Source organism: Priestia sp. AB (genome assembly GCF_028369225.1).
GTDB classification, from domain to species: Bacteria; Bacillota; Bacilli; order Bacillales; family Bacillaceae_H; genus Priestia; species Priestia megaterium.
Genome location: NZ_JAQMYN010000001.1, coordinates 346028 through 461370, shown reverse-complemented (window position 1 = coordinate 461370; position 115343 = coordinate 346028). Strand labels below are relative to the sequence as shown.

121 protein-coding genes, 5 tRNA genes, 2 pseudogenes and 1 riboswitch (2 of these 129 running past the window's edge) are annotated in these 115343 nt (G+C 38.7%); of the genes and pseudogenes, 17 read left to right on the top strand and 111 right to left on the bottom strand.

Features of this window, described 5'->3' with window-relative positions; all coding sequences use genetic code 11:
* The 14 genes from POF52_RS02355 to POF52_RS02290 all read right to left on the bottom strand — a co-directional run.
* Window positions 1-544, bottom strand: partial view of an amino acid ABC transporter permease gene (locus tag POF52_RS02355; protein ID WP_013059114.1) — the 5' portion only. It extends 116 nt beyond the left edge of the window; 544 of the gene's 660 nt are visible here — the first part of the coding sequence; the start codon lies at window positions 542-544; the stop codon falls past the left edge of the window.
* A gap of 31 nt (window positions 545-575) precedes the next feature.
* Window positions 576-1379 (bottom strand): transporter substrate-binding domain-containing protein, encoded by an 804-nt coding sequence (locus POF52_RS02350; RefSeq protein WP_026106695.1) that lies wholly within the window; start codon window positions 1377-1379, stop codon window positions 576-578.
* A 281-nt stretch (window positions 1380-1660) separates the two neighbouring features.
* A complete protein-coding gene (locus tag POF52_RS02345; RefSeq protein ID WP_013084970.1) occupies window positions 1661-2098 on the bottom strand; it encodes a BrxA/BrxB family bacilliredoxin in 438 nt (145 codons plus the stop codon).
* Between the two features lie 193 nt (window positions 2099-2291).
* Window positions 2292-3287 carry a methylmalonyl Co-A mutase-associated GTPase MeaB gene (gene meaB / locus POF52_RS02340; RefSeq protein WP_047932148.1) on the bottom strand — a complete coding sequence of 332 codons (996 nt, stop codon included), beginning with the start codon at window positions 3285-3287 and terminating at the stop codon, window positions 2292-2294.
* 16 nt (window positions 3288-3303) lie between these two features.
* Window positions 3304-5454, bottom strand: coding sequence for a methylmalonyl-CoA mutase (gene scpA, locus POF52_RS02335; protein WP_271989502.1), 2151 nt, complete (start codon window positions 5452-5454; stop codon window positions 3304-3306).
* Window positions 5447-7483, bottom strand: a complete 2037-nt coding sequence (locus tag POF52_RS02330) for a methylmalonyl-CoA mutase family protein (RefSeq protein WP_271989500.1) — start codon at window positions 7481-7483, stop codon at window positions 5447-5449. The genes scpA and POF52_RS02330 overlap by 8 nt, the downstream gene beginning before the upstream one ends.
* Before the next feature lie 260 nt (window positions 7484-7743).
* Complete coding sequence (locus POF52_RS02325; protein ID WP_271989498.1) at window positions 7744-9003, bottom strand: dihydrolipoamide acetyltransferase family protein; 1260 nt, start codon at window positions 9001-9003, stop codon at window positions 7744-7746.
* A gap of 15 nt (window positions 9004-9018) precedes the next feature.
* Window positions 9019-10002, bottom strand: a complete 984-nt coding sequence (locus tag POF52_RS02320) for an alpha-ketoacid dehydrogenase subunit beta (RefSeq protein WP_013084975.1) — start codon at window positions 10000-10002, stop codon at window positions 9019-9021.
* Window positions 10003-10014: 12 nt separating this feature from the next.
* Window positions 10015-11007 (bottom strand): thiamine pyrophosphate-dependent dehydrogenase E1 component subunit alpha, encoded by a 993-nt coding sequence (locus POF52_RS02315; protein WP_271989494.1) that lies wholly within the window; start codon window positions 11005-11007, stop codon window positions 10015-10017.
* A gap of 20 nt (window positions 11008-11027) precedes the next feature.
* A complete protein-coding gene (gene lpdA, locus POF52_RS02310; protein WP_034648963.1) occupies window positions 11028-12449 on the bottom strand; it encodes a dihydrolipoyl dehydrogenase in 1422 nt (473 codons plus the stop codon).
* 28 nt (window positions 12450-12477) lie between these two features.
* On the bottom strand, window positions 12478-13557 hold the full coding sequence (gene buk / locus POF52_RS02305) for a butyrate kinase (RefSeq protein WP_373685833.1): 1080 nt from the start codon (window positions 13555-13557) through the stop codon (window positions 12478-12480).
* A 96-nt stretch (window positions 13558-13653) separates the two neighbouring features.
* Entirely contained in the window at window positions 13654-14757 is a 1104-nt protein-coding gene (gene bcd, locus POF52_RS02300) for a branched-chain amino acid dehydrogenase (RefSeq protein WP_034648962.1), read from the bottom strand.
* A gap of 12 nt (window positions 14758-14769) precedes the next feature.
* Window positions 14770-15681 carry a phosphate butyryltransferase gene (yqiS, locus tag POF52_RS02295; protein WP_416433646.1) on the bottom strand — a complete coding sequence of 304 codons (912 nt, stop codon included), beginning with the start codon at window positions 15679-15681 and terminating at the stop codon, window positions 14770-14772.
* 241 nt (window positions 15682-15922) lie between these two features.
* Window positions 15923-17992, bottom strand: a complete 2070-nt coding sequence (locus POF52_RS02290) for a sigma-54 interaction domain-containing protein (protein ID WP_013084981.1) — start codon at window positions 17990-17992, stop codon at window positions 15923-15925.
* A gap of 175 nt (window positions 17993-18167) precedes the next feature.
* On the opposite strand from POF52_RS02290, the gene POF52_RS02285 reads away from it, so the two are divergent.
* Complete coding sequence (locus POF52_RS02285) at window positions 18168-18419, top strand: DUF2627 domain-containing protein (protein WP_013059128.1); 252 nt, start codon at window positions 18168-18170, stop codon at window positions 18417-18419.
* 12 nt (window positions 18420-18431) lie between these two features.
* On the opposite strand, the gene POF52_RS02280 is transcribed toward POF52_RS02285, so the two are convergent.
* Window positions 18432-19160, bottom strand: coding sequence for a glycerophosphodiester phosphodiesterase (locus POF52_RS02280; RefSeq protein WP_116514846.1), 729 nt, complete (start codon window positions 19158-19160; stop codon window positions 18432-18434).
* A 124-nt stretch (window positions 19161-19284) separates the two neighbouring features.
* Between POF52_RS02280 and POF52_RS02275 the strand changes: the two genes are divergently transcribed.
* The gene (locus tag POF52_RS02275) at window positions 19285-19437 is read left to right on the top strand and encodes a YycC family protein (protein ID WP_013059130.1); all 153 of its coding nucleotides are present in this window, start codon (window positions 19285-19287) and stop codon (window positions 19435-19437) included.
* Window positions 19438-19748: 311 nt separating this feature from the next.
* Entirely contained in the window at window positions 19749-21080 is a 1332-nt protein-coding gene (locus tag POF52_RS02270; RefSeq protein ID WP_013084983.1) for a peptide MFS transporter, read from the top strand.
* Between the two features lie 390 nt (window positions 21081-21470).
* Here the strand turns inward: POF52_RS02270 and spo0A are convergent, their stop codons facing one another.
* The 26 genes from spo0A to POF52_RS02140 form a co-directional block, all read right to left on the bottom strand.
* Window positions 21471-22259: a sporulation transcription factor Spo0A gene (gene spo0A / locus POF52_RS02265; RefSeq protein WP_013084985.1), complete on the bottom strand. Its 789-nt coding sequence runs from the start codon at window positions 22257-22259 to the stop codon at window positions 21471-21473.
* A gap of 227 nt (window positions 22260-22486) precedes the next feature.
* On the bottom strand, window positions 22487-23767 hold the full coding sequence (spoIVB, locus tag POF52_RS02260; RefSeq protein WP_164796482.1) for a SpoIVB peptidase: 1281 nt from the start codon (window positions 23765-23767) through the stop codon (window positions 22487-22489).
* Between the two features lie 182 nt (window positions 23768-23949).
* Window positions 23950-25677: a DNA repair protein RecN gene (recN, locus tag POF52_RS02255; protein WP_016765540.1), complete on the bottom strand. Its 1728-nt coding sequence runs from the start codon at window positions 25675-25677 to the stop codon at window positions 23950-23952.
* 16 nt (window positions 25678-25693) lie between these two features.
* Window positions 25694-26143, bottom strand: coding sequence for a transcriptional regulator AhrC/ArgR (ahrC, locus tag POF52_RS02250; RefSeq protein WP_013059136.1), 450 nt, complete (start codon window positions 26141-26143; stop codon window positions 25694-25696).
* A 161-nt stretch (window positions 26144-26304) separates the two neighbouring features.
* Window positions 26305-27132 (bottom strand): TlyA family RNA methyltransferase, encoded by an 828-nt coding sequence (locus POF52_RS02245; RefSeq protein WP_013084988.1) that lies wholly within the window; start codon window positions 27130-27132, stop codon window positions 26305-26307.
* Window positions 27129-29030, bottom strand: a complete 1902-nt coding sequence (dxs, locus tag POF52_RS02240; protein ID WP_176583464.1) for a 1-deoxy-D-xylulose-5-phosphate synthase — start codon at window positions 29028-29030, stop codon at window positions 27129-27131. Before dxs ends, POF52_RS02245 begins: the two co-directional genes overlap by 4 nt.
* 320 nt (window positions 29031-29350) lie before the next feature.
* Complete coding sequence (locus POF52_RS02235) at window positions 29351-30247, bottom strand: polyprenyl synthetase family protein (RefSeq protein ID WP_033579711.1); 897 nt, start codon at window positions 30245-30247, stop codon at window positions 29351-29353.
* Complete coding sequence (locus POF52_RS02230) at window positions 30247-30480, bottom strand: exodeoxyribonuclease VII small subunit (protein ID WP_013059140.1); 234 nt, start codon at window positions 30478-30480, stop codon at window positions 30247-30249. The genes POF52_RS02235 and POF52_RS02230 overlap by 1 nt, the downstream gene beginning before the upstream one ends.
* A gap of 3 nt (window positions 30481-30483) precedes the next feature.
* Entirely contained in the window at window positions 30484-31824 is a 1341-nt protein-coding gene (xseA, locus tag POF52_RS02225; protein WP_271989479.1) for an exodeoxyribonuclease VII large subunit, read from the bottom strand.
* Between the two features lie 84 nt (window positions 31825-31908).
* Window positions 31909-32301: a transcription antitermination factor NusB gene (gene nusB, locus POF52_RS02220; RefSeq protein ID WP_013059142.1), complete on the bottom strand. Its 393-nt coding sequence runs from the start codon at window positions 32299-32301 to the stop codon at window positions 31909-31911.
* Between the two features lie 221 nt (window positions 32302-32522).
* Window positions 32523-32924: an Asp23/Gls24 family envelope stress response protein gene (locus POF52_RS02215; RefSeq protein ID WP_271989476.1), complete on the bottom strand. Its 402-nt coding sequence runs from the start codon at window positions 32922-32924 to the stop codon at window positions 32523-32525.
* 29 nt (window positions 32925-32953) lie between these two features.
* Entirely contained in the window at window positions 32954-34306 is a 1353-nt protein-coding gene (accC, locus tag POF52_RS02210) for an acetyl-CoA carboxylase biotin carboxylase subunit (RefSeq protein WP_013084993.1), read from the bottom strand.
* 12 nt (window positions 34307-34318) lie between these two features.
* Window positions 34319-34825 carry an acetyl-CoA carboxylase biotin carboxyl carrier protein gene (gene accB, locus POF52_RS02205; RefSeq protein WP_013084994.1) on the bottom strand — a complete coding sequence of 169 codons (507 nt, stop codon included), beginning with the start codon at window positions 34823-34825 and terminating at the stop codon, window positions 34319-34321.
* 352 nt (window positions 34826-35177) lie between these two features.
* Window positions 35178-35822 carry a SpoIIIAH-like family protein gene (locus POF52_RS02200; protein WP_271990862.1) on the bottom strand — a complete coding sequence of 215 codons (645 nt, stop codon included), beginning with the start codon at window positions 35820-35822 and terminating at the stop codon, window positions 35178-35180.
* 13 nt (window positions 35823-35835) lie between these two features.
* Entirely contained in the window at window positions 35836-36498 is a 663-nt protein-coding gene (gene spoIIIAG, locus POF52_RS02195) for a stage III sporulation protein AG (RefSeq protein ID WP_013084996.1), read from the bottom strand.
* Window positions 36495-37115, bottom strand: a complete 621-nt coding sequence (gene spoIIIAF / locus POF52_RS02190) for a stage III sporulation protein AF (protein ID WP_013059148.1) — start codon at window positions 37113-37115, stop codon at window positions 36495-36497. The genes spoIIIAG and spoIIIAF overlap by 4 nt, the downstream gene beginning before the upstream one ends.
* 5 nt (window positions 37116-37120) lie before the next feature.
* Window positions 37121-38305: a stage III sporulation protein AE gene (spoIIIAE, locus tag POF52_RS02185; RefSeq protein ID WP_013059149.1), complete on the bottom strand. Its 1185-nt coding sequence runs from the start codon at window positions 38303-38305 to the stop codon at window positions 37121-37123.
* 24 nt (window positions 38306-38329) lie between these two features.
* Complete coding sequence (spoIIIAD, locus tag POF52_RS02180; RefSeq protein ID WP_013059150.1) at window positions 38330-38713, bottom strand: stage III sporulation protein AD; 384 nt, start codon at window positions 38711-38713, stop codon at window positions 38330-38332.
* Window positions 38714-38733: 20 nt separating this feature from the next.
* Complete coding sequence (gene spoIIIAC / locus POF52_RS02175) at window positions 38734-38940, bottom strand: stage III sporulation protein AC (RefSeq protein ID WP_013059151.1); 207 nt, start codon at window positions 38938-38940, stop codon at window positions 38734-38736.
* 19 nt (window positions 38941-38959) lie between these two features.
* On the bottom strand, window positions 38960-39472 hold the full coding sequence (gene spoIIIAB / locus POF52_RS02170; RefSeq protein ID WP_013084997.1) for a stage III sporulation protein SpoIIIAB: 513 nt from the start codon (window positions 39470-39472) through the stop codon (window positions 38960-38962).
* A 6-nt stretch (window positions 39473-39478) separates the two neighbouring features.
* The gene (gene spoIIIAA, locus POF52_RS02165) at window positions 39479-40426 is read right to left on the bottom strand and encodes a stage III sporulation protein AA (RefSeq protein WP_013059153.1); all 948 of its coding nucleotides are present in this window, start codon (window positions 40424-40426) and stop codon (window positions 39479-39481) included.
* Between the two features lie 65 nt (window positions 40427-40491).
* Window positions 40492-40773 carry a YqhV family protein gene (locus tag POF52_RS02160; protein ID WP_013059154.1) on the bottom strand — a complete coding sequence of 94 codons (282 nt, stop codon included), beginning with the start codon at window positions 40771-40773 and terminating at the stop codon, window positions 40492-40494.
* Window positions 40774-40911: 138 nt separating this feature from the next.
* Window positions 40912-41469: an elongation factor P gene (gene efp / locus POF52_RS02155; RefSeq protein ID WP_013059155.1), complete on the bottom strand. Its 558-nt coding sequence runs from the start codon at window positions 41467-41469 to the stop codon at window positions 40912-40914.
* 19 nt (window positions 41470-41488) lie between these two features.
* The gene (locus POF52_RS02150; RefSeq protein WP_016765546.1) at window positions 41489-42547 is read right to left on the bottom strand and encodes a M24 family metallopeptidase; all 1059 of its coding nucleotides are present in this window, start codon (window positions 42545-42547) and stop codon (window positions 41489-41491) included.
* Between the two features lies 1 nt (window position 42548).
* Window positions 42549-42986, bottom strand: a complete 438-nt coding sequence (aroQ, locus tag POF52_RS02145; RefSeq protein ID WP_013059157.1) for a type II 3-dehydroquinate dehydratase — start codon at window positions 42984-42986, stop codon at window positions 42549-42551.
* 121 nt (window positions 42987-43107) lie between these two features.
* Window positions 43108-43644, bottom strand: coding sequence for a YqhR family membrane protein (locus tag POF52_RS02140; protein WP_016765547.1), 537 nt, complete (start codon window positions 43642-43644; stop codon window positions 43108-43110).
* Window positions 43645-43957: 313 nt separating this feature from the next.
* Between POF52_RS02140 and POF52_RS02135 the strand changes: the two genes are divergently transcribed.
* Together POF52_RS02135 and POF52_RS02130 are read left to right on the top strand one after the other, a co-directional pair.
* The gene (locus POF52_RS02135; protein ID WP_013085002.1) at window positions 43958-44914 is read left to right on the top strand and encodes a DUF1385 domain-containing protein; all 957 of its coding nucleotides are present in this window, start codon (window positions 43958-43960) and stop codon (window positions 44912-44914) included.
* A gap of 48 nt (window positions 44915-44962) precedes the next feature.
* A complete protein-coding gene (locus POF52_RS02130) occupies window positions 44963-45361 on the top strand; it encodes an SA1362 family protein (RefSeq protein ID WP_013059160.1) in 399 nt (132 codons plus the stop codon).
* A gap of 30 nt (window positions 45362-45391) precedes the next feature.
* Here POF52_RS02130 and POF52_RS02125 read toward each other — a convergent pair whose 3' ends face one another.
* The 6 genes and pseudogenes from POF52_RS02125 to POF52_RS02100 form a co-directional block, all read right to left on the bottom strand.
* Window positions 45392-46273 carry a patatin-like phospholipase family protein gene (locus tag POF52_RS02125; RefSeq protein WP_176583469.1) on the bottom strand — a complete coding sequence of 294 codons (882 nt, stop codon included), beginning with the start codon at window positions 46271-46273 and terminating at the stop codon, window positions 45392-45394.
* A gap of 102 nt (window positions 46274-46375) precedes the next feature.
* Entirely contained in the window at window positions 46376-46807 is a 432-nt protein-coding gene (gene mntR / locus POF52_RS02120) for a transcriptional regulator MntR (protein WP_013085004.1), read from the bottom strand.
* A 284-nt stretch (window positions 46808-47091) separates the two neighbouring features.
* A pseudogene (locus POF52_RS02115) lies at window positions 47092-48870 on the bottom strand (vitamin B12-dependent ribonucleotide reductase); the annotation flags it as partial.
* Between the two features lie 63 nt (window positions 48871-48933).
* The gene (locus POF52_RS02110; RefSeq protein ID WP_271989462.1) at window positions 48934-49809 is read right to left on the bottom strand and encodes an LAGLIDADG family homing endonuclease; all 876 of its coding nucleotides are present in this window, start codon (window positions 49807-49809) and stop codon (window positions 48934-48936) included.
* Between the two features lie 218 nt (window positions 49810-50027).
* Window positions 50028-50816: pseudogene (locus POF52_RS02105) on the bottom strand (ribonucleotide reductase N-terminal alpha domain-containing protein); the annotation flags it as partial.
* 311 nt (window positions 50817-51127) lie between these two features.
* Window positions 51128-51961 carry a lipoate--protein ligase family protein gene (locus POF52_RS02100; protein ID WP_013085005.1) on the bottom strand — a complete coding sequence of 278 codons (834 nt, stop codon included), beginning with the start codon at window positions 51959-51961 and terminating at the stop codon, window positions 51128-51130.
* 230 nt (window positions 51962-52191) lie between these two features.
* On the opposite strand from POF52_RS02100, the gene POF52_RS02095 reads away from it, so the two are divergent.
* Window positions 52192-52575 carry a rhodanese-like domain-containing protein gene (locus POF52_RS02095; RefSeq protein WP_013085006.1) on the top strand — a complete coding sequence of 128 codons (384 nt, stop codon included), beginning with the start codon at window positions 52192-52194 and terminating at the stop codon, window positions 52573-52575.
* A 45-nt stretch (window positions 52576-52620) separates the two neighbouring features.
* Here POF52_RS02095 and gcvPB read toward each other — a convergent pair whose 3' ends face one another.
* The 3 genes from gcvPB to gcvT are packed head-to-tail and all read right to left on the bottom strand — an operon-like array spanning window position 52621 to window position 56559.
* A complete protein-coding gene (gene gcvPB / locus POF52_RS02090) occupies window positions 52621-54099 on the bottom strand; it encodes an aminomethyl-transferring glycine dehydrogenase subunit GcvPB (protein ID WP_013059165.1) in 1479 nt (492 codons plus the stop codon).
* Window positions 54092-55438 (bottom strand): aminomethyl-transferring glycine dehydrogenase subunit GcvPA, encoded by a 1347-nt coding sequence (gcvPA, locus tag POF52_RS02085; RefSeq protein ID WP_271989459.1) that lies wholly within the window; start codon window positions 55436-55438, stop codon window positions 54092-54094. The genes gcvPB and gcvPA overlap by 8 nt, the downstream gene beginning before the upstream one ends.
* A 20-nt stretch (window positions 55439-55458) precedes the next feature.
* Window positions 55459-56559 (bottom strand): glycine cleavage system aminomethyltransferase GcvT, encoded by a 1101-nt coding sequence (gene gcvT, locus POF52_RS02080; protein WP_271989457.1) that lies wholly within the window; start codon window positions 56557-56559, stop codon window positions 55459-55461.
* Between the two features lie 212 nt (window positions 56560-56771).
* A riboswitch (glycine riboswitch) is annotated at window positions 56772-56864 on the bottom strand.
* A gap of 180 nt (window positions 56865-57044) precedes the next feature.
* Between gcvT and POF52_RS02075 the strand changes: the two genes are divergently transcribed.
* Both POF52_RS02075 and POF52_RS02070 read left to right on the top strand, forming a co-directional pair.
* On the top strand, window positions 57045-58718 hold the full coding sequence (locus tag POF52_RS02075) for a DEAD/DEAH box helicase (RefSeq protein WP_013085010.1): 1674 nt from the start codon (window positions 57045-57047) through the stop codon (window positions 58716-58718).
* The gene (locus tag POF52_RS02070) at window positions 58705-59529 is read left to right on the top strand and encodes a YqhG family protein (protein ID WP_013085011.1); all 825 of its coding nucleotides are present in this window, start codon (window positions 58705-58707) and stop codon (window positions 59527-59529) included. Before POF52_RS02075 ends, POF52_RS02070 begins: the two co-directional genes overlap by 14 nt.
* A gap of 23 nt (window positions 59530-59552) precedes the next feature.
* Here the strand turns inward: POF52_RS02070 and POF52_RS02065 are convergent, their stop codons facing one another.
* The 9 genes from POF52_RS02065 to POF52_RS02025 form a co-directional block, all read right to left on the bottom strand.
* Window positions 59553-59738, bottom strand: coding sequence for a YqzE family protein (locus POF52_RS02065; RefSeq protein ID WP_013059170.1), 186 nt, complete (start codon window positions 59736-59738; stop codon window positions 59553-59555).
* Window positions 59739-59781: 43 nt separating this feature from the next.
* Complete coding sequence (gene comGG / locus POF52_RS02060) at window positions 59782-60156, bottom strand: competence type IV pilus minor pilin ComGG (protein ID WP_042452721.1); 375 nt, start codon at window positions 60154-60156, stop codon at window positions 59782-59784.
* Window positions 60146-60583, bottom strand: a complete 438-nt coding sequence (gene comGF, locus POF52_RS02055) for a competence type IV pilus minor pilin ComGF (RefSeq protein WP_013085013.1) — start codon at window positions 60581-60583, stop codon at window positions 60146-60148. Before comGF ends, comGG begins: the two co-directional genes overlap by 11 nt.
* Complete coding sequence (locus tag POF52_RS02050; protein WP_271989452.1) at window positions 60580-60918, bottom strand: type II secretion system protein; 339 nt, start codon at window positions 60916-60918, stop codon at window positions 60580-60582. Before POF52_RS02050 ends, comGF begins: the two co-directional genes overlap by 4 nt.
* On the bottom strand, window positions 60902-61384 hold the full coding sequence (comGD, locus tag POF52_RS02045) for a competence type IV pilus minor pilin ComGD (RefSeq protein WP_271989449.1): 483 nt from the start codon (window positions 61382-61384) through the stop codon (window positions 60902-60904). Before comGD ends, POF52_RS02050 begins: the two co-directional genes overlap by 17 nt.
* Entirely contained in the window at window positions 61326-61637 is a 312-nt protein-coding gene (comGC, locus tag POF52_RS02040) for a competence type IV pilus major pilin ComGC (RefSeq protein WP_013085016.1), read from the bottom strand. The genes comGD and comGC overlap by 59 nt, the downstream gene beginning before the upstream one ends.
* A gap of 14 nt (window positions 61638-61651) precedes the next feature.
* Complete coding sequence (gene comGB, locus POF52_RS02035; RefSeq protein ID WP_013085017.1) at window positions 61652-62698, bottom strand: competence type IV pilus assembly protein ComGB; 1047 nt, start codon at window positions 62696-62698, stop codon at window positions 61652-61654.
* Window positions 62689-63741 carry a competence type IV pilus ATPase ComGA gene (gene comGA, locus POF52_RS02030; RefSeq protein ID WP_013085018.1) on the bottom strand — a complete coding sequence of 351 codons (1053 nt, stop codon included), beginning with the start codon at window positions 63739-63741 and terminating at the stop codon, window positions 62689-62691. The genes comGB and comGA overlap by 10 nt, the downstream gene beginning before the upstream one ends.
* A 269-nt stretch (window positions 63742-64010) precedes the next feature.
* Window positions 64011-64394 carry a Spx/MgsR family RNA polymerase-binding regulatory protein gene (locus POF52_RS02025; protein ID WP_013059178.1) on the bottom strand — a complete coding sequence of 128 codons (384 nt, stop codon included), beginning with the start codon at window positions 64392-64394 and terminating at the stop codon, window positions 64011-64013.
* Window positions 64395-64656: 262 nt separating this feature from the next.
* Here POF52_RS02025 and POF52_RS02020 point away from each other — a divergent pair, with 262 nt between their 5' ends.
* On the top strand, window positions 64657-64893 hold the full coding sequence (locus POF52_RS02020) for a DUF2626 domain-containing protein (RefSeq protein ID WP_013059179.1): 237 nt from the start codon (window positions 64657-64659) through the stop codon (window positions 64891-64893).
* A gap of 37 nt (window positions 64894-64930) precedes the next feature.
* Here the strand turns inward: POF52_RS02020 and POF52_RS02015 are convergent, their stop codons facing one another.
* On the bottom strand, window positions 64931-65563 hold the full coding sequence (locus tag POF52_RS02015) for an MBL fold metallo-hydrolase (protein WP_271989444.1): 633 nt from the start codon (window positions 65561-65563) through the stop codon (window positions 64931-64933).
* A 208-nt stretch (window positions 65564-65771) separates the two neighbouring features.
* On the opposite strand from POF52_RS02015, the gene POF52_RS02010 reads away from it, so the two are divergent.
* Window positions 65772-65948 (top strand): DUF2759 domain-containing protein, encoded by a 177-nt coding sequence (locus POF52_RS02010; protein ID WP_013059181.1) that lies wholly within the window; start codon window positions 65772-65774, stop codon window positions 65946-65948.
* Between the two features lie 35 nt (window positions 65949-65983).
* Here POF52_RS02010 and POF52_RS02005 read toward each other — a convergent pair whose 3' ends face one another.
* The 23 genes from POF52_RS02005 to POF52_RS01895 form a co-directional block, all read right to left on the bottom strand.
* Window positions 65984-66886: a M14 family metallopeptidase gene (locus POF52_RS02005; RefSeq protein WP_016765563.1), complete on the bottom strand. Its 903-nt coding sequence runs from the start codon at window positions 66884-66886 to the stop codon at window positions 65984-65986.
* A gap of 111 nt (window positions 66887-66997) precedes the next feature.
* Window positions 66998-67966 carry an ROK family glucokinase gene (locus POF52_RS02000; protein WP_013059183.1) on the bottom strand — a complete coding sequence of 323 codons (969 nt, stop codon included), beginning with the start codon at window positions 67964-67966 and terminating at the stop codon, window positions 66998-67000.
* Window positions 67967-67968: 2 nt separating this feature from the next.
* Window positions 67969-68175 (bottom strand): YqgQ family protein, encoded by a 207-nt coding sequence (locus POF52_RS01995; protein ID WP_013059184.1) that lies wholly within the window; start codon window positions 68173-68175, stop codon window positions 67969-67971.
* Between the two features lie 181 nt (window positions 68176-68356).
* On the bottom strand, window positions 68357-69877 hold the full coding sequence (locus POF52_RS01990; RefSeq protein WP_271989438.1) for a rhomboid family intramembrane serine protease: 1521 nt from the start codon (window positions 69875-69877) through the stop codon (window positions 68357-68359).
* 135 nt (window positions 69878-70012) lie between these two features.
* The gene (locus tag POF52_RS01985) at window positions 70013-70189 is read right to left on the bottom strand and encodes a hypothetical protein (RefSeq protein ID WP_013059186.1); all 177 of its coding nucleotides are present in this window, start codon (window positions 70187-70189) and stop codon (window positions 70013-70015) included.
* Window positions 70190-70240: 51 nt separating this feature from the next.
* Window positions 70241-71038 (bottom strand): DUF92 domain-containing protein, encoded by a 798-nt coding sequence (locus POF52_RS01980; protein ID WP_271989436.1) that lies wholly within the window; start codon window positions 71036-71038, stop codon window positions 70241-70243.
* Complete coding sequence (locus tag POF52_RS01975) at window positions 71025-71591, bottom strand: 5-formyltetrahydrofolate cyclo-ligase (protein WP_013085025.1); 567 nt, start codon at window positions 71589-71591, stop codon at window positions 71025-71027. Before POF52_RS01975 ends, POF52_RS01980 begins: the two co-directional genes overlap by 14 nt.
* 46 nt (window positions 71592-71637) lie before the next feature.
* Complete coding sequence (gene rpmG, locus POF52_RS01970; RefSeq protein WP_013059189.1) at window positions 71638-71787, bottom strand: 50S ribosomal protein L33; 150 nt, start codon at window positions 71785-71787, stop codon at window positions 71638-71640.
* A 242-nt stretch (window positions 71788-72029) separates the two neighbouring features.
* Window positions 72030-74309 carry a sugar phosphate nucleotidyltransferase gene (locus POF52_RS01965; protein WP_271989429.1) on the bottom strand — a complete coding sequence of 760 codons (2280 nt, stop codon included), beginning with the start codon at window positions 74307-74309 and terminating at the stop codon, window positions 72030-72032.
* A complete protein-coding gene (locus POF52_RS01960; protein WP_271989427.1) occupies window positions 74306-76624 on the bottom strand; it encodes a glycosyltransferase in 2319 nt (772 codons plus the stop codon). The genes POF52_RS01965 and POF52_RS01960 overlap by 4 nt, the downstream gene beginning before the upstream one ends.
* Entirely contained in the window at window positions 76617-77111 is a 495-nt protein-coding gene (locus tag POF52_RS01955) for a DUF4912 domain-containing protein (protein ID WP_013085028.1), read from the bottom strand. Before POF52_RS01955 ends, POF52_RS01960 begins: the two co-directional genes overlap by 8 nt.
* A gap of 193 nt (window positions 77112-77304) precedes the next feature.
* Window positions 77305-77964, bottom strand: a complete 660-nt coding sequence (phoU, locus tag POF52_RS01950) for a phosphate signaling complex protein PhoU (protein WP_013059193.1) — start codon at window positions 77962-77964, stop codon at window positions 77305-77307.
* 22 nt (window positions 77965-77986) lie between these two features.
* Window positions 77987-78784, bottom strand: coding sequence for a phosphate ABC transporter ATP-binding protein PstB (gene pstB, locus POF52_RS01945; protein WP_370506071.1), 798 nt, complete (start codon window positions 78782-78784; stop codon window positions 77987-77989).
* Between the two features lie 345 nt (window positions 78785-79129).
* The gene (locus POF52_RS01940) at window positions 79130-79258 is read right to left on the bottom strand and encodes a hypothetical protein (protein WP_271989421.1); all 129 of its coding nucleotides are present in this window, start codon (window positions 79256-79258) and stop codon (window positions 79130-79132) included.
* Between the two features lie 142 nt (window positions 79259-79400).
* The gene (locus POF52_RS01935) at window positions 79401-81578 is read right to left on the bottom strand and encodes a peptidoglycan D,D-transpeptidase FtsI family protein (protein ID WP_176583480.1); all 2178 of its coding nucleotides are present in this window, start codon (window positions 81576-81578) and stop codon (window positions 79401-79403) included.
* A gap of 161 nt (window positions 81579-81739) precedes the next feature.
* Window positions 81740-83017, bottom strand: a complete 1278-nt coding sequence (locus POF52_RS01930) for an MFS transporter (protein WP_271989418.1) — start codon at window positions 83015-83017, stop codon at window positions 81740-81742.
* 129 nt (window positions 83018-83146) lie between these two features.
* The gene (gene sodA / locus POF52_RS01925) at window positions 83147-83755 is read right to left on the bottom strand and encodes a superoxide dismutase SodA (RefSeq protein WP_013059198.1); all 609 of its coding nucleotides are present in this window, start codon (window positions 83753-83755) and stop codon (window positions 83147-83149) included.
* Between the two features lie 197 nt (window positions 83756-83952).
* Window positions 83953-84045: transfer RNA gene (locus POF52_RS01920), tRNA-Ser, on the bottom strand.
* 11 nt (window positions 84046-84056) lie between these two features.
* Window positions 84057-84133, bottom strand: a tRNA-Ile gene (locus POF52_RS01915).
* A 3-nt stretch (window positions 84134-84136) separates the two neighbouring features.
* Window positions 84137-84211 (bottom strand) — tRNA-Asn (locus POF52_RS01910).
* Window positions 84212-84251: 40 nt separating this feature from the next.
* Window positions 84252-84325, bottom strand: a tRNA-Met gene (locus POF52_RS01905).
* A 1-nt stretch (window position 84326) separates the two neighbouring features.
* Window positions 84327-84401: transfer RNA gene (locus tag POF52_RS01900), tRNA-Asn, on the bottom strand.
* 62 nt (window positions 84402-84463) lie between these two features.
* Window positions 84464-84949, bottom strand: a complete 486-nt coding sequence (locus POF52_RS01895; RefSeq protein ID WP_013085034.1) for a DUF456 domain-containing protein — start codon at window positions 84947-84949, stop codon at window positions 84464-84466.
* A gap of 347 nt (window positions 84950-85296) precedes the next feature.
* Between POF52_RS01895 and POF52_RS01890 the strand changes: the two genes are divergently transcribed.
* Window positions 85297-86088 carry a DUF1189 domain-containing protein gene (locus tag POF52_RS01890; RefSeq protein ID WP_074893565.1) on the top strand — a complete coding sequence of 264 codons (792 nt, stop codon included), beginning with the start codon at window positions 85297-85299 and terminating at the stop codon, window positions 86086-86088.
* Between the two features lie 147 nt (window positions 86089-86235).
* On the opposite strand, the gene POF52_RS01885 is transcribed toward POF52_RS01890, so the two are convergent.
* Window positions 86236-87447, bottom strand: a complete 1212-nt coding sequence (locus POF52_RS01885) for an MFS transporter (RefSeq protein ID WP_271989414.1) — start codon at window positions 87445-87447, stop codon at window positions 86236-86238.
* Window positions 87448-87523: 76 nt separating this feature from the next.
* Here POF52_RS01885 and POF52_RS01880 point away from each other — a divergent pair, with 76 nt between their 5' ends.
* A complete protein-coding gene (locus POF52_RS01880; protein ID WP_013059203.1) occupies window positions 87524-87856 on the top strand; it encodes a hypothetical protein in 333 nt (110 codons plus the stop codon).
* A 151-nt stretch (window positions 87857-88007) separates the two neighbouring features.
* Complete coding sequence (gene ispG, locus POF52_RS01875; RefSeq protein ID WP_201763664.1) at window positions 88008-89111, top strand: flavodoxin-dependent (E)-4-hydroxy-3-methylbut-2-enyl-diphosphate synthase; 1104 nt, start codon at window positions 88008-88010, stop codon at window positions 89109-89111.
* 36 nt (window positions 89112-89147) lie between these two features.
* Here ispG and POF52_RS01870 read toward each other — a convergent pair whose 3' ends face one another.
* Window positions 89148-89513, bottom strand: coding sequence for a hypothetical protein (locus tag POF52_RS01870; protein ID WP_013059205.1), 366 nt, complete (start codon window positions 89511-89513; stop codon window positions 89148-89150).
* 259 nt (window positions 89514-89772) lie between these two features.
* Here POF52_RS01870 and POF52_RS01865 point away from each other — a divergent pair, with 259 nt between their 5' ends.
* Window positions 89773-90348 (top strand): 5' nucleotidase, NT5C type, encoded by a 576-nt coding sequence (locus POF52_RS01865; RefSeq protein ID WP_013085038.1) that lies wholly within the window; start codon window positions 89773-89775, stop codon window positions 90346-90348.
* 30 nt (window positions 90349-90378) lie between these two features.
* Here POF52_RS01865 and POF52_RS01860 read toward each other — a convergent pair whose 3' ends face one another.
* From POF52_RS01860 to POF52_RS01850, 3 genes are read right to left on the bottom strand one after another with little or no spacing between them, the layout of a single operon-like run.
* Window positions 90379-90792, bottom strand: coding sequence for a Fur family transcriptional regulator (locus POF52_RS01860; protein ID WP_013059207.1), 414 nt, complete (start codon window positions 90790-90792; stop codon window positions 90379-90381).
* Window positions 90789-91631 (bottom strand): metal ABC transporter permease, encoded by an 843-nt coding sequence (locus POF52_RS01855; RefSeq protein WP_013059208.1) that lies wholly within the window; start codon window positions 91629-91631, stop codon window positions 90789-90791. The genes POF52_RS01860 and POF52_RS01855 overlap by 4 nt, the downstream gene beginning before the upstream one ends.
* A complete protein-coding gene (locus tag POF52_RS01850) occupies window positions 91628-92407 on the bottom strand; it encodes a metal ABC transporter ATP-binding protein (protein ID WP_013059209.1) in 780 nt (259 codons plus the stop codon). Before POF52_RS01850 ends, POF52_RS01855 begins: the two co-directional genes overlap by 4 nt.
* Window positions 92408-92680: 273 nt before the next feature.
* Here POF52_RS01850 and POF52_RS01845 point away from each other — a divergent pair, with 273 nt between their 5' ends.
* A complete protein-coding gene (locus POF52_RS01845; protein WP_013059210.1) occupies window positions 92681-92932 on the top strand; it encodes a DUF2624 domain-containing protein in 252 nt (83 codons plus the stop codon).
* Between the two features lie 49 nt (window positions 92933-92981).
* Here the strand turns inward: POF52_RS01845 and POF52_RS01840 are convergent, their stop codons facing one another.
* Window positions 92982-93869 (bottom strand): deoxyribonuclease IV, encoded by an 888-nt coding sequence (locus POF52_RS01840; RefSeq protein ID WP_271989407.1) that lies wholly within the window; start codon window positions 93867-93869, stop codon window positions 92982-92984.
* 28 nt (window positions 93870-93897) lie between these two features.
* Window positions 93898-95217: a DEAD/DEAH box helicase gene (locus POF52_RS01835; protein ID WP_013059212.1), complete on the bottom strand. Its 1320-nt coding sequence runs from the start codon at window positions 95215-95217 to the stop codon at window positions 93898-93900.
* A 185-nt stretch (window positions 95218-95402) separates the two neighbouring features.
* Here POF52_RS01835 and POF52_RS01830 point away from each other — a divergent pair, with 185 nt between their 5' ends.
* Window positions 95403-96107, top strand: coding sequence for a YqfQ family protein (locus POF52_RS01830; protein WP_013059213.1), 705 nt, complete (start codon window positions 95403-95405; stop codon window positions 96105-96107).
* Window positions 96108-96235: 128 nt separating this feature from the next.
* Window positions 96236-97186 (top strand): 4-hydroxy-3-methylbut-2-enyl diphosphate reductase, encoded by a 951-nt coding sequence (locus POF52_RS01825; protein ID WP_016765582.1) that lies wholly within the window; start codon window positions 96236-96238, stop codon window positions 97184-97186.
* Between the two features lie 47 nt (window positions 97187-97233).
* On the opposite strand, the gene POF52_RS01820 is transcribed toward POF52_RS01825, so the two are convergent.
* The 21 genes from POF52_RS01820 to floA all read right to left on the bottom strand — a co-directional run.
* Window positions 97234-98355, bottom strand: a complete 1122-nt coding sequence (locus POF52_RS01820; protein WP_271989403.1) for a Nif3-like dinuclear metal center hexameric protein — start codon at window positions 98353-98355, stop codon at window positions 97234-97236.
* A complete protein-coding gene (locus tag POF52_RS01815) occupies window positions 98352-99056 on the bottom strand; it encodes a tRNA (adenine(22)-N(1))-methyltransferase (protein ID WP_271989401.1) in 705 nt (234 codons plus the stop codon). Before POF52_RS01815 ends, POF52_RS01820 begins: the two co-directional genes overlap by 4 nt.
* 168 nt (window positions 99057-99224) lie before the next feature.
* Entirely contained in the window at window positions 99225-99584 is a 360-nt protein-coding gene (cccA, locus tag POF52_RS01810) for a cytochrome c550 (protein ID WP_013085044.1), read from the bottom strand.
* 131 nt (window positions 99585-99715) lie between these two features.
* Window positions 99716-100855 (bottom strand): acyl-CoA dehydrogenase family protein, encoded by a 1140-nt coding sequence (locus tag POF52_RS01805; RefSeq protein ID WP_271989399.1) that lies wholly within the window; start codon window positions 100853-100855, stop codon window positions 99716-99718.
* Between the two features lie 382 nt (window positions 100856-101237).
* Window positions 101238-102371, bottom strand: coding sequence for an RNA polymerase sigma factor RpoD (gene rpoD, locus POF52_RS01800; protein ID WP_013059219.1), 1134 nt, complete (start codon window positions 102369-102371; stop codon window positions 101238-101240).
* 65 nt (window positions 102372-102436) lie between these two features.
* The gene (gene dnaG / locus POF52_RS01795; protein ID WP_013085046.1) at window positions 102437-104245 is read right to left on the bottom strand and encodes a DNA primase; all 1809 of its coding nucleotides are present in this window, start codon (window positions 104243-104245) and stop codon (window positions 102437-102439) included.
* 41 nt (window positions 104246-104286) lie between these two features.
* Window positions 104287-104757: a YaiI/YqxD family protein gene (locus tag POF52_RS01790; protein WP_026106699.1), complete on the bottom strand. Its 471-nt coding sequence runs from the start codon at window positions 104755-104757 to the stop codon at window positions 104287-104289.
* A gap of 311 nt (window positions 104758-105068) precedes the next feature.
* Window positions 105069-105872: a pyruvate, water dikinase regulatory protein gene (locus POF52_RS01785; protein ID WP_013059222.1), complete on the bottom strand. Its 804-nt coding sequence runs from the start codon at window positions 105870-105872 to the stop codon at window positions 105069-105071.
* Between the two features lie 33 nt (window positions 105873-105905).
* Window positions 105906-106544, bottom strand: coding sequence for a helix-turn-helix transcriptional regulator (locus tag POF52_RS01780; protein WP_025750542.1), 639 nt, complete (start codon window positions 106542-106544; stop codon window positions 105906-105908).
* A gap of 258 nt (window positions 106545-106802) precedes the next feature.
* Window positions 106803-107567, bottom strand: coding sequence for a DNA repair protein RecO (recO, locus tag POF52_RS01775; protein WP_271989395.1), 765 nt, complete (start codon window positions 107565-107567; stop codon window positions 106803-106805).
* Between the two features lie 27 nt (window positions 107568-107594).
* Window positions 107595-107738 carry a YqzL family protein gene (locus tag POF52_RS01770; RefSeq protein WP_014458193.1) on the bottom strand — a complete coding sequence of 48 codons (144 nt, stop codon included), beginning with the start codon at window positions 107736-107738 and terminating at the stop codon, window positions 107595-107597.
* A gap of 155 nt (window positions 107739-107893) precedes the next feature.
* Window positions 107894-108799, bottom strand: coding sequence for a GTPase Era (gene era, locus POF52_RS01765; RefSeq protein ID WP_016765588.1), 906 nt, complete (start codon window positions 108797-108799; stop codon window positions 107894-107896).
* Window positions 108792-109190, bottom strand: coding sequence for a cytidine deaminase (locus POF52_RS01760; RefSeq protein ID WP_013059226.1), 399 nt, complete (start codon window positions 109188-109190; stop codon window positions 108792-108794). Before POF52_RS01760 ends, era begins: the two co-directional genes overlap by 8 nt.
* A 91-nt stretch (window positions 109191-109281) precedes the next feature.
* Window positions 109282-109653 carry a diacylglycerol kinase family protein gene (locus tag POF52_RS01755; RefSeq protein ID WP_176583488.1) on the bottom strand — a complete coding sequence of 124 codons (372 nt, stop codon included), beginning with the start codon at window positions 109651-109653 and terminating at the stop codon, window positions 109282-109284.
* Window positions 109637-110107, bottom strand: a complete 471-nt coding sequence (gene ybeY / locus POF52_RS01750) for an rRNA maturation RNase YbeY (RefSeq protein WP_025750544.1) — start codon at window positions 110105-110107, stop codon at window positions 109637-109639. Before ybeY ends, POF52_RS01755 begins: the two co-directional genes overlap by 17 nt.
* Entirely contained in the window at window positions 110104-112212 is a 2109-nt protein-coding gene (locus tag POF52_RS01745; protein ID WP_026106700.1) for an HD family phosphohydrolase, read from the bottom strand. The genes ybeY and POF52_RS01745 overlap by 4 nt, the downstream gene beginning before the upstream one ends.
* A gap of 63 nt (window positions 112213-112275) precedes the next feature.
* A complete protein-coding gene (locus POF52_RS01740; RefSeq protein ID WP_176583489.1) occupies window positions 112276-113250 on the bottom strand; it encodes a PhoH family protein in 975 nt (324 codons plus the stop codon).
* A 3-nt stretch (window positions 113251-113253) separates the two neighbouring features.
* On the bottom strand, window positions 113254-114441 hold the full coding sequence (yqfD, locus tag POF52_RS01735) for a sporulation protein YqfD (protein WP_016765592.1): 1188 nt from the start codon (window positions 114439-114441) through the stop codon (window positions 113254-113256).
* A gap of 16 nt (window positions 114442-114457) precedes the next feature.
* Complete coding sequence (gene yqfC, locus POF52_RS01730; protein WP_013059232.1) at window positions 114458-114742, bottom strand: sporulation protein YqfC; 285 nt, start codon at window positions 114740-114742, stop codon at window positions 114458-114460.
* Between the two features lie 59 nt (window positions 114743-114801).
* Window positions 114802-115263: a hypothetical protein gene (locus POF52_RS01725; RefSeq protein ID WP_074893583.1), complete on the bottom strand. Its 462-nt coding sequence runs from the start codon at window positions 115261-115263 to the stop codon at window positions 114802-114804.
* A 31-nt stretch (window positions 115264-115294) separates the two neighbouring features.
* Window positions 115295-115343 carry the final stretch of a flotillin-like protein FloA gene (floA, locus tag POF52_RS01720; protein ID WP_013059234.1) on the bottom strand. It continues 935 nt past the right edge of the window, so the window shows 49 of its 984 coding nt (coding positions 936-984); its start codon lies off the right edge, out of view; the stop codon is at window positions 115295-115297.

The following is a 115343-nucleotide window of genomic DNA, read 5'->3' as shown; positions in this document are numbered from 1 at the left end:
CTCCCCCTACAATGTAAGCACGGCGCATAATGTCGAGTGCTCCAATAACTGTAACGATAGCTGATTCCTTTGTTAATGTAATGAACTCATTCATTAAAGCAGGTAAAATATTTTTAAGTGCCTGTGGCAAAATAATTTGTCCCATCATGCGGCGATAAGGAATTCCTAACGCTAATGCCGCTTCACGCTGTCCTTTATCAACAGCTAAAATACCAGCGCGAATAATTTCAGATATATATGCTGCAGAGTTTAGCCCGAACGCAGCAACGGCCGCTGGAAACGGGGCAATATCAAACCCGAGCAGCTGAGGTAATCCAAAGTATATTAATAATAATTGCAGTACAAGCGGTGTTCCGCGAAACACGGACGTATATGCATCCGCAAACCATTGAAGAGGTTTATTGCGGCTGATTTTACATAAAGATAAAATAACTCCCAGCACAAACCCTAAAATTGCTGAAGCTAGGACTATCTGTATCGTTACCCCTATCCCTTTTAAAATATAAGGCATAGAAGGCACGATTTGCGAAAAATCCAAATTCATGCCTAGTTCCATTCCTCTCTAACTATCATTCTTATTTTTGGTCGTCAAACCACTTAACGATTAATTTATCCAATTCACCGTTTTCTTTCATTTTCTTTAATTCACGGTTAAAGTCATTCGTTAGCTTGCTGTCTTTAGGAAATGCGATTGCTGATCCTTTACTTGAATCTGGACGTCCTGTATCAGACATTTGCAAGCTTTTGTCTTTGTTCACATATCCTTTAGCTACTGTATCTTCAATAATCGCTGCATCGATACGATTTGATTTCATTTCTTGAATTAGTTCTGGAATACGGTCACGCGTTGTTACATTTACTCCGTCAACTTCTTTTGCAATTTCTTTTGCTTCGTCTGCTTGAATAGAAGAAGTTTGTACACCGACTGTTTTTCCTTTTAGTTCTTCTGCATTTTTAATTGGCGCATCTTTCTTCGATACAATCATGTTTTTTGCTTCATAATATACGTCTGAGAAGTCCACGTTCTTTTTGCGCTTTTCAGTTGGCGTCATACCAGCTAAAACTAAATCGACTTTATTAGATTGTAAAGCTGGAATTAATCCGCCAAATTCCATATCCTTCACCTGTACGTCATAGCCTAACTTTTTACCGATTGTTTTTGCTAAATCTACGTCAAATCCGATTGCTTCACTATCACCTTTTGCCGTATCAATATATTCAAATGGTGGGTAATCTGCTGATGTTCCCATTACTAGTACTTTTTTATCTTTGTCGTCGCTGCTTGCTCCGCCATTAGACGTTCCTTCTCCTGCTCCGCATGCAGCTAAAACGCCTGCTGTTAAAAGACCAATTGCCGTTACCGATAACCACTTCTTCAATTTCATCTTCGTTCCCCCTAGTTTATTCCTTACATTATTTTTTAAAAATTAATAATATTATGAAATAAGTTTTTTGCTATTGCAAGTAAATGTCGAAATTTAAATATATATTCATATAAATGTATTTTAACACAACATTATAAATATGCAATATCTTTTTTAAATATAAGTTTCACTATTTGAAAATACCTTTTCTCAACATTTTCCACTCGTTAGAAAGTCTGCATACAGATAGGTAAAAAAACGCATAAAAAAAGAAGCCGTTCAAAACGGCTTCTCTCTTACACTTCTTCACAGTGCTGTTCGAATGCTTCTTGCAGCTTCATCACAACTGACATTGGCTCGTGGCCTTCAATTTCGTGACGCTCTACCATTGTGATAATTTTTCCGTCTTTTAATAAGGCGAAAGATGGAGATGAAGGCGGATAACCTTCAAAGTATTCGCGTGCACGTGCAGTTGCTTCTTTATCTTGCCCAGCAAATACTGTAACCAAGTTTGTTGGACGTTTATCATAATGTACAGCGTGCGCTGCAGCAGGTCTTGCAATACCTCCTGCACAACCGCAAACTGAATTCACCATTACAAGCGTTGTACCAGGCTGTTTAAACGTTTCATCTACCGCTTCAGCCGTCGTTAATTCTGTATAACCAGCAGCTGTAATTTCTTTACGGGCTTGACGAACAACGTCGTTCATAAACAAGTTAAAATCGATATTCATTTTCATACCTCCCTTTTGCTATCTATTCTTTATCATAGCAAACGAAAACTAAAAAGGCGATTGCTTTGACTCATTTTTTGTTGGTAATCAAGATTAAACAAGAAAAAAAATGGTGATACTATTTTCACAGCTAGAAAACCATACTCTTAACTCCCTAGTGTAGAAGGATCCGCATAAAATGCAGGATCCTTTTTTACATTTCTTTCATCGCCTGCTGATAGATTTTAATCAAGTGTTCGAGAGCTTCAGCCATTGTGGCATCTCCCGTCATCATTTGTTTTTCGACATCCCCTAGTTTTTGCTTAACTAAAGGATGTTCATAAAATGATTCTTGTAAATATTCATTAACACTTGCTTGTAACCATGCCTTCATTTGCTTTTGCCTTACTGTATAAAACAGATCATTTTTATTCATCCATTCCTTATAGTCACAAATTATCTTCCACAAGTCTTGAAATGATGCTTCTTCATAAGCAGAAGTTGTGATGACCTGTGGATTCCATCCTCCAGAATGACCGTGAAGGAAGCCGATGATGCTTTCGTATTCTTTTGCAGTCACTTCTGCTTTTAGCCGGTTATCCCCATCTGCTTTATTTACACAAATCAAATTAACCCATTCAAGCAGCCCTTTTTTAATTCCTTGCAAATCATCTCCTGCTCCGGTTAAAGCGAGCAAAACAAAGAAGTCTACCATCTCTTTTACAATCATTTCACCTTGGCCAACACCCATCGTTTCAACAAATATGATGTTATACCCAGCCGCTTCACAAAGAAAAATGGCTTCTCTCGTTTTAAGATGAACACCTCCAAGCGTTCCTTGAGAAGGTGAAGGACGGACAAAAGCATTCTCTTGTTTGGTAAGAAGCTCCATTCTCGTTTTATCTCCTAAAATACTTCCTCCAGACAAGGTACTGCTTGGATCAACTGCCAAAACTGCAACGGAATGGCCATTTTTGCATAGGTACGACCCAAATTTGTCAATCAGCGTACTTTTTCCCGCTCCGGGTACGCCTGTAAAACCAATGCGCACTGAATGCCCCGTATGAGGATAGATTTCTTTAATCAGCTGTTGTGCTATTACTTTATGCTTCGGCGCTTTACTTTCAATTAAAGTAATAGCTTGAGCTAACGCTGTTCTTTTTCCTTCAAGCAGCCCTTGTTTATAATCTTGTACCGTTTTTAATTTCACCAATTGTCTTCACCAACTATTCTTCTAACCGTTTCTTTATTTCATGTAAAACGGAAACGGCCGCTTTTGGGATTACTGTTCCAGGTCCAAAGATTGCAGAAGCGCCGTGTTCTAAAAGAAATGAGTAGTCTTGTTTAGGAATAACGCCTCCGACAATAACAACGATATCGTCGCGCTCTAATTTCTTTAACTCATCAACAAGCTGCGGCAGTAACGTTTTATGCCCGGCTGCCAAAGAGCTTATGCCAATCACATGTACGTCGTTTTCTACAGCTTGCCTTGCTGTTTCTTGAGGCGTTTGAAATAAAGGACCGATATCAACATCAAATCCAAGGTCAGCAAAGGCTGTTGAAATAACTTTCGATCCTCTGTCGTGACCGTCTTGCCCCATTTTTGCGACTAAAATTCTTGGGCGCCTTCCTTCTTCCTCTAAAAATTCAGCCGTGAGCTTTCGAACTTCTTCGATTTGATCTCGATGCACAAACTCCGCACTGTATACCCCGCTGACTGACTTAGAAGTAGCCTGGTGTCTTCCAGCCACTTTCTCAATAGCTTCTGAAATTTCACCTAGTGTAGCTCTAGCTCTCGCAGCTTCAACCGCAAAAGCAAGGAGATTCCCTTCACCTGTTTTGGCACAATTGGTAAGTCGATTAAGCGCTTCGATTACCGCTTGTTGGTCACGTTCACTGCGTATTTTCTTTAACTTTTCCAGCTGCTTCATTCGAACTGCTGTGTTATCAATATCAAGAATATCAAGCGGTTCTTCTTGCTCCGGCTGAAACTGATTCACACCTACAATAATTTCTGCCTGCGAGTCTATTCTTGCTTGTCTGCGCGCAGCGGCTTCTTCTATCTTCATTTTAGGTACGCCTGCTTCTATTGCTTTTGTCATTCCGCCGAGCTTCTCTATTTCCTCAAGGTGCTTCCACGCTTTTATCATTAATTCATTCGTTAATGATTCCACATAATAAGAGCCTCCCCAAGGATCAATAACGGAACAAATCTCCGTTTCATTTTGTAAATAAAGCTGCGTATTTCGGGCAATTCTAGCTGAAAAATCAGTTGGAAGAGCAATCGCTTCATCCAGTGCGTTTGTATGAAGCGACTGCGTATGTCCTGATACTGCAGCCAAAGCTTCGACGCATGTTCTAATAACATTATTAAATGGATCCTGCTCCGTTAAGCTCCAGCCGGACGTTTGAGAATGCGTTCTAAGAGCTAAAGATTTAGGATTATCCGGCTCAAACTGCTTCATTAGTTTTGCCCATAGCAGCCTTCCTGCTCTCATTTTTGCTACTTCCATAAAATAGTTCATTCCAGTTGCCCAGAAAAAGGATAGCCTCGGAGCAAATGCGTCAATTGTAATCCCCGCTTTCAAGCCGGTTCGTACATATTCAAGTCCGTCTGCAAGCGTATAAGCAAGTTCTAAGTCTGCTGGAGCACCTGCTTCTTGCATATGATAGCCTGATATACTAATACTGTTAAATTTCGGCATGTACTCCGCTGTATATTTAAAAATATCCGCAATGATTCGCATTGACATCTCAGGAGGATAAATATACGTATTGCGCACCATATATTCTTTTAAAATATCATTTTGAATCGTTCCAGCCAGCTTTTCTTTTTTTACGCCTTGTTCTTCAGCTGTTACGATGTAGAAAGCTAAAATAGGAAGCACCGCCCCGTTCATTGTCATCGACACGGACATTTGATCAAGCGGAATCCCTTCAAACAGCTGCTTCATATCTATCATTGAATCAATTGCCACACCTGCTTTCCCTACATCTCCAACAACTCTTGGATGATCAGAGTCATAGCCGCGGTGGGTAGCAAGGTCAAAAGCAACAGACAGCCCTTTCTGTCCAGCAGCTAGGTTTCGGCGGTAAAAGGCATTGCTTTCCTCCGCCGTTGAGTATCCTGCGTACTGTCTAATAGTCCAAGGCCGATTCACATACATCGTTGCATACGGTCCTCTCACAAACGGGGGGACACCAGGTGCAAAGTGAATAAAGTCGAGGCTATCTCTGTCCTTTTTTGTATATACTGATTTTAATTCAATTTGTTCATTTGTTTGAAAGGCAGTGAATGAACTTTGAGTCACGTCATCTTCCCTTTGCTGCTTTGAAAATGATAATGAAATATTAGAAAAAGAAGGCTTTTTATACATGAACTTCTACCTCCAAAGCACATAATAACTTCTTAACGCATTGAATAACATTCGTCTTAGGATGTATGACGCTCATTACACCTTTTTGCTGCCACTGCGTTTTGCGTGATACATGTTCTTCCCCTACTACGTACACATAAACGGAATCTTCCTCAAAATAAGTCATCGCTTTTGTTAAGAGCTTTTCCACGAGTTCATCACTTCCACAGATCACATATGCTTCGTGCTTTTGTTCATTCATCCAATCTGCTATCTCGACATAGGAATCTATGTTTTTAATTGTTTCACACGCAAAACCTGCGCTTTCAAATAAAGACCGGGCAATCTCAGTTTTTTTACGGCTGCTAGGATCGGTGAGCTCCATAATGCCAATGCTCATCCCCTTTGTATAAACCCGTATTTTTTCAAACTTCTCTGCTGCTCTCCACTTAGTGAGCGGCACAACACTGTCAGGCTGTGTCTGCTTCGCCATTTGTTTTAGCATTCCCCCTGCTGTTACCCCTTTAGATGCTAGCTTTGTATAGTCCTCTACTGAAAGATTTGATGAAAATTCCGAAGTGTTCTGGTCACTGTATTTACCCATTTTTATTTCTTCTTTTTTAAACGGCGTGCTTTTTATCTCTTGAGATACATCCTGTTGCTTAGGAGCATAGTGTGTGACTCCGATTAAGCGCTCAATTCGGCACTCTATATCCTCTTGTCTTTTTACTTTCATTTGTTCAACTTCATCTTGAATTCTCCCTTGTTTTAAAGCTTCTTCCATTCCGCCGTGGTCTTCAATGTTGCCAAATAACTCCCAAGCTTTTGTCATTAATTCATGTGTGTAGGCTTCAACGTACCAAGAGCCTCCAGCAGGATCCATTACTTTTGATATATGTGTTTCGTGCTGCAAAATTAAGTGAGTGTTACGGGCAAGGCGATGAGCGAACTGAGAAGATGAAGAGGTGACGGAATCATATGGTTCAATATGCAGACTATCCGCTCCTCCTACAATAGAAGCAAATGCTTGAACCGTGCTCCTTAATGCATTTGTATACATGTCTTCTTTAGACTGTGTAAGATGTGACGTTTCTGTATGGATAAACGGCACTGAAACGGCCGTGTCATCAAAAGCACGAACCACATTTGCCCAAAGCATGCGAAAAGCACGAAGTTTTGATATTTCCATAAATAAATGTGAGCTAACTGAAAAAGAAAAGGTCATATGAGGTAAAACTTGATGTAAGGACAAACCGCGTTTTATGCATTCATCAATATACTGCACCCCTGTAGCAAGCATATAAGCTAGTTCTTGAACAGCGTTTGCACCGCTGTTATGGTAAGGAATGCTTGATACAATGATCGTTTTGAGCTCTGGAACATTACTGTGAGCCAAACGCGTTGCGTAAGCTAAATGATCGTATAAATCTCGAGTAGAAAGTGGAACTCTTCCATATTCAGCAAGGGTGCCGAGCGGATCCATTCCAACCGTTCCTTTTAGCTGTCTCATATTAAAGTTATGATCAACACAGTATGCTTTTAGAAACGAAAGAAGCGGAACGGATGTACATCCCGTATTTAAAAATAAAGGCACCGCTTCAAGAGCTACATGCTGAAACAAATGAGCAACATCCTCTAAAGTAGAAATTGTAGCGCCTGAGGCTACTTCAGCTTCAGTTGCTTCATCAACGTCTTTCCCTTGCCTCATTGCTTCACTGCATGTAAAAGCGGCCGTATTTTGTCCATTTCTCAAACTGTGTAAAAGAAGTTTATTGCTTTCTTTAATAGAAGGTAAGTCGATTTTTTGGGTGATTTCCCATTCCCCTAGTATGTATGATTCTTTACCGGCTCCTCTTAAACAATCTATTCCCGCCGGACTCTGCTGTAAGTAGTCTAAATGTGCCGTATCACTTTCGAAATAAAGCGGTTTCAAAAAGATGTTTTCTAACGTTTCTTTTGAAGAGATCGCGGTATTTTTGCTAACTTCCTGTGCCCAATCTTCTTTAGGTGTACGTGTAAATTCATGAAATGATAATGTATTTGTTTTCATTTCCATGCCCCTTTACAGTTAATAGCTGCCTGCTAAACCGAGATGATTACACTTTGAAGTTTGATGATTCTTCTTTTATTTTAATACATCTTTTACAAATTGTTCAATCATTGCTTCAAAATAAAAAGAGGACGGGACATAATTAACCTACGTTTACTATCACCATAAAAAAATCCGAACGATTTGGATTCTCTTTCAAGAATCTCAATTCATCGTTCGGATCTTCCTTCAGCTAAAATATTTTTGTGCCAGTCTCTGTTTTAATAGACGGACGTATTCTCTTTAGAAGTAGATTCTAAAATCTCTTTAACTCTTGCCAGGAATCTTCCGCACACCAAGCCGTCTAACACGCGGTGATCAAGTGATAAACATAAGTTAACCATATCTCGAACAGCAATCATGTTATCAATAATAACCGGACGTTTTACAATAGATTCTACTTGTAAAATAGCCGCTTGCGGGTAATTAATAATTCCCATTGATTGAACGGAACCAAATGATCCTGTGTTGTTAACAGTAAACGTTCCGCCCTGCATGTCTTCAGACTTCAATGAACCCGTACGAACTTTTTGCGCGAGCTCTGTAATTTCACGCGCAATACCTTTGATTGTCTTTTCATCGGCTTGTTTAATAACCGGCACAAATAAAGCATCGTCTGTTGCAACAGCAATGGATACATTAATGTCCTTTTTCTGAACAATACGGTCTCCTGCCCACATTGAATTCATTTGAGGGAATTCTTTTAAAGCTTGAGCCACGGCTTTTACGAAGAACGCAAAATACGTTAAGTTAAAACCTTCTTTTTGTTTGAACTCCGTCTTTAATGCATCACGATAAGAAACTAAGTTCGTTACATCAACTTCAACCATTGTCCATGCATGCGGAATTTCGTGCTTGCTGCGAAGCATATTTGCTGCAATAGCTTTACGCACGCCTGTAACAGGGATTTCTTGATCTCCTGCTGCAGACACAACCGGCGCGGGCTGCTGCGTTTTTGGAGCAGCTGCTGCTACAGGTGCTTCTGGCTGAACTGTTGCTGCAGGTGTTTCTTTCACTTCAGCAGCTCCGCCTTTTTCAATAACAGCTAAAATATCTTTTCTCGTAATGCGGCCGCCCGCCCCTGTTCCTGTCACGGTATCTAAATTAATATTATGCTCTTGTGACAGACGCATAACAGCTGGAGAGTATCGACTTTTATTGGATTGACTGTCCGCTGTTTTTGACGCTGATTCTTCTACAGTCTTATCAGATGTTTTCTGTTCTTTTTGAGGTACAGTTCCTTCTACTTCAATTAAACAAATCACTTCTCCTACAGGCAAAGTATCATCTTCACCTGCAATTAACTCTTTAATTGTTCCACTAAAAGAAGAAGGCACTTCAGCATTTACTTTATCCGTCATGACTTCAGCTAACGGGTCGTACTTATTTACGTGATCTCCAACAGAAACGAGCCATTTGCTAATTGTACCTTCTGTTACACTTTCACCGAGCTGCGGCATCGTAATTTTTTCAATAGCCAATTGATACAACTCCTTTTAAAATTGAGCTAATTCTCTCATTGCTTTTTCTACTTTATCGGGATTCACCATAAAATATTTTTCCATTGTTGGTGCATACGGCATAGCTGGAACATCAGGGCCAGCAAGGCGCTGAATTGGCGCATCTAAATCGAATAAGCAGTGTTCAGCAATAATAGCTGCTACTTCGCTCATGATGCTGCCTTCTTTGTTGTCTTCCGTTAAAAGCAGTACTTTACCTGTTTTAGATGCTGCTTCAATAATAGCTTCTTTATCAAGCGGATAGACCGTTCTTAAATCTAAGATGTGTGCTGAAATACCGTCTGCTTCCAGTTTTTCAGCAGCTTGAAGAGCAAAGTGTACACAAAGACCATATGTAATAACCGTGATGTCGTCTCCTTCTCTCTTTACATCTGCTTTGCCAATCGGAAGTACATAATCATCTTCAGGGACTTCTCCTTTAATCAAACGGTACGCACGCTTATGCTCAAAGAAAAGAACTGGATCATCATCACGAATAGCTGCTTTTAATAGTCCCTTTACGTCATAAGGCGTAGAAGGCATCACAATCTTTAACCCTGGCGTATTGGCAAATAGTGCTTCAACAGATTGAGAATGATAAAGAGCACCGTGAACTCCGCCGCCGTAAGGAGCTCGAATTGTAATTGGACAACTCCAATCATTATTAGAACGATAGCGAATTTTCGCTGCTTCTGACACAATTTGATTGACTGCAGGCATAATAAAATCAGCAAATTGCATTTCAGCAATCGGACGCATGCCGTACATTGCCGCTCCGATTCCTACGCCTGCAATAGCAGACTCTGCAAGAGGTGTGTCAATGACTCTTTCTTCCCCGAACTGTTCGTATAGTCCGTTGGTCGCTTTAAATACGCCGCCTTTTTTCCCTACGTCTTCTCCTAATACAAACACGCGGGAATCTCTTTCCATTTCTTCACGAATGGCCATTGTTACTGCATCAATATATGAAATAACCGGCATATGTTCTCCTCCTTACTCACCGTACACGTATTTTAAAGCCGATTCCGCTTCTGCATAAGGAGCGTTTTCAGCATAATCTGTTGCATCATTAACGATGTTCATAATATCATCAAGCATTTGTTTTTCTCGTTCATCGGTTAACACGTTAACCTCTTTTAAATAAGTCGCAAAATACGCCAGCGGATCGCTCTTTTTAGCTTCAGACAATTCTTCTGCTCCGCGATATGCACGATCATCGTCATCACTTGAATGGGCAGTCAAACGCTCTGAAACAGTTTCAATAAGAGTAGGCCCTTCTCCTCTGGATGCACGTTCTCTTGCTTCTTTTACCACTCGGTATACTTCAAGGACATCGTTTCCATCAATTGTGTAGCCTGGCATACCATATCCAATTGCACGATCAGATACTTTTGCGCATCCTAGCTGCTTTTCAACCGGAACAGAAATCGCATACTTGTTATTTTCACACATAAAGATAACAGGAAGCTTATGAACACCTGCAAAGTTCGCGCCTTCGTGGAAATCTCCTTGGTTAGAAGATCCTTCTCCAAACGTCACAAACGTTACTAAGTCTTTTTTCTCCAATCGTCCTGCTAAAGCGATTCCTACTGCATGAGGCACCTGTGTTGTAACTGGAGAAGATCCTGTTACAATTCGCTTTTCCTTATGGCCAAAGTGACCTGGCATTTGACGACCTCCTGAGTTTGGATCTTCTGCTTTAGCAAACCCAGAAAGCATTAAATCGCGCGCAGTCATTCCAAATGCTAGCACAACACCCAGATCGCGGTAATAAGGTAATATGTAATCATTCTCTCTATTTAAGGCAAAAGCTGCGCCAACTTGAGCGGCTTCCTGACCTTGACATGAAATAACAAAAGGCACCTTCCCTGCACGATTTAATAGCCACATACGCTCATCAATTTTTCGTGCAAGCAGCATAGTGCGGTACATTTCAAGTAATTGTTCATCAGTTAATCCTAATGATTCATGACGGTTTTTTGTCATGTTTAAACCTCCTTTAATCATCAAAAATGAATCGCTTTTCCATCTACAGCTAATGAAGCTTCTCCCATCGCTTCTGAAAGGCTAGGGTGAGGATGAATGGTATGAGCAATTTCCCATGGTGTAGCATCCAATACCTTTGCAAGACCTGCTTCAGAGATCATATCCGTCACGTGAGGTCCAATCATATGCACACCAAGGACATCATTTGTGTCGGCATCAGCAATAATTTTAACAAATCCCTCTGCCTCTCCATATACAAGAGCTTTTCCAACGGCCTTAAACGGAAACTTTCCAACCTTCAGCTGAAACCCTTGCTGTTTTGCTTCTTGTTCTGTTAATCCTACACTTGCTGCCTCCGGGCTGCTGTATACGCATTTAGAGATTGTTGTGTAATCAATCTTCAAAGGCTTTTCACCATGTAAATGCTCCACAGCTACAATTCCTTCGTGAGAAGCTACATGTGCAAGCTGCAGTCCGCCAATCACATCTCCAATTGCGTAGATATGAGATTCTTTCGTTTGATAAAAATCATTTGTGGCAATCACACCGTTTTCTACTACAATATCAGTATTCTCGAGACCAATTCCTTCGACATTCGCTTGACGCCCTACAGATACAAGCAGCTTTTCTGCTTCATATTCTTGCATATCGTCTCCTACTTGAGCGGAAATTTTCACCTGACCATCAATAGACAGTGTATCAGCCATTACTTTAGCAGAAGTAATAATGTTAACTCCTTTTGCTTTTAAAAGCTTCGTCATTTCACGGGAGATATCTTGATCTTCTGTTGGTAAAATTCGATCGCTGTATTCCACAACCGTTACATCAACATCAAAATCTGTGAGCATTGACGCCCATTCAATTCCAATGACCCCGCCTCCCACAATAATAATAGAAGCAGGAAGTGTTTCCATCTTTAATGCTTCATCTGAAGTGATTACTTTCTCTCCGTCAATCGTTAGACCAGGTAATGTTCTAGGACGAGACCCGGTTGCGACAATTACATTCTTTGGAATAAGCATTTCGTTTTCTTCACCGCTTTTTAATTCGACGGAGATAGTTCCTGGCATAGGAGAAAAAATAGAAGGTCCTAAAATACGTCCAATTCCTTCATATACGTCAATTTTACCTTTTTTCATTAGCTGTTTAACACCATTATGTAACTGTGAAACAATTTCTGACTTTCGTTCTTGTACACGTGCATAGTTCAATAGTACATTGGACGTTTCTACGCCAAATTCACTGCTTTTCTTAGCCGTTTGGTAGACTTCTGCACTTCTTAGTAAAGCTTTGCTTGGGATACACCCTGCGTGCAGGCATGTGCCGCCTAACTTATTTTTTTCTACAACCGCTACCGATAGACCTAACTGAGAGGCACGAATAGCTGCTACGTACCCTCCGGTTCCACCGCCGAGAATGACCAAATCATATTCTTTTGCCACACTGCTTCACACCTTTCTGCAAACGCTATTAAGCGCCTTTATATTCCTTCACTTCTTCTTCACCTGTAAGCACTCGGAGAGCCCCTTCAGCTAGCGCTTGAAGCTCATTTTCTCCAGGATAAACAATAACATCTGCAATCCACTTTACATGATTAATAATCAGCTCAACAAACGCTTTTGAATAAGCAATGCCTCCCGTTAAAATAATGGCATCTACTTTTCCATGCAATACCGTACTGGCAGCTCCAATTTCCTTCGAAATTTGATAAGCCATTGCTTCGTAGATAAGCTTAGCTTTTTCGTTTCCATTTTTCACTAGCGCTTCGACTTTCTGCACGTCAGATGTGCCCAAATAACCGACAAGCCCACCTTTTCCTACAAGCATTTTCATAATCTCCTCGCGGTAATACTGACCTGAAAAGCAAAGACGAACTAATTCACCAACCGGTACACCGCCAGCGCGCTCTGGACTAAAAGGACCGTCACCGTGCAGGCCATTGTTCACATCAATTACTTTTCCGCGTTGATGAACTCCGACTGTAATGCCTCCACCCATATGGGTAACAATAACGCTCATTTGTTCATATGTGCTATTCATTTCTTTAGCCACTTTTCGAGCAACCGATTTTTGATTCAGCGCGTGAAAGATGCTTTTCCTTTCCATAAAAGGAGTTCCTGAGATACGAGCGATGTCACTTAACTCATCTACCACCACTGGATCAACAATGTATGCTGGAATATTTAATCCAGACGCAATCTCAAATGCTAAAATCCCGCCTAAATTTGAAGCATGATGGCCGGCATAACCGTCTTTTAAATCTTTGAGCATGGCTTGATTTACTTCGTATGTGCCGCCTTCAATCGGGCGTAAAAGCCCTCCTCTTCCACATACTGCACTTAATTTAGATAAATTAATCCCTTCTTCATCAAGTGCCTCTAAAATCGAGTTTTTACGGAACTCATACTGTGCATATATCGTCTCAAACTGATTCATTTGCTGTGAATCGTAGCGGATTGTTCGATCAAAAATTGGTTTATCGTTGTGAAACACGCCAATTTTTGTAGACGTTGAACCCGGATTTATTATCAGCATTCGATATTCGTGCATATCCAACAAATGTCCTCCTACCTTATCATTCTCATAAACGAAGGCTAGGTCGAAAGGATTTCATTTATTCCTTTTGCCTAGCCTTCAGCTCAAACATTAGCGCGTATGACGTCTACTTAAAATATGCTGTCCATTTTGTAAAAATTGACTGCGTGAACGACGCAGCTTTTCAATTCTTTCTTCAGCTAAGCGATCTGCTGCTAGATAGGTTGGAATGCCATCTCGCTTTGAGATTTCAACTACCTTTTCAATATTATCATAAATACCTTCAACTTTTTTCAGCGCACGCTCACGGTTATATCCAACTAGCTCATCAGCTACGTTAATAACGCCTCCTGCGTTAATAACATAGTCCGGTGCATATACAATGCCTAATTCATGGATTAAATCACCATGACGCGTTTCTTTCAATTGATTATTAGCTGCCCCTGCAATAACTTTTGCTTTTATTTGAGGGATCGTTTCATCGTTAATCGTTGCTCCGAGTGCACAAGGAGCATAGATATCACATTCTACACCATAAATATCATTCGGGTCTACTGCTTGCGCATCAAATTCTTCTACCGCACGCTGAACAGCTTCTTTATTAATATCCGTTACAATAAGTTTCGCTCCTTCTTCGTGGAGGTGGCGGCATAAATTATATGCTACGTTTCCTACGCCTTGGACAGCTACTACTTTTCCTTCAAGCATATCTGTTCCAAATGCTTCTTTTGCTGCTGCTTTAATTCCTCGGTATACGCCGTAGGCTGTGACTGGTGATGGATTGCCTGATGAACCAAAAGCAGGAGATACACCCGTTACATAATCCGTTTCCTCATATACAATATCCATATCCTCTACCGTTGTGCCCACATCTTCTGCTGTAATATATCGACCATTTAACCCTTGAATAAAGCGACCAAATGCACGGAACATCGCTTCATTTTTGTCTTTGCGAGGATCTCCGATAATAACCGTTTTCCCTCCTCCTAAATTCAAGCCTGCTGCTGCATTTTTATAAGTCATTCCGCGTGATAAACGAAGCGCGTCTTCAATTGCAGCCTCTTCTGATTCATATGTCCACATTCTCGTACCGCCTAGAGCTGGTCCAATTGTTGTATCGTGAATGGCAATAATGGCTTTTAAGCCTGAATCTTTATCTTGGCAAAATAATAACTGCTCGTAATCGTATGTTTCCATATAGTCAAAAATTTTCATTGTTAGTGCCTCCTAAGAATTCTGTTGAGCGACGCTGATAGCAAGCGCCAGTGAGTATAATTTACTTTCTGATGAATCTGCTCTGGATGTTAAGACGACCGGAGCTTCTGCTCCTGCTAGAATAGCTCCAACTTTTGCTTTAGCAAAATAAATGAGGGATTTATATAAGACGTTCCCTGTTTCAATTGCTGGAACGAGTAATATATCTGCTTGACCGCCAACTTCACTTTGAATGCCTTTTTGCTTGGCTGCTTCTATGTTAATGGCATTGTCGAGTGCTAAAGGTCCATCAATAACGCAGCCTTTAATTTGTCCTCTGCGGTTCATCTGTGTAAGAAGTGCAGCCTCTACTGTTGCAGGCATCAAAGGGTTCACAACTTCAACCGCTGCAATAGGAGCTACCTTTGGCATCTCGATCCCAATCGAGTGGGCAACGTTCACCGCATTTTGAATGATTTGAACTTTCTCTTCCAGAGACGGCGTAATATTCATAGCTGCATCTGTTACAAGAATTGGACGATCATAGTGAGGAACGTCAAATACAGCTACATGTGATAAAACATTTCCCGTACGCAAACCATGCTCTTTATTTAACACAGCTTTTAAAATAAGCGATGTGGATAAATTCCCTTTCATTACGATATGAGCTTGACCTTGCTGAACTGAACGCACAGCCAATTGAGCCGCTTCTAAAACGGACTCCGTATGTACGACCGTCACAGCCTTATGAGTGAGTAAGGATGGGCGGTACTGCCTGAATAATTCATTAATTGTCGTTTCGTTGCCAAACAAAATAAATTCAGAAACTTCCCTTGACACAGCTTCATACACTGCCTCAATTGTTTCTAAGTCTTCAGCTGCGGCAATGGCAACAGTCAAAGAAGACTGCTTAGCAACCCGAGATAAGATGGTAGCAAGAGTCATGGAATGTTCGACCTCTCCTTTTTCATTCTTTCTTTTGCTCCGTTTTAAAGAGCATACTGCGCGTTTATGCAGTCACCTAAAATACATGCAAGATTTGTGCCATCCACTGCATATATTACATAATATAGCTGCTTATATCCGTTCTTACGCACAAAAAAAAATTTTTTTATTGATTCTAACGACAAATAGAAAAAAAAGAATACCTCTCTATTTATATGCAATAAATTGCACGCCATGCATTTTATTGCATGCTGTTATTTGCAAGATTGTATTTTTCCAACTTATAATACAAAGAACGCAGGGAAATATTGAGCTGTTTTGCTGTTTTCGTTCGGTTATACTCGTTTGCAAGCAGCACTTTTTGAATAAGTTCCGCTTCGTAATTTTCCATCATGTGCGCTAAAGTCTTCCCATCGAACATTACCTCTTCATTCACCTGATTTTTTTCTTTTTTGCCCTTGCCTTCAAGTGAAGGGAGATGAACAGAATCAATCATTGTTTCTGTATAGTGCATATAAATAATCGCTCTACCTAATATGTTTTCAAGCTCTCTAACGTTTCCTGGCCAATCGTATGATCTTAATGACTGTAAAGCCCGCTCTGTTACTCCTTCAACATGCCGGCCGTAATCTTGATTAATTTTTGTAATTAAGTGTGTAACAAGCGCACCAATATCCTCTTTTCTCTTCCGAAGAGGAGGTATGTGAATCGGAATTTTGTTTAGCCGATAATACAAGTCCTGTCTGATGCTTCCATCAGCCATTCCTTTTTCTAAATTCACATTCGTAGCTGCAATAACGCGAACATTCACCGGAATAGGAGTCGTTCCTCCAACGCGAATAAGCTCTTTTTCTTGAAGCACCCGAAGCAGCTTAGCCTGCATATGAGCTGAGAGCTCCCCGATTTCATCTAAAAAGATGCTACCGTTATTGGCTTCTTCAAAAACGCCGCGTTTCCCGCCTCTTTTTGCCCCGGAAAAAGCTCCTTCTTCGTACCCAAAAAGTTCGCTTTCAAGCAAGGACTCAGAAAGCGCAGCACAGTTAATCCGGACAAATTTATTAAACTTTCGGCTGCTCGCATTATGAATCGCATGTGCGAACAGCTCTTTACCCGTCCCAGATTCACCTCTAAGCAAAACAGTAGCTGGTGTTTTGGCAGCAAGTCTAGCCTGCTCAATTGCTAACTGAAACTCTTCAGATTGACCAATGATATCAGCAAATGAATATTTCGCTTCAAGCGTTCTGATAATTTGACGCGCTCTTTTGAGTTCATTTGTAAGCTCTTGAATTTCAGACATATCATGAATAACACCAACGCTGCCTTTTAATTTTCCATCAACAATAACAGGGGCAACATTGACAACCACGTCTCTTTTACTCGGACCGAGCCTCATTCTTACACCTCGAACAGGACGCCTTGTTTGCAGCACCTTCATGTGCATACTATCTCCTTCAGAAATATCGGCAGTCGCGGGCTGACCAATAATATCCGTCTTTTTTAAACCCGTAATTCTCGTATAGGCAGGATTAATTAAAATCCCTCTTCCTTCTTCATCGACAACCGAAATAGCTTCTTCAGAAGATTGAATAATAGCTTGAAGCATAGTTTGTACTTCTTTTAAGTTCGTAACTTCTTCTGCCAATCCGACAACGTCCGTAATATCTTTAAAAATCGAAAAGGCCCCAAACAGCTCTCCATTCTCGTCGAGTATTGGTATTCTAGTGGTAATTACCTTCCGTCCGCTATCTAACACAAATTCACTATTTTGATCAATCGTTTTTGTATGAAGAACATCAACAAGCTTACTATTTGGAATAACTTCATGAAGATGCTTACCAATTACATCTCTGTGTGAAAAGTTCGTCAAACGCTCGGCACTTTGATTAAATAGCGTAATATATCCATTCCTATCAATCACGACCATCGCATCATGAGCTGCGTTAAAAATAAGATCATATTTATACGATTCTTGCTTTAACCTCTGAATTAACTCTTCTTTTTCCTCCATCAGATTTGCCATAATTTCAGCAACCAATCCCGGCACTACCAGTGCATCAGCGGGTTTGCTTCTTTGCAATTGTTGAAAGACGCCTTGTTTACCTGTTGTTTCAACAATGACATCGAGCTGCTTTGTCATATAAGGCTCCCAATTCATTCCGGTTGAAATATCTTGTTCTTGCGCATGCAAAACAGCCGGCGCGTTAGCTCGTACGTCTACTACACCAATCACTTTCATAAATTCTGTTTCCAACAAGATTTTCAGAATAGCTAATCCGCCTTTTCCTCCTCCAACGATCAACACATTTTGCATATTTTTTCACCTTTTCTACTTAATATGTACATATCCCGTGCAAAATATTGCATATACCTATCATATAAAAAAAGAAACGCTCTTGACAATTTATTTAGTTCTTTTATGATTCAAGTATAACGGTTTCACAATGTAAACGCATTCATTTTAAAAAAGAGAAGCGAAAGGAGCAGTTATGGTTCGAATTATCGCACTGCTAATCTTACTTATTCCTGGTATACTCGCTGGCTATGGCATTAAACTTATGAGAGATATGATTTTTGGCATCCTGCAATCCCCGTTCCCTTCTTTATTTTTGCAATTTTCAGTCGGCCTTCTATTATTTTTAATTGGCCTTGGATTTGTTGCTGGCTTTATTCTGCACAGAGACCGCAAGCGAAACAAAGTTCAAAACAGATTTCAAAAAGATAAAAAAACATCGCATTAATGCGATGTTTTTTTACGAAAAGCGCCCCCCAAATTGCTTCACCATTTTTTCAGGATAATCAGTAATAACGGATTCACATCCATATTTACGAAGCTGCTCAGCTACTTTTACATCATTTACTGTGTAAGGTCGCACTGGAATTTGACAATCTTTTGAAGCGGCTACATTTACTTCATTCACGGTACGCTGATTAGGGTGAAGAGCTTTTGCGCCAAGATGCTGCGCATATACCCAAGGCTCATACATCGGATAAGAGTATAAAATAGCTGTTTCAATCGTAGAATCCAGAGAACCGATTCGGGCTAAGCTGTTATGATTAAAAGATGAAATCATCGTTCGGTCCTTCATCTTGTATAAATAAATTAAATCTAAAACTTTCATTTCCAAGTATGGATAGTCAAATATATTGTTTTTCAACTCAATATTTACACTAATTCCTTCACTTGAAGCCCACTCCATTACTTCATTTAACGTGGGGATTTTACATACTCCATACTTTTTTTTGAACTTGTAGCTGGCATCTAATTTTTGTAAATCTTGATACGTAAAATCTTTTACATACCCTTTTCCATTCGTCGTTCGATCTACTTTTTCATCATGAATTACAGCAAGTTCTCCATCCTTTGTCATATGCACATCAAGTTCAATTCCGTGTGCTCCAACTCTCGCTGCTTCTTTGAAGGAAATCATCGTATTTTCAGGGAACGTTCCAGCTGCGCCGCGATGACCTATTACAAACATACTTGCTCAACTCCTCTATTATCACTTATTATTAACTTTAGCATTACTTAATAGTGAAAGCACGAATTTACTGTTTATACTTTTTCACTTTCATTACTTTATATGCAAAAGGAGGTCATTGTGTATGAGACCACTGCAAATTTCACCGGATACAGCCGTAAAATTAGCGGAACAATTGAATATCCCCCTCGAGCAATTAATGCATATGCCTCAGCATATTTTGCTGCAGAAACTTGCTGAATTAAATGCGAGCGAAGATAAAAAAGGATCTGAATAACAGATCCTTTTTTCTTTTGAATTTTCATTTACAAAATAGTATTATCTTCCGACTCCATTCCCCATAACATATATTAGAATATTTAATAATATAAATGTATTTTTAAAAATGCTTTTAAATAAGTAATTTAATACTTTTTTGTGTATATTTAATTATTTTTTGATTTTTCCATATAATTTCATTGACGAAATTATTGTTTTTCTACTAAAATAAAAATACATTATATTTATTCCAGTACTTATATTCTGATTTTTTGATCAATTCAAATAAAAGAATTAAATAGTATGAGAAAAATTTAGGGGGACTTCATTATGCAAGCAGCTGTACAACACGAAAATCAGCAGCCAAATGGGTCTAGGAAAAAACACCCTCCTGGACTGTACTTATTATTCGCTACTGAGGCATGGGAAAGATTTAGTTATTATGGAATGAGAGCCATTCTAGTTCTTTATTTAACTGCTACCGCTGCTCAAGGTGGACTAGGGGTAGATAAAGCAACTGCACTGAGCTTATATGGAACATTTACTAGTGCTGTTTACATTACGCCGATGATTGGCGGATATTTAACAGACCGCTTCCTCGGAAGAAGGCTAGCCATCACTATCGGTGGTGTGATTATGGCACTCGGGAATTTTTCCATCTTTATTCATCAAAGCGTAGCCGCTTTGTATATCGGACTTGCTTTATTAATTATCGGAAACGGATTTTTCAAACCAAATATCTCCACATTGGTCGGAGATCTCTATGAAGAAAATGATCCTCGCCGTGACGGTGCTTTTACCATTTTTTATATGGGTATTAACTTTGGTGCATTTTTCGCACCGTTAGTTGTTGGATTAATGAGTTACAAATACGGATTTTTAACAGCAGCTATCGGAATGGTTGTTGGACAAATTTTATTTAACCTACTGGCTAATCGCTACTTAGGTGATATCGGGAAAGAGCCTACAGGAAAAGTTCACGCAGCGGCATCTCAAACATCAACTGCTCCGCTGTCAGCACGAGAAAAGAAAAGAACGGTTGCTATCGTTATTCTAGCCTTCGTTGTTATTGCTTTCTGGACAGCTTTTGAACAGGCTGGAAGTTCTTTAACGCTATATGCTCAAGATCAAATTAATCGTCAAATAGGTAGTTTCACGGTTCCAACAGAGTGGTTCCAATCATTGAATCCGCTGTTTATCATGATTTTAGCACCAATTATGTCACTAGTTTGGTACAAGCTCGGAAATTCAAAACGCGGTGATTTCAAAACGCCAACAAAAATGGGTATGGGACTTGTAACAGTCGGATTAGGATTCTTAATTTTAATTCCAGCCGTTATGTATACTGGTAATGACCCAGCTTTAAAAGTAAATATCCTGTTCATGATTTTCACTTACTTCCTGCACACGCTAGCTGAGCTTATGATTTCGCCAGTAGGGTTGTCTATGGTAAGTAGACTAGCTCCATTAAAGCTTGCTTCTCTTTTAATGGGCGTATGGATGGCAAGCTCTGCTGTCGCTAATAAGCTAGCGGGTGTTCTTGCATCTTATACCCAGTCTTTAGGTTATTTCGATATCTTCAGCTTAATCGGAGCTGTAACAATTGTACTTGGAATTATTGTTCTGTTCCTTTCAAAACCGATTGCTAAATTAATGGATTAAAAAAAGCAGCCTTTTCTGAAGGCTGCTTTTTTATAATTTACTTATCTATATCCCATTTAAAATATGGAGATGAATTTTTCAATGCATCTTCTAAATCTTCTTTCAAACACAAAACCCTCATAACAATTAAATAAATTATTTCAATAAAATACTCCATTATGGATATGAAGAAAAACAAGATGTACGTTCCATTAACCTCAATATTTTCACCTCTTAAAACAAAATAAAAAGACCAATGAATGAGTAAAATTCATCGGCCCTGCAGTAAAAAGTTTATTGGTTTTCAGTTTACTATCTAGTGTAAATTCCAAAAATTTATCGGCATGTACTCTGTATTACAAAAGGTATCAGCTCACTCAAAACCCCGTAATTCCAGCAGTCCTATCCCTTTCAACTCGCTTTATGTTCAAGGCGTAATTTATCCGCAACCATGGCGATAAATTCACTATTTGTCGGCTTCGCTTTTGACATGCTGACAGTATATCCGAATAATGAAGAAATGGAATCAATGTTTCCTCGGCTCCATGCTACTTCAATGGCATGACGAATGGCGCGCTCAACGCGGCTTGCCGTTGTATTATATTTTTTTGCAATATCAGGATACAGTACTTTTGTAATCGACCCAAGCAGCTCAATATCCTTATATACCATTGAAATGGCTTCTCTTAAATACAAATAGCCTTTGATATGAGCAGGTACACCAATTTCGTGAATGATGCTCGTAATGCTTGCATCTAAATTTGCTGGTTTGCTGTCGCGATGTGAACGCATGGAAGAAGATGAACGTTGCATAAATGAAGATGTTTGTCCGCTAACTTGACGAATATGATTCACTAAGTTTTCCATATCAAACGGCTTTAGAATAAAATAAGCAGCTCCTAAATCAACCGCTTTTTTCGTTACGTCTTCTTGCCCAAATGCTGTTAGCATAATGACATTTGGATAATTTTCTTTTTTCATTTCTTTTAACTGACCTAAAACTGCTAATCCATCTAGATGCGGCATAATAATATCTAATACAAGAACATCCGGATCTTTATCTTTTAAAATGGATAAACACTCTTGTCCATTGTAAGCTACTCCGATTACTTCCATGTCTTCTTGCTCTGAAATATAATCTTCAAGCAAACCAATTAGTTCCCGATTATCATCAACCAAGCATACTTTAATTTTTTTCAATGCAGCTTCCTCCTCAGTCCTTTATGTTATACGTCGTTTCCTACGTGTCTCTATTCTTTATTCTAAAGGACAAATTCGACAATGCAACATTATTTCCTTTATTTTTTTAGAAAAAAGTCTTTTAAATGGAATTTATTCGATTTTCTCTTATTTTCTTTGTTTTTCGACGTTTTTCTCTTACATTTACGACAATAATTTTTATCAAAAAAAGCGAACTAATGACAACATTAGCTCGCTTTTTTTCGATTATTTTTATAAATATCGATTCCTGCTTCGTTAAGCATCCATTCAATATGGACACCGTAACCCGAGGTAGGATCATTTACAAAAACATGGGTAACCGCTCCAACGACTTTACCGTTTTGAATAATCGGGCTCCCGCTCATTCCTTGAACAATTCCACCTGTTTTCTTTAGCAATTTAGGATCTGTAATTTTAATAACCATTCCTTTAGTAGCCGGAAACTTTTGAGGTATAGTACTCATAATTTCAATATCAAATTCTTCTACTTGATCATCATCTACTACCGTTAGAATTTTAGCCGGTCCTTCTTTTACTTGATGAGATAGGGCTATTGGCATTGCTTTATCCATTATTCCGTTTTCCATCGTTGAAGACAATTTTCCAAAAATACCAAAAGGACTATTTCGTGTAATATTTCCAATGATTTGTCTATCTTCGGAAAACCTTGCTAGCTTTTCACCGGGAACGCCGTTAGAACCTTTTTCAATTGATGTAACGGTCGAACGGACAATTTGTCCATCTTCTACTACGATTGGCTTTTTTGTATCCATATCTGAAATAACATGACCTAACGCGCCATATTTTTTAGATTTTGGATCATAAAAAGTCATTGTGCCAATTCCTGCAGCTGAATCACGGATGTATAAACCGATTCTGTAAGCATAATCTTGCTTATCTTTTAACGGATACAGCTTAGTGTCAAACTGCTTTTTTTCTCTTAAAATATGCAGATTTAATGGTTCACCCGTTTTTCCTGCCTGCTGAATAAACGGTGTAATATCACTCATTTTTTCAATGGTTTTACCATTAATCTTCGTAATCATATCTCCAACTTGAATACCCGCAATTTCGCCAGGAGATCTTTTACCTTTTGTTGTATCTACTTGATGATAGCCTACAACAAGAACACCTTTTGAATTTAATTTCACACCGATTGATTGGCCACCTGGAATGACTTTAAAATCAGATAATACCTGTACGTCTACACGCTTTACAGGAATACCGGCCAAATGAAGCATCAACTCTTCTTTGCCTACTTGTTTGCCTGCTACGGTCAGCTTCGCCTTGTTACTTGTTACATCGTAAACAGGTGATGAAGCTTCTACGCTAAGCGGTAATGTCGTATTAATTTTTTCTTTTTGCTGTTCAAATAAGACGATTTGTTTTGGAATGTGTATATATTGTTGCACAACTGGAATAAATCCTACAAAAATGAACGAAACAAGGAGAATCGCACCAATTATATGTCTGTATCGATTTTGCATGTTTTCACTCTCCTCGCTTCCTCGCCTAAATGGCTACACATTTAATTTAGCCTTCTTAGAGCGCATTTATAACAGAAGTTCAGAGAAAAATGAAAAGAAGTGCAAGGAAACATTTTCAGTTCCTCCATTTTGTATAAAAAAACACCTTTAACACATACTGTTACGTGTTAAAAGGTGTTTTTTTAAATGGTGTGCTTCATCTTATCCGCTAAATCTAAAAGCTCTTTGGCATGTTCCTTTGTTAAGCTTGTAATTTCAGCTCCTGCAATCATTCGACCAATTTCTTTTACTTTTTCATCAAGAGTTAATGGAAGAACAGACGTCGTTGTACGATCACCTTTTATCTCTTTAGCAATAAAGAGATGAGTATCTGCCATCGCTGCTACCTGAGGCAGATGAGATATACAGAGAACTTGTGAATCAACAGAAATAGCATGTATTTTTTCACCGATCGATTGAGCTACTCTTCCACTTACGCCTGTATCAACTTCGTCAAAGATAATGGACGTCACGCCTTGATGCTTAGAGAAGATGCTTTTTAACGCCAGCATAATTCTTGACAGTTCTCCTCCTGATGCTACTTTTGCCAGAGGCTTTAAAGGTTCACCAGGATTGGTAGAAATATAAAATTCTACGTTGTCAATGCCGTCTTTGGTGAATTTTATTCTTTCTCCATTTACTTCAACGTCATTTTTACCTGCATTTACAACAGAGAATTTAATTTGAAATACAGTCTTAGCCATATACAGTTCTTGAAGCTCATGATGGATGCTGTCCGTTAACTCTTGAGCAAGTTTTTTTCGAATAGCTGAAACGTTATTAGCTTCTACTAATAAATCCTGTGCTACACTGTTTAACTCTTCTTTGATCTTGCTCACATGCGTATCTCGATTTTCAATACGATCAATTTCATCTTCAATTTGTGCTGCATATTCTAAAATTTCATCTACACTTTGACCGTATTTACGCTTTAAGTGATTAATTTCATTTAAACGCGCTTCAATAAAGTCTAAGCGTTTGGGATCAAATTCTAATAAATCAAGCTGCTGACGAATTTTATAAGATGCGTCTTCTAGCTGATAGAAGCTCGATGAAATGATCTCAGAAATTTCGGCATAGTTTTTTTCCAGTGACGAAATATCCTCCGTATGATTCATTGCTACACCGACCCAATCTAAACCTTGGTGTTCACCGTGCAGCGCATTGTACGCATCGTTTAGCGACGTATAGATCTTTTCAAAGTTAGAAATCTTCAAACGCTCTTCATTTAGTTCCTCGTCTTCGTTCAGCTGCAAATTTGCCGCTTTGATTTCATCTAATTGAAATTGAATAAGATCGAGGCGATGTGCCATCTGCTGTTCATTTTCAGTTAATTGATCGAGCTGCTTTTTTAGCGATGTATACCTAGAAAATACCTCTCGATACTCCGTCAAAGCCTCTTCTACTTTTTCTCCTCCATATTGATCAAGAAGAGTTAAGTGACGATCTTGATTCATTAAATCTTGGTGCTCATGCTGTCCATGTATATCAATTAACGTCTGTCCAACTTCACGTAGGATAGCTAACGTTACGAGCTTACCGTTGATGCGGCAAATACTTTTCCCATTTGTAGTGATATCTCGGCGAAGCACAATCATTCCATCTTCCACTTCCAAACCGACTTGTTTGGCTTTTTCGTGACTCGGATGCTGTTCTTCATCAAATAAGAAAAGTCCTTCAATTTCGGCTCTGTCTGTTCCGTGGCGTACAAACTCCGAAGAGCCTCTTCCACCTACTAACAATGAAATGGCATCAATAATAATCGATTTCCCCGCTCCTGTTTCGCCTGTTAATACCGTTAAGCCTTTTTCAAATGAAACAGAAAGTTCATCAATAATCGCAAAGTTTTTAATGGATAATTCAGCTAACAACCTGCTTCACTCACCTTTATAACATTTCTAAGAATCGGTCTGATATAATTTGCGTATCTTCAGGAGTACGGCAAATAATCAAACATGTATCGTCTCCACAAATTGTTCCTAATATTTCATCCCAGTCCAAATGATCAATTAATGCGCCAATCGCATTTGCATTTCCCGGTAATGTTTTCATCACCAACATATGCCCCGCTGAATCAATTTTTACAAATGCGTCCATAAGAGAGCGCTTTAACTTTTGTAAGGGATTAAAACGCTGATCTGCAGGCAAGCTGTATTTGTATCGACCGTCCATCAAAGGCACTTTGACTAAGTGCAGTTCTTTAATATCACGAGAGATTGTTGCCTGTGTTACATTAAAACCTTGGTTTTTTAAAATATCTACCAATTCATCCTGTGTTTCAATATCATTATTCGTGATAATATCACGAATTTTAATATGTCTTTGCCCTTTATTCATGTTGGCACCTCACATTAATATGTAATCTTCTTTTTGTTTTGTTGTTTATAAGTCTTTCACTAATTAAGTATCATAATGTGTTCAACTTGATTATGCACCTTTTGTATAAAGAGTCATAATCAAATCGCCAATGCTAAGTCTTTGCTTAACATTGGCCATTATTACTTTTTCTCTTTTAACGTCTTATGTGCTTCTTCGACTACTTCGCTCACAGTAAGCGGAGCTTGATTTTCACCAAGTTCACGCTCGCCTTTCCAGCGCAGGTGGAGAAGAAATTCGATATTTCCATCTCCTCCCGTTATCGGTGAATACGACATGTTATATACATCGTATCCTTGACGAAGCGAGAAATCCACCATGCCTTGAAGAACTTCTTCATGTACTTTTGAATCACGCACGATTCCTTTTTTCCCAACTTGCTCTCTTCCAGCCTCAAACTGTGGCTTAACGAGCGCAACAACATCGCTGTGTGGAACAAGAAGTGTTTTTAACACAGGAAGAATGAGTCTTAAGGAAATAAATGATACATCAATAGAAGCGAATTCAGGCAAGCCTCTTGATAAATCAGCTGGCGTCACATAACGGAAATTGGTTCGTTCCATTACTTCTACTCGTTCATCTTGACGAAGCTTCCAAGCTAGCTGATTATAGCCTACGTCTAGCGCATAGGACATCTTCGCTCCATTTTGAAGCGCACAATCAGTAAAGCCTCCAGTAGAAGAACCAATATCAATCATGATTTTATCCGCTACATGGACATTAAATTCTTTAATCGCTTTTTCAAGCTTAAAGCCGCCTCTGCTGACGTAAGGCATCACTGCACCTTTAATTGTCAGCGGCGTATCGCGTTCAATTTTCTCTCCCGGCTTATCCAAACGGACTTCATTCGCATAAACAAGTCCTGCCATCACTGTACGCTTTGCTTTTTCTCTTGTTTCAATCAAACCTCGTTCTACTAATAATACATCTACTCGTTCTTTTTTTGTCACTTAACTTCAAGCCTCTTTTGTGTTGGTGTTACGAGTTTTTTAACTCGATTTATAATCTCTTCTTTGGTTAAGCCAATTTCTTCTAAAAGTTTTGTTACGCTGCCGTGCTCGATAAAGCGATCTGGAATCCCCATACGTTCAACGCGCGTATCATAATAGCCGTGCTCTGATGCAAACTCTAACACCGCGCTTCCAAAACCGCCTTGAAGTACCGCTTCTTCTACCGTAATCACAGGCTTACTAGTTTGGAAAATCTCATGAAGCATTTTTTCATCCAACGGTTTAATAAAACGAGCATTTACCACTTTAACGCTGATTCCTTGCTTCTCAAGTTCTGCTGCTGCATCCATCGCCATTGAAATCGTTGTACCAAACGTTAAAATGGTTGTATCTGAACCTTCTTTTAATACGTCCCATGTACCGATCGGAATGTTTTTCAATTCTGAATCTAGTTCAACACCTAATCCGTTTCCTCTAGCATAGCGCATAGCAATCGGACCTTCTTCATAAGTCAAAGCAGTGTGAACCATGTGCTGGCCTTCATTCTCGTCTTTTGGCATCATAATAACAATGTTAGGCAAATGACGTAAGAATGCAATATCAAACACGCCTTGATGCGTTTCACCATCAGCACCTACTAGCCCAGCGCGATCAATCCCAATAAATACATTTAGCTTCTGACGGCAAATATCATGAACCACTTGATCGTATGCACGCTGTAAAAACGTAGAATAAATAGCTAAAAAAGGCTTCATATTTTGAGTTGCAAGACCCGCTGCCATTGTTGTTGCATGCTGCTCTGCAATCCCAACATCAAACATGCGATGCGGAAACTCTTTTTGAAATGCTTCGAGTTTTGAACCCACAGGCATTGCTGGCGTTACAGCTACAATGCGATCATCTTCCCTAGCCATCTTCAATACCGTATCACTTACTAGTTTACTCCAAGCAATCGGAACATTTTTGTCTTTAATAAAGTCACCGGATTCAATTTTGTAAGGGCCCGTACCATGCCATGCTCCGCTTTTATCGCTTTCCGCCGGCAAGTAGCCTTTCCCTTTTTTCGTAATAACGTGAATCAGCACCGGACCTTTTGTTTTCTTTGCATATTGTAACGTTTCCAATAAATCATCATAGCTATGGCCATCAACTGGGCCTAAATACGTAAAGCCAAGGTCTTCAAAGAACATGCCTGACACGACCATATACTTTAGACCATCTTTTACACGTTCTGCCGTTGCCGCAAGCTTACCGCCTACTGCAGGCACTTTTTTCAGCAAGACTTCAAGCTCATCTTTTACCCAGTTGTATTTGCCTGCCGTGCGCAAACGTCCTAGAATACTGTGTACAGCCCCCACGTTAGGAGCGATAGACATTTCATTGTCATTTAAAATAACGGTCATATCCGTTTGCTCGTGCCCGATGTGGTTAAGCGCTTCAAGAGCCATACCACCTGTTAAAGCTCCGTCACCAATGATGGGAACAATATGAGCTTTTGTTTTTTGCAAATCTCTTGCAGCAGCCATTCCCATTGCGGCTGAAAGAGATGTAGAACTATGTCCCGTTTCCCATACATCATGTTCACTTTCGTCACGCTTTGGAAAACCGCATAATCCTTTATATTGACGGATTGTATCAAACTCTCCCGCTCGTCCTGTTAAAATTTTATGGACATACGACTGATGCCCCACGTCCCATAAAAATTTATCTTTTGGGCTGTCGAACACTTTATGGAGTGCAAGCGTTAACTCAACAACCCCCAAATTCGGCCCTATATGACCACCAGTTGCAGAAAGCTTTGTAATTAAAAAACGACGAATCTCTTCACTTAGTTCTTCTAATTGTGTTACTGACATTTTCTTTAAAAACTCAGGATTTTTTATCGTTGTAAGATCCAAGGTGGATCACTCACTTTCGTACTTGTTATAAAGTTACCTTAATACATTGTCTATTGTTTTATACGTATAGTCAATTTTTAGTATTTCCTTATTACTTACAATACCTTTGATATTCTATCAGTAAACCAGTGATATTCAAAGGAAAACAGTGAAAAAATAGCCGCTAACACAAATGTGATAACGGCCACCAAGATATTGTATATGTCTTTCAAACCTATGCACTACGCTTTTATACAGTAGTAAAATCATTATAGCATAGCCCCTATTGGGACTCAATCTTATTTTACTGTATCACTCAAAAAACCTGACAGAGATCGTCATTAACTATCACGTTTTGCTATATATAAACAAATTTCTTCTAGTAATCCGTGCTTAATTTGAGCTTGACGTAACGAGAGAAGTGCTTGTTCAACATGATACTGTAACTTTTCTTTGGCCGCTTCCATACCTAACAAAGAAGGATATGTCGTTTTTTCATTTTCTGTATCACTGCCAATTGGCTTTCCTAATTTTTCTTCAGACCCTTCCACATCCAAGATATCATCTTGAATTTGAAACGCTAACCCTACATGCTTACTGAATTCTTCTAATAATTCTTGCTGTAGAGGCGTAGCTTTTGCAAGAATAGCTCCTGCTTTTACACAAAAACCTAGCAGCTTCCCCGTTTTGTGAAGGTGAATATATTCAAGCTCATCTAGCGTGAGCTGCTTTTTTTCGCCTTCCATATCCGCAACCTGTCCGCTGATCATACCTTCTGTTCCGCTTGCTTTTACCAGTTCTGTAATGAGCTGAAGCTTCATATGTGATGTAATCTCAGGATGTACCGCTTCAGAAATGAGCTGAAAGCTATTTGTTAAAAGAGCATCTCCAGCTAATATAGCCGTTGCTTCGCCGTACACCTTGTGATTCGTTGGTTTACCTCTTCTTAAGTCGTCATCATCCATGCTAGGTAAATCATCGTGAATGAGAGAATATGTATGAATCATTTCCACTGCACATGCTGTTTCTAATCCCATGCTCTCGTCTTTTCCAAACGCATGTAGCGTTGCAAACAACAGCACTGGGCGAAGTCGCTTTCCTCCTGCCGTAAGCGAGTAAAGCATGGATTCCTTTAAGTTAACCGGAGCATGTAATGCTTTTACCACTTCAGGCAAGCGTGTTTCTACTCGATCTTTTGTAAAAGAAATATACTCTTTTAAATTCATTTCATTCACCATTACTCTTCCTCCTGCACCGAGAATGGCTCAAGCGTTCCGTCTTCACGTAAAATAGTTTCCATTTGCTTTTCAATATGCTGAAGACGATCGTGACAGAATTTTGAAAGAGTCATTCCTTCTTGGAATTGTTGAATTGCTTCTTCTAAAGGCACGTCGCCTTCTTCTAGCTTGTTTACGATGGTTTCTAACTGCTCCATCGCCTCTTCAAACGTATACTCTTTATTTGTCGCCATTTTTCATCGCTCCTCTATTTTCGAAACTTCACACTGCAACTGTCCATCGGTCAAACGAACGTTTACCACATCGCCTTTGGATACTTGTTTGGTTGATTTAATTAACTCTTTTTCTTTATCGTATACTAAGCTGTAGCCTCTTTCCATTGTTTTTAATGGACTAAGCGTATGTAATTTTGACGTTGCCGTTGCAAATAAAAGCTGTTTTTGCTTTAGCAGCTGCTGCATCTCTTTTGTCAGCATTTTCGTCAGCTGCTGTTGACGCTCCGCCGCTTTCGTTAACTGATGCTCGGGGTGATTGCGCAACAAAGCGGCTGTTAGCTGCTCGTAGTTCGTCCGTTTATGTTCAATGTACCTTCTACCTTCACGATAAAAACGCTCCATCAACTGATCTAACTGCTGCTCTTTTTGCTCGACCAACTTTTGAGGATAACGAAAAGCATATGATTTCTGGGATCGTTCAAGCCTGCGGCTACTAGACTGAAGCATTTCTTTCATCGAACGAAGAAGACGGATATTTCGCTGAGTCAATCTTTCTGTAATTTCACTGATATGAGGCACAGCTAATTCCGCAGCACCTGTTGGAGTAGGAGCGCGAAGATCTGCTACAAAATCTGCAATTGTAAAATCGGTTTCATGTCCAACCGCTGAAATAACAGGAATAGTAGAAGTGAAAATTGCACGAGCAACGCTTTCTTCGTTAAAAGCCCAAAGCTCTTCAATTGACCCACCACCGCGGCCAACAATTAATACGTCTGCTTCTTTACGACAGTTTGCTTCTTCAATTGCCTTAATGATAGACGGTGCCGCATTCACTCCTTGAACAAGAGCGGGCATAACAATAATGTTCGCATTATATCTGCGCTTTAATGTCGTAATAATATCACGTACGGCTGCTCCAGTTGGAGATGTAATAACACCTATTGTTGTTGGATACTTCGGCAGTTTGCGTTTCCTAGCAGGATCAAATAAGCCTTCTTTTTCCAGCTTTTTTTTCAGCTGTTCGTAGGCTAAGTATAAGTTTCCAACGCCGTCAGGCTGCATTTCTTTTACGTACATTTGATAATTTCCGCTTGGTTCATAAACCGAAATTTCAGCTCGAATGAGTACATTCATTCCTTCTTCAGGCTGAAAATTAAGCTGCCGGTTATGCCCAGCAAACATAACGGCTGCGATACGAGCATTTTGATCTTTCAAGGTGAAATACATATGTCCCCGACTATGACGTTTAAAGTTGGAAATTTCTCCTTTAATCCATACATCTTGCATGTGAGGGTCTACATCAAACTTGCGCTTAATGTATCGTGTAAGAGCCGTAACGGTTAGATAACGCACTTCACTCATCGTTTTGCCTCCTTTGCAGTCACCCTCTCCCCTTTATATAAAGGAGAGAAGCATTTTGGTCACTTGATTTGGCAAGATGAACCTTTATTTAGATAAAGTTGTTAACACTTTAGACAATACGCCATTGATAAACTTGCTTGATTGATCATCGCCGAACGTTTTTGCTAATTCAATCGCTTCATTTAACGTAACGCTCGTAGGAATTTCTTCTTCATACTTCATTTCGTATACGGCGATACGCAGGATAACGCGGTCTACAGTAGCTACACGATCTAACGTCCATTTTTCTAAATGATTGCGTAAAAGTTCATCAATTTCTTGCTGATGTTCAACCACACCTAGCACGAGACTTTCTAAAAATTGATCAGACTTTTCATTTTGTACAACATTTCCGATTGCCTCCATTGGCTCGGTCTGCCCTAAATCATGCTGAAATAGTGCTTGTAATGCTTTTTGGCGTGCTGTATGTCTTTTCATTATTTTTGCTCCTTTATTTATCTTCTTCAACTAGTATACCTAGATAATAGCATAGTTTATGAAACGATACTTCATTGTTCTTATACGAAGTTTGTAGAACACGAAAAAGACCATCTTTATGACGAGACAGTCTTTTTCACTTTACCATAGCTTGTGCTGAAAAGGAACAAGTAATCATACGTTATTCCATTTTAGCAACAGCCGTTAGGTAAACGTTTGTTTTATTCAATTTCTTCAATATTAGTTTTTTGCGTATCAAACTGAATCCCTACGATATGAATGTTTACTTCATCGAGATCAATAGCTGTCATATTTTTAAGGGCTTGACGAATGTTATCTTGTACTTGTTGCGCTACGTTTGGAATAGACACCCCAAACTTCATCATACAAAATACGTCTACTTTTATCCCGTTTTCTGTTAAGTCCACTTTTACACCTTTACCGTGGTTTTTCTTTCCTAGTTTCTCCACAACGCCAGCTGCAAAATTTCCTCTCATTGCAGAAACGCCTTCTACTTCAGAAGCAGCAATACCCGCAATGACTTCAATAACCTCAGGAGCAATTTCTACTTTGCCAAGAGAATTTGGGTGTTCTTCCATTTCTAATACATGATTTTCATTCATGTACAGCACCTCCTATAGTTTATATTATACTAAGAATTCATTACGTCATATAGCTCAAGAAACTTCGTGTTGAATTCACCGCTAACAAATTTTTCATGATTTAATAGTTTTTGGTGAAAAGGAATAGTGGTTGCAACGCCGTCGATAACAAATTCATCTAACGCGCGCTTCATTCGTTCAATAGCTTCCTCACGAGTTGGCGCATGAACAATCAATTTAGCCACCATTGAATCATAGTAAGGCGGGATTGCATAGCCCGGGTATGCAGCAGAGTCTACGCGCACTCCGTAGCCACCTGGCGGCAAGTACATTTGAATCGTACCTGGTGAGGGCATAAAGTTCTTCTCTGGGTTTTCCGCGTTGATTCGGCACTCAATTGCCCATCCGTTAAATGTCACTTCTTCTTGCGTAAACGGTAAAGTTTCACCATTTGCCACTTTGATTTGTTCTTTAATTAAGTCAACTCCTGTCACCATCTCTGTAACAGGGTGTTCTACTTGGATACGCGTATTCATTTCCATGAAGTAAAATTTGTTTTCACGGTAATCATAAATGAATTCCACTGTTCCGGCTCCTGTGTAATTAACGGCTTGAGCAGCTTTAACAGCAGCGTCGCCCATTAATTCACGCGTTTTTTCGTCTAACGCTGGAGAAGGCGTTTCTTCAATTAATTTTTGAAGACGACGTTGAATCGAGCAATCACGCTCTCCTAAATGTACAGTATTCCCATGAGAATCAGCCAACACTTGGATCTCAACGTGACGGAAATCCTCAATGAACTTTTCAATGTACACTCCAGGGTTACCGAAAGCTGTAGCAGCTTCTTGCTGAGTAATTGTAATACCTTTAATAAGCTCTTGTTCATTTTTGGCAACGCGGATTCCTTTTCCTCCGCCTCCTGCCGTTGCTTTAATAATAACAGGATAGCCAATATCATTAGCGATTGACATACCGTCTTCCACTGACTCTACAATTCCAGTTGAACCAGGAACAATTGGAACACCCGCTTCACGCATCGTTTCTCTCGCTACGTCTTTTGTTCCCATTTTGTTAATGGCTTCAGGACTTGGTCCTACAAATGTAACGTTACACTCTCTGCATAGCTCTGCAAAATCAGCGTTTTCAGCTAAAAAGCCGTATCCAGGGTGAATGGCGTCACAGCCCGTTAGCATCGCAACACTCATAATGTTTGTAAAGTTTAAATAGCTGTCTTTAGATGACGTTGGTCCAATACAATACGCTTCGTCTGCTAATTGTACATGCAAAGAATCGCGATCAGCTTGAGAATGAACAGCTACTGATTCTACACCTAACTCTTTACACGCTCGAATAATTCGAACCGCAATTTCTCCTCGATTCGCAATTAATAGCTTTTTAATCATATTTACCGCTCCTTATTCAGGCTTTACTAAGAAAAGAGGTTGACCGTATTCTACAAGTTGTCCATTTTCAACTAATACGTCAACGATTTCACCTTTAACTTCTGCTTCGATTTCATTAAATAATTTCATTGCTTCTACGATACATACAACCGAATCTTTTTGTACTTTATCTCCAGGAGTCACGTATATATCTGATTCTGGCGATGATGACGCATAGAAAGTCCCTACCATCGGAGATGTAATTTTATGTAAGCTTTCATCAACCGCTGGGGCCGCTTGTTCTTCTTTTGGTTGAGCAGACTGTGCTGCTGGGGCTGGCGCTGGAGCCGCTGCTGCCTGCGGTGCAGGTGCTGCCGCTTGTTCAGGTGCCGAAACCACTACTTGCTGCGCTTGTTTGGAAACAATTGCGTCTTTTTTCTTCATCTTGATTTTGGAGCCTTCGTGCTCATAGGTGAACTCCTCGATTGATGATTGATCAACTAGTTTAATGATCTCACGGATCTCTTGAATTTTTAACATATTGAACACTCCTACCTCATGAAAATAGAATTCTCTACAATGTTAATAATACGACAGATGGCTACAGCCATTCAATTCGTTTGGCAAACATTAAAAAGAAGTTCCACTTACTCTATAATAACTTTTTAGCGTTATCGTTTTATAAATGGAAACATAGCTTTACAGATGACAACACTTATGAAAACGTTTGTCACCTAGTACTAATATAAGATTATGAAACCTATTATAACCGAAGTAAAAAAAGAAAGCCATGTTAAAATTTTTACCGTCTCGCTTAGATTTTAGTCATTTCATAAAAAAAGAAGTGTAAACAACCCCAATTTGCGGCTGTTTCACACTTCTTTTATTCCCTTTATTTAGTTGGTTGAAACTCTACCGCTACTTCTTTTGGACCCATTTCTTTTTTGACTAGCTGAATGATTTGATTTGCTTTTGTTTTTGAGTGTTTTTCTGTCTTAACCGTAATTTGTACTTGCTTTCCGTCTGCTCTTACTAGCGCGTCACTGTATCCTTTTGCTTTAATTAATGTTTCCAGCGTGGCTTCTTTTTCCCCAAGCTTTGATAATTCATCAATTTTATCCATCGCCTTGCTTACTTCCGCAGGCGTCACATTTTTTGATGCAGCTACTTCTTGATACTCTTCTTTTAATTGACTTCTTTCATCATTTAATTCCAAACGAAGAGCCGTAAATAACTCGTCGCTATCTGTGCTTGATACAACCGCTGATTCTTTTGCATTTTTAGCCGTTTCCTTCTTTACATCTCCTGCTGAGCCTTCAGTTTTTGAATCTTCTTTTGTTCCTGATTTCTCATCTGTCTGTTGTTTTGTATTTTCTGCAGGAGCCTTATCATCAGCCTGCTTTTCGCTCTGTTTTTCATTATCTACTAGCGCAACATTACTCTGAGGATTTTCTGGCGTTGTCATGTAATACACCGATAATACAACAACTAAACTTAACATTGTTAATAACCAAACCGTTTGCTTTTTTAATAACATATTCATTTCCCCCTCATCCTTTTTTCGCTAATACTGCTACTCTATGACTTGGTATATCGAGTGCTCTTGTCACAGCTTCAATAATAGATTTCTTTACCTCGATATTATCAGCTCCTTTAGCGACAACTAACACGCCTCTTACTTTGGGCTTTTCGGTTTTAACTACAACAGGCTTTTCTTGTTCTCCACTTCTTACAATGACCAGCTGTTCGTCTGTTGAGGAATCTTCAACTTTACGAGTCCCTCCTTCACGGTCCGTTTCGTTGGTGGTTTGCGATTTTGTGACGCTGTTTTTTTCATATATTTTGGATTCTGTTGCATCTAGGTTCACAATTACTTTTACCTTACTTACGCCTCTAACTTGATCCAAAATATCTTTCAATTCTTCCTCATACCGCTCTTCATAACCTGTCATTGTTGTTGTCTTTTTAGAGCTAAAAGCGGGAACATCCTGTGATACCGGTGGTGCGCTGGTTTCTTTGCTTGCACTCTTTAGTAATCCGCCTGAATTCATAGATGTTGTGAGTGAGTTGCTAAATACCATAAAGATAACGCCTGCAGCTAGTAAAATGCCTATATACATTAACTTTGAAGGTTTCTTCGTAGTTGATGACTGTTTAAGTGAAAAGAACCGCTGAAAAAATGATGGGTCACCTTTTTCTGGCTTTTGACTCATTTCGTGTCTCCCTCCTCCATATTCACAACAACTTGGCCTTGTTTTACATCCCATTTTGCTGCTAAATAGTTGGATAATTTCTTGGATTCTGTTGGCTTGTTTGTTTCGATCGGTGTGGAGGTATCAATAGAAATAACTTTCACAGCTGAAACAACCTCGGAATCATCCGATGCTTTTTTACTTACGGCAACTGAAATAGATTTAATATTATCAGCGGTAGGTTCGTCGTTCGGCTTTTTTGTTTCAATGTGAATTCGATCAATTGCTACACCATACTGATCCATCAACTCCTCTTTTACATCTGCCTCCATTTGGACAGCCATTTGTTCTAAAATATATGCACGTTGTGAAGCTTGTATTTCTTTTTTCTGATTTTCTATTGAATTTTCTACCTGCTGATCGGATCGAATAGATGATAAGCTAAGTGATTTCAGCATTTGATTAACATCGACTTTGAAAATTTGAAAAACGGGTGTAATAATAATCAGCATTAAAAGAAGTCCAACCACCAGCTTTGTATATTTTTGAAAACTAGAATTGGGCAATAGTAAATTAATAATGGTAGCTAATAAGATAAAAAGAACGATATTAGTAATCCACGTCGTTAAGGCCTGCAATTTCTTCACCTCACCATCATTGTGACGTTGCTCGCTGTAATGATGACCGTTAAACATAAGAAAAACATAAGCGAGACAACCGCAAGCGCCGCAAAAATATAGATGACGCTTTTACTGATAATGCTCAAGCAGGAAATAACCGGTCCTCCTCCAATGGGTTGAAGAAGAGCTGCTGCTAGCTTATAGATAAAAGCAAGCGTTAACACTTTAATAGCCGGAAACGCGACGATTAACAGTAAGACTGCTACTCCAGCAATCCCTACTGAATTCTTTAATAGAAGCGAGGCACTGATGACTGTATCAGCCGCATCTGTGAACACACGCCCTACAACAGGTATAAAGTTCCCTGTGACAAACTTTGCCGTTCGAATTGTAATACCGTCGGCAACAGCTGAGGTAGCCCCTTGAACGGATAGCACTCCTAAAAAAACAGTTAGGAATATTCCGAGCACGCCAATGCTTATATTTCTCAACAGCTGTGCAAGCTGTGTAACCTTATGTTCATCTGAAATCGTACTCACAATGCTAAGCAGTGCTGAAAGAAAAAGCAGCGGCATCACTACGTATTGAATAAGCAAACCGCTTGTGTTCATTAAAAACAAAATCATCGGATGAAAAAAGGCTGCCGATACAACTCCTCCTGATGATGCCATTAAGGCAAGCAGCAGCGGCACCAGAGCTAAAATGAATTTGGTCATGGTCTCAATCGCTCCCGTTGCATAAGAGATAGCAATTTGAAAACTATTAAGAGCAATGATGATCAAAACCATATATACAAGCGCATACGCTACTTTACTTACTGTTTGCTGATTAAACGCACTTTGGAGCGTTTGTAAAAACACGCTAAAAACCGTTAGCATAATGAGTGTACCGAGGAGCTTTCCATTCGCTAATACTTCATGAAATAAAAACTTTACAAGACCTCCTAGCCATTCTTTAAGAGAGAACTCTTTTTCTCCTTTTAAAAAATCGACTAAACTTCCCTTCTGACTCTCGGGTAAAAAGCCGCCGTATTGGGTAATAATATCGTCCCAAAACTGTTTGACTTCATCGATACCGAGCTTATCAATTTGTTCATTGACAAGTTCTTGCTGCTTCGGGGGTTCGGAAGCTTGTACATTTTCTGGAAAGAAAAAAAAGAGGAACAAAAGAAGAGCGAGTATATTCACTTTAAACGTCCACCGCTTCATTTCGTCACCTCATATTAAGTAAAATTAATTGGGCAGCATTGAAATAATCGTTTCAATAATGACCGTTAAAATAGGAATTGCCATGGAGAGAATCAGCACTTTTCCACCTAATTCAATTTTAGAAGCAATGGCACCTTGCCCTGCATCTTTCGTAATTTGAGCACCAAATTCGGCGATATAGGCGATACCAATAATTTTCAAAATGGTTTCCACATAAATCATGTTAACGTGGGCATTAATCGACAGCCGCTCGACCATCTTAATAATTTCGTAGATTTGATCAATTAAAAAAAGAAAGATCACGGATCCCACGAATACAACAAGTAAAAAAGCAATAGGTGATTTATGTTCTTTTAAAATAAGAGCCAAAAACGTAGCTACTAACCCTAAGCCCACAATTTGAAGCATTTCAATGGCAACTCACCCCTCTACCCTTGAAATAAAAAAACCGATTTGATTTTTTGAAATAAGTCCTCTACAATCGAAGCAACCATAAATAAAATATAAATAAAACCGATGAGGGTAACCCAGTTCGCGTAATCTTTTTTTCCCATCTGTTCGAGTACGGTGACTAAAAAAGCTACGACGATACCAATCCCAGCAATCTGAAAAATGGTGTTCATATCAATTCCCACATTCAATCCTCCTCTATCGCTACATCAATAGAATGACCAGTAGCAACCCAGATAGAAAGCCTAAACTTTTAACCATTTTTTCATAGCGGTTCTGCTTATCAACTGCATCTTGTTCTTCGCGTTCAAGATGATTCAGCGTCAGTAAGATATGCTTTTGCTGCGAATAACGATCATGCTGACCAAGCGTTTCACCAAATTGTTTTAAGATTTCTATTTCTCCCGTTTTAAGTGCGGTTTGTTTCCAAAATTGGTCCAACGTCTTTTCCCAAGCTTCCTTGACACTTTCACTACCTTCTTTTAATTTCATTGAAAACTCATTAAATAAAGAAGCCAAAGGATTAGGAAGCTGTAGAGATAACAAATGAGCAACTTCTTGAAGAGGCCGATTGCTGTACATAATTTCTGCTTCTAACGACCTCAGAGCCGTTTTTAATTGCCTGAGCTGCCTAGGTCTTGCACTAAGCTGCTTTGCAAATTCAAATCCTGTGTAAGTGGAAGCAAATAAGATAAAGATGGCACCAAACAGTTTCATACACCATCACCCTTTACTATTTTCAATAAGCGACTTTTCAGCGGACGTTTTCATGGAATTATAGTGTTCATCGTAGATAGCCTGAAGTGTTCCAGGACCTCGGCTGTTCGATAGCACAACATACCTTTTGAATACGTGAAGTTTCATTAAAGCTTGCAAAGTGGGACGCTTCATTAAATCGTCAATGTCATAGCCATGAACAGTCATAATGACACGAACGCCAGCATTAACCGCTTCAAGTACGGCCTTACAATCTTCTTCACTTCCCACTTCATCCACGATCAGCACATCGGGGCTCATGGAGCGAATCATCATCATCATGCCTTCAGCTTTCGGACAGCTATCTAATAAATCCATTCTAGATCCGAATGTATGCTGAGGAACCCCTTTAACAGCCCCAGCAATTTCTGATCGTTCATCTACAATTCCCACTTTAAACGGAGGAATCTTAGAGCGCTCTATGCCAGTACTTATTACTCTGGCTAAATCGCGAATCATGGTTGTTTTTCCTGTTTGAGGAGGTCCTATAATGACCGTACTTTGCCAATAGCGATTGTATAAAAAAGGAATAAGCTGATTCGAAATACCAATCTTTTGTTTAGCAATCCGGATATTAAAGGATGATACATCTCGAATCACACGAACCTGTCCATTTTCCGTTACAACTTTTCCCGCTAGCCCAACCCGGTGCCCGCCTTCAATGGTGACATATCCTTTTTTCAATTCTTCTTCAATCATATAAATCGAAAACTGGCTTAATTTATTTAAGATGAATAAAGCATCTTCTGCACTTGGAAGATACGATTCGAAATATGGCTGATTGTTGATTGTAAATTCGACAGGTCTTCCTATGCGCACTCGAATTTCTTCTAGTACATGAGAATGGTTTGTGACATAAAATTCAACAGTCTTTTTTAAATTAGGCGGAAAGATTGCAAGTATTTCGTTTAACATATTCATCCCCTCATATTTGAACTCACTTCAATGTATTATAAGCTTGACCATTTTATGCCTACCTTTTATTTAAAAACACCGATTAAAATGAAGAGCACTCCTACTACAATCATGATTAATTTCCCAAAAGATAATTGATCGGCTACGGACACTAAACCTATGGTAAAAGAACTCACCATTACAATCGGACCAACAAGCGCTAACATTCCATTAATCATTAACGCTTTTTTCACATCATTGTTTGTGACAATTAAAATAGCGGCAATAAACTCAATAAATGAAGAAATAAATCGAAGGCACGCCATCGTTAATACCGTACCGTTTAAATGATCCAACCACTGCTTCATAAGCCCCTCCTATACCTCTGCGTTGTTTAGTACAACCTATGCAAAATAAGGAAGAGTTAGCACAAAAAAACACACAAAAAAGGCAGAGAATCATTCTCTGCCTTTTTTGTGTGTTTGCAGCTTGCTTACACGACCGAATTACGCGCGTGATACGTAGCTGCTGTCTGTTGTGTTGATAATTAATACGTCGCCTTCGTTTACGAAGAACGGAACGTTTACTGTTAAGCCAGTTTCCACAGTTGCCGGTTTTGTACCGCCAGAAGCTGTGTCACCTTTAATACCAGGTTCAGTTTCTGTTACTTTAAGCTCAACTGTATTTGGAAGTTCAACACCTAATGTCTCACCTTGGTACATCATAATTGCTACTTCCATATTTTCTTTTAAGAATTTTAGTTCATATTCAATTGCACTTGCCGGAAGCTCTAATTGCTCATAAGACTGGTTGTCCATGAATACGTGCTGATCGCCGCTTGCATATAGATATTGCATTTTACGATTATCAATTTGAGCTTTTCCTACCTTTTCACCTGCACGGAACGTTTTTTCTTGCACAGCTCCTGTACGAAGGTTACGTAGTTTTGAGCGAACGAATGCAGCGCCTTTACCAGGCTTTACGTGTTGGAAATCCATTACACGCCAAATACCTCCGTCTACTTCTACTGTCAAACCTGTACGAAAATCATTTACTGAAATCATGAAGAAATCCTCCTACATTTTATAAAATAATGAACTCTTTTGATGAGTGCGATAATGCCTCATTACCTTCTGCTGTGACGATCGTATCATCTTCAATACGAACGCCCCCTAAGTCTGGTATGTAAATACCTGGTTCAACGGTTACAATCATACCTGGCTGCAGTACATCTGTAGATTTCACAGAAAGTGATGGGCCTTCATGTACTTCTAACCCTACGCCGTGACCGGTCGAATGTCCAAAATACTGGCCGTATCCGTGTTCTGTAATATAATCACGCGTTAGCGCATCTGCTTCTTTACCCGTCATACCTGCTTTGATGCCGCTCATTCCGTTAAGCTGCGCTTGCAGTACGACATTATAAATTTCTTTTAGCTTATCACTTACTTCACCAACCGCAAATGTTCTTGTGATATCTGAACAGTAACCATTATAGTATGCGCCAAAATCAAGCGTTACAAGTTCGCCTTTTTCAATGACTTTGTCAGAAGCAACACCATGGGGTAAAGCCCCGCGATGCCCTGAAGCAACAATTGTATCAAAAGATGAAGATGTTGCGCCTTGTTTTCTCATAAAGAACTCCAGTTCATTAGATACTTGAAGCTCTGTTAAACCAGGACGAACAAAGGTTAAAATATGTTCATATGCTGCATCTGCTATTTTTGCAGCTTCCTTTAATATCTTAATCTCTGAGTCACTCTTTATCAAGCGTAAGTTTTCGATTGCGTGCGAGATTGGAACAAGTTCCGCGCCGATATGCTTATCAAATAATTGATGTTGTCCATATGTAACATAATTCTGTTCAAAACCAAGCTTTTTAATTCCAAATTGTTTCACTACATTCGCTACTTCTTCTACAATAGGACCCTTGTGCTGAACAATATCAAAACCTTCTGTTTGACTAGTTGCTTGTTCAACATAACGAAAATCTGTTACAAATGCCGCTTTGTCTTCAGAAATAATAACGACACCAGCAGATCCTGTGAAATTGGTCATATAGCGTCTGTTATATTCACTTGTAATTACAACACCGTCCACATTTAACTTTGAAAACTGTTCGCGTAGTTTTTCGATTTTCATTTTATTTCCCCCTTAATTGTAAAAGTGCCTGCAGGGCAAGCTCGTATCCATATAAACCTAACCCGACAATTTGACCATGTGTAACAGGTGCCGTCACCGAATGGTGGCGAAACTCTTCACGCTTATGTACGTTCGAAATATGCACTTCAATAACAGGAACAGATATACTAGCAATCGCATCTCGAATGGCATAACTGTAGTGAGTAAAAGCACCAGGATTGATCATAATCCCATCAAATTTCTCATCCGCTTCATGAATCCAGTCGATAATTACCCCTTCGTGATTAGACTGTACGCATTCAACTTCTACCCCATGGTCTCTGCCTGCTCGCTGAAGCTTCTCTTCAAGATTTTGAAGATTATCTGTCCCATATACCGCCGGTTCGCGTACGCCTAAACGATTTAAATTAGGACCGTTTATTACTAAAATCTTATTCATCTTACTTCAACACTCTCCCCTACTACGAACCCTTTATGCAGCTCACTCATGTGAGTTTGCACTTTATTTTTCTTTTTAAATCATTATATAGAATATATTAGCATACGTTGGAACATTCACACTACTTATTCGCCGTTTGAAAATCTGTAGATTCATCTTTTGTTTGAAGCTCTGCCGCTTCAAAAGAAATGGAATATCCGATGAATACACCATATAAAATATAAATACAGAGGGATGAAATAATCGTGTTAGCTGGAAGCTCTCCAATTGTTTTTAAGTTGGGAAAGAGCGGATTCAAAACAACGAATACAATTGCCCACCATAATAAGCCGTAAGCAAAACCTATCCAAATTGTTTTAAACTTCTTTAATAGGACGTAGTATAACAACCCGACAACAATAGATAATACCCCTATAAGAAAAATACTGACGATAACACCTATTCCTTTGTCCTTCCAATCACCTAATGCCCAAGGATCTAAAAGCATATTTGGATTGATAACGCTAAAGCTAAACAGATAATTTAAATAGCCAATAAAGCTCCAGAAAATCCCTCCAAAAAAGGAAATAAAGATGGCTTTAAATAAAAAAGACATTTCCTGTTTATGCGTAGGGTGGTTATCCTGTTTTTTTTCATGCTGTTCTTTAGGTTCTGACATATTAATCACCTCTTGATGTAGTATGAACTTTTTTCTCATTTCCTACTGACTCATTTCTAAGTTTTTACGTTTATTACTCTTCCTATACGCAAGAAGGGAGCCTGATATCAAAGAGACATTTTAAAACTACTTGGCACAGAGTTTCATAAACAAATTTTATAAGTTAAAGGAAAAAAATTCATAACAAGGGTGTGGAGATGAAAAATATTGGCTAAACTAGATAACATGCATCCGCCTAGAGGTTTATTTGATTTTGCTGTAGAATATAAAATACTAAGAAGTCTAGTCTAGTTAAGTTAGGTTGGTGCCTGAAATGTCTAAATTACAAAAACCTGCGTATGGTGGTCAAGCCGTTATAGAAGGCGTCATGTTCGGTGGCAAACGTATGATGGTGACGGCTATTCGCCGCAAAGATCAATCTATTGATTATTTTCATTCAAAAAGAAAATCAAATTCCGTACTCACTGCTTTAAAAAAAATTCCTTTTTTACGAGGAATTGCTGCTATTGTTGAAGCCAGTGCAAACGGTACGCAGCACTTGAACTTTTCCTCTGAACGCTATGACGTGAATCCAGAAGATGATGCTCAAGTAGCAGAAGAACAACAAAAAGAGAAAAAAGAATCAAAACTATCTTTAATATTTGGCGTTGCAACTATTGGTGTAATATCCTTTCTTTTCGGGAAAGTACTATTTACATTGATTCCTGTGTTTTTAGCACAATTGACACGTCCTGTTTTCACTTCAAGTGTAGCTCAGGTTTTTATTGAAGGAGTATTTAAACTATTATTGCTCCTTGGCTATATTTATGTGATTTCACAAACGCCACTTATTAAACGGGTGTTTCAATATCATGGAGCAGAACACAAGGTCATTAATGCATATGAAAACAATGCTGAACTTACGGTAGAAGCCGTGCAAGCACAATCTCGACTTCATTATCGCTGCGGAAGTAGCTTTATCCTCTTTACCGTAGTTGTAGGAATGTTTGTCTACCTACTCGTTCCAACGGATCCTCTTTGGTTACGAATTGTGGATCGCCTTGCATTAATCCCAGTTGTCCTTGGTTTATCATTTGAAGTGTTACAGTTAACCAATAAAGTTCGTCATGTCCCTCTTCTTCGCTTTTTAGGTTATCCCGGTTTATGGCTTCAGCTTTTAACAACCAAAGAACCAAAAGATGATCAAGTTGAAGTTGCGATTGCTTCATTTAAAGAACTTTTACGCGTTGAAAATGAACTTTCTTCTACCACTGACGAACAAGTTGTCTAATCCACACCGTTTTGCTTTCTTTTTTTACTATTTTAGGAGGTGAACAAAATGAGACGTCCATTCGTGAAACCACTTGTATATGGTCTAATCGGGTTAGGAGTCATTGGCTTTGCATTTACGTTGATTACAGATCCAGCTGTTTTATTACGTCAAGCAGGTTATATTTTTCTGTTTATCATTTTGTTTTACTTAGTTTATCGGTTTATTCTCCGCCCTTCTCAGACAAAAGGTCAAGATAGAGGCTATGTGCGCGCAGTAAAACAATCAAAACTGCGTCAAAAAGAAAAAGAGCGAGGAAGCAACAAAGTTGATATGCATACGTACCGAAGCTCAAATAAGCGCCCGGTATCCAAATCAACGAAACCGCTAAAGAAAAAGAAAAACAACTCACACTTGACCGTCATCGAAGGTAAAAAAGGAAAAAAGAAAAATAGAGCATTCTTTTAAAAAAACAAGGAGAAAAGCCTCCTTGTTTTTTTAATAGCACCATTTTTTCAAAAATGCCCTTGTACGCTTTTTTCCAAACGCAATCAGCTCTTCCTTCCGTTCTTCTGTGAGGGTAAATTCTGTCGCAAAAACTTGATTAACAGGTAAAAAGATAATATTTTTTTCGTGACGTTTTGAAATATGTCTTGCATCGTGCGCATCTTTCATCGTCTCAAAAAGCGCGCTGAATAAACCAACGGCATTTTTAATTTTATTCCGTTCCCTTTCTTCGTCCTTCGGGCTCAGCTTCACACCAATTACCGGTCGCTTCTTAAGACTTTTATCATCATCAAACAGAAAAATTGGAAAGTTGCTTAACACGCCCCCGTCGACTATTAAACTGCTTGGGGTAGATTTTAATTTAACCGGCTCAAAAAAATATGGAATGCTGCAGCTCATTCGAACGGCTCTTGCTACAGAAAAGCGATTCGGGTCGATTTGATATTTAGGCAAATCATCCGGAAGAACAAGCATCGTACTGTTGGTCAAATCTGACGCAATAATACGCAGCGACTGATCAGGCAAATCAGCAAATGTACGAATTCCTCTGCTCCGCAATTTCTCAGCAATCCACTTTTCCAGCATTTCTCCTTTATACAATCCCATTTTCCAATATAAAAACAGCCACTTTGTCAAGCTTGATGGTAAAAAAGACATTCTTTGATCTAAAAAAGACGATAACTCAATTTCATTCATCATTTCAACAATTTCTTCACTTGTATAACCGGCTGCTACAAATGCACAAATAATGGAACCCGCACTCGTTCCAGCTAACCGCCGAAAGATCAAGCCTTTTTCTTCTAGAGCTTGTAAAGCGCCAATCAGTGCAAGCCCTTTAATACCGCCACCTGAAAACACTCCGTCGACGTACACAGCCTCTCCTCCAAACTACCCACTCTACATTTGTAGTCGACTCAGCAACAAGTTATGATAAAAAGAAAAAAAGCAGTGACGCTATTGGCCGCTGCTTTTTTCTTATAATTTCTGCTCTTCTTCATTTCGTTTTTGTACATTGCGAAGATCTTGAATACGGTTATGATTTTCTTCAAAGTATTGAACCAAATCTCCAATTCGATCAATGGAATTCCAGCTTAAATGATGTTCAATTCCTTCTACGTCATCATAAATATTTTTCTCATCTACGCCAATGATGCGCAGCAGCTGCTCTAAAAGCTCGTGGCGATAAACAAGACGCTTTCCAATCTTCTGCCCCTTAGCTGTTAAAACAAGGCCTCGATATTTTTCATAAATTAAGTACTCATCTTTGTCTAGCTTTTGAACCATCTTCGTTACAGATGAGGGGTGAACCGCCAATGCATCAGCAATATCAGACACTCGAGCGTATCCTTTATCTTCAATTAGCATATATATTTGTTCAATATAATCTTCCATACTCGGTGTAGGCATGAAATCTCCCCCAATTAATATTATGTATTGCTAATAATAAGTCATAAATGTCTGTTTCTTAGAGTGATATCGTGTTCATGTTTGATAATCTATGTGAAAAAAACGTGTAAATAAAGCGATGTCATAAGATAAAACTGGATAAAAGACATTCAATTAAAATCATACTACAATGCTTATTCAAATACAAGAACCGTTTGATCTCGCTTCTTATTTATGCCCCATTTTTATACATAATAAAAGCTGACTCGTTTGAGTCAGCTTTTACTAGTCAATCATGTTCAAAATTAAAGGCCGCATTTCAGCTGTGCACCACAGTTTGTACATGTGTTGCATCCGCCCATTTCTTCTACCGTTCCTTGACGGCAAACCGGACAAGTATTACCTACTTCAGAACCGATTGTTACATCAGTTGAACGAATTTCATTAATTGTATCAACTAACACAACGTGCGGTTTCGTTTCTTCTTTTGGCGCTTCAATTTCTTCATCAAACGTATTTTCTTCTGCTTTTAGCGTTAAGACTTGTGCATCACGGCTGCCGTCTACGTACACCGTACCGCCTTTTGCTCCGCCTTTATACAGACGCTCGTACACTTTTTGAACTTGCTCTACTGTGTAACCGCGAGGAGCGTTTACTGTTTTACTAATTGAACTGTCAATCCAGCGCTGAATCACACATTGCACATCCGCGTGAGCTTGTGGTGCAAGTTCCATAGCTGAAATGAACCATTCAGGAAGGTTGTTTGGATCTGCTTCTGGATGCTGATCTAAATACTCTTGAACGATATCAGCTTTTACTTCAATAAATTTACCTAAACGGCCGCTTCGGAAGTATGAGAATGAGAAATAAGGTTCAAGACCCGTTGATACTCCAACCATTGTTCCAGTACTGCCTGTTGGCGCTACTGTTAATAAATGAGAGTTTCGGATACCGTTCTCTTTAATGTTTTCACGAATATCTTCAGGCATTTTTTTCATGAAGCCTGTATTTGTGAATGCTTCACGTAAAGAAGCCGTTTCAGCATCTGTTTCGCCCACTAAGAACGGGAAGCTTCCTTTTTCTTTTCCAAGCTCTACAGACGCGCGGTAAGCCGTCGTTGCAATTGTTTCAAACACTTTATCTACTAACTCATTGCCTTTGTCAGAGCCGTACTCTGTTTCACAATAAATAAGAAGATCGTGAAGACCCATTACACCAAGGCCAACGCGGCGTTCGCCAAGCGCTTGCTTTTGGTTTTCTTCTAAGAAATAAGGAGTTGCATCAATAACGTTATCTTGCATTCTAACGCCTGTTTCAACCGTTTGACGTAATTTTTCAAAGTTAACAGTTTTCGTTTCTTTATCTGCCATTTGCGCTAGGTTAACAGCAGCTAAGTTGCAGACAGAGAATGGTGCAAGTGGTTGTTCACCACATGGATTTGTTGCAACAACGTGCTGACCATATGCTTGAGCATTTGTCATATCATTAGCATTGTCAAAGAAGAAAATGCCTGGTTCAGCTGAGTACGTTGCACAAATATTAATTAAGTTCCATAGCTCTTTTGCACGGATAGTACGATACGTACGAACTTTGTTTCCTTGTTTTGCCCATTCGCGCACGTCGCCTACTTCGTGCCAGTTTTCATTGTAGTTAGCCATTTCTTCTTTTGAATAGCTTTCTACGTCTGGGAAGCGAAGTTCGTATTCTCCGTCGTTTTCAACAGCATCCATAAAATCTTTTGTTAAGCATACAGAAATGTTTGCCCCTGTTAAAAACTCTGAGTTATGAACGCTGTACGTTCCGCCTGTTTGCAGCTTTTCTTCTGCATCTTTGATGATTTTTTCACTGAACCCACCAAGACCAGGAATTTGTTTATAGTTAATGATTCCTTGGTACATCGCCTCTTCAGACTCTGTTAGCGGCGTGAACTTCAATTTATCTTGCGCATGTTTTTTAATCATTTCGTCATTTGTGTTTTCAATTAAGAAACGTAAAATGCGAGGGTTTTGCATTTTAGAAATAATAAATTCTACAATGTCAGGATGCCAGTCGGCAAGCATGATCATTTGGGCCCCCAATTTGTTACTCTTCGTTAAGAAGGGTACGGTCATTTCTGCCGTACTCTTACACTTTCATGTAAGATCAGACTATATCATCAAAGAAGAAAATTTCTCATACTTTCGATTCAGTTTAATGGTTCCATGTTTGTATAGTTCTTTTCCAAGTAGTTTAATTTCTTTAATACTGCTAAGGTATAAGTCACAACAGCCCTGTTTTTGTGTAATACAGCTAACATTTACTGCAAATCCCTTTGACTTAAGAAATACTAGGATTTCTTTTAGCATCTTAGAGTTTCCTGTGAAGCCCATTCTCGCTTTTTGATAGCCATTTCTTTCATAAACTCTGATATGACCATCTGCATCAAAGAATCCTCTTAAGTACGCCCATTGTAATTCCTCATTTTCAAAATCTATCCACTTTTCAAAGCCTGTTTTTTTAGGGCCGGCTCCTAGCATTATTAAGTCATTACACATTTTAGTTGAATTGATGGTTAATGAATATTTATTCTGTTCGTTGCTAGCATTTCTTTTTCTGAATTTGATAGCATCTTCTATATTCAATTCTTCACTGATATCCTGTAGTAATTGTTTATCTTGCTCCGCTAGAACTAGGACCAACCTTTTCGATTTCTTTCTGTCGAAAACTGTTCCATCTCCAGTGATGTAACCTACTACATAAGCTTGATTAGGCGTGAGGATACTTTCAAAATAATCTTCATTATATCTATAGATTTTATTTTTTAATTTCCCTGCTTCGCCTGGTGTTCTAACTTCAAAAAAGTGAAGTTCATCATTCCATCTTTTAATTGTGTTTCGTGCTATACCTAACATTTTTGATATATCTACTTGACTATAACCTTGATCATGTAACTTGATAACTGATTTTATGATTTCTTCTTTGTCTCGTGCCCCATAGCGACGTTTCCGTTTGCTATGGTTTACTCCTTCCTTTGCTTCCATCATAACACCTACTTTATTCACTAAAGTTTTATTACATTAGAACTTTTAGGAAGTTTCAATAGTCGTTGAACCTTTATCTTCGTTTCCAAAGACACTTGGCTGCTGATTGCCCAATCTTTCCTCTTTTCTAACCATCACGCTCATCGTTGCCGATCACGTTGTGGTGAAGAAAGCTCTAAGGGTGTTCCAGCAATTCACGAGATTACGTCGCCGGTTTGTTAACGACGCGACCCACCCTGCTCAACAAGATGCGTCAGTTTAGCAATATCATCTAACCATGAAACCGAACCAGATGATTTACCGTTTACACCGCGAGCCAGCGTGTTGCGCGGGCGAAGAGTTGAACCATTCGTTCCAACACCGCCTCCACGGCTCATGATTTCCATTACTTGTTTGCGGTGTTCTGAAATACCTTCACGTGAATCTTTTACATAAGGCATTACATAACAGTTGAAGTACGTTACGTCTGTGTCAGCACCTGCACCGTAAAGAACGCGGCCAGCTGGTACAAAGTTTAGCTGAACAAGCTCTTGATAGAACTTTTCAAACCATTCTTTGCGCTTAGCTTCTGTTTTTTCCACAGAAGCTAAGCCTGTTGCATTACGTTTTGCAATTTGCTCATAGAAGACTTCTAGAGGTTTTTCAATGACATCTAAAGAACGAGTAATTAATCCGTTTTCTGCTTCTTCAGGCGATAAAGCTCCTCTAAACTCATCTTCTACCTTGACAACAGCGGTTTTTTGCTCAAAATTAATGCTTTCCACATAGCCAAGTCCTCGTGCTGGAAATTTTGGATCTTCCTTTACGGTTAGAACAACAAAATCTCCTTCTGATAACGTTAATTTTTCCGTATCTTTAAACGCATAGCGGTCTAACATTACCAATCTTGAAACACCTTTATGAGTCAACTTCATATCCGGTGTAATCGGATGTACTTGCGGAAAGCGTTCAATATCTGAATTGAGCTTTTCAACATTCATATTCACTTTTTGATTTAACAAAACAGTCATTCTCACAACTCCTTACCTATCGAACATCTATAAATTTATTAACTCTATTTCCTTTTAAAGGAAATAGAGTTTTTCAATCAACTATCAATAACTTACCACACGGCTTAGACGAATTCAATATATAGTATTTGACACTTCCCCAAACATCTACATATAGAAGGGTGTCAAGTGAAATATTTTTTTTTTCGTAAAAAAAGTGTTTGACTTTTCTTCTCTACGTATTCTATTAGCCAAGCATTATTTCTAAAAATTCCAATAAAAAGTGCAACTTATAGAAGTTGCACTTTTATCTATTTCTCATCCGCATTCGTTTAGCGCTTAAAGTTCCATTCATCCGATCCGTACTTTGTGCGCGCTAGTTCTTCTACGTATGCTTCCTCTTCTTCAGACAGTGTATACGGTTCTAAATCGATATCAAGAGCAGAAGCAAATCCTTTATAAAACGCTTCTTTGGCTTCTTCGATAGAAATTTTGCGGCCCGCAATTGCATTGATGGCTACCGCTTTAGAACGAAATGCGCGCTGCATTCTTTCTTTCACGCGATCATTTGGATAATTAAACACGCTGAATAATTTATCTTCATCAATCTCTAACAGAATAGAGCCGTGCTGTAGAATAACTCCTTTTTGTCTAGTTTGGGCACTTCCAGCAATTTTGCGGCCCTCTACAACTAGTTCATACCAAGAAGGAGCATCAAAACACACGGATGAACGAGGATTTTTTAAGCTATTTTTTTCTTCTTCTGAACGAGGAATAGCAAAATAAGCCTCGAGCCCTAACGAACGAAATCCTTCCAGTAAACCTTCAGAGATTACGCGATATGCCTCTGTAACTGTCTTAGGCATGTTAGGATACTCTTCAGATACAATTACGCTGTACGTAAGCTCTTCATCATGAAGCACGCCCCTGCCGCCCGTTGGACGTCTCACAAAGCCTAGTCCTAATTCTTTTACTTTATCAAAGTTAATTTCTTTTTCAGCTTTTTGAAAATAACCGATTGACAGCGTTGGAGGGTTCCATCCGTAAAAACGAATCGTAGGTGGAATTTCTCCTTTACTATGCCATTCTAATAACGCTTCATCTAACGCCATATTGTAATAAGGCGAACGGTTGTTGGAATCAATAAATCTCCACTTTGCTTTCATCTACCTCATCCTCAGCTATATGTAATATAAAAAATAAATCCGTTTTTTAGTCTACCAAAAGATTGAGCTAAGGAAAAGCAAAGAGCAACATAAAACTGCGAATTCAAATGTGGTAGTTTTTTCATTTTCGGGAAGAAATCCGCTAGGTTCAAGGCAAAATCGCTTTACTTCTAATTTCATTCACTTATATAATAAGACTATGGATTTTGTCGAAGAAAGGAAGAATCAGCATGTCAGCAATTACAGCAGTACTCATTTTACTTGGAGTAATCATCATATACTCTGTCGTTATGTTCTTTGTCCAACGTCGCATTATGAAAACGTTAACTGAAGAAGAATTCCGCAGCGGCTACCGCAAGGCACAGCTAGTTGATATTCGTGAACCGAATGAATTCGAAAACGGACATATTTTAGGCGCACGAAATATTCCTCTTTCACAGTTCCGTATGCGCATTAAAGAATTTCGTCCAGATCAGCCTGTCTACATCTATTGCCAAAGCGGAATGCGCACAGGGCGCGCAGCACAAATGCTTCGTCGCCACGGTGTTCAAGAAATATATGATTTAAAAGGCGGCTTCAAAATGTGGAACGGTAAAGTGAAAAAGAAAAAATAATGGTATGTATATAGAAAAACCTCGCCTTTGGGCGAGGTTTTTTTGTTAGACGTTTTGAACAGCCTGTTCTTTCTGATAGCGAAGGACTGGCTTTCTCGCTGCGAGCGTTTCGTCAAGGCGCTTCACAACCGTTGTATGCGGAGCTTCCTGTACGACTTCAGGCGTTTCTTCTGCTTCTTTTGCAATTTGAATCATCGCATCGATAAACGCATCTAGCGTTTCTTTCGACTCCGTTTCCGTTGGTTCGATCATCATGCACTCTTCTACGATAAGCGGAAAGTAGATAGTCGGCGGATGATAGCCAAAATCAAGCAGTCGTTTCGCGATATCCAATGTACGTACGCCAAGCTTTTTCTGACGTTTTCCTGATAAAACAAATTCGTGCTTACAGTGACGGTCAAACGGCAGCTCATAGTGCTCTGCTAGACGACGCATCATATAGTTGGCATTTAACACAGCATTTTCCGTTACGGCTTTTAAGCCGTCTGGACCCATTGAACGAATATACGTATAAGCGCGAACGTTGATACCGAAGTTGCCGTAAAACGGCTTTACGCGTCCAATTGACTGAGGACGGTTATAGTCAAAGTGGTAGCCTTGTTCTGTTTTCACAAGCACTGGTTTAGGCAGATACGGAATTAAATCTGCTTTCACCCCTACCGGACCAGAACCAGGACCGCCTCCTCCATGAGGGCCTGTAAACGTTTTATGAAGGTTTAAATGAACAACGTCAAACCCCATATCTCCAGGACGGGCTTTACTTAATACTGCGTTTAAATTTGCACCATCATAATAAAGCTTTCCACCTGCTGCGTGAACAATTTCAGCCATTTCTAAAATATCTTCTTCAAATAACCCTAGCGTATTTGGGTTTGTTAACATTAAAGCGGCTGTATCTTCTCCTACTACGCGGCGTAAATCCTCTAAGTCCACTAAACCATGTTCGTTTGATTTTACCGTTACCGTTTCAAATCCCGCAACTGTTGCCGAAGCCGGGTTCGTTCCGTGAGCTGAGTCTGGAACAATGACTTTTGTTCGCTGCGTCTCACCATTTGCTTCGTGATAGGCACGAATCATCATAAGCCCGGTCCACTCGCCGTGAGCACCTGCTGCTGGCTGAAGTGTTACTTCATCCATTCCTGTAATTTCTGTTAAATGCTCTTGTAAATCATATAAAAGTTCGAGAGCACCTTGAACCGTTTGCTCATCTTGAAGCGGATGAATATGCGCAAACCCAGCAATGCGTGCTGCTTGTTCATTCACTTTTGGATTATATTTCATCGTACATGAACCAAGGGGATAAAACCCTGAGTCCACTCCGTGATTTCGTTTTGAAAGCGCGGTGTAATGACGCATAATATCGAGTTCTGATACTTCAGGAAGCTCAGGAGCTTTGGTACGCACATACGCTTTTCCAAGCAGTTCTTCAGCATTTACTTGCGGCACATCTAACTCTGGCAATGAATAGCCGATTCGCCCTTCTTTACTGCTTTCAAAAATAAGTGATTGATTTTGATTAAGCATGAAGATCCCCCAATTCATTTACAAGTTGATCAATTTCCTCTTTTGTACGGAGCTCTGTAAAAGCAAGCAGCATGTGATTTTCAAGCGCTTGGTTATCACGGCTAAGATCATAACCGCCAATTATTTTTGATGCTAATAAATGATTGTTTGCTTCTGTTACCGAAACCGGAAGCTTCACGACTAATTCGTTAAAAAACGGTCCTTCAAATGCTACATTTACCCCTTTTGCCTTTAATGCTTCATATGCATAATGCGCTTTTGATAAGTTTTGCAGTGCCATTTCTTTTACACCTTGCTTGCCTAAAGCTGTCATGGCAACTGATGCTGCTAAAGCATTTAACGCTTGATTTGAACAAATGTTAGATGTCGCTTTATCGCGGCGTATATGCTGTTCACGCGCTTGAAGGGTTAAAACAAACCCTCGCTTACCGTTTTCATCGACCGTTTGCCCTACTAATCGTCCTGGGATTTTTCGCATAAGCTTAGACGTAGTTGCAAAGTATCCGCAGTGCGGGCCTCCAAATTGACTTGGAATACCAAATGGCTGTGCATCTCCAATGACAATATCAGCTTCGAATTCTCCAGGAGGCGTAAGTAAACCTAATGATAAAGGATTGCTTGAAACCACAAACATGCATTTTTCTTGATGAGTAATTTCTTCAATTTCTTTTAACGGCTCGATTTGTCCGTAGAAATTTGGGTATTGGACAATAACAGCTGCCACGTCACTCCCCATCTCTTTTTCTAATGCAATCATATCTGTTACGCCGTCTGCTGCAGGGATTTCTACCACTTCAATGTATTGACCCTTCGCATACGTTTTTAACACATCTTTTGACTCAGGGTGAACAGTCGCAGAGACAAGTACTTTTTTCTTTTTTGTTTGACCCGCACTTAGCATAGCAGCTTCTGCTAAAGCAGTTCCTCCGTCATACATAGAAGAATTAGCCACGTCCATCCCTGTTAACTCACAAATCATTGTTTGAAATTCAAAGATGGCCTGAAGTTCTCCCTGAGAAATTTCTGGTTGATACGGAGTATAGGCTGTATAAAATTCCGAACGAGAAATAACATGATCAACAATAACCGGCATGTAATGATCGTAAACTCCTGCTCCTAAAAAAGAAGCATAGTCTTTTAAATGAGCATTTTTAGCAGCCATACTATTTAATTCTTTTAACAGCTGAGGCTCTGAAGCCGCTTTTTTAATATTGTATTCTCCTTGAAAACGAACGCGCTGCGGAATATCTGAAAATAAATCATCAACAGATGAAACCCCAATTGCTGCTAACATTTGCTGCTGATCTTGTTCTGTCATTGGTAAATAGCGATGTAACATGTTAAATTCCTCCCCAAAGCTTACTTTGAACGTTTATAAAAAGGTGTTGAAACCACTTTTGCTTTTAAACGTTTTTTTCGAACCTGCACTTCCACTTCTTGACCAAGCTCTGTATACTCTGCTGACAATAGTGCTAGACCGATGTTTTTCTTTAATGTCGGTGACTGTGTACCTGTTGTCACAAATCCAATTTGTTCTTCATCTGCAAATACTTCGTAACCGTGTCTTGGTATACCTTTATCAATCATTTCAATTCCTACCAGCTTACGAGGTGCTCCGCTTTCACGCTGTTCTTTTAACACTTCTTTTCCAATAAAGCTGTCTTTGTTCGTTTTTACTGCAAATCCAATTCGAGCTTCAATGGGCGTAATATCTTTTGAAAGCTCTTGACCATATAAAGCCAAAGTAGCTTCAAAACGAAGCGTATCGCGAGCGCCTAATCCGCAAGGCAACACACCTTCATCACTGCCAGCTTCTAAAATAGCCGTCCACAAGTTAGAGGCGTCAGCTGAAGAACAATAAATTTCAAAGCCATCTTCTCCGGTGTACCCAGTACGTGAAACGAGAGCTTTTACATTCGCTACTTCTACATCATCAGCAAATGTAAACGGCTTTAATAAAGATAAATTTTCGTTCGTTAACGTTTGTAAAACTTTTTCTGCTACAGGACCTTGTAAAGCTAGCTGCGCAGTTTCATCAGATTGATTAACGAGCGTTACATCTCCTTGTTTGTGAGACACCAGCCACTCATAGTCTTTTTGAATATTAGCAGCGTTTACGACTAGCAAATACTCTTGATCTGCTTTTTTATAAATCAGCAAATCATCTACCGTGCCTCCGTCTTCATAACACATAGCCGTATACTGCGCTTTTCCATCTACGAGGGCAGAAACGTCATTTGTCATCGTGTGCTGAAGAAAGGCTAAGCTATCAGCTCCTGTTACAAGAATTTCTCCCATATGAGAGACATCAAAAAGGCCTGCCTTTGTACGTACAGCTTCATGCTCTTCTTTAATAGAAGAAAATTGAACGGGAAGAGCCCATCCTCCAAAATCAATTGTTTTGGCACCATATTTTTGATAGGTATCATAAAGCGGCGTTCTGTTTAATTCTGTTGTCATTTTTATGTCCTCCTCTTTTTCACGTGAAACTTTTCATAACAGGGAGTTTTCAAATAGTGTGGGGATCACTATGTATCCAAACAAAAAAGGACAGAAAACCCCCTACTGTATTTAGTAGGAAGTCTCTGTCCTTTTCACCTGAAAGTTTACCTATAAACGAATAGGTTTGCCTCGTGGGTGGTCTATAAACGCATAGACACTCTCCAGAGCTGCGTCAAACAAGAGTCTTTTTGCCTGAGAGATTCACAATTTTATTGCTTGCTCCTTCGGCGCTACATTCAAGTAGTCTCTCCCCGTGTCGTCATTCGCTTCTATAAAGTTGGTAAAGTTGGGCATACTACTGAAAGATGTATCTATCTTTATTCACACAATCATTTGTAAAGTGCTAATCTATTTTCTTTTTCAAATTTTCTAAATATATTTTTATCCTACCTGATTCTTATCATTTGTTCAATAAAATTTTTTTACAAAGGAGCATTTTTATCATGAAAGTGAAATTAAACATCGATGAAACATGGGAAGCAGCCTTCTCAACTAAATTGGAGCAAGACGGCCCCTGGTCTGCATGGGATTTGTATAAACTTGCCTATGAAATAGAAGACCAAACGCTTATCTCAGAATTTGAAGGACTACAAAGCCCAAAACATCTAGCCGATTTAACGCCGCTTCCTCATCAGCTCGAAGTAGCCAAACAAGTAGTTGAAACAATGAATGGAAAAGCCATTTTAGCAGATGAAGTAGGACTGGGCAAAACGATTGAAGCAGGGTTAATTTTAAAGGAATATATGATTCGCGGACTTGTTAAAAAAGTTCTCATTTTAGTTCCAGCTTCGCTTGTTTCCCAGTGGGCTATGGAATTGAACCAAAAATTTTATATTCCCGCAGTCCCTCAAAGAAAATCATATGTGTGGGATCAGTGTGACATCGTTGTGTCTTCAATTGATACAGCAAAACGTTCTCCTCATCGAGAAATTGTGCTAGAACAAGACTACGACCTCATCATCATTGATGAAGCTCATAAACTTAAAAACAACAAAACAAAAAACTATGAATTTGTGCAAAGTCTAAAAAAGAAATTTTGTCTGTTGCTAACCGCAACACCGATTCAAAATCGAATTGAAGAAATTTTTAACTTAGTCTCTCTTTTAAAGCCTGGTCACCTCGGCAATAAAGACTATTTCGAAGAATTATTTTCCGCTAAAAAACGCTCTTTGCAAAACGATGAACACTTAAAAGAGCTTGTTAACAAAGTTATGATTCGAAATCGCCGCCACGATACGGGTATCGAATGGACGAAGCGAATTGTTCAAACCATTCCTGTTGAATTCTCGCCGAAAGAACGGGAGCTATACGATGCGATTACATCTTTTAAAGGAAACGGACTCCACCCTTCAAGCGCTTTTTCAATTTTAACCCTGCAGCGAGAGGCCTGCAGCAGCCGTGAAGCGGTGTATATGACATTAAAAAACATGCTGGAACGTCAGGAAGATCCAAACAGCGCATTAACAGAACATATGATTACTCCGTTAATGGAACTACTTCAGCAAGTGCCGCAAAATGCAAAAGCAGAAAAAGTGCTAGAACTCGTTCAGAAAATTGATGATAAAGTCATTATTTTTACTGAGTACAGAGCAACTCAACTGTACTTACAGTGGTATTTAAAACAGCATGGAATTACCTCTGTACCTTTTAGAGGAGGATTTAAGCGAGGTAAAAAAGACTGGATGAAGCAGCTTTTTGAAAGTCACGCGCAAGTATTTATTGCCACTGAAGCAGGCGGAGAAGGAATCAATCTTCAGTTTTGTCATCATATTATTAACTATGATCTGCCGTGGAATCCAATGCGTCTAGAACAGCGAATTGGAAGGGTCCATCGTTTAGGTCAAAAACATGATGTTCACATTTACAATTTAGCCATTCAACATACGGTCGAAGAACATATTTTAAAATTGTTATACGAAAAAATAAACCTTTTTGAACGAGTTGTTGGAGAGCTAGATGATATTTTAACAAAGCTTGATTTAAAAAATATCGAAGAGCATATTCAGGATATTTTATTTCATTCACGGAGTGAAGGAGAAATAAAAATCAAAATGGAGAACTTGACGTCTATTATTCAATACGAAGACAGCGAGGAGGACCAGCATGCAGCAAACTGATATTCATCAATTTTTAAAGCGTTATTTTCTAGCTAATAATTGTTCTATTGTTACAGAAACATCTTCTTACCTGACGGTTCAATTAACGATTGAACTCGATAAAGAATTGATGAATCGTCCATTTTATTGGCACTATATTGAAAAGACGGGAGGAGAAGCAACTCCTGCTTCGCTCACTTTCATTACAGATCCAGCATTTGAAGACGATTCCGTTCAAGGAGAACGAATTCATTTCGGTTCACCTAGGCTGCACCAAATTTTCGCTTCTACTCAAAAACTAGGCGGGTTTATTCACTTGTATGAACAAGTTGCATCAGCTCAGCCAACAAATCAGCCTTTACACCCTTGGCTTGCATTAAATATTAAAGTCTCATACAAATGCGATCGTAAAAAAGATGAACTCTTGTCGCTTGGCATTAATTTAATCAATGGACAAATTATTGAATCATTTCATGAATTAATCATTAATCAAGATTTATCATCTAAGATCTCAGACTATTGCTTTACTCTCTCACCTTTTATTAAACCTAAAAGTGCCATCGCACGACTCACATCATATGTGACTGACTATGTTAAAACTCAGCCAACTGAATGGGCTGAAAAAGCGCAGGAGAGATGGTATGAAGACTTAGCGCTTCTTGATCATTTTTACGAAACAGCAGAAGAGCTGCCAGAAATATATATGACCGAAAAAACAGCGCTTCAAGAACTGTACGAGCCGACTATCTTATTTAAATTTATAAACGGTGGCTTATTTTACATATCGCCTGAAACGATGTCTCGTCAATTTAATAAAACACAAGCCGGTTAAAAAAAGATGAGCATATGATATGCTCATCTTTCTTTTTTCTTTCGATACCACAGCATAAACGACAGCGGAATCATTCCAAACCATCTGTTTGCAAAAGGTGCTCGTTCTTCTTTTTTTTGAATTTTTTTCGTTTTCCTCTCTTCTTTTGGCTGATCCATATATTGTACAAATTGCTGAGTCATATATTTTACATAATCATTCGTTTTCATATAATCATCTCCTCAGCACTATTATATCCGGCGAGAAAGAGACTTAATCCGTCCACTTCACAATGTGCTGATCCTTTTTTTGAATATATGCCGTTTCCGTCAATGCTCTTCCTTGCAATGTTTGACATTTTATTTTTAGGATAATCATCTTTTCATCTTCACTTACTACTTCGTATGAAACCGTACCCGTTTCTAATACCAAGGGTGTAGATGGAGATTTATTATGTTCTTGTATTTCTTTTTTTACATGTACAACCGCGTTTTCTAAAAGATGCTGCAGACGATTTTTCTGCTCTACTTCTTGATAAAATGAACTTTTCGTCACAAAATAAGTGGTTTGCTGAGCTACTAACAGAAGAAAAAGCGCACAAAATGCCAAAACAACCGGGAGAATAAACCCTTGCTCATTATGTTTCATAAGCAAGCATCAAAAACGTCGTAATGGTTTCTTCTCTAACTTTGTTAACACCGTCTGTTGAACGAATCAACAGCCTTTCTTTTTGCTGTTCATACATAATATTCTTAATATGCTGCAGCACAACTTCATGACCGCTTTCATCCACTCGTCTTCTTATCTTGTCTTCGTATCGTTCATAAGTGATGATCTGATTATTTTCCATTTTCAACGTAAGAGTAGTCGCCTGAATTCTCACTTCTTTTGCTTCTCGATATTCCATAGCAAGTTGATTCACAAAAATTTCCCACTCCATTTCATTCATACTAAAGTCCGGATTATATGTTTGCTTCGCTAGCGGAATGATAATGGGGAAAAATGAAACAATGATCAAAAAAAGAGTAAAACTGACTAACATCTCTACAAGCGTAAAGCCTTTTTCCCTTTTCACTTCAACATCACATCACACTTCTTTTTCATTTTCTCAGCGGAATCTGTCCATTCTACACAAAGCTTTTGAGCACTTTCTCCGTCCCACTTCAGATAAAACGCAACGTTTTCCTTTACGATTTTTTCTCGCCGTTTATATCCTGCTTCATATTTATATTTCAATAGCTCTTCGTGCAAGATAGCATCAGCTTGATACGAAACATATTGCTTCTTTTCTGCTTCTTTCATCTGAACATACAAAGGAATAATTGTACCGGTTACGAGTAAAAGCATACTAAATGAAACAAGCATTTCTAACAAGGTGTAGCCCTGCTGACCCTTACATATTGTCCACATAAAAACGCCCTCTGCCTATTTGAAAAGTAACTTTATATTTAAATTTTTGATTGCTGATAAAAATGGTCTTCGCTTGAGAAATATTGCCGTTTTTGTTGTATTGTATCGTGGAATTGCCGCTTCCAAACGTGATATGAATGTTGGAGTCATAGGCGCGCTTATAAAGAACGGCACGAGAATCAGAAATAATATATTCTGTTCCCTTCGGTGCGAAGTTAATTTTAATTGGAGATTCTCGGTTCATGGCTGTCTGCTGCACATAAAACGTGTCGCTTTGCAGCTGTCGCAAAAATAATGTGATTTTGTAATATTCCACAAGCGGCCGAATGGCTACGATAATGGAAAACATCATCACTTGCACAATAAATAAAACCATCAGCATCTCAATGAGGGTAAATCCTTTTTGCTTAAGAAGAACCACTAGCCGTAACCTTTCCGGTACCGTCAATTTGAATAGCTTGGCCATTTGGACACACGGTGCCTTCTTTTAAGTAGCCTCCTGCTTCAAGCTCTTCTAGACTTGGTTTTTCGCCATTTTCAAGTTCGTATACTTGTACCTCAGCCTCTACGGTTTTGACAAGAGCTGAGCAGCCTTTGTTGTTAATAACCGTATTATGCTTTAATACATTTGGAATCATGATAAGCAAAAGCACGGTAATAACAAGCATAACAATGAGCATTTCAATGAGGGTAAATCCTTTATTACCTTTTATAATCATATTCTTTCACCTTTCTACAAGCTCGACATCACTTCTAACATCGGAAGCATAACGGACATATACATAAGCAGAATGACAATTCCGATGAATAAAAATGTAAGCGGCTGTACATATTTTAAAATCCGAAAAATAAATTGTTCCATTCTTTCCATCATAAATAGACTGTAATCATACAGCTCTTGAGAAAGCTCACCGTTCTGCTGGCCATGCACAATAACATGAGCCAAGTCTTTTTCATAATGAGATTTAGCTGAAACGATATGATCTAATCGCATTCCTGAGGAAAGTTGATCTGTAAAAGCAAAAGCTTCCACTTGAAAAAACGGATGATGCTCCTGCTTTTGAAAAAGAGCAAAGCATTCATAAATAGATAAACCACCGTTTAGTAAATTGCTCATATGAACAGAAAAAAAGTACGAGTTAAATAGCCGTGTGAACGTTCGGATAACGGGAACTCTCATAAAGAGCTGCATTTGAATTACTGGAGGCAATTTTTTAATGTAAATCACATAAAACAAATACAGAATGATTGGCATACTGATGACTGCAGGTAACACAAAAGGAAAGAAAGACATCGCCTGCATAAATAAGAGGATAAACGAAGACTGCTTGTTTCCAAAGGATAAGTACAGAGCTTCAAACTGTGGAAGTAAAACCGTACTTAAAACAAATAAAATGGAAAGGATAAACAGCAGTAGCAATACGGGATATTGAACAAGCTTTTGAAATTTTTTACGATGCCTTACTTTTTCTTCAATCATTGAGCTACTTTCTTTTAAAGCAAATTGAAGGTTCCCATGCTGCTCCGCAAAATATAAATAGCTTAAAATATCACGGTGAAACTGAAGTTTAACAAAAGCATCGTGCAAAGATTCTCCTCGTTTTAACTGCTCAAGACATTTTTCAATATCCGTTTTTTCTTTGTTAGATACTTGAAACGTCAAAAACGAAAGAGCTTGAGAAAGAGTGTAGCCTTTTTCTAAGAGCTTAGAGACCTGCTTAAGAATTTTCGCTTGTTGAGCAAGAGACCACCTTTTTTGTCTATTTGTCTTTACCCCCATCCGTCTAGCGAATGCGGATATAAATAGCCTAGCGCGATTCCTTTTAGAATAACATCTCGGAGCGTCTTATAATCATAATCCGCATTTTCTCCTTTCACTTCTCTCATCACTGCGCTAAGCTCCTTGCCATAAAGCAATTCGTATATGCTGGACTGACGATGTTTTCTCATTTTTTTACAAGCGGGGTGGCATTTTCCGGAACACAGCGGACAGCGAATTTCTACAAGGCGCTGTGCAGCTACTGCTACAAGGGTCTGTTCCATTTCTTGAAAGCTAACGCCAAATTCAAGCAGCCTGTACAAAGATCCTTTTGTATCTTTAGTATGCATCGTTGTCAAAACCAAGTGTCCGGTAAGCGCTGCTCTCACAGCAATTTTGGCAGTCTCACTATCTCTTATTTCTCCCACCATGATAATGTCTGGGTCATGGCGCAATATAGCTTTTAAACCAGTCGTGTACGTAATCCCTGCCCGTTCATTTACCTGTACTTGAAGGACGGTTTCGCTCGGTTTTTCAATAGGATCTTCTAATGTAATAACATTTCGATTAAAAAGGTGCTTTACTTCGTGTAAAAGAGTATATAGAGTAGTGGTTTTACCTGATCCTGTAGGACCGGTAAAAATAATTAATCCATGAGAGAATTTCAAGAGAGAAATAAGCTTTTTAGTATGTTCAGGAAAAAGAGATAAATGTTTGAGAGATGTAGATTGTTGATGAGGCAAAAGCCGAATAACAAGACTTTCATCATGAGAAGTAGGAAGAGTCGATAAACGCAAATTTACTTGATAGTGATCAATGGAAGTGGTCAATGCACCATTTTGAGGTTTTCTGCGCTCGCCAATATCCATTCCCCCTAAAAATTTAAAATGCGAAATGAGCCGTTCAGACATTTCCTTTGAAATAACCCTCTTTAAAATAAGCTCTTGGTCAATTCGCAGCTGAATCACAGCATCTTTCTTTCGGGGCACAATATGCACATCAGAACTTCGGCACTCATATGCATCTCGTATAACGTAAGTAGCAAACTGTTCAATTTCGGTCAAACGATCATCACTCCTTTATTTGTAATCAAGATGATTGTTAAAACATCTAGAAACAGTAATTTCGACCTTTTTCGAGATTTTCCTCCTTCTTTTTTCATTTTTTATAATTTTTTAGTATACGCTTCTTTTCTTCGCTTCAGTCCTTGTACACGATGTACAACTTCTGTACATCTCTAAACGACTACATAAAAAAAAGACAACGTGATGTAAAACTCTACGCTGTCGTTTTATTCATTATTTACTGAATTGAGCTTCTTCATCATGTACGCTTACACAACTAGAGAAGCAAGACTTGTTTTTTTCTTGACTAAATTTTTAAGAGCAGATTCGTTATAGCCTACTACAAGCTTTTTACCATCTGTTAAAATTGGTCGGCGAAGCAAACGAGGATGTTCAATTAATAGATTGACCACTTCTGATAGCGTCATGCTATCCACATCAACATTTAACTTTTTATATTCTTGACTTCTTTTAGCAAGAAGTTCATCCATCCCTTCTGTTGTCATAGAAAGAAGTTCAAGCATTTCTTTATGAGTAGGTGTTTCTCTAAATAAATGACGCTCTTTAAAATTTACATCTTCCTTCACTAGCCACTTTTTCGTTTTACGACAAGATGTACAGCTCGGGTACGTATAAAATTTAATTTCTTCCATATGAAACCCTCCCGTTTTTTTAGTTATAGATTGTTTATATACATTGTACATGTTTTGTATAACATTTGTATAGTATTTTGCACATGTTTTGTATAACTTTTTTTCTTCTGTCGTATTTCAAGGAAAAGATAGCGTTTTCAGGAAAGAAAGGATGTATTATAATGGAAAAGTATCGATATAGTTTCATAAGTGCTTTCTAGTGCTTACACAGCGATGACATTCATCATGACACTAACTAAGTTTGATAAAGGAGGAAATGGACGTGGAACGAATGTACCGTGTAATGGGGTTCTGGACAGCGATTTTCACTGTAATGTTTTACCTCGGTCACATGCATAAGACTTCTTTACTCTTTTTAGCTCAAACAGGCTTTTTTGTAATTCTTAGTTATTTAAAGCTGTCTGAAAGAATGTACATTTACGTTTTCGGAGCATATTTGACCGTCTTTTTTGTGGGATTCACGTACTGGTCAACTTTTATGATGACACCAGGACAGTAAAGAGAAAAGCGATGGGCTTCCATCGCTTTTTGTATTCTTAAAAACCATTTAGGAAAGGATTTTGATCCATTTCGTGTCCCACAGTTGTTTCAGGTCCGTGACCGCTTAGTACAAGCGTATCTTCTGGAAGGGACAGCAATTTCGATTCGATGCTTTCTAACAGCTGAGCTTGATTGCCTCCAGGTAAATCTGTGCGTCCAATGCCGCCTGCAAAAAGCGCGTCACCAGATACTACAAAGTTACCCGGTTTAAAATAATATGAAACGCTGCCCGGAGAATGGCCAGGCGTTTCGTACACCTCAAATTGGAATGAGCCAATTGTTAAATTGCTTTCGATTGAAATAATATCAGTTGCATCTGGAGCCGTAATTTCTCCTAAATCAAAAAATTTCGAACCGTTTAAATCACTATTATGAAGCCATTCTTTTTCATTTTTATGTACATAAAGCGGGATAGAGTAGTGATTCATCACTTCATCTACTCCTCCAATGTGATCAAAATGAGCGTGTGTCAACAAAATAGCCAACGGTTTATACGTTTGTTTTTCTAGAAATTCAACGAGCTGTTTCCCCTGAGCTCCCGGGTCAAAAACTAAACACTCTTTTTTTTCGTTAGCAACGACATAACAATTCGTTTGAATAGGTCCTAGCGGTATACGATGATAGTTCATAATGCATCCTCCTTGTAAAATTTATTTCCGTTATATGCATTATCATACACACATCATCTTATAAATGAAAGTAAGGAACTTTCTAAGCTAATAAGGCGAAAGAAAGATTGGTTTTCATCTCGACAAACGGTTAGAAAAGTTTTACAATTAAAGGGATAAGCTAATGATAGCGCTTTAATTTTAAGTTGCCTAAAGGAGGTTTCTTCGAGTGGGTCTTATGATTATTTTTGCACTAACAACATTGCTAGGCGTATTTGCAGCTATTTCATCTTTTAGAAATAAAAACATATTAGGCATTGGTTTTTCGGTACTAACATTCGGTGTGTTCGGATGGTTTACCGTGATGACCATTATACATCACGGTTATCCGGCGGTACATCATTAAAAAAGCCACGCAAAGCATATGCTTTGCGTGGCTTTTCAAATAGATAGATATTCCATTGCCGCAACTAAAATAGCTTTAGTCGGATTATATACGCGCGATATTTGAGATAGAGGCAGCGGATTAATTCCTTTCCCCAGTTCTAAAGTGAACCCTAGCTTTTTCTTTTCTAAAATAAACCAATCCTTAAATCCAGCGTGACTATCAATCGTTTTGACTGCTTTATAACCGCTTACCCTTTCAAAATAATTGGCTATTTCCTCCGCTTCCTTCGGCTCTTCATTCATATACCCCCAGTAAAATTCTTCTCCTTGGGTATGTAAAGCTATCACACAATCAAAATCATGACGCTCAACGAGTTTTACCATTGCCTGCGCTTCAGGTTCAGACAGAGATTCATAGCCTGGAAAGTCCCGATAATGTGGAGCTTTAGGTTCTTTGCGCTTTTTTTCAATTTCCCAATAAGCCGGAAACTGATTGTTTAAGTCTACCCCTCGGATATTTGCTTTCCAGCTTTGAAAATCAGGAAAATCTCTTCCTATTTTAGAAAGAAAAGACGCATAAGGTTCACTTACAGCAGGACCTTTTAAGACCAAATCTACTCCGTCTGGATTAACAATCGGAACCGCAGAAAGCGTAATTTGATTAAAAAGAGCTCTTGCTTCCTGCCCGTTCAACGCCTTGTCGTAATGAAGAGCAGCTAAATAATCTTCAACAAACTGTAGAAGAACATTTGTCGTAATCCATTCATTGGCATGAAAAGACGCATTAATATGAACCTTTCTTTCTCCGTTTCCAATTAAAATATGAGGAATCGGCTTTCCAAGCACGCTGCACCCTATCCATTCAAGAGAACCATAGGGGTAGTACGTCAAAAGTGTTTGGATATCTTGTATTGTTCGCATGTAATCGTAGGGCTTTTGAATATCTACAATTTGCATAATCTTCACTCCTTTACACTATGTATATGTAAAGATTGAAAAGATGCATGATAAAAAAGCGCTTTGACTAAATGTCAAAGCGCTTTTTTATCTCAGTTAGATTCTTGCTTATTATTCAAAATAAGATTTAACTAACCAAGCTCCTCCAATAATTCCCGCATCGTTTCCTAAAGTAGCGATTGCTAGTTCAGCACCTTGCGCTACGCGAGGAAATGCAAAACGTTTGAAATAATCTCTTACCGGTGCAAGTAATACCTCGCCTGCACGAGACACACCGCCGCCTAGAACGATCTTCTCAGGGTTTAATGCATTAGCAGAGTTTGCTAGTGCTAGACCTAAATGAAAAGCAACTTTATCTACAACATGCATAGCTAACTCGTCTTTTGAACGAGCTGCATCAAATACATCTTTAGATGTAACTTGTCCATTTTGTTCTAACACTGTGCGAAGCTCACTTGGTTTGTCCGTTTCCGTTAATTCTTCCATTGTTAAACGTACAATTCCAGTTGCTGAAGCAATGGTTTCTAAACAGCCGGTTTTGCCGCAGTTACACGGTGCCCCGCCTTCAGGAATAGAAGTAATGTGCCCGATCTCACCAGCGGCTCCATTTACGCCTTGTACAATTTCACCGTTTGCAATGACGCCACCGCCAACGCCTGTGCCAAGCGTAACGCAAAGTAAATCTTTTGCTCCGTCTCCAGCACCCTTCCACATTTCTCCAATCGCTGCAATGTTTGCATCATTGTCTACTACAACAGGAAGAGAAGTTTCTACTTCCAAGATATCTTTTATAGGGAATTTTTCCCAACCTAAATTGACAGCTACTTCAATCGAACCGTTTGCAAAGTTGACAGGCCCCGGTGCACCAATGCCAATTCCTACTAACCTTGATTTTACTTCTCCAAGATCGTTTAACTTTTTATCAATTGCTTTTGCAATATCCGTTGGAATTTTACGGCCTTGCTCGCTCACATCCGTATTAATTTCCCACTTGTGAATGATTTCTCCATAATGATTAATAAAGGCCATTTTTATTGTTGTACCGCCTAAATCAACTCCAACTAACCATTTGTCATCCATGTTCATTCATCCTTTTTCTCTTTTTGTTGTTTTAACTCTCGACGAAGCAAAAGAATTGCCATTTGGTAATCACGTACATCAATCAAGTTAGACTGATATAACTCTTTTACTTCCGCTTCCATCAGCTCTAAATCAGCAATACGATCGCCCACGTATATAAAAATGCCGAAGGACTTTAATAATTGTTGTACATCATATAACGTATTCATTCTGTCACCTTTATCCTATTTTTTAGGTGATATGATTCATTTATTTTGAGATAACTCAACAGTCATTCAGTCATAAACAGCGGCCGTATTTAACGCCCACTGCTAGGTCTACATATTAATATTCTAGTAAACGTTCTCACAATAGTAAAGTATAAAATATTAAATTCGTCATTCAACAGTTTTAATTTCCTATCTCTTGCTTCAGCTTTTCGTATTTTTCATTTTGCGGTTCAAGCGCAATTGCTTTATCGATATTTTGTGTGGCCGCTGGAATATCATTCAGTTTCATATTCACCAGAGCTAAATTGTAATACGCCTCATGAAAAGTTGAATCATACTTTACAGCCTGATTCAATTGCTGTTTAGCTTCTTTATAATTTTCAAGATAAAATTCTGCGTTAGCACTGACAAAATAAACGTTACTATTTCCTGTTCCTTTTTCAACAAAAAGCTTAATGGCATCTTTTGCTTCTTCATACTGCTTCTGCTGAAGATACGTAGCCGCTACGCTAAGTGCATAGGGCTCATCTTGATAAACAGAACGCTCATGATATCCATAAAAAAGCAGACTTCCTACTAATAAAAGCGTGCAAATGAAAGCCGGAATCTGAATATACAGCTTTTTTTGTTTCGGTAAACTGACGATGCTCGCAGCTAAAAATCCGCCAACCAAACCGCCAATATGCCCTGCATTATCGACGTTCGGCGCAACAAATCCAAAAATCAAGTTAATCACAATGATGACAATGAAACTCGATCCCATTGTTCGAAAAAAGAAGCGTGGATTTGTTCTTGCTAAAAACAGTAAAGCTCCAAAGCAACCGAAAATGGCCCCTGAGGCTCCTGCGGAAATGGACGTATTCCATATAAAACTTCCTAGAGATCCTGCAAACCCGGCAAATATATAAATAAAGACAAAACGCCCGCTGCCATATATCCTCTCTACAAGCGTTCCTAAATAATACAGAGCTACACTATTCATAAGCAAATGCAGAAGTCCTATATGCAAAATTATAGGTGTAAAAAAACGCCACCATTCGCCTTCCATAATTAAGGGGTTGTATTTAGCTCCGTATTGAATCAGAGTGAGCGTATTTTGTGTACTGCTCTTCCACTCCAGAAATAGAAACATTAAGATTTGCAGCGCTAAAAATATATATGTAAAAATAGGCTTCCCGTATCCAGCTATTTGCTGTTCTTCGCTTTGCTTTTTCTGTACAAAAAGCACAATTTTATGTTTCCACTGCTCTATTCGCTGTGCTTCTTCTTCGGAAGAGAAATTGTCTGCGCTTTCTAATGTAAGACCTAGCCGTTCGAATAGAGGTTCATAAGCGCTTGCTTTCTCTGCCGTTAATTGTTCAACGTAACTATTCACCTTAGAGGGACTTGGCGTACTTTCTAAGGACTGCTCTGTATAAAAAGGATCAAAATCAGCAAAGTAAATCGTGTTAAGAGTAAGCGTTGATTTACCTCTTTGCTTTCGCAAATTCTCAGCTCTTTGTGATGCATACAATACATCTTTTTGCTGCTCAACGGCTGATTTAAAATTCCGGCGGACTATGCGGACAATTGACTTATCTTTGCGATGCGAAGATTGAAACCATAGCTCTGAAGCATCAGCTTTCATCGAAATCAACTCATATGAAGAATGGCCAAGCAATTGCTGTGCCAGCTGCAAATAATAAAAATCTTGCCTAGACAAATAGTCACCTCCTCATACTCTCTATATGTAAAGATGGCAGAAAGCCAGGAAAAAAGCAACGATTTTCCCTTTTTCTTTTTCTACAAAAAAACACCTTACAGGTCTGTAAGGTGTTTTTTTATGTATCTTTCGCTCTTAGCGGAAGACCTGCTTCATTAAACGATCCCGAACAAACGGCAAATTAAAAAATGAACGAACAGCTAGACTGCGGATAAATGAATTTCCAAACAGCGAATTTAAAACACGGTATCTCATTTGATAGCCCAGCGTTCCAACAACTAAAAGCGTAAGTACTAATACAATATGTCTCATTTTCAAGCCTCCTTACGTTTACTTTGCTCCTATGACGAACATTTTATGCTCTTATATAGGTAAAAGCAGGATAAGGATTCCGCCTGTAAAAGCAGCAAGCAAAATAGCGGCAAGATTTACAACATCATTGTTAAAGAAAGTTATTCCTTTCTCTTTTATCGTTGGCTTACGGCAATGATCTTTCCGTTCCGTTTCAATACCGCAGCTTTGACAGCGAAAGCGAACTTGCACACTTGCTCCAAGAAGAGTGTCTATAGCGTTTCCAATAAAACCAAAGCACCCGACTAGCAATATACTACTTAGCGATACGGATGGAAAAGCAAAATAACAAGCGGCAGCAATAAGAAAAGCTCCGGCTGCTCCAGCTGCTGTACCTAAAAGTGAAACGGCTCCTGAGGTACCCGCTTCTACTCTCTTTAACGTCCAAAGGTGAAACGGCGGCTTCTTACTAAGAGACCCTATTTCAGATGCCCACGTGTCCGCATTAGCAGCTGAGATACTGATCATAAACATCCACATGTAAACAGGAAAAGCTGTTGCAGCATATAACAAACCGCAAGCAGCAGCTACACCTCCATTAGCAAGGACTTGAATATAATCTCGCCTGTCGTGCTTCTCTAGCTTTTCTTCTAATGCGCGTTTTTTTTCTTTTTTGTACTTACTACACAACGTAGAAGTGCTAAAAAATAAGAGTAAGAGTAAAAAACCTTGAAGCGAAAAACCGATATAAACGCTCGCTCCTACGATAAAAGACATGCAGGCTCCCGATACTGTCAGTGCTTTTGCTATGTAGCCTGCTCCTGCCATAAGTAATATTACAATTATCATGACAGCATCAAACGGATTCACAGCAAATAAGCTCCTTCTCTGTCAAAATATATTCAACAGGAATATCATGAGATTCATATGGGACCTCTGAAACGACTTGACAATCAAACGCAAGGCTTAGCTTCCGTCCGCTATAATCTGTTAGATAACGATCGTAATAGCCGCCTCCATAGCCGATACGATATCCATTTTTGCTATATACCACGCCAGGCACAAGGAGTAAATCAATTGAAGATTTTGAAACGGGAACAGTTTCTTCAACAATTGGCTCCGCTAACCCGTAGTACACTGTTTCAAGCTGTGAAAAATTCGTAATCTCGTAGAAAACCATTTGAGATGTTGTGGGGTTGCATTTTGGAACAGCTACTTTCTTTCCATCTTTCCAAGCACGTTCAATGATGGCTTTCGTATTAACTTCTTTATTTCTTGAAACCGTAGCTGCAATGACTCTAGCTTCTTTCCATAAACAAGTTTCATACAGTGCATTTGCTATGCTTGTTGAATGTGCCTCGTGCTGCTCTTCAGAAATTAAATTAAGAACCCGCTTCATCTCTTTGCGCAGATGAGATTTCATTTTAATTCCCCCTATAAAAAAAACAGCAGGATTGTACTCCTACTGCTTACTTTGTTTCACGATGAAGTGTAACTTTTTTAAGTCTTGGGCTGTATTTTTTTAACTCAAGACGATCTGGGTTATTACGCTTGTTTTTAGTTGTAATGTAATTACGGTCACCAGTTTCAGTGCAAGCTAATGTAACGTTTACGCGCATCTATTTTCCCTCCAAACATTATAAACATAAATCAGACTTTAATATAATATCATTTTTCGAAAGGAAATGCCAGTCTGTTTTTTTGAAGAAAGTCATTTAATTTCATTTCTTCACTTTTTCTTTTCTCTTAGATCCCTGAGCTCCTTCTCTGCTATGCCTTATATACAGATGAAGTTTCTTGAAATAAGCGGAACTCTTTTTATGATAGGCGTACTTCCTTTCTTTTAAATAAAAGCCATTATTTACACTCTTTGATACTCTTGTATTTTTTCTACAAAATATGCCGACAGCTTCTTGGCAGTCTGAGTGTTCAACGCCTCTGAATAAATATTTAATACAGGCAAGTGACCATCGGGCAAAATAAGCGTCCATTCATGGGGATCATGGTAAATCTTTAAGCCATCAATGACATACACTTGTTTACCGATTGCTTCTTCTAATAGTTTCTTCATCACTTGCTCTTGAATTTCTAGCGGACATGAAATGTACCGCCAGTTCATATAAGCGTGCGGGACATATTGAATCATTTCAGAAATTTTCCGCTGTTGCACCATAATTAATTCGATCAGCTGACATAAAGCGTACATGGCATCCAACTGAAATTGAACGGGCCCCAAAAGACTAAGCAAATCACGTTTTTTTGCTTTTGTCCTCATAAAGGATTGATTGAGAGATTGAGCAAATGTTTCTAGTGTCGATGAATAGTGTATAGGGATAGGAACGAATGCTACTTTTTTTGTCATGTATACGCTATAAATATAAAGCGACATAATTTCTGAGTCATTTACGTTGCAGCCTTTTTCATCATATAGAGCAAATGTTTCTCCATCTTCTTTAATCTGAATACAAAAAGACAGCTTATTTTGTTTAATTATTCGTTTGATTTCTTCTATTTTCTCCCATTTGTTTAAAAATAAAACATGGACACGAAGACGCTTACATAATAGTTCGACAACTTCCTGTATAAACGGCGAACAAATTACGCCAATCCGCGTACTGTCTTCTAATAAAACATGCTGATTAATTGATTTTACTAAAGCATCACAATATTCTTCCCTGATATTTCCTATGCTTGTTTCTTTAAGTGAAACAGAAGTTGTTATGTTTGCTTGTTTAGCTTGAAGGTACATCCGCTCAATCTTTTTTTCAATAAGCTGATTAACTAATTGCCCTTTATTGTCATATATTTCTAAAAAGAGGCCGCTGTTTTTGCTATCCACACCAATATAAATACCAATGCTCGCTTGTGAAGTCATCATGTAATATCGAAATACCGGAAGAGCTTCTTTTTTAATATCATACACAGCTGAATGATTACTCCGTAAAAAAGAAAAGCATTCTTTGCGAAGTTGAATGGCTTCTCCTTCATCATCGCTTGCTAGACAGAAAGACCCTTGGTGTTTGCATACAAGTAATAACGCATTGTACAGTCTTTCTCGATCAACAGATGAATGGACATACAGGCGACCGTTTTTGAAGATAGAAACATCTGGTTTTACAGAAAGTTGAGGTAGTACTTGATTTTCAGCTACTGTATCTTGGACATACGTAGTCATTGCTTGAACATTTACATAGGGACCTATCGTAGCGTTGTATAAAAACGATTCTGCCCCCACCGTTACGTTTTGAAGCAAAATTGTTTTATCGATTGCAGCATGTGCTTCTATGATACTATTGGTTCCGATAATCGTGTAAGGACCAATTGAAGCACCTTTTCTAATCACCACATTTTCTCCTACGTAAACCGGATCGTAAATAGTCACCCCTTCTTCTATAAGCGCGTCATCTGAGACAATACTTTCCTGTCTATTGCCAAACCACTTCCTCCACAAATCATAGTGTGCTTGACGATAATGGTGGATTTGCCCAATATCAATCCAATAATCTTCCGTTACAAAACTGCACACAGTATGATTATATTCCAAAAGAAGCGGGATAATGTCAAAGCTAAAATCTGTAGGACCATAAGAATTCACGTAATCAAGAACGGATTTTTTGATCACATACACTCCCGTATTAATCAATCGGCTATTGGCCTGTTCGTAGGTCGGTTTCTCTACAAATTCCGTGACTCGATGCCCTTCATCTATCGTCACCACTCCATAACCCCGCACGTCGTTTACTTCTTTTGTAACAATGGTCATTTCGCTTTTTTGTTCATAATGAAAATGAATAACGTCTTGAAGATTAATTTCTGTTAAGGCATCTCCACTAATAATAATACAGTCTTCCTCAATAAAGGCCTCTGCTCGCTTAATTCCGCCCGCTGTTCCAAGAGGCTCTTTTTCGATAAAATAAGTAAGCGTCACTCCCCACTGAGAGCCATCCCCGAAGTATTCAATAATTTGTTCATGCCTATACTGCAGCGTAATCCCAATCTCTGTAATTCCATGTTTCTTAAGCAGTTCAATGCTATATTCCATCACAGGTTTATCGTAAAGCGGCAGCATAGGCTTTGGAATCGTATAGGTCAAGGGCTGCAGTCTTGTTCCTTTACCGCCAGCAAGTATAATGGCTTTCAATTTTTTGCCTCCCTTCTTTTTTTATCCTGGCAAATGTGATGTTGAAACAGCTTACTTGTATCAATAGCGATTTTTTCCCAGCTAAACATAGTTGTTGCTTTTCTATACCCATTTTCGCTGATTTTTGCAGCCGTTTTTTCATTTTTTAACAAAAATTCAATACAGTTGATTAATTCGAGCGTATCTCCTCGGGCGAACGTCAGGCCCGTGTCGAAATGTGAAACAATATCGCTTAGACCTCCTGTATCGGCAACGATAGTTGGCTTCTTGGCTACCATCCCCTCTAAAGCCACAATTCCAAAAGGTTCATATAAACTTGGAAAAACAACCATTTTGCAAGCTTGAAGAAGCTGATTTCGCTCGTTATCGGTAATGTATCCAATAAAATACACGTATTTGTCTAGTTGCTTTTCACTTACCTGTGTTCGAAACTCATGAAGTAAAGGCCCTTTTCCTGCCACAACGAATTGAACATCTATTTGTTTTTTCTTAAATAGTTCCGCTGCTTCAATAAATAGCTGAAATCCTTTTTCATATACAATTCGTCCAATTGAAAAAATAATAGGGGCCTTTCTAAAATTATATTTCTTTTGTAAACTTTCTTTTAACCGCTCATTTACTGCGTCGACTACCAGCTGCTTGTCAATCCCATTTGGAAATATAGCAATTTTATCTTGCTCTACGTGAAATAAAGTGATTAATTCCTTCTTCATATAGTCGCTGCAGACAATGATTGAGCTTGATTGTCGAATCAGCTCCTCTTCTTGCAAGTGAATTTTTTGCTGCATGTCATTATGAATACCATTATTGCGCCCATGTTCTGTTGCATGAATGGTCGTAATTAGCGGTCTATCCGTTTTATCTGCTAAACATTTTGCAGCGGAGGCAACAAGCCAGTCATGAGCATGAATAACGTCAAAAGACAGCTTGTAGCCTAACTGCAGTCCTCTAAGAGCCATAGCCACGTTCAAACTGTTTACCCATGTCAAAAAATCCGGATGATGAGGCTGCAGGCTTTTAACTCGGTAAACGTGAACACCATATAAACGCTCATATTCCGGCAGCCCCTCTACATACGTTGTTAATACACTAACGTGATGGCCCGCCTTTGCTAACGCTCTGGATAAATCAAATACATGTCGTGCAAGTCCTCCGATAACTAGAGGAGGGAATTCCCATGCAAGCATTAAAATGGAGAGACCGCCTTTATATTGAGTTACTGATAAAGCCGCCGGCTCTATCTCTTTTTTAGGGTATAAAAAAGAACTTCCTGAAAGAAAACTGTTTTCGCTATCCATCCTTGGATTCTCTTCGTGACAAAGAAAATCAAATAGTTTTACTTGCCTTTCGTATTCATCTTTGACTTTTTCAAAATTATAAAGCCAATCGCTGCTACTTAAAAGGAGCCACTGTCGGTAGATAGCATTCACCACGCTAGGATGTTTAGAATCGATAACATCTAGCATCGCCTCTGACTTCTGTACGGTTGAAATAAACAATTGATTGTTCTCACTGACAAATTCGGCGCTTTTTGTTGCACCGTAGAGTGCAAGAGTTTCGTTTTGATGAAACTCTATATCCCTCGCGTAATCTAAAGGATATTGAAATATACCGCTTGCTGCTTGCATTCGCTGAAAGCCAAGCGTGTCCTTAGCCTTCAAATCCAAAAAAACGCTCGCTTTATTGATTGTTCCTTCCTCAACTTGTTTTCCTTGCTTAGGATATGGAAACAAGATAATGCCAGCAGGCGACTTTTTTAGTTCATCTGTTGATGACTTCACAAAGGTATAGCGCATTTCATGAGATTTTAGGAGCATATCTACTTGATGAGTATACTCTCCTTGCTGTATAAAAAAACCGACGGGCTTTTTTTCAAAAAACTGTTGAAAAACACGTATTGCTTCTGTAGTTTGGAGATTTAATGTTTGTTCGGTTTTAAGGGTGGAAACGAACGCGTTCGTTACGGTAGTAGGAATACACTCCATCATGTCATGCTGAAAAAAATATTTGCAGGCTGAGAACAAGCTCCCGTTCCACTTTTTTAAAAAGGTGAGTGCTCTCTGATGCTGCCGGCTTGAAAACTGGTGTAAATATTGAGCGTAACGAGCATTAAACTCCTCGTCGTTTAATGCGTTCAAAAACACACAAGACATCACAGCTGTTGCACCTATCAATTTCTTAGACTCAATTTGATCTAAAAAAGGGATGAACTCATTCGTTAATTGTTCAAACAGCAGATACTCACTCTCTGTTTGAAGTACATGTAGCAACGGACAATGCATATAAGTTAAAAGAATACAGTCATCACTATTCATATTGCTTCTTCACCTGCTCCAAGTCATTTGAATATAAGGAATATGTGCTAAATTCATTTTGAACACCCTGGTGAACTTTTACAGGTTCGTACATCCAGCCTAACGAAGTTACATTCACTTGTTCATATTTTTCTTTCATCAAATAAACTGGATTCGAACGAAGAAGGGAAAAAAAACTTCCTTCTTTATCTTGAATACCAATATCTATTACATACGTGCGCTCACTTTCCAAGCTGTTCATAAACATGAAGTCTTGCTTAGGAGTAAGACCCTTCATATAATAGCGGTTTGATTCATGGCCGTTAAAATGAAGACCTGTTATATCATACGTACACATAGCTAGATTCAATTCTTCCCACCGTGTCGAAAACATACTTTCTACCATCTCTCGAATATGCTCAGAAAACGACCAGTGAACATAAATACGAGATGAGTCAAGCTGAGTAGCTATACACACATTTAAGTTTTGAATAAGATTAGCAGCCACTGTTTTATCACTTCGTTTCTTAGAATGTTTTTTCTACATATAAATGCCGTATAAACTTATTAACATCTTACCATTCAGAAAAAGTTGCCACAATAAACGCAATTTGTCGATTTGTGTTAAAAATTCAGGTTAACATAGTAATTATAATTTACTAACAAAAAAACCTCTTCGCTTATTAGAAGAGGTTTTTCTACTATTCGTTTAAGTCGTAGCGTTTGCCTTTTACAAGGTAAAATACGCTTTCTGCTACGTTAGTGGTATGATCAGCCATACGCTCTAAATAGCGGGCTACAAATAAAAGCTGCGTAATTTGGTTCATAGCCTCCTGCTTTTCTTTAGCAAGACTTAAAAGTTCTTTGATTGTTATTCCGTAGAGCTCATCCACTTGATCGTCCATTTCCGCTACTTTTTTAGCCAGCACAAGATCTTCCTCGTGATAAGCTTTTAACGAAAGGCTCAACATTTCAATCGAAATATCGTGCATTTTCTTTACGTGTTCTAACGGCTTAATTAATTCTTCGTTTCCAATTCGTATAGCTGATTTTGCTACGTTAACCGCAAAATCTGCCATACGCTCAACATCCGAAGCAATTTTAATTGCCACAATGATACGTCTTAAATCGATAGCCACCGGCTGCTGCTTTGCGATCAGTAAGATAGCTAGGTCATTAATTTCTTCTTCTAAGTCATCCACGTATGAATCGCCGTCGATAATTTCTAGCGCCAGCTCAACGTTGCTTGTTTGCAACGCTTCAATTGATTTTGATAGCGCCTCATGTGTTAAGCGCCCTATTTCTAATAATTTTTCACGTAATATCTTTAAATCACCATGAAACTTTTCGCGTACAACCACTCATCCCATCTCCTTGTATGTCTTAACCAAAACGACCTGTAATATAATCTTCTGTGCGTTTATCAGATGGCATTGAGAAGATTTTATCTGTTTCTGCGTACTCTACCACTTCTCCATTTAAGAAAAATGCTGTTTTATCTGAAATACGTGCCGCTTGCTGCATATTATGGGTAACAATAATAATGCTGAAGTCTTTCTTTAATTCTTGTACTAACTCTTCTACTTTTAATGTTGAAATTGGATCGAGCGCAGAAGTAGGCTCATCCATTAAAATAACGTCAGGTTCAATTGCCAAGCATCGCGCAATACAGATACGCTGCTGTTGTCCACCTGACAACCCATTTGCATTTTGATTCAAACGATCTTTAACTTCGTCCCAAATAGCTGCTCCTCGTAAACTTTTTTCAACAATTTCATCTAGTTTTTTCTTGTTGCGAACACCATGAATTCTTGGACCGTACGCAATATTATCATAAATAGATTTCGGGAACGGATTTGGCTTTTGGAAAACCATTCCTACTTGCGTGCGCAGCTCTTCCACGTGGTACGATTTATCAAAAATATTTTTCCCTCTATACTCAATCTCACCTGATGTACGGACAATTGGAGTCATTTCTACCATACGATTTAATGTTTTAATATATGTTGATTTTCCGCAGCCTGATGGACCGATGATCGCGGTAACTTCGTTAGCATGAATGTCTAAATCAATATTTTTTAAGGCATGTGTGTTGCCATACCATAAATTCAAACCTTTTGTTTTATATACAATTTCTTTTGTTTGCGGAGTATTTACTTTTTCTTTGTTAGTCAATTCCATTGTTATTGCCATTGGATAATCCTCCTTCATCGTCTTTAACCGTTTTGAGCACAATAAAAGTCTCTCTATGTCTATTTAATATCTATTGTTTACTATCAGTGTAAATAAATACGAGAAGCCGAAACGCTTCCCCTTATTTTAATCATTTCTATTAACCCTTACACTTACAGAATAATAGCCGACTATTAATTGTGTTTTAACTCAATGTAAAGCTTTTGTAAACGAAGGTCTATCTGCGTGTTTTTTAGGTAAAAAACTAGTTCTTACGACCCTTAAATTCAATAAAAAACCATATATGTAAAGATTTCTAACAAAAAGAAGAGGTAGAGACATAACTAAATTAATTCAATCTAAAGATGGGTAAATTAGATAAATAAGCCAGTATGAATTACTTCCGATACCGCTGTTGATTTTCGTTTCACGGGCGGCCGGTGAGTCTCCTCGTCGCTTCGCTTTTCCTGCAGGAGTCTTCACCTTGCCTTCCAATCAACCGCTAAAAGCACCTACATACACGAAATCTACGTTCATCCTACAAATAAAAAATCCGAACAAAGTTGATTCTTAATCAACTTTGTTCGGACCTTACTTCAACTAATATGCTTTTGTCCCAGCCTCTTTAATTGGCGTCGTTTGCAATGACAGCCTGTTGGTTCTCTTCTTGATCTTTTACTTCTTGTTCACCTTTTTTCTTTAAATCAAAATACGTATCGAGCGCAGAACGAGCAAGCTCTTTCGTAATGGTATTTGGTGCACTTGGCACAAATGCCGATGGTACCACCACAGCTACTGCAATTTCAGGATTATTTGCCGGAGCAAAGGCCACAAAGTTTGAATTATTAACTTTAATCGGATCCCCTCCGCTTGGGTTTTTCTCATAGGCTTGTGCCGTTCCTGATTTACCAGCAGGATTATAGTTCGCTGTATGGAAAGCTGCATACCCTGTACCGCCTTGTTCTTGCGTAACGCGCTTAAAGCCACTTTGAACATCTTTAATGTATTCTTCTTTCATCGTGATACGATTTAACACATCAGGTTCAAATGAATGCTGCGTACCGCCAATTTCATCGGTTTTAATCGTTGGTTTTCGGATTTCTTTTACTAGCTGCGGCTTAATGCGATACCCTCCATTAGCTATTGCAGAAGTATATTGAACAAGCTGCAGCGGCGTGTACGTATCATACTGACCAATTCCTAAATCAAGCGCCGTTCCTGGAACATCGCTTCCACCTTGGACACCTGTTGATTCGTTATCAAGGTCTATGCCTGTTGATACGCCTAAGCCGAACTGACTGTAGTAAGAACGCAGTTCGCTGAATGTATCAGGTTTAATGGGTAAAGTCATGTTTTTATGATACTGTAACCCAGCCATAGCCATTACCGTTTTAAACATAAATACGTTGGATGAATATTTTAACGCAGATGAATACGTTAAGGGTCCTAGCCCTTCAGCCTCAGCTGATTTTTTAACCGGTGTTCCTTTAATTTTTAACGGTTCATCAACGAACACTGTGTTTGGCTTAATAGCTCCTGAATCTAAGCCGGCTAAAACCGTTGCTCCTTTTACAACAGAGCCCATTGTATAAGATGTTGAAATATTTCCTAATGCAAAATCTTCTATTTTAGGCACTCCAGTCTTCTTATCAATGGTGTATTTTTTACCTGCCATTGTTAAAATTTCTCCTGTGTGAGGATCCATCATAATAACAAAAGCACGGTCTAAAAATTGCGTTCCTTTCATTTGCTTTTTAGCTAAAAGCTGGTCCGTAATTTGTTTTTCTACCGCTTTTTGAAGCTCCATATCAATAGTTAAAACCAAATCACTGCCGCGTTCACCTTTAGACACTCGAATTGTATCAAGGAGATTTCCTTTTTTATCTGTTACATATTGGACTTTTTCTTTTTGACCGCTGAGCTGAGCTTCGTATTGCTTCTCTAAATAGCTCGTCCCAACTTGGTCATTTCGGCTATAGCCTCTTGACAAGTAATACTGTACTTTATCTTTAGGCAGTCCTTCGTTGGCAGATGATACATTTCCAAGCAAAGTACGAAGAGTACTGTTTTCTGGGTATGAGCGATCCCAATACGTTGTTGTATCAACACCTGGAAGTTCATCTAAGTGCTCACTTACAACGGCATACTCTTCATTTGTCACACCGCTCTTAACAATTTGCGGGGTGTTAGAGTAACCTGCCTCCATTTGGCGCTTAATAGCGAGAACTTCTAAATCACTCTTTAGACTTTCTAAATCTTTTTTAGAGATGCGGTCTAACTGACGTTGATACAGTTCGTCATCAGTCATTTCACCATCTTGAACTTTTTTGCGATCAGCTTGCGTAATTTTCTGTTCTGCTTCTTTAGGGTGAAGCATAATCCAATAATCCTTCATATCGCGTTCTGTAATTTTTACCACATTTTTAGCATCTTTATTCTTTTTATTTTCCGGAATATCAATCACATTTGTGGTGTAAGGAACATCGATCATAGTGGCTAACTTTTTAGCGATGCGCAGCCTTTCTTCAGCTGTATTTCCTTGAAAACGAGTATATGTAATCGTATTTAAAGAGGTATTATCTACAATTACGCGGTTATAACGATCGTACATTTTCCCTCGAGGAACAGGCGTACTGACCGTAACGTCCTGTGTTTTTTCCACTTCTCGTTCGTAATTCTCACCGTATACAATTTGAACAAGTCCCAACCGCAAAATTAATACGGAAAATAGGGCAAATACGGTCAAGAAAAGTAAGTTCACACGAAAAGGCACGTGACTTTTTCTTCTTTTTTTCTTTTTCATACCAACACCTACACTTTATAAAACATATATACCATAACACCATAAAATCAGCCATTTAGCAAATAAATAGACACCTGGCAGGTGCCTATTTACACAACGTATTTATTCTAAAAGAAAAGCGAAGCATTTTCCATAGTACAAATGAAGGAGCTGACAACACTCTAAGCTGGAGACTCTCCGTCTCCTTCATTTAATACCGGAGGAGTAACAGTCGTTTCTTTTTTGTGCAGAGGCTGTGAGATATGTCTCACACAAAAATAAATGATCGTATGCCCTGCTCCAACAATAGCTAATAAAGTGGGAATACTTTTTGCTTCATCAAAAAATAGTACAGCTATTAAAAATAAAGATATAGAAACGACGCGCCCGATATTCAGAAATACTTCTCTGACAACAATGTATTCAATTCTTTTTGAAACAACGTCTTTTGCTCGTCCAATCACATCGTACGTTAGAGAAATGAATGGAACCAATAAAATAGGATAGGCAATGGCAATACAAACAGCATATATAATTAACTTTGGATACGATAAGTTAAAGATAAGCAAAAAGACTGCTCCATAGAGAAGGAGGCCTCCTGTGAAGATAAACCGAAGGCGATTTTTTTGCTTAATAAACCTTGAGGCAACATAGTATCCCACAAATGCAACCGCTGAATTCACCAGTCCATATGTTCCTAAAGCTAATTCACTTCCCGTCGTAATAAATACCATGACGGATACAACAAAAATGAACGTACCTTCACGCAACCCTTGAAAGAAATGAGCCTGCAATATTCGATTCCAGTCTTTATTGACTTTTCGTTCAGCCCATACTTCTTTAAATTTGTATACTCCTTCCGCTGCGCGTCTTGTAATAAAAAAACTAAGCACAACGGCACCGATAAACAATAGCAGCGATACACCAAACACAATTTTATACCCAAGTGATTCATACAAAGCGGAAATAACAAAGCCCGCTCCTAAAGGACCAATCATCCCTGCAAAAGAGTTTAAGATCCCTAAAAATCCGTTAAAAAAGTCTCTTGTATCCGGTTCTGTAATTTCAAAAGTTAGCACATTAAAAGCTAGCCAATAAAAGCCGTATCCTATACCCAGCAGTCCACCAAGCAATACTAAATACTGGGCTGCGTTAGCTCCACTGACTAATACAGCGATATAAAAAACAGCTAAAAAAGATACACCTAACCTTAAAACCACAACCCGGTCAATTCGTTTGGCCCATTTACCTGCTAAAATAAACGTAAGCGGCTGAAGCACCACTACCGCTAAATTATAAATAGCGAGATCCGAAAATTCGCCTGATTGTTTCCACAGATAAATGTTAACAAACGAATTGGAAATTGAAATAGCCAAGGCATAAAGACCGCCTATAATTAAAAGCAAAAGTAAATCTTTACTAACTTCTACATCTCCAACTACTTTTTTTAATAAAGGCATATCAAAAAACTCCTTTTCTCTTCTACACCTAGTGTGTGAAAAAGAAAAGGAGATATGTAAAAGAATTGGAAAACAAAAAAGCCAGTAAAGGTAATAATTACTTTACTGGCTCTTAAATACGTCTTTAGCTTATTTTGCAGCGTCGTAACGCTTAGCAACTTCGTCCCATTTTACAACATTAAAGAATGCTGAAATGTAATCTGGACGGCGGTTTTGGTAATTTAAGTAGTAAGCGTGCTCCCAAACGTCTAGACCAAGAATTGGCGTTTTACCTTCCATTAATGGGCTATCTTGGTTTGGTGTGCTTGTTACTTCTAATTCGCCGTTGTTTACAACTAACCAAGCCCAGCCAGAACCGAAGCGAGTTTTAGCTGCATTTGCAAATTCTTCTTTGAATTGATCAAAGCTGCCGAATTTGCTAGCGATAGCGTCTGCTAATTCACCAGTTGGAGCACCGCCGCCGTTAGGGCAAAGGATTGTCCAAAATAATGAGTGGTTCGCATGACCGCCACCGTTATTGCGTACTGCTGTACGGATATCTTCAGGAACAGCATCTAAGTTTGAAATTAACTCTTCAATACTTTTGCTTTCTAAATCCGCTTTGCCTTCAACAGCAGCGTTTAAATTTGTAACATATGTGTTGTGATGTTTTGTGTGGTGAATATTCATTGTTTCTTTGTCGATATGTGGTTCCAGTGCATCGTATGCATAAGGTAGTTCTGGTAATTTGTAAGCCATGAATAATTCCTCCTTCAAAATATGTAAGCATTTTGGCGCGAAAGCACCATATACGTTTAGATTAGCAAATTTACCCTACTGTTTCAAATAAAAAGTTCCTAATCCATGATTTATATTTACCTAATTCCCATTCACTATTCTTTTAAACATAAAAAAAGCTTCTTTTTCTCAAAAGAAGCTTTGAATAGACAATAGTATGGCGGAGGAAGAGGGATTCGAACCCCCGCGGGCTTTAACACCCCTGTCGGTTTTCAAGACCGATCCCTTCAGCCGGACTTGGGTATTCCTCCAACCTTATAAATGGTGGACCCTGCAGGACTCGAACCTGCGACCGGACGGTTATGAGCCGTCTGCTCTAACCAGCTGAGCTAAGGGTCCACATGGCTCCACAGGTAGGACTCGAACCTACGACCGATCGGTTAACAGCCGATAGCTCTACCACTGAGCTACTGTGGAACAATATGAATTATGTAAGTCACAAACGTAAATTGGAAAATAGCGGCGGAGGGGATCGAACCCCCGACCTCACGGGTATGAACCGTACGCTCTAGCCAGCTGAGCTACACCGCCATGGCTCCACAGGTAGGACTCGAACCTACGACCGATCGGTTAACAGCCGATAGCTCTACCACTGAGCTACTGTGGAACAATATAACATTTACTAGCGACATTAAAAATTTAACATGTTTCTAGCCTAAAGTCAATATATTATTTTAAAACTGCGTATAAAAAATAGGCAATCATCAGCAGTTGAATAAATCCTTTTGAAATAGCGCCACTAAAAAAGCCAATAACCGAACCTACTCCAATTTTTACTGCGTTGCTAATTGTGGTCCGATGAACAATCAGTTCTCCTACAATCGCTCCGATAAACGGCCCTAAAATAATTCCAAATCCCGGAATGACAAACGGACCTACAAGCAGCCCAACTGTACTTCCCCAAACACCTGCTTTAGTGCCTCCGAATTTTTTCACACCAATAATATTAGCTATATAGTCTGCTAAAAAAAGTGCGACAACTAACAATCCTTGTACCACCCAAAATAACCAGCTATAGGAGCTAAAATTATAAAATAAACCGTATATAACAAATCCTAGAGCTACAAATAGCACGCTCGGTATGATGGGATAAACCAACCCAACAAACGATACAACAAAGCTAACGATAATTAACGCCCAACATAAAATAGCCATGCCCGCACCTATCCTTTTTATTATTACTATTTATCATACAATAACCACTCCTATAAAGAAAGACCTTGCACGACGAGTACTTCCTTTATTTTACTTTCGAATACCTCTTCAAATAAAGATTTTCGAGTGTACCTCTGCAATATTAACAGCACGGTCCTCAAGGTGCCCGTAATATCCAAAAAAACAATGACGGCAAAACCTGTACATATACGCATAAAATGTGCTTGTAACAAAACGCTCCACCGCATCATTGTAATTGGTAACGGTTTCTAAAATCTATTGTAAACCTTAAATTTTCGCTATAAAATAAGGTATAATCAGAATCTTCAATAAGAGGAGGCTTTACAATGAGCATGCTGAAAAAGATGGCATGGAGTTTTATTTCCTTCAAAAAAATAAGGTCGCTTCGCTTTGAGCATACGAATAAAACAATTGGCTTTGTGCTGTTTTTAACATTTATTTCTTTGCTGCCTACATTTTTCTTTATGACTTTGACGATTGTAAACGGCTATCATATCGCTACTACAGATCTTCCGAAATCTGTTTCTTCTTTTTCTATTTCAAACTCACAGCTTACGTCAAGTCAACCTTTCACAAAAAAAGTAAACGGTACCGCTTTTATCTTAAACCCCTCACAGTCTATTGAACGATTTCATTCCCCTGCTCATGCCATTGGTTTTTTAAAGGATGGAATTTACATCACGACTAATTCACAAACACAAACGTATTCATATGAGTTGCTAAACTGGCATCATAAAGATAAAAATGAACTGTTAAACTTGCTGCACGAACAAAAATTTTCTTTATACATACTTGTCCCTATCGCTATGCTTTTACTGTACGTATTAACATCTGGACTAAACTTCCTTTCTATTACCTGCCTTGCTTATCTTGGAAAGCTGATTGGACTCATTGCTAAAAAGCAGCTTCCCTTCAAGCAGCTATGGGCACTGAGCGCTTATAGTACGGTAGCCTTCACGCTGCTTTATACGCTTTTTGAAGCTTTTTCTTTGTCTCTAGCACTACATAGCTCTCTTTACTGGATAGGAACATTCTTCATTTACTTGTTGCTCGTCACAAGGGTTCCTATAAGAAGAAAGGTAAAACCTAATAAAGATGCTGGGACAAACGTATTTTAGTTGAAGGAGAATCCAAACGAGGAATCTAGATTCTTGATAGAGAATCCACCTCTTTTGGATTTTTTTATTGATATGGTGAACGCAGGTTTCATGTATGCGGCTGCTTCTAGCTGGTGATTGGGGTGATTTAGTTAAGTCTCAGCCTCTTTATTTCGGTACAACTTTTTTTCTTCCCATTGCACAAGGAAGAATTTTCAACTGATACAAAACCCACAAACCTCCTGCTGTGAGCAGAATAAAGCTATAAACAAACATCAGCCTTTCAGCATGCATCCACACTTCAAAAACAACAGGTCCCAACGCTACTCCTAAAAATCTCACCGTTCCATAAATAGATACAATAAACCCTCTTTCTTCGTCTGAAGCCGCTGAAGTAATCATCATATTAATACACGGAAGAACAAATCCTAAGCCGCCAAAGGCGACTGTCAAACAAAACATCAGAACAGGAAGCGTATAAATAATCGTTAATACTCCAAACATCAGGAATAAAAGAGTTATCCCTACTATCATTAATTTTTTCATGAGCTCTACATCTGTTTTGATGCGTTGACCGGTCCAATAAGAAACGAGCGTCATCGCACCAAGAGGAAATAAAAAAGCGGTTCCTTTAAAAAAACCGTCTATATGATACGTTTCCTCTATTAGAAAAGATAAATAATATAAAATGCCAAATAATAAAAACAACCCCAATCCCCCGACAAAGAATAAAGGAAAAAGCGATTTTCTTTTATCATAGACAATCCCAATGGCTCTCTTTAAATATTCTTGAACAGATACTGAACCCGAACCTGTTTTCCCTTCTCTCACATACAGCACTATACCTACTAAAGCAGCACCTGCAGCTAAAGGATAGACAAAAAACGCGGCATACCATACGACGAGTGCTGCCGATGCTCCAATTATCGGTGCAACCACTTTTCCAACTCCGTTATACACTTCTAAAACCCCGAGGACTTTTGCTCTTTTTTCCCCTGTAAATACATCTCCAGTTAATGCCATTGCCAACGTTGTAGTACCTGCAGCTCCAATCCCTTGAATGACTCTGCCTTCCATCAACACAGCAAAGCTCCCAGAAGAGAATGAAGCACTACTAGCAGCGATGACACTACCTATTATCATCATAACGAGTGAATATATGATTAACTTTTTACGCCCATACCGGTCTGATAAAATCCCTACGGCAGGGATACACAATGCAGCTGGAATCGAAAATGCACTCAGTATCAAACTGGTTTGAACTCCGCTTAAGTGAAGTGACTTTTGAATGCTTGGCAGCAGAGGAATGAGCATGGAATTTCCCAGTACCATGATTAAAGGCAATAAGCCTAATGAAACAATCATTAATTTTTCCTTCAATTTTCGTTCTCCAATCATATTTAAGTAAGACAAGCATAGGCTTTACACATAAGCAAAAGAATGAAGGAGGAGCATAATGAAAAAGCTATGTGCATTAGCCGCTTTCGCTTTTATCGGATATATTTGTCACTACGACATTAAATACGGGACCATTCCCACTGCTACTGAAGCAGTTCAAGTCAGCAAAGCGCAGCCTGCAGAAACAAAAGCCGCCAGCTCTTCTTCCACCTATACAAAAATAAAAATTAAGCCAGGCGATACAGTTTTGTCCGTCATTGAGGAGCTTACAAAAAAATCGATACCGGTTTCTATGAACCAAATGATTACAGACTTCAAAAAGTTAAATAACGGTACAGCGCCTGAGGATATTCAAATTGGAAAAACGTATAAGTTCCCTATTTACAAGTAATGACAGCATTCTTCTTGTCAAGATGGGATAGTCATTGTTAAAATAGCTAAGGTAGCACTTTCTACTAGTTATTTTGTTCATAAAGAGTTATTCTATTAATGAATTCAAATTCTTGATTTCATTTTGAAGGAGAGATTATCACGTGAGTGAAATTATACATCGTACAAAAACACGCCCGGTTAAAGTTGGAGATTTAACAATCGGAGGCAGCAACGAGTTAGTTATTCAAAGTATGACAACCACTAAGACACATGATGTTGAAGCAACGGTTGCAGAAATTAAACGTTTAGAAGAAGCAGGATGCCAAGTTGTTCGTGTTGCTTGTCCAGACGAGCGCGCAGCAGATGCAATCCCTGAAATTAAAAAACGCATTAACATTCCATTAGTTGTGGATATTCATTTTGACTACCGCTTAGCATTAAAAGCAATTGAAGGCGGAGCGGATAAAATCCGTATCAACCCTGGTAATATCGGTCGCCGTGAAAAAGTGGAAGCTGTTGTAAATGCTGCAAAAGCTAAAAATATTCCAATTCGTATTGGAGTTAACGCTGGTTCACTTGAAAAACGTATTTTAGATAAATACGGCTATCCGACAGCAGATGGCATGGTAGAAAGTGCACTTCATCACATTAAAATTTTAGAAGATCTTGATTTCCATGACATCATCGTTTCAATGAAAGCATCGGATGTTAACTTGGCAATTGAAGCTTATGAAAAAGCTGCTCAAGCATTTGACTACCCTCTTCACTTAGGAATTACAGAATCAGGTACATTATTTGCAGGAACTGTAAAAAGTGCAGCAGGTCTTGGCGCTATTTTATCTAAAGGAATCGGAAATACATTACGTATTTCTTTAAGTGCGGATCCTGTAGAAGAAGTAAAAGTTGCGCGCGAATTGCTAAAATCATTCGGTTTAGCTTCCAATGCCGCAACGCTTATTTCTTGCCCAACTTGCGGACGTATTGAAATTGATTTAATTAGCATTGCTAATGAAGTTGAAGAGTATATTTCAACTGTAAAAGCACCGATTAAAGTAGCGGTACTTGGCTGCGCTGTAAACGGTCCTGGTGAAGCTCGTGAAGCTGATATCGGGATTGCGGGAGCACGCGGTGAAGGTCTACTATTCCGCAAAGGCGAAATCGTACGCAAAGTTCCTGAAGAAACAATGGTTGAGGAACTAAAAAAAGAAATTGATAAAATTGCTGCTGAATATCACGCAAAGCAAGAAGCTGAAAAAGCTGCAGCTAAATCATAACTAAAAAAGCGAGGCGCATATGCGCCTCGCTTTTTTTTATGAAAAGAACGGTAATATAAACGTACCGACAATAATCGATACAACTCCGATCCCTATTGCCCATGCTCCTAGCGTAAGTGCTCCTTTTCTGCGTGCGATAAACCCTAGAATAATCCCAGCGGCACCAAGAATAATTGGTAAAAAGAATAGTGAAAGAATCGAAAGCACGAGTGCGAAACGACCGTATCCCGTTCCTTCTCCTCGCCCAGCGACTTCATGATTGCGATTGCGATCAATATCTATAACTTCACGCTCTGCATGAGGCTCCCCTACTCGGTAAGGAACGCCCACTTCAGCTGCAGTTTCTTCCATGAAATCAGCTTCATATACATCTTTTCTACGCCTTTGTTCTTCATTCTCCATGCTTAATCCCTCGCTTTCGTAAATAAGGAGCATTTATAGTATCTGAATGCGAGAAAAAATTATAAGTGTCAATCTTATACAACTGCTCATTCTCTTATAAGAAATAGGTATAGACGCAATCACCAGGCCGTGCAGTGATCATTACGTTTTGTCAAAGGCATATAAAAAGTATTACTGTTTCTCTTTGGGCTTTATGTTACACTAGACAAGAATAATCAAGCACCTAGGTAGAATAAACGTATTAAAGGAGTGCACGTAGTTGACGAAAAAGTTTGGAATTGACATTGATGGAACTGTTACTTCTCCTGAAACTTTTGTTCCTCATTTAAATAAAGCCTTTAACTTAAATTTAACACTTGAAGACATTACAGAATATGATTTCAGCCCTTTTGTAAATGTATCACCTGCAGAACTCGGGAAATGGTTTAAAGCAAATGAACGCTCTATTTACGAAACCTCTCCACTTGCAGACGATGCAAAAGCTGTTTTGCAAAAATGGCATCAAAAGCACGAATTATTCTTTATTAGTGCAAGGCACGATAAGCTATTGGACGTCACGGAAGAATGGTTTCAAAAAAATGAACTATCGTTTCATCACATTGAGTTAGTCGGTTCTCATTTTAAAGTTGAAACAGCAAAACGATATGATGTTGATATCTTTTTTGAAGACAAACATGATAATGCTTGTGAAATCAGTGAAGAATGCAATATCCCCGTTATCTTATTTGATACTCCTTATAATCGCTTACCTGTTCCAAAAGGAGTGGTTCGCGTATACAATTGGCTAGAAGCAGATCAGTGGGTAGCCAGCTGGTTAAAAGAACAGCAAAAATAAAAAAGAGAGGTGCATAACGCCCTCTCTTTTTTATTGATTACATTCTATACATTGACCGTAAATTTCAAATTTATGGCCTGTAATATTGTACCCTCGCAAATCCTCGTCTACATACTCCATCGGACAAGCTTCAATTTCTTTTGTTTTTCCACAATCTAAACAAATGAAGTGGTGATGATGATGGGCGGTCGCACATTTAAATCGAAAGTGCTTTTCGCTCGAAAGCTCCGTCATTTCAAGTACACCTAACTCCACAAACAATGATAAATTACGGTAAATTGTATCAAAACTCAGACCAGGATAATCGGGCTTCATGTACTCTAATACATCTTTTGCCGTTAAGTACTTATTTGATTTTGAAAACAAGGCAAGCATTTCTTCACGCTTTCCTGTATGTTTATATCCTTGATCTTTTAATAAATGAATGGCTTCAGTTAAATTCATTTTTGTTTCCCCTTCCGTCCTTTATTAATCATAATAGATATGATTAAAATAACAACAGCAATGACAACAATTGTACCGCCTGGTGCTAAATCCAAGTAGTACGCTGAAAATAATCCGCCTAAAACAGATATTTCACCAAAAATCACCGAAAGCAGAATCGTTTGTTTAAAGCCTCTAGCTAAGCGAATGCTTGCTGCTACAGGAAGAGTCATAAGAGATGACACTAATAAGATACCGACGATACGCATCGATACAGCAATGACAAGAGCAACCATCACAATAAATAAAAAGTGCATCCACTTCGATTTAATCCCAGAAGCAGAAGCGTGCTCCTCGTCAAAAGATAAAATAAACAATTCTTTATATAAGAAAAAGACAATAGCTATAACAAATACGGCTATGACAACAACTGTCCAAAGATCCGAACGACTCACCGCACTTACGCTTCCAAACAAATAGTTCATTAAATCATTATTAAAACCGTCCGCTAGCGAGATACAAATTGCACTAATACCAATTCCGCCCGACAAAATAATCGGAATGGCCAGCTCTTGGTAATGCTTGTAGACGCTTCGAAGTTTTTCAATAAAAAGAGCGCCTGTAACGGAAGATACCATCCCTAAATAGACGGGGTTCACTCCTTGCATAAACCCTATTTTCTGACTAAGAAGCAAGCTCGCAGAAATCCCCGCTAGCGTCACGTGACTTAACGCGTCTGCAATTAAAGAAAGACGTCTTACTACGATGAACGTGCCCAATAAAGGAGCTAAGACGCCAATAATCATACCGGTTAAAAATGCATTTCGTAAAAACTCAAATTGAAATAAACTGCTTATCATACGTGCTGCCCTCCATGATGATGATCATGGGTTAACACATGAACATTATGACCATAAAACATAGATACGTCATGTTCACAAAGCTGTTCGAATTCTTTGGCATTCCCATGAAAGTGTAGAAATTTATTTAAACAAGCAACGTGGGTTACTTTTTCTGAGACAGTGCCAATATCGTGAGTAACAAGCACAAGTGTAATTCCTTTTTCTTTATTCAACTTTTCAAGAAGCTCATAAAAAGTGTACACATTTTGTGCATCCACTCCGACTGTTGGCTCATCTAAAATTAACAGCTCGGGTTCGCTTACAAGCGCGCGCGCAATAAAAATTCGCTGCTGCTGGCCACCGGATAATTCTCCTATGTTTCGATTTAAAAATTCGCTCATCCCCACTGCTTCTACCGCTTCTTTCACTTTTTGTTTATGAGAAGCATTCATAAAGCGAAACAAACCTAATTTTGAAGTAAGACCCGTGGAAACCACTTCAAAAACGGTAGCAGGAAAGCCGCTGTTGAAACTATTCGCTTTTTGCGATACATATCCAATTTTACTTCGTTCTTTAAACCTTCTCTGATCTTTTCCAAATAAACGAATTGCACCTTGAGATGGCTTTTGCAACCCGAGCAAACATTTGATTAGCGTTGATTTCCCAGAGCCATTTGGCCCAACGAGACCCAAAAAAGCTCCTTTTGGAATTGAAAAACTTATATCTTCTAATACATTCACTCCATCATATTGAAATGATAAATGATCAATTTCAATGATATCAGGTGTATTCATATGCGCCTCACCATTCTTTTTTTATATTTCTCCATACAAAAGAGGGCACGGTTTCTATCGTATACTCCGTTACCCATTTACTTTCTCAGAATCATTACGATTTAGTCATTAATGTAGTATACAGGATTGTCTTTTATTTGTAAACTAAGCCGTTTCACTCCTTCGCTTTCTTGCCTCCGTAAGTTCATCCGGCTCGAAATGTTGTTTTATTACACAATATAGTCACATCTTTCTTTTTTATTCATAAACTGTATATGACGAGGAGGTAATCATATGAAAATTGTACAGCAGATTGTCAATAAGAAAGTAAACAACATTACCCCGAAAGAGCTTTTAAAGTATAGCAAACAATACAACATCCCTATTACAGATCAGCAGGCACACACACTTGTATCCGTCATTAGACAGCAGCCCGTAAATATTTATAACCTTGAAGAGCGCCGAAATTTAATCAAACAAATTGCTCAAGTAACAGATCGTGAAACTGCCAGACGAGTGAACGAATTATTTCAGCAGTTGATGTAAAAGAAGAGGTCATGTCTATAGACATGACCTCTTTCAATCACATATGAAATTACATAAGCTTTTGTTTTAGCTCTAAATCAAAGCTTTGTGCACGAATCATATCAATTTCCAACTGATATGGCGCCTTTTTATTTTTCTTATCTTCTCCTACATAAGGAGTTTCTAGAATTTTAGGAACTTCTTTAAACGCTGGGTGATGAACAATATAATTCAGTGCACCAAATCCGATTTCACCAAACCCAATGTTTTCATGGCGGTCTTTTCGAGCACCGAGTACATTTTTACTATCATTGATGTGAAGCACTTTAATTCGCTGTATTCCTACGGTTTTGTCAAATTCATTTAATACACCGTCAAAGTCTTGAACGATATCATAACCAGCATCATGAACGTGACATGTGTCAAAACAAACAGAGAGCTTTTCATTGTGCGTCACCCCATCAATAATTTGGGCAATTTCTTCAAAGCTTCTTCCACACTCTGTTCCTTTTCCAGCCATTGTCTCAAGCGCAATTTGAACTTCTTGATCAGCTGTCAACACTTCGTTTAGACCTTTGATAATTTGCTGAATACCGGCATCTGCTCCAGCGCCGACATGAGCTCCTGGGTGAAGAACAATTTGCTTTGCGCCAAGAGCATGGGTGCGGTGAATTTCAGACGTTAAGAAATCTACTCCAAGCTCAAATGTTTCGGGCTTTGTTGTATTTCCTAGATTAATGATATAGGGAGCATGTACAACAATATCTGTCATTCCATGCTCTTTCATATGCAAAAGACCAGCTTCAATATTAAGCTCTTCAATCTTTTTGCGACGAGTATTTTGTGGAGCGCCTGTATAGATCATAAACGTATTTGCTCCGTAAGAAGCTGCCTCTTCACTTGCTCCTAAAAGCATCTTTTTGCCGCTCATCGATACGTGAGAACCAATTTTCAACATTCCTTTTTACACCTCTAACCTATTGCGATTAACGATTGTTGCGTCTTTCACTACGCTTTTTCTTTTGCACATACTTTGTAATTTCACGAGCACGTTTTTTCTTGTAGCCAGGCTTTACTTTCTTCGGCTTTTGAATAAAGCGATGTGCCTCTTCTCCCACTTCATCCGCTTTCTTCACACGCTTTTTACGGCGGTTACGGTCATCGATGGAAACCCATTCTTGCTTTTGAAGATCTTTGTTTACAAACTCGATTCCCATTTTCTCTAGCTTATTTACTGCATCTTCATCTTCCACATCGAAGATTGTAGCAGCAATTCCAGAATGACCGGCACGAGCTGTACGTCCTACGCGGTGAATGTAGAAATCTAGATCTGAAGGAAGCTCAAAGTTAATGACGTGTGAAATTCCTTCAATATCAATACCGCGAGCTGCTAAATCTGTCGCTACTACGTATTGAAATTCTAAATTATTAATTTGCTTCATCATTTTCTTACGGTCACGAGGAGATAAGTCTCCGTGAATTCTTCCTACTTTTAATCCTTTAGACAGTAGGTCATCTGCTACTTCGTCCGCCATTTTCTTTGTATTTGTAAAGACGATAGCTAAATAAGGATTATAAGAAATAAGCATATCATGCAGCAGCTTAAACTTGTTACGATGACGCAGTGGAACTAATACATGCTCTAATTTAGCTGCTGCTGCTTGCTTCGGCGAAACATGCGTAAATTTTGGATTTTCCATGTATTTTTTTAAGAATGGCTTTAATTTTTCAGGAATAGTTGCTGAAAAAACAAGCATCTGTAATTTTTCAGGCATATTGCTTGCCAAACGGTCCACATCTTCTAAAAATCCCATATCAAGCATTAAATCAGCTTCGTCTACTACTAACGCCTTTGTTGTATACACAACTAACGCTTTTTCATTTACTAAATCAAACAAACGAGCCGGTGTTCCTACAACAACTTGAGGCTGCTTCTTTAATTTATCGATTGTACGCTGCTTATCTGTACCGCCGATAAAACATTTTGCTGAAATTTCTTCTCCTTCAGCACTGTGTTTTGTTAGCTTTAATACTTCTTGATAAATTTGAGAAGCAAGCTCACGAGTTGGAGCGGTGATTACAACTTGTACTTCTTCTTTTTTAGGGTCTACCTTTTCAAGTAAAGGTAATAAATAAGCGTGTGTTTTGCCGGTCCCTGTTTGCGACTGACCAATTACACTTTCCCCTTTTAAAACGGAAGGAATTAAGCGCTCCTGAATCTCTGTAGGTTGATAAAAACCTAATTGTTTAATTGCTTCTATTAAAAATGGTTGAAACTCAAAACGTTCAAAGTTTGTTTTTTCCATAATAGTCTCCTTTTTTACATTCACGTTCATCTTTTAAGGCACAATATATGATTATAATCGATTTTTCCTTCTGTGACTACTTCTCATTCATATTACTAAAACTTATTACCTGTTTCAAAAACATTTTATCGCGAGTTGCATACGATAGTAAAAGAAAATCTACTTTACTAAAGGAGGTGCGTCCTTTGCTACAGCGAAGACCACCATTTCCACCCGGTATGCAAAGAAGAATGATGCCAGGAATGCCACCACAAAACGGCTTCGGGCAACAACCTGGTAACTTTGGCCAATTTAATCCATTACAGCAGTTTCGTAACTTTGCCCAGCAAACAAATGCTCAACAATCATTTTACCCGAATCAGCAAGGCCTGAACCGTGGAGGAGGTAACTTCTTAACTCGCCTATTCCGAAGAGGCGGAAATAGAAACATACCATTTCAACAAGCGGCTGCAGCTGCTCCTCGAGGTTCTTTGTTTTCTGGACTTTCAGGAGCCCAAGGTGCTGCAGGAGCGACTAACTCTTCTTCCCTGCTTGGAGGTTTGCAAGGATTAACGAACCCTGCTAACTTGAGCTCCATGATGGGAAATGTTCAGCGAGTACTAAAAGCAGCGGAAACGATGGGACCTATGATTCAACAATACGGACCTCTTGTCAAAAATGCTCCTTCTCTGTGGAAAATCTATCAGGCCTTGCGCTCAAGTGATGACACAGATGAAGTACTCGAAGCAGAAGGAACAGAGGTTTCTGAAACTGATGAAAGTAAAGACAGTAAGGTTTTATCAGCAGGCGCAGAAAGCACGGATTCATCCGATGATGAGCTGGATTTCTTTGAAGAAGAAATTGAACATTCATCCAGAGATCGGGTGTCTAAACCAAAACTTTATATTTGATAAATCTGCTGATTCCTTAAGGAAATACAGTGAGCAAAAAAAGAATATCTTTGTATTCTTCCTTCCTCTTTTATATAATAGAAGCGAGTTGAATTGCTCGTCAGGATTATGATGAGGAGGAAATTGAAATGAAAGTTATTAAAATTGCACCGCGCGGCTATTGTTATGGTGTAGTAGACGCAATGGTCATTGCACGAAACGCCGCTTTAGATAAATCATTGCCTCGACCAATCTATATCTTAGGAATGATTGTTCATAATAAACACGTTACAGATGCGTTTGAAGAGGACGGCATTATCACACTGGACGGTGCTAATCGCCTGGAAATCTTAGACCAAATAAATGAAGGAACCGTTATTTTTACTGCGCACGGAGTATCTCCAGAAGTAAAAGAACGAGCAAAAGAAAAAGGCTTAACAACAATCGATGCTACATGTCCGGATGTTACAAAAACCCATGACCTTATTCGCCAAAAAGAAAAAGAAGGTTATGACGTTATTTATATCGGAAAACGAAATCATCCTGAGCCAGAAGGTGCACTTGGCATCGCGCCAGATATCGTTCATTTAATTGAAAAAGCAGAAGACGTAGCCCATTTAAATATTCAACGTGAGAAAATCATTGTAACAAATCAGACAACAATGAGTCAGTGGGACGTTGCAGAAGTAATGGAAAAGGTAAAAGAAAAATATCCGCATGCTGAAGTTCACAAGGAAATTTGTTTAGCTACACAAGTTCGCCAAGAAGCTGTAGCCGAGCAAGCAGGTGAAGCAGATGTTACAATTGTTGTAGGAGATCCTAAAAGTAACAATTCAAACCGTTTAGCTCAAGTATCAATGGAGATTGCCGGCACTGAGGCATATCGTATCGGTGACATCTCAGAGCTGCAGGTTGAATGGTTGATGAATGCGAAAACGGTAGCTGTTACGGCAGGCGCATCTACCCCTACTCCAATTACAAAAGAGGTCATCAATTTTCTAGATCAGTTCGATCCAGAAGATGAAACAACGTGGACACGTGAAAAAAGCGTGCCTCTTTCAAAGATTTTACCAAAAGTTCGAACAAAAAAATCGTCTTAATAGACACAAAAGAAGGTGTTGACATTTGTCAACACCTTCTTTCTTTGTTACATATACGTAAATGGGTTTGTGTCTACTTTTGAATCAAATACTTCACACTCAAAGTTTTTCGCATCAAAAAGACTGTTTAATACACGCGTTACACCTTGTCTCATGACTTTTTCAACATAATGACCAGGATCTACAACGTTTAATCCCATTGCCATTGCATCATGCGCCACGTGGAAATACAAATCCCCTGTTACATAGGCATCTGCTCCGCTAAATTTTGCGTTTGTAATATATTTGTTTCCATCTCCGCCAAGAACAGCTACTTTTTTCACCGTGGCATCCATAGACCCTACTACTCTAACACCATCCACGTCCAATGCTTGTTTAACATGAGCGGCAAACTGTTTTAGCGTCATCTCTTCTTTTAACTTACCAATTCGTCCAAGTCCAAGCGTCTCGCTCGTTTGTTCCACTGGATAAATGTCATAGGCTACTTCTTCGTAAGGATGAGCACTGAGCATGGCACGAATAATTTTATTTTGCTGACCCGCTTCAAAGATAGTTTCAACTTTTGTTTCATTTACACGTTCTAACTCTCCTTTCAAGCCAATGTATGGATTGGCTTCTGAAGAAGGTTTAAACGTGCCTTCCCCTTCAGTTGAAAACGTACAGTCGCTGTAAAGACCCACATGTCCAGCTCCCGCATCACAAATAGCTGTGCGCACTGCTTCAGCATGATTTGAAGGAACAAATACAGCAAGCTTTTTCAGCTGAATAGACGTTGTTGGAACCAGCACTTTTGTCTCTTGTAGCCCCAATGCTTCGGCCAACAAGTCATTTACTCCGCCTTTAGCTATATCTAAGTTTGTATGAGCAGCATATACAGCAATATCATGTTTGATGCATTTCTCTAAAATAAGCCCTTCAGGACGATCTGTAACCACTTGTTTTAGAGGTCTAAAAATAGGAGGATGATGAGCAATAATCAAATCCACTTGTTTTTCAATCGCTTCGTCTACGACCGTTTCAAGAACATCTAACGTTACCATTACTTTTTTTACAGGCTTGTTTAACGTTCCAATCTGTAAACCAATTTTATCTCCTTCAACCGCTAAATGCTTGGGAGAAAATGATTCAAATGCTTCAATTACTTGAAATCCGTTAGGGATTTTACTCATTTTAACGCCTCCTCAATTAATGAGATGTCTTGGGTAAGTTTTTGAAGTTTTGCTTTACTTTCCTCGGACTGAGCCTGCTCCATTTGGCTGACAATTTGTTTAAGATGATTTAGTTCATGCGTCCACTTTGTCATAAAAGCAGAAGAGCGCTTTTCTTTTAAAATAGGGCCCATTAACACACCGGCTTCCACTTCACCGTTATAAGGAGCTAAGGCGTTTCCAGGTTCAGCGACGATGATTTCATACATACGACCGTCTTCTTCGATGATTTTTTCATCAATGATTTCCCAGTTGTGTTCAATCAGCCAGCTGCGAATATGATGTGAACCAATATTCGGCTGAAGTACAAGCCTTTTTACTCCTTCTAACTTTGCTTTTCCTTCTTCTAAAATCATCGTAATAAGCGTTCCGCCCATTCCGCAGATTGTAATACAGTCTACTTCATTCGGTGATATTACTTCTAGGCCGTTTCCTTTTCGAACGTCAATAACGTCCGTTAAGCTTGTTTTTTTCACCTGCTGAATAGCAGATTGAAGAGGCCCTTCTGTAATTTCTCCTGCTACGGCACCGCTAATATATCCATTTAAATAAGCAAAACACGGCAAGTATGCATGATCTGAGCCAATGTCTGCTATCTTTGCTCCCAAAGGAATCGACTTTACTACTTCTTCAAGTCTTATTGATAAGTTTAATTCATTCATTTTGTCACCTATTCTCTATGTGATTACTGTTCATTATTTTAACATAGATAGCTGCATGATTCCTATTTCTCTTCATGTTTTCCTTCTAGCTGAATGCGTATAAAAAATCACAAAAAAAAAGCCTGCTTTATAAATGAGCGGCTTTCCAGAAAATCATGTTTCTGAACTCTATTTAATTTCTGATACCCATTTAGCCATTTCCTTCGCTTTTTCCGGAGGAACCAGCCCGGCCGGCATGTTTCCTTTACCGTTTACAACAATATCTGCAATTTCGTCTTGAGAAACTTTTTTCCCAATTCCTTTTAAGGAAGGACCTACTCCACCTTGATACTGATCACCGTGACAACCGATACAAGTTTTTTGATAAATTTCTTCTGGTTTAGCTGAAGCCTGCTGTTCCGCGCCACCGCCTTCTTTTTCAGCCGCGATTTCTTTTGCATTATTCAATCCGTTGAACGAAAGCGTTAACATTAAAGCAATCCCAATTACCGCAATTAATAAAAATGGTATTAGCGGATTTCGCTTCACTCACTATACCCCCTTTATGTATTCCCATCCCTAGAAATAACAAAATAGTATAAGCACTTTTATTTTACTTGAAAATGCTCATAAGTGAAAGGGTTTTATTTACATAATTAACTAATTTCTTATTGCGTATCTTAACAGCCAATTTGCCTTGCAATAACCGAGCGCTGAATTTCTGAAGTTCCTTCTCCAATTTCTAAAAGCTTGGCATCTCGTAAATACCGCTCCACGTGATACTCTTTCATGTAGCCATATCCTCCATGAATCTGAACAGCTTGACTGGCTACTTCCATACAAATTTCAGAAGCATACAGTTTACACATAGCAGCTTCTTTCGTAAATGGCTTTCCTTGGTCTTTTAACCACGCTGCTTTATAAACCATATTTCTTGCTAACTCAATTTTCATCGCCATATCAGCTAATTTAAACTGAATCGCTTGAAACGATGAAATAGCTTTTCCAAATTGCTTTCTTTCCTGCGCATATGACAGTGCTTTTTCATAAGCCGCTTGAGCGATTCCCACGGCCATTGCGCCAATTCCAATTCTTCCCCCGTCAAGCGTCATTAGAAATTGTTTAAAGCCTTCTCCTCTTACACCGAGTAAATTCTCTTCAGGCACTCCAACATCCTCTAAAACGAGTTCAGTTGTATTTGAAGCATGTAGACCCATTTTCTCGTAATTGTCTATTACAGTAAAACCTCGAGCTTCTGTAGGCACGATAATAGCTGAAATTTCTTTTTTACCTTCTGTACGATTTGTAACAGCTGTTAAAGCTAAAAACTTTGCGTAGCTGGCATTCGTAATATAGCATTTACTTCCATTAATCCTAAATGTTCCATCCTTCAACACTGCTTCTGTCTCTGTTCCCCCCGCGTCACTTCCTGCGTTCGGTTCGGTTAAACCAAACGCTCCAAAAGATTCCCCAGAACATAAAGCAGGTAGGTACTGTTCTTTTTGCTCCTTTGTTCCGAATAAATAAATAGGTGCGCCTCCGAGCGAAACATGAGCTGAGTATGTAATTCCTGTAGAGCCACAAGCTTTACTTAATTCCTCTACGACGATAGCAAAACTAACCGTATCTGCTCCTCCGCCCCCATACTCTTCAGGAAAAGGAAGACCCATTACCCCAAGCTCACCTAACTTTTTAAAAACATCAAGCGGAAATTGCTTACTTCGATCGCGCTCTAATGCATTCGGTGCTACTTCCGCCTCTGAAAACTCTCTCAGCGTCCGTTGAATCATCTTTTGTTCATTGGTTAATTCAAAATTCATTTTTATTCCCCCTAAAAAAGTGTATACGCTTACATTATTTAATTATAATTCATTTTTGTAAATTTTCTCAACTTTTAAAACGTTTTAATTTTTTCATGTTATAATAGAGAAGTATCAATCAAAGCAAGAATAAAATGATAGCGATTCCATTTTTCGGATATTTAAAAGGAATTTGAACAGCTTATGCTCTGTAACAAAAGAATATAAAGGAGCATTTGCAAAACGAAGGACAATTCAGTAAAATATATGAAAGAAGAAAAGTTGGTAAAAAAATCAATATACTTCTTCAAAATGCGTTTTTATGAAATTTATTCCACAAAAAATAGATAGCCCCTTTCCTCTAGGAAAGAAGCTATCTCATAAGCGTTATTTACGCTTTTATCTATTCTAAGAAATCTTTTAAACGTTTGCTTCGGCTAGGGTGACGAAGCTTACGAAGCGCTTTAGCTTCAATTTGACGAATACGCTCACGCGTTACGCCAAATACTTTTCCTACTTCTTCAAGCGTACGCGTACGTCCATCGTCCAGACCAAAGCGGAGTCTAAGAACATTTTCTTCGCGATCTGTTAACGTATCAAGGACGTCTTCTAACTGCTCTTTTAATAATTCATATGCAGCATGTTCAGAAGGTGATGTTGCATCCTGGTCTTCAATGAAGTCACCTAAATGCGAATCATCTTCCTCACCAATTGGTGTTTCAAGGGAAACCGGTTCTTGAGCAATTTTTAAGATTTCACGAACTTTTTCTGGTGTTAAGTCCATATCTTCTGCAATTTCTTCAGGAGATGGTTCGCGACCTAAATCTTGTAGAAGCTGACGTTGAACACGAATTAGCTTGTTAATCGTTTCAACCATATGAACGGGAATACGAATCGTTCTTGCTTGGTCAGCAATTGCACGAGTAATAGCTTGACGAATCCACCATGTCGCATACGTACTGAATTTATAACCTTTGCGATAATCAAATTTTTCTACCGCTTTAATAAGACCCATGTTTCCTTCTTGAATTAAATCAAGAAACAGCATACCGCGCCCGACATAGCGTTTAGCGATACTTACAACAAGACGTAAGTTTGCTTCAGCAAGACGACGTTTCGCTTCTTCATCGCCTTCTTCAATACGTTTTGCTAAATTGATTTCTTCCTCTGCCGACAATAGGTCAACGCGTCCGATTTCTTTTAAGTACATACGAACTGGATCATTAATTTTTACACCAGGAGGTACACTTAAATCATTTAAATCAAACTCTTCTTCTTTTGACAGTTCTTGAATATCGGGATCGGCATCGTCATCATTTGCTTCAGATTCACTCATTACTTCAACACCTTGTTCTCCAAGGTATTCATAATATTCATCCATTTGATCGGATTCAATTTCGAAGTTTGCCATACGCTCTGCAATTTCTTCGTATGTGAGCACACCACGTTTTTTTCCGATTTCGGTCAATTGATCTTTTACTTGTTCAATTGTTAAATCTGAATCAAGTTGTTTTGATTGAGCTGATTTTTCAGCCATCAGATCCCCTCCTTCCAAAATTTTAAGGAAAACCTTCTAAAAGTGGGACTAATACGCAATATCGTTTATTTTAACGTTTTTTTTAACTGTAAAATTTCCATTGCTATTGTCGCAGCTTTTAAATAATCTTTTTGACGCTCTGCTTCTTGCTTTTCTGCTTCTTTTTTTTCTATCGCTAACCTTTGTGGGTAAATCAATATCGTTTGGACATAATCATTCAAAGCTTGCTCCGACAATTCATCATTGATTGACATCATCGCCAATTCTGAAGCTAGACTAGACAACGAAGACTCGGGCAACCGTTCGATAAATCCGCTCGGATTAGGCTCGTGTCCTTCCTCGTAATAAGCATACAAATATAGAACAAGCGCACGATGTTCCTCAACATTGAACTGACCTTGAAGTCGGTCTTGAATTCTAAATGCTACATCCTTATCTTTCAACATATGAGCGATCAAAAAACGTTCTGCATTTTGATAAGCCGGTAATAAGCTTCTCTTTACGACTGGTTGTCTATTTATATTATTTCGATTTGGAGAATCATTATCCTTTTTCTTTTTTTCAGTTCGATACACTTGATACTGCTGTTCTTTAAGCGCATCTAATGAAATGGAAAACTCTTGTGCCAATTGGCGTAAATAATGATCTCGCTCTACAGCTTTCGTAAGGAGGCTTATTTCTTTCAAAACGTCTTCAATGTATTGCATACGTTCAGATTCATTTTGTAGATTTCGTTTTCGGCGGAGATACCTCATTTGAAATGCCATAAAGGTCAAGCTGCTATTAATAACATCATTTTGAAACTTCTCTGCCCCGTATTCTTTAATATAATCATCCGGGTCATAACCATCCGGCATCACAGCAATCTTAACGGTACAACCTACATTTGTTAAGATAGCAGTTGCTTTGTGCGCTGCTTCAATTCCCGCAGAATCTGCATCATAGCAAATGATAACGGACTCTACATTTCGGCGAATAATCTTGGCTTGTTCTTCTGTTAAGGCAGTTCCCATTGTTGCGATTGCGTTCGGGCACCCCGCTTTAACAGCCGAAATAACATCTGCAAATCCTTCAAATAAAATAACCTGCTGATTTTTGCGTATGTGTTTTTTAGCGCGGTGAAAGTTGTAGAGTGTGCGACTTTTGTTAAAAATAGAAGTTTCGGGACTATTTAAATATTTAGGCTGCCCTTTTATCTCTTTTAGCAGGCGCCCTGAAAATGCAATTGTTTTGCCTTGCAAGTCAGCAATAGGAAACATAATTCGATCACGAAAACGATCAAAGTACGTTTCATCTTGGTTGCGTTTAATGATTAAACCTGCATGTTCCATCTCTTGCGGATTAAACCCACGTTTTGTTAAGAACTTACTTACAAATTCCCACGAATCTAAAGCAAAACCTATCTCAAATTCATCGATAATTTCTCGTGAAAACCCTCGATTTATTAAATAATCATAAGCATCTTGGCCTTCTTTTGTATTTACCAATAAGTGATGGTAAAATTTCTTTAAAAGCTCGTGTGCTTCAATCATTTTATTGCTAGGCTTTTGATTATCTTCTTCATGAGGATGTATCTCATGTTCGAAAGGAATATCTCCTTTTTCAGCAAGCTGCTGAGCTGCTTCCGTGAAGGACAGTCCTTCTAATTCCATTATGAATGAAAATGAATTCCCTCCTGCACCACATCCAAAGCAATGATAAATTTGTTTATCAGGCGATACTGAAAAAGACGGTGTGCTTTCCCCATGAAACGGACAGAGTCCAAAATAATTGCGCCCTTGTTTTTTTAGTTGTACATAATCGCTTATGACGTCGACAATATCTACTGAATGCCGAATACGGTCGATTACTTCATCAGGAATTCGATTTGCCATAGTAACAGCTCCGTATTTCATATAATATTCTTCACTAAGTGCTAAATTCCTGCAAGTTTCGACAACATTTTTTCAAAAGCTTGAATGAAATGCTGGCGATCTTCTTCACTAAATGCCTTTGGACCTTTAGTATGACGGCCTGACCGTCGCTCTTTTGCAGAAACATAACGAAAGAAAAGCACCGTATTCATTTCGTCGTCATTATAGTACTTTCCACGAGGAGACAGTGCGTAAACCCCTCGACTTACTAACATGCTTGCTAAGCCAGTATCTTGAGTTACCACAATATCCTGCTTGACTGCGTGATTTAAAATATATAAATCTGCGGCTTCCTTTTCTGCATCCACATAGACCCATTTTCCTGGTGTAGGATTTGTTTGCATGTGAGCATAGGAAGCAACAAACACAAGATCGATGTCATATGTATGTGTAAGTTCAACGATTTCTGCTTTAACAGGGCATGCATCAGCATCGACAAAAACTTTACTTTTTCTTTTGCTATAACTCTGTATTCTACATCCCTCCAGAGATTCCTTCTAACAATTTGTTATTTCCTGTAGATGGCATTTGTCGAATACTTTTTTCGATTTTGACTTGACTTTTATATAAATAGTTTATTCGTTCTTAACAAAGTCTAAACCTAAAACTATTCTTTTTTATCACAATTTTTTATTATAATATAAACAACCTATATTTTCTATACCAAAGTCACTTGTTTTTAAAAGTTCTGTCATATTCATCTTTGGGATATTTTCTTAGGCTTACAGCATACAAACATAAGAAAGCAATCTCCTTTATGTCAGGCACAGAGGAGATCTATCGTTTATTTCTTTTTGATGGTATTAAGAATGATACCAGCTGTTTCTTCTACGGCTCTGTTGGATACGTCCACCACTTCACAGCCAATCTTATCTACAATCCCTTGGAAAAATTCAAGTTCTTCTTTAATACGGCCAATATTAGCATAAATTGCTTTATCGTTTAGCCCAAGAGACTTTAAACGCTCTTTACGAATATCGTTTAACTTTTCAGGACTAATAGTAAGTCCTATACATTTCTCAGGTGATACGTGAAACAGCTCTTCTGGTGGATCTACCTCAGGTACAATCGGAACATTGGCTACTTTCAAACGCTTGTGTGCTAAAAATTGAGAAAGAGGTGTTTTAGATGTTCTTGATACACCGATTAATACAATATCCGCTCTAAGAATGCCTCTCGGGTCACGCCCATCATCATATTTCACTGCAAATTCAATCGCTTCTACTTTCTTAAAATAATCTTCGTCTAATTTTCTAGCCATTCCAGGCTCATAGCGAGGAGAAAGTTGATAAGAAGATTGAATTTTATCAATTAAAGGTCCAATAATATCAAATACCTCTACCCCGTTCTTGGACGCCTCTTGAATTAAAAATTCTCTCATTTCGGGCTTTACTAGCGTAAAGCCAATAATAGCGTTGTTCATCTTCGCTACTGAAACCACTTCTGAAAGTGTTGCGATGTCCTCTACGTAAGGTACTCTTTTAATTACAAAGTCCGTCATATTGAATTGACTTGATGCAGCCTTTACAACTAGTTCAGCTGTCTCACCTACAGAATCCGAAATGACATAAAGACATGGGTTGTTCATATTTTTTGCATCCCCTTTTTAATCCTTTTTCACTTATAATACTTCATCATTTGCTAATGCTACTAGTAATTTTGTAATATTTGTTTTGGTAATGCGTCCCACCACTTCAAAATTGCCGTCTCCCTCTTTAATAACGGGCATAGCATCAATCTGTTTTTCAATTAAGATCTTAGCAATATCAATTAACAAATCTTCGCGATAGCAATATGTAATGTTGGGCATTCTCGTCATGATAATATGAACAGGAATAGATGTGAGCTCTTGCTTTCCGATACTCGCGCGCAATAAATCTTTACGCGACAGTACTCCCACTAGCTGGGATTTCTCATCCACTACAAAAAGGGTCCCCACGTCTTCTAGAAACATTGTACAAATAGCATCATATACCGACACATTTTCGTTCACAACCACCGGGATAGACTGATATTCTTGCACCTGTATTTTTTTTATTTTATCTGTAAGAAGCTGTGCTCCTGTTTTACCTGTGTAAAAGTAACCTACGCGCGGTCGCGCTTCTAAATAACCAGCCATTGTTAAAATAGCCAAGTCCGGTCTTAGTGTTGCCCGCGTAAGGCTAAGCTGATCTGCAATATGCTCGCCTGTAATAGGGCCTTCGTCTTTGACAATTTGCAAAATTTGTTCTTGTCGTTTGTTCAGTTCGATTGTACTCACCACCTAATCATTAAATGTGACATACTATTTATAAAACATTATATACTTTTTAAGCAAAAGTAAAAGCTATAACTGATTAATTTTAGCATTTTATCTTTTTAGAATGCCGTTTATTTTACCACGGCTTCTCAAAAAAAGCAGGCATTACGCTTACAATAAGCGAAGCTACCCCTTCGCTCCACAGTAAAAAGGGTGTCCCCTACACACTACGAGGCACCCTAGCGACAGCAATTCCTTGCATATCACTGATTATCTTTTCTATTTCTCATCAGACAGCGATTGTTTTAAAGACTCCATCTGATTCAAAAACCGCTTTGTTTTTAAAAACAATCCTGAATATTCTTCGTAATATTGATCAATTACGAACTTTAATTGTTTTTTTGTTTCGGGCTTAACAGAAATAGAACCTAACCGCTTTAAATCAATGTAATAAAATAGCCTTAATAGTTTAACCGTCATCGGACTAATTTTCAAATGATAAGGATCTTTTTCTAAGCATCGATGACAAATAAACCCGCCTTCTCGAATGGAAAAATGAAATGTTCCTTCACCTCGATGGCAGACTGCACATTCATTTAATGTAGGATGAAGACCTAGAACGTTTAACATTTTCATTTCATAAATAAATGTTAAGATCTCTGCATCATACTCTTCGTTCATATAATGAATGGTTTGGTGCAGCACTTCAAATAGAAATGGATTTGGTTTATTGTTCTCAGTAGCTTTATCCGTTAATTCAAGAATATAAGAAGCATACGCTGTTGTGAAGATATCTTCGCGTATGCTTCTCATAGATGAGATAACTTCTCCTTGATGGAGAGTGCCCATTCCTGAACCTGCTTGTATAAAAAAGTATCCATACGTAAATAATTGTGTGACGGAAGCCAAGCGACTACTGGGCTTTTTTGCCCCTCTTGCCATGAGACCCACTTTTCCGAGTTCACGTGAATAAATGGTGACAATTTTATTTGATTCACCGTAATCATTCGTTCGAATGACAATTCCTTCACACTTTTTAAACAATCATCATCACCGCCATCTTACAGAAGGCTAAGACAAGGGAGAATTGAGACTTTCGCTGTTGTCCTCATATGTTTCGGGTCTTTCTTTCACTTCATTTTCAAGTTCCTTAAAAATGAGATAAGTATCAATGCTACCTGTTTGTGAAAAAATGTTCCAAGTAAAATTCAACATAGAACTCCCACCTTTCTAACCATAAAGATCAGATACATATTTCAATTCCTTATGTTTAGAATAGCCTTCCGACGTAAAATCATGTAACACAATTTTTTACAAATTACCTTCTTTTATGAAGGGATATAAATCGACGCAAACAAGAACTCAAATGATTAATATTCGTCTTCTCTAAATCCAAAGTCACGGAGATGCGACGCTCGGTTTCGCCAATCTTTTTGAACTTTTACCCATAGTTCTAAAAATACTTTTGAACCTAAAAGGGCTTCAATGTCTGCTCTTGCTTTTCTTCCTACCTCTTTTAACATCTTTCCTTGCTTTCCAATTACGATGCCTTTTTGTGAATCTCTTTCGACGATAATTGTAGCGCCCACGTAAACAGCACCATTATCTCGTCTTTGCATAGAATCCATCACAACGGCAATAGAATGAGGTATTTCTTCCCTCGTTGCATGCAGTACTTTTTCACGAATTAATTCCGTAATAATAAAGCGCTCTGGGTGATCAGTTACTTGATCTGCCGGATAATATTGCGGACCTTCCGGCAATCGCTGCTTAATTTGATCAAGCAAACGCCCCACGTTATTTCCTTGTAAAGCTGAAATTGGCACAATTTCAGCAAAAGGATATAGGTCTTTATAATTCGTGATAATTGAAAACAATTCGTCTGGATGAATTTCATCAATTTTATTAATCACAAGGAAAACGGGCGTTTTTGTGTCCTTTAAACGCTCGATAATAAATTCATCGCCTCGACCTAAGCCTTCTGTTGCGTTAATCATAAATAAAATTAAATCTACTTCTTTAAGCGTATTTTGCGCTACCTTCATCATAAAGTCGCCTAATTTATGCTTTGGTTTATGAATTCCTGGTGTATCAATAAACACAATCTGCGCCTGATCTTCCGTGTACACACCCTGAATTTTATTTCTAGTTGTTTGCGGTTTGTCACTCATAATCGCAATCTTTTGACCAATTACTCGGTTCAAAAAAGTTGATTTCCCTACGTTTGGTCTTCCAATAATTGAAACAAAACCTGACTTAAATTCATTATTACTCATGTAAATCCTCCGATGAAAATGCTCCTGGAAGTAATTCTTCCACAGTTAATTCTTGTATGTCATTTTTTAAATTGGTTAATATAACTTTCATTTCTTTTGGACAAAGCTCAGAGATTACTTGTCTGCATGCTCCACACGGAGAAACAGGACGATCAGTATCAGCTACTACAGCAAGGGCTGCATACTCTTTATCTCCTTCTGAATAGGCTTTAAATAAAGCCGTACGCTCAGCACAATTGCACATGCTATAAGCTGCATTTTCAATATTGCAGCCGCGATAAACCTTTCCATCTTTCGTCAATAAAGCTGCACCAACTTTAAATTTCGAATACGGTACATAAGCCATTTCGCGAGCTTTTTTCGCCTCATCAATCAGTCCGGTCTTATCCATTTATCCGCTCTCCTTTTGCGCTTCTACATGTCTTTTAACTTGTCCTTTTTTATTATACCACGGGGGTGTAAAGAACCAAAAAGAATCCTTTTTAAAACAAATACTTTAAGAAAATAATTCCTCCTATAAGGACAGCAAAACACGCATAGACCAACACCGCGGCTGCGGCTGCATCTTTTGCGTGTTTTGCTAGTATGTGATATTCAGGAGAAACTAGATCGACAACTTTTTCAACTGCTGTATTCATTAACTCCAAGCTGAACATGCCTGCAATCAGAAGCAGCACAACCGTCCATTCACCAGCTGTAATTGACAGCACGGTGCCTAAGAAAAGGACGATGAAAGAAGCTGCTACGTGAATTTGCATATTTCTCTGTGTTTTACAAACATATATAAATCCTTCTATTGCATAACCAAAGCTACTGACAACTTTAGCTATCGCCTTTTTATCGCGAGAGTCCATATTGTTCTAAAATATCTTTTTGACGTGTAAACATCTCTTTTTCATCTTCTGATGTTTCATGGTCATATCCAAGCAAGTGCAAGAAACCGTGAACCGTCAAGAATCCTAGCTCCCTCATAAACGAGTGATTGTATTCTTCTGCTTGCTCATGAGCTTTTGGAATCGAAATGACAATGTCCCCTAGGACTCTTGGCATCTCATCTCCGATAATTTGCATTTCATCTTCGCCCATTTCTTCTAGCGCAAACGATATTACATCCGTTGGCTGATTTTTATGGCGGTATTGATGATTGATTTCTTGAATTCGATCATTATCCACAAATGTAACGGATACTTCTGCATCCTCTTGCAGATTTTCATATATAGCAGCGGCTTCAAGCAGCTTTTCAAGCTCTTTTTGCTGTTCTTCACTTACTTCGTTTGTTTCATCAATAAAATCAATAACTAAACTCATACCTTCACCTTCTCTTTTTTTATCTCTGGATATTCGATTCGGGAATGAAAAATCCCATTTAAAGTTTCACATAGTGCTTGGCGAATTAACTCTAGCTCTTTGAGCGTTACGTTACACTCGCTAAGCTGCTCATCCTGCAAGCGATCTTTAATAATATTTCGCACCAAGTTCTCAATTTTTTCCGGAGTCGGATTGGACATTGACCTTACGGCTGCTTCTACACTATCAGCTATGCAAATAACCGCTGCTTCTTTCGACTGAGGCTTTGGTCCAGGATAGCGATATTCTTTTTCATCAATTTTTTCTTCTGTTTGTTCAAGTGCCTTATGATAAAAAAACTTGAGCAGAGTCGTTCCGTGATGCTGCTCTGCAATATCTACAATCTCTTTTGGAAACTTGTGATTTCGCAAAATGGTAGCTCCATCTGTAGCATGTGCGATTATAATATTTTTACTAGTCTTAGGACTTAGTTTATCATGCGGATTAGTAATATTCATTTGATTTTCAATAAAATACTGCGGTCGCTTCGTTTTACCAATATCGTGGTAATAAGCCCCGACTCTCGCTAATAAACCGTTAGCTCCTATCGTTTCGCACGCCGCTTCAGATAAGTTTGCCACCATTACGCTGTGATGGTATGTTCCGGGTGTTTCGGTTAAGATTTTGCGTAATAGCGGATGATTAGGACTCGATAATTCAATCAGCTTCATCGTAGATAAAATGCCAAATCCACTTTCAAAAAATGGAAGCAAACCTATAGTTAAAACGGAAGCAATAACACCAGATGCAATTGACATCATGCTGTAATAGCCAAGCTCTACAGTGCCGATTTGGCCATTTTTAATGAAAATAATAGCAAAGCTGATAATTACGTTTACCATAGCCACAAATAGACCTGCCTGCAAAATCCGTGAACGTCTGTGCTGCCTGCTTAAAAATAAAATAGCAGCAATATTGCTAATTAAAAAGTAGATCCCAATGTTCATATTAAACGAGGTTGTCAATTCACCATTAAAAATAATGCTTCCACAAATAGCAAATACAACGCTTGATAAAATAGCAATGCGTTCATCCATTAAAATTCGAATCAGCAAACCTCCCACCGCAACAGGAGCTAAGAAACCAATTTCTGATAAATCAATTTGCTGAAACAAGCTTAAGATTTTCATGAGGCCAATCGTAATGGTTGCTACCAATACATACAACAGCAAGGGCTGATATGTCTTGGTGTGAAATTCACGCAAATAGTAAATGAGGCCCGCTATCATCATTACAATCAGCAAAGCTAACCCTGCAAAAGGCTGAATAGAGCCTTTATTATTCAACAATCCCGCGAGCTGGAGCTGACGATATATATCAGGATTAATAAGCTGATTTTCTTCTACAATAATCTGGCCTTGTTTGATTCGGACAGGCTCCACTTTTTCCACAGCTGCTTGACGGTTTTCAGCTGTTTTTTGTGGATCATAAATCACATTTGGAATGATAGCGAATTTAGCAATTGCATTCATTGAATCCTTTAGAGAATTGCTGACATTGGTGTAAACAAGCTGACTTTCTACTTGATCTTTTTTCTCTTCTACATCGCTAATCTTCACTTGATCTTTCATCACATGATGAACGGCCGTGACTACAGCATCTTTCGCAATAGATAAATCACTGTTAGAAGACTGAAGCAGCTGCTTAATGGTATCTTTTGGCAAGTTTTTTTGAATGTCTTCAGGAAGCTTGTCCTCTAGCATTTTTTGTTTGGTTTTTAATACGGCATCGATACTGTCATCTTCATGATCTTCTTTTTCATATTCTGTATTAACTTCCATCATCGCATCAAAAATAGATGCAACAAGATCGACTTGGTTCTGTGCGTATTCTGTTTTTTGTGTATACACATCTTCAACGGCTTGTTCTGCCTCTGCCCGTTTTTTCTCTGTGCTTTCTTTATCTTCAATGGTAACGGGTGAGTAAATGGTTTGCGGGGAAATAGATAGCAATCTGAGATCTAATTCCTGCGGCTTTACATTGCTATACATAGACGCAAACATCATTACACCTAACAAGGCATATAACCCAATTTGAATTAACCGTAATCGCTCGATCTGTGCCATTGTTTGCTTGATTATCCGAAACGTTGACACAAACGTACCCCCTTTTACAAAAAATAGACCCTATTAAGAAAGGGTCTTTTGGTCAGCTTGTTCGTACGCTTGAATGATGCGTCCCACAAGTGGATGGCGCACAACATCTGACTGTTCTAGATGAACAAATGAAATACCTTTAACATTGGTCAGGATTTTCGAGACAGCCGCTAGACCAGACTGAGCTCCTTTTGGTAAATCAATTTGTGAAATATCTCCTGTAATCACCATTTTAGACCCAAATCCTAGTCGTGTTAAAAACATCTTCATTTGCGCCATCGTGGTGTTTTGCGCTTCGTCTAAGATAACAAACGCATCATCTAGTGTACGACCTCGCATATAAGCAAGGGGTGCTATTTCAATAACTCCGCGTTCGATTAGGCGTTGCGTATGTTCTGTTCCTAATACATCATGTAATGCATCATACAGAGGCCGCAAGTACGGATCTACTTTTTCTTTCAAATCTCCTGGCAAGAAGCCAAGACTTTCACCTGCTTCAACAGCAGGACGTGTTAAAATAATACGCTGTACGTGACCATTTTTAAGAGAATTAACGGCCATGACAACGGCTAAATACGTTTTACCGGTACCAGCAGGCCCAATTCCAAATACCAAATCATTTTTCTTAATAGACGAAATGTATTGACTTTGTCCTAATGTCTTAACACGAATAGTCTTACCTTTTACATTTTTACCAATCTCTTCTTCATATACATCTTCAAAAAACTCGAGAGAATTTTTCTTAGCTAATTGAATCGCATACACAACATCTCGTTCAGATATGGAAATATTTTTTCGGATAATGTTCAGTAACTTTTTAAGCATTTCTTCCACTAGCTGAACATTTTCTGTACTTCCGGAGACTACAACAGTCTCACCTCTTGAAATGATAGAGACCTGCATTTCTTCTTCAATTCGCTTTAAATTCGCATCTTGTACGCCAAATAATGAAATGGCTTCGTTTGAATCATCAAGTTGTACGTTAATTGTTACTAGCTGTTCTGACATTCATCAATCTCCTTGAATAATTGGTTGAGTGTTCGCAATATTTTCTATAACTTGGTAATGTATTGATAATCTAACTTTACCATTGTCCTGTTCTTGGTGCAAAACTTTTTCACCTTTTATTTTAGCATCCTCACCTAAAGTTGATAGTAATTTTTTCCGACCGATTTCCAAAGCTTTTTCCACCGCCTCTTGTTTAGAATAGACGCGCTGCGAGTTCTGTTCTTCTCGTACAGCAACTTTCTCATACGACAGAGGTAATTTCCATTTAAAAAAATAGAGTGGATGCTCCACTTTTTCTGTCACCTTTGAGGCGTATTTTTCTTTGTTAAAAGCCCAAAGAGGCATTTTAAAAGCTTGAAAATCTAAATAGTGCTTCGTATATCCATTACCCGTTAATACCTGAAAATCAGTTTTTAAAGGCACTTCCACCTCAGACTTATACCATGTTTCACCGTAGACTTTCCCTTTAGCAGCTACTACTTTTTTATTTTTTTCGTTTCCAATAATACCGGAAACTAGGACCTCGCCTTCATTGACAAAATCATTAACCTTGACTAAAGGTTGTCCTTTTTCGACAAACAAATTCGTAATAATGGCTTTCTTTTTAGCAATTAAATGTTGGTAAGGTGTTTTTTGCTGAGGCTTGGGCTCATTTTTTTCAACCACTTGGAAGTGATAAGAAGTGCCGCGCACTTCTACTCCCACCCAGGTAATATTGTTCATATTATCCGTTAAATAGCGCTGAATTTTTTCAGGACTTTCTAACAGAAATTGAAACTCTCCTCTTTTTACACCTATTTTGGCAAGCTGCTTAGTCATTTGATGTTCTGTTTGTGGTTCTGCACCGCTAATTTCCACTTTCCACACCATGTTGGAAAGCAAACCAAGAATAATAAAAAAAGAAAGAAAACCTAAAGCAAATCCACTATTTTTGATCACTCGTTTTGTTAAAAAAGGAAAACCTCTGCCTCTTATAAAATAAATTTTACAATCTGCGTTGCGAATTAGTATACGAATTTTCTTTACATCTTTCAATAATATCGTTGCTGTTGCTAGCTGACCGTCAACTTTATGGACATTCGAAATCATAATCTGTTGTCTCACACAATTATTTAAAAAACGTTCAATTCCTTTTCCAACAATTCGAATACGTACGGTACCAATAACAAAGTTTGTCCATCCATTCTTCATTTTTTTCCTCCTTGTGTTATTGTTCTAAATAAAGAACTTGATTGATTTTACCTTCTAAAACCAGTTCTTCTGGCAGTATTACTTTAATGACCAGTCCTTCACCTCGAATTAACATTTGTCCCTGTTTTAGTAACACGCGTATTTCAGTATCAGAAAAGGCTAATAAACCTTTATGGTTTTCAATATAAATGTGTATTTGTCCAACTAACGTAATACGGGGAAGATCCATTAATACATCAGCGGGTAGTTCCATTGTTTTTGTCATCCATCTTTTCATTTGGTGTCTCCACTTTTTGCTCATAAAAAGAACCCCCTTTCATCTCATGTTTATGAGAAAGGGGGTTAATGTATCACATCTATTTATCGTTTATATTTACGTTGTTTCGATTTTGGAGGCCCTAGAATTTCGGACCATACCACTCCTTGAACAGCTTCTTTACGAGAAATGGGCTTGAAAACGTTCTTCTCACCCGTGATTTTTGGTTTGTCAACTGTGATTTTCTTTTGAATAGACGGTTCATGATACGAACGATTTTTTAGCTCTTCCAATTTTTCTTGCAAAGGATTTGTTTCTGCTGAAGGAACCGTTTCCGGCTCCATACGAGCTGTTTTTGGCTCTTCTTTGACAGGTCGGTATCTAGGTCTTTCCCGCCTTGAAGGATTGTTTACAGGAGGCATAGGCGCTCTTTTAGAACGCTGCTGTTCTTCCTCTTTTGACTGAGCCATAAAACGCTGCACAACGTTAAAAATAATCCCTCCAACGATGACAAAAATGAAAGCATTATTAATAATTAGTTTAATAAGCGTTTCAACGATATTCATTAGGAGAAAACCTCCTTGTTAAGCTGATTCATTATTTCTCATCGTCTTCTTTAGACATTTTTCCAATTGAATCACGCATA

Bases quoted from the DNA above. Each gene is read 5' to 3' on its own strand.
- POF52_RS01850 (WP_013059209.1), bottom strand. From the start codon at position 92,407: ATGAATACACCTGATATCATTGAAATTGATCATTTATCATTTCAATAT.
- POF52_RS02235 (WP_033579711.1), bottom strand. From the start codon at position 30,247: ATGGTGAATGAAATGAATTTAAAAGAGTATATTTCTTTTACAAAAGAT.
- POF52_RS02015 (WP_271989444.1), bottom strand. From the start codon at position 65,563: ATGAACTATCATCGTATACCGCTAGGACCTATTCAAACGAATTGTTAT.
- comGD (WP_271989449.1), bottom strand. From the start codon at position 61,384: ATGGCCAAGCTATTCAAATTGACGGTACCGGAAAGGTTACGGCTAGTG.
- ybeY (WP_025750544.1), bottom strand. From the start codon at position 110,107: ATGAGTTTAGTTATTGATTTTATTGATGAAACAAACGAAGTAAGTGAA.
- POF52_RS02050 (WP_271989452.1), bottom strand. From the start codon at position 60,918: ATGTGGACAATATGTAAGGGTCAGCAGGGCTACACCTTGTTAGAAATG.
- POF52_RS02230 (WP_013059140.1), bottom strand. From the start codon at position 30,480: ATGGCGACAAATAAAGAGTATACGTTTGAAGAGGCGATGGAGCAGTTA.
- POF52_RS01935 (WP_176583480.1), bottom strand. From the start codon at position 81,578: ATGAAAAAGAAAAAAAGAAGAAAAAGTCACGTGCCTTTTCGTGTGAAC.
- POF52_RS01895 (WP_013085034.1), bottom strand. From the start codon at position 84,949: ATGGCTATTTTATGTTGGGCGTTAATTATCGTTAGCTTTGTTGTATCG.
- POF52_RS01745 (WP_026106700.1), bottom strand. From the start codon at position 112,212: ATGGCACAGATCGAGCGATTACGGTTAATTCAAATTGGGTTATATGCC.
- POF52_RS01840 (WP_271989407.1), bottom strand. From the start codon at position 93,869: ATGTTGAAAATTGGTTCTCACGTATCGATGAGCGGCAAAAAGATGCTT.
- scpA (WP_271989502.1), bottom strand. From the start codon at position 5,454: ATGTATAAAAAGCCTTCTTTTTCTAATATTTCATTATCATTTTCAAAG.
- POF52_RS01880 (WP_013059203.1), top strand. From the start codon at position 87,524: ATGAAAAAGCTATGTGCATTAGCCGCTTTCGCTTTTATCGGATATATT.
- comGC (WP_013085016.1), bottom strand. From the start codon at position 61,637: ATGATTATAAAAGGTAATAAAGGATTTACCCTCATTGAAATGCTCATT.
- POF52_RS01855 (WP_013059208.1), bottom strand. From the start codon at position 91,631: ATGATAAGCAGTTTATTTCAATTTGAGTTTTTACGAAATGCATTTTTA.
- POF52_RS02315 (WP_271989494.1), bottom strand. From the start codon at position 11,007: ATGACAAAAAACCGTCATGAATCATTAGGATTAACTGATGAACAATTA.
- POF52_RS02275 (WP_013059130.1), top strand. From the start codon at position 19,285: ATGAGACCACTGCAAATTTCACCGGATACAGCCGTAAAATTAGCGGAA.
- pstB (WP_370506071.1), bottom strand. From the start codon at position 78,784: ATGGAATTGACTAACAAAGAAAAAGTAAATACTCCGCAAACAAAAGAA.
- POF52_RS01975 (WP_013085025.1), bottom strand. From the start codon at position 71,591: ATGAAATCTCATCTGCGCAAAGAGATGAAGCGGGTTCTTAATTTAATT.
- POF52_RS01960 (WP_271989427.1), bottom strand. From the start codon at position 76,624: ATGAATAGTGATGACTGTATTCTTTTAACTTATATGCATTGTCCGTTG.
- spoIIIAG (WP_013084996.1), bottom strand. From the start codon at position 36,498: ATGAGTCAAAAGCCAGAAAAAGGTGACCCATCATTTTTTCAGCGGTTC.
- rpoD (WP_013059219.1), bottom strand. From the start codon at position 102,371: ATGGCTGAAAAATCAGCTCAATCAAAACAACTTGATTCAGATTTAACA.
- gcvPA (WP_271989459.1), bottom strand. From the start codon at position 55,438: ATGTTACATCGCTATTTACCAATGACAGAACAAGATCAGCAGCAAATG.
- comGG (WP_042452721.1), bottom strand. From the start codon at position 60,156: ATGAAACATAATGAGCAAGGGTTTATTCTCCCGGTTGTTTTGGCATTT.
- POF52_RS01820 (WP_271989403.1), bottom strand. From the start codon at position 98,355: ATGAGTAAAATCCCTAACGGATTTCAAGTAATTGAAGCATTTGAATCA.
- mntR (WP_013085004.1), bottom strand. From the start codon at position 46,807: ATGCCTACACCGAGTATGGAAGATTATATTGAACAAATATATATGCTA.
- POF52_RS02200 (WP_271990862.1), bottom strand. From the start codon at position 35,822: ATGTTATTAAAAAAGCAAACGGTTTGGTTATTAACAATGTTAAGTTTA.
- POF52_RS01845 (WP_013059210.1), top strand. From the start codon at position 92,681: ATGAAAATTGTACAGCAGATTGTCAATAAGAAAGTAAACAACATTACC.
- POF52_RS01870 (WP_013059205.1), bottom strand. From the start codon at position 89,513: ATGGAGAATGAAGAACAAAGGCGTAGAAAAGATGTATATGAAGCTGAT.
- POF52_RS02290 (WP_013084981.1), bottom strand. From the start codon at position 17,992: ATGCAAAATGTGTTGATCGTTGGAGGAGGAAAAGGCGGATTAGCTATT.
- POF52_RS02320 (WP_013084975.1), bottom strand. From the start codon at position 10,002: ATGCCGGTTATTTCATATATTGATGCAGTAACAATGGCCATTCGTGAA.
- POF52_RS01760 (WP_013059226.1), bottom strand. From the start codon at position 109,190: ATGGATAAGACCGGACTGATTGATGAGGCGAAAAAAGCTCGCGAAATG.
- yqfD (WP_016765592.1), bottom strand. From the start codon at position 114,441: ATGAAGAATGGATGGACAAACTTTGTTATTGGTACCGTACGTATTCGA.
- yqfC (WP_013059232.1), bottom strand. From the start codon at position 114,742: ATGAGCAAAAAGTGGAGACACCAAATGAAAAGATGGATGACAAAAACA.
- POF52_RS02330 (WP_271989500.1), bottom strand. From the start codon at position 7,483: ATGAAAACAAATACATTATCATTTCATGAATTTACACGTACACCTAAA.
- POF52_RS01890 (WP_074893565.1), top strand. From the start codon at position 85,297: ATGAGCATGCTGAAAAAGATGGCATGGAGTTTTATTTCCTTCAAAAAA.
- POF52_RS01835 (WP_013059212.1), bottom strand. From the start codon at position 95,217: ATGGAAAAAACAAACTTTGAACGTTTTGAGTTTCAACCATTTTTAATA.
- POF52_RS02110 (WP_271989462.1), bottom strand. From the start codon at position 49,809: ATGATGGAAGCAAAGGAAGGAGTAAACCATAGCAAACGGAAACGTCGC.
- POF52_RS01755 (WP_176583488.1), bottom strand. From the start codon at position 109,653: ATGGACTCTCGCGATAAAAAGGCGATAGCTAAAGTTGTCAGTAGCTTT.
- rpmG (WP_013059189.1), bottom strand. From the start codon at position 71,787: ATGCGCGTAAACGTTACATTAGCTTGCACTGAAACTGGTGACCGTAAT.
- sodA (WP_013059198.1), bottom strand. From the start codon at position 83,755: ATGGCTTACAAATTACCAGAACTACCTTATGCATACGATGCACTGGAA.
- efp (WP_013059155.1), bottom strand. From the start codon at position 41,469: ATGATTTCAGTAAATGATTTTCGTACAGGTTTGACAGTAGAAGTAGAC.
- POF52_RS02095 (WP_013085006.1), top strand. From the start codon at position 52,192: ATGTCAGCAATTACAGCAGTACTCATTTTACTTGGAGTAATCATCATA.
- POF52_RS02070 (WP_013085011.1), top strand. From the start codon at position 58,705: ATGCAGCAAACTGATATTCATCAATTTTTAAAGCGTTATTTTCTAGCT.
- POF52_RS02025 (WP_013059178.1), bottom strand. From the start codon at position 64,394: ATGGAAGAAATTAAATTTTATACGTACCCGAGCTGTACATCTTGTCGT.
- POF52_RS01985 (WP_013059186.1), bottom strand. From the start codon at position 70,189: ATGAGACATATTGTATTAGTACTTACGCTTTTAGTTGTTGGAACGCTG.
- POF52_RS02215 (WP_271989476.1), bottom strand. From the start codon at position 32,924: ATGAATGAAAATCATGTATTAGAAATGGAAGAACACCCAAATTCTCTT.
- ahrC (WP_013059136.1), bottom strand. From the start codon at position 26,143: ATGAATAAAGGGCAAAGACATATTAAAATTCGTGATATTATCACGAAT.
- spoIIIAD (WP_013059150.1), bottom strand. From the start codon at position 38,713: ATGCTTCAAATTGTGGGCTTAGGGTTAGTAGCTACGTTTTTGGCTCTT.
- buk (WP_373685833.1), bottom strand. From the start codon at position 13,557: ATGCACGAATATCGAATGCTGATAATAAATCCGGGTTCAACGTCTACA.
- POF52_RS02135 (WP_013085002.1), top strand. From the start codon at position 43,958: ATGTCTAAATTACAAAAACCTGCGTATGGTGGTCAAGCCGTTATAGAA.
- dnaG (WP_013085046.1), bottom strand. From the start codon at position 104,245: ATGGCAAATCGAATTCCTGATGAAGTAATCGACCGTATTCGGCATTCA.
- gcvPB (WP_013059165.1), bottom strand. From the start codon at position 54,099: ATGCTTAATCAAAATCAATCACTTATTTTTGAAAGCAGTAAAGAAGGG.
- POF52_RS02130 (WP_013059160.1), top strand. From the start codon at position 44,963: ATGAGACGTCCATTCGTGAAACCACTTGTATATGGTCTAATCGGGTTA.
- bcd (WP_034648962.1), bottom strand. From the start codon at position 14,757: ATGAAAATTTTTGACTATATGGAAACATACGATTACGAGCAGTTATTA.
- spoIVB (WP_164796482.1), bottom strand. From the start codon at position 23,767: ATGCAAAATCGATACAGACATATAATTGGTGCGATTCTCCTTGTTTCG.
- gcvT (WP_271989457.1), bottom strand. From the start codon at position 56,559: ATGACAACAGAATTAAACAGAACGCCGCTTTATGATACCTATCAAAAA.
- xseA (WP_271989479.1), bottom strand. From the start codon at position 31,824: ATGAGTGAAGTGCGTTATCTAACCGTTACGGCTCTTACACGATACATT.
- POF52_RS02270 (WP_013084983.1), top strand. From the start codon at position 19,749: ATGCAAGCAGCTGTACAACACGAAAATCAGCAGCCAAATGGGTCTAGG.
- POF52_RS01785 (WP_013059222.1), bottom strand. From the start codon at position 105,872: ATGAACAACCCATGTCTTTATGTCATTTCGGATTCTGTAGGTGAGACA.
- POF52_RS02140 (WP_016765547.1), bottom strand. From the start codon at position 43,644: ATGTCAGAACCTAAAGAACAGCATGAAAAAAAACAGGATAACCACCCT.
- POF52_RS01930 (WP_271989418.1), bottom strand. From the start codon at position 83,017: ATGCCTTTATTAAAAAAAGTAGTTGGAGATGTAGAAGTTAGTAAAGAT.
- POF52_RS02065 (WP_013059170.1), bottom strand. From the start codon at position 59,738: ATGAAAACGAATGATTATGTAAAATATATGACTCAGCAATTTGTACAA.
- POF52_RS01805 (WP_271989399.1), bottom strand. From the start codon at position 100,855: ATGAATTTTGAATTAACCAATGAACAAAAGATGATTCAACGGACGCTG.
- aroQ (WP_013059157.1), bottom strand. From the start codon at position 42,986: ATGAATAAGATTTTAGTAATAAACGGTCCTAATTTAAATCGTTTAGGC.
- POF52_RS02345 (WP_013084970.1), bottom strand. From the start codon at position 2,098: ATGAATATCGATTTTAACTTGTTTATGAACGACGTTGTTCGTCAAGCC.
- POF52_RS01815 (WP_271989401.1), bottom strand. From the start codon at position 99,056: ATGAATGAATTAAACTTATCAATAAGACTTGAAGAAGTAGTAAAGTCG.
- POF52_RS02000 (WP_013059183.1), bottom strand. From the start codon at position 67,966: ATGGATGACAAATGGTTAGTTGGAGTTGATTTAGGCGGTACAACAATA.
- POF52_RS01995 (WP_013059184.1), bottom strand. From the start codon at position 68,175: ATGAATACGTTATATGATGTACAACAATTATTAAAGTCCTTCGGCATT.
- POF52_RS02150 (WP_016765546.1), bottom strand. From the start codon at position 42,547: ATGAAAATCGAAAAACTACGCGAACAGTTTTCAAAGTTAAATGTGGAC.
- yqiS (WP_416433646.1), bottom strand. From the start codon at position 15,681: ATGACTCTTGCTACCATCTTATCTCGGGTTGCTAAGCAGTCTTCTTTG.
- POF52_RS01825 (WP_016765582.1), top strand. From the start codon at position 96,236: ATGAAAGTTATTAAAATTGCACCGCGCGGCTATTGTTATGGTGTAGTA.
- POF52_RS01740 (WP_176583489.1), bottom strand. From the start codon at position 113,250: ATGTCAGAACAGCTAGTAACAATTAACGTACAACTTGATGATTCAAAC.
- POF52_RS02285 (WP_013059128.1), top strand. From the start codon at position 18,168: ATGGTTCGAATTATCGCACTGCTAATCTTACTTATTCCTGGTATACTC.
- POF52_RS01725 (WP_074893583.1), bottom strand. From the start codon at position 115,263: ATGAATATCGTTGAAACGCTTATTAAACTAATTATTAATAATGCTTTC.
- POF52_RS02280 (WP_116514846.1), bottom strand. From the start codon at position 19,160: ATGTTTGTAATAGGTCATCGCGGCGCAGCTGGAACGTTCCCTGAAAAT.
- nusB (WP_013059142.1), bottom strand. From the start codon at position 32,301: ATGAAAAGACATACAGCACGCCAAAAAGCATTACAAGCACTATTTCAG.
- POF52_RS02075 (WP_013085010.1), top strand. From the start codon at position 57,045: ATGAAAGTGAAATTAAACATCGATGAAACATGGGAAGCAGCCTTCTCA.
- era (WP_016765588.1), bottom strand. From the start codon at position 108,799: ATGAGTAATAATGAATTTAAGTCAGGTTTTGTTTCAATTATTGGAAGA.
- spoIIIAA (WP_013059153.1), bottom strand. From the start codon at position 40,426: ATGTTAAACGAAATACTTGCAATCTTTCCGCCTAATTTAAAAAAGACT.
- accB (WP_013084994.1), bottom strand. From the start codon at position 34,825: ATGTTAAAAATTCAAGAGATCCGTGAGATCATTAAACTAGTTGATCAA.
- spoIIIAB (WP_013084997.1), bottom strand. From the start codon at position 39,472: ATGAAACTGTTTGGTGCCATCTTTATCTTATTTGCTTCCACTTACACA.
- POF52_RS02160 (WP_013059154.1), bottom strand. From the start codon at position 40,773: ATGAAGCAGTGGTTGGATCATTTAAACGGTACGGTATTAACGATGGCG.
- POF52_RS01860 (WP_013059207.1), bottom strand. From the start codon at position 90,792: ATGAATTTAACTGAAGCCATTCATTTATTAAAAGATCAAGGATATAAA.
- accC (WP_013084993.1), bottom strand. From the start codon at position 34,306: ATGATTAAAAAGCTATTAATTGCGAATCGAGGAGAAATTGCGGTTCGA.
- POF52_RS02100 (WP_013085005.1), bottom strand. From the start codon at position 51,961: ATGAAAGCAAAGTGGAGATTTATTGATTCCAACAACCGTTCGCCTTAT.
- spoIIIAE (WP_013059149.1), bottom strand. From the start codon at position 38,305: ATGAAGCGGTGGACGTTTAAAGTGAATATACTCGCTCTTCTTTTGTTC.
- comGB (WP_013085017.1), bottom strand. From the start codon at position 62,698: ATGGGGGTAAAGACAAATAGACAAAAAAGGTGGTCTCTTGCTCAACAA.
- POF52_RS02005 (WP_016765563.1), bottom strand. From the start codon at position 66,886: ATGCAAATTGTAGATATTCAAAAGCCCTACGATTACATGCGAACAATA.
- POF52_RS01770 (WP_014458193.1), bottom strand. From the start codon at position 107,738: ATGTTGAATTTTACTTGGAACATTTTTTCACAAACAGGTAGCATTGAT.